The 115343-nt window shown below is 36.9% G+C and carries 100 protein-coding genes and 1 tRNA gene (2 of these 101 only partly in view); 37 read left to right on the top strand and 64 right to left on the bottom strand.

Annotated features, from left to right (window positions below):
* From O0931_RS13350 to O0931_RS13340, 3 genes are all read left to right on the top strand, one after another.
* On the top strand, positions 1-446 hold the 3' portion of the coding sequence (locus tag O0931_RS13350; RefSeq protein WP_269416072.1) for a PDDEXK nuclease domain-containing protein. It extends 649 nt beyond the left edge of the window; the window shows 446 of its 1095 coding nt (coding positions 650-1095); its start codon lies beyond the left edge, outside the window; the stop codon is at positions 444-446.
* A gap of 3 nt (positions 447-449) precedes the next feature.
* Entirely contained in the window at positions 450-1196 is a 747-nt protein-coding gene (locus O0931_RS13345; RefSeq protein WP_269416071.1) for a glycosyltransferase family 2 protein, read from the top strand.
* A 234-nt stretch (positions 1197-1430) separates the two neighbouring features.
* Positions 1431-1991, top strand: coding sequence for a type 1 glutamine amidotransferase domain-containing protein (locus O0931_RS13340; RefSeq protein WP_269416070.1), 561 nt, complete (start codon positions 1431-1433; stop codon positions 1989-1991).
* 65 nt (positions 1992-2056) lie between these two features.
* Here O0931_RS13340 and O0931_RS13335 read toward each other — a convergent pair whose 3' ends face one another.
* From O0931_RS13335 to typA, 4 genes are all read right to left on the bottom strand, one after another.
* A complete protein-coding gene (locus tag O0931_RS13335; protein WP_269416069.1) occupies positions 2057-3100 on the bottom strand; it encodes a hypothetical protein in 1044 nt (347 codons plus the stop codon).
* Positions 3101-3226: 126 nt separating this feature from the next.
* Positions 3227-4411, bottom strand: a complete 1185-nt coding sequence (locus O0931_RS13330; protein WP_269416068.1) for a serine hydrolase domain-containing protein — start codon at positions 4409-4411, stop codon at positions 3227-3229.
* Between the two features lie 68 nt (positions 4412-4479).
* Complete coding sequence (locus tag O0931_RS13325) at positions 4480-5358, bottom strand: lysophospholipid acyltransferase family protein (RefSeq protein ID WP_269416067.1); 879 nt, start codon at positions 5356-5358, stop codon at positions 4480-4482.
* A 390-nt stretch (positions 5359-5748) separates the two neighbouring features.
* Positions 5749-7554, bottom strand: a complete 1806-nt coding sequence (gene typA, locus O0931_RS13320) for a translational GTPase TypA (RefSeq protein WP_269416066.1) — start codon at positions 7552-7554, stop codon at positions 5749-5751.
* 239 nt (positions 7555-7793) lie between these two features.
* On the opposite strand from typA, the gene O0931_RS13315 reads away from it, so the two are divergent.
* Positions 7794-8153 carry a DUF4180 domain-containing protein gene (locus tag O0931_RS13315; protein ID WP_269416065.1) on the top strand — a complete coding sequence of 120 codons (360 nt, stop codon included), beginning with the start codon at positions 7794-7796 and terminating at the stop codon, positions 8151-8153.
* A gap of 505 nt (positions 8154-8658) precedes the next feature.
* Positions 8659-9336: a TIGR02117 family protein gene (locus O0931_RS13310; RefSeq protein WP_269416064.1), complete on the top strand. Its 678-nt coding sequence runs from the start codon at positions 8659-8661 to the stop codon at positions 9334-9336.
* Between the two features lie 481 nt (positions 9337-9817).
* On the opposite strand, the gene O0931_RS13305 is transcribed toward O0931_RS13310, so the two are convergent.
* The gene (locus O0931_RS13305) at positions 9818-10630 is read right to left on the bottom strand and encodes an alpha/beta hydrolase (RefSeq protein ID WP_269416063.1); all 813 of its coding nucleotides are present in this window, start codon (positions 10628-10630) and stop codon (positions 9818-9820) included.
* 165 nt (positions 10631-10795) lie between these two features.
* Between O0931_RS13305 and O0931_RS13300 the strand changes: the two genes are divergently transcribed.
* The 10 genes from O0931_RS13300 to O0931_RS13255 all read left to right on the top strand — a co-directional run bounded on the left by O0931_RS13300 (position 10796) and on the right by O0931_RS13255 (position 22308).
* Positions 10796-11503 carry an esterase family protein gene (locus O0931_RS13300; protein ID WP_269416062.1) on the top strand — a complete coding sequence of 236 codons (708 nt, stop codon included), beginning with the start codon at positions 10796-10798 and terminating at the stop codon, positions 11501-11503.
* 109 nt (positions 11504-11612) lie between these two features.
* On the top strand, positions 11613-12641 hold the full coding sequence (locus tag O0931_RS13295; RefSeq protein ID WP_269416061.1) for an ATP-grasp domain-containing protein: 1029 nt from the start codon (positions 11613-11615) through the stop codon (positions 12639-12641).
* A gap of 27 nt (positions 12642-12668) precedes the next feature.
* Positions 12669-13769, top strand: coding sequence for a carboxylate-amine ligase (locus O0931_RS13290; protein WP_269416060.1), 1101 nt, complete (start codon positions 12669-12671; stop codon positions 13767-13769).
* Positions 13770-13776: 7 nt separating this feature from the next.
* Entirely contained in the window at positions 13777-14604 is an 828-nt protein-coding gene (locus O0931_RS13285; RefSeq protein ID WP_269416059.1) for a type 1 glutamine amidotransferase, read from the top strand.
* 98 nt (positions 14605-14702) lie between these two features.
* Positions 14703-15890, top strand: a complete 1188-nt coding sequence (locus O0931_RS13280) for an ATP-grasp domain-containing protein (protein WP_269416058.1) — start codon at positions 14703-14705, stop codon at positions 15888-15890.
* A gap of 331 nt (positions 15891-16221) precedes the next feature.
* Positions 16222-16380 (top strand): FeoB-associated Cys-rich membrane protein, encoded by a 159-nt coding sequence (locus tag O0931_RS13275; RefSeq protein ID WP_269416057.1) that lies wholly within the window; start codon positions 16222-16224, stop codon positions 16378-16380.
* A gap of 10 nt (positions 16381-16390) precedes the next feature.
* Positions 16391-16978, top strand: coding sequence for a Crp/Fnr family transcriptional regulator (locus O0931_RS13270; protein ID WP_269416056.1), 588 nt, complete (start codon positions 16391-16393; stop codon positions 16976-16978).
* A gap of 272 nt (positions 16979-17250) precedes the next feature.
* Positions 17251-17781, top strand: coding sequence for a YceI family protein (locus O0931_RS13265; protein ID WP_269416055.1), 531 nt, complete (start codon positions 17251-17253; stop codon positions 17779-17781).
* Positions 17782-17849: 68 nt separating this feature from the next.
* Complete coding sequence (locus O0931_RS13260; RefSeq protein ID WP_269416054.1) at positions 17850-18719, top strand: pirin family protein; 870 nt, start codon at positions 17850-17852, stop codon at positions 18717-18719.
* A gap of 184 nt (positions 18720-18903) precedes the next feature.
* Positions 18904-22308 (top strand): trifunctional glycoside hydrolase family 18/polysaccharide deacetylase/glycosyltransferase family 2 protein, encoded by a 3405-nt coding sequence (locus O0931_RS13255; RefSeq protein ID WP_269416053.1) that lies wholly within the window; start codon positions 18904-18906, stop codon positions 22306-22308.
* A gap of 172 nt (positions 22309-22480) precedes the next feature.
* Here O0931_RS13255 and ispF read toward each other — a convergent pair whose 3' ends face one another.
* Both ispF and porV read right to left on the bottom strand, forming a co-directional pair.
* Positions 22481-22960, bottom strand: a complete 480-nt coding sequence (gene ispF / locus O0931_RS13250) for a 2-C-methyl-D-erythritol 2,4-cyclodiphosphate synthase (protein WP_269416052.1) — start codon at positions 22958-22960, stop codon at positions 22481-22483.
* Positions 22961-23009: 49 nt separating this feature from the next.
* Positions 23010-24197: a type IX secretion system outer membrane channel protein PorV gene (gene porV / locus O0931_RS13245; RefSeq protein WP_269416051.1), complete on the bottom strand. Its 1188-nt coding sequence runs from the start codon at positions 24195-24197 to the stop codon at positions 23010-23012.
* A 388-nt stretch (positions 24198-24585) separates the two neighbouring features.
* Between porV and O0931_RS13240 the strand changes: the two genes are divergently transcribed.
* Positions 24586-26244 (top strand): SUMF1/EgtB/PvdO family nonheme iron enzyme, encoded by a 1659-nt coding sequence (locus O0931_RS13240; protein ID WP_269416050.1) that lies wholly within the window; start codon positions 24586-24588, stop codon positions 26242-26244.
* Positions 26245-26299: 55 nt separating this feature from the next.
* Here the strand turns inward: O0931_RS13240 and O0931_RS13235 are convergent, their stop codons facing one another.
* From O0931_RS13235 to O0931_RS13130, 22 genes are all read right to left on the bottom strand, one after another.
* On the bottom strand, positions 26300-26800 hold the full coding sequence (locus O0931_RS13235) for an acyl-CoA carboxylase biotin carboxyl carrier protein subunit (RefSeq protein ID WP_269416049.1): 501 nt from the start codon (positions 26798-26800) through the stop codon (positions 26300-26302).
* A gap of 1 nt (position 26801) precedes the next feature.
* Positions 26802-27386 (bottom strand): DUF4159 domain-containing protein, encoded by a 585-nt coding sequence (locus O0931_RS13230; protein WP_269416048.1) that lies wholly within the window; start codon positions 27384-27386, stop codon positions 26802-26804.
* A 122-nt stretch (positions 27387-27508) separates the two neighbouring features.
* Positions 27509-28213 (bottom strand): 16S rRNA (uracil(1498)-N(3))-methyltransferase, encoded by a 705-nt coding sequence (locus O0931_RS13225; RefSeq protein ID WP_269416047.1) that lies wholly within the window; start codon positions 28211-28213, stop codon positions 27509-27511.
* Positions 28214-28221: 8 nt separating this feature from the next.
* Complete coding sequence (locus tag O0931_RS13220) at positions 28222-29544, bottom strand: hemolysin family protein (RefSeq protein ID WP_269416270.1); 1323 nt, start codon at positions 29542-29544, stop codon at positions 28222-28224.
* Between the two features lie 101 nt (positions 29545-29645).
* Positions 29646-30197, bottom strand: coding sequence for an inorganic diphosphatase (locus O0931_RS13215; protein ID WP_056086886.1), 552 nt, complete (start codon positions 30195-30197; stop codon positions 29646-29648).
* Positions 30198-30203: 6 nt separating this feature from the next.
* Entirely contained in the window at positions 30204-30854 is a 651-nt protein-coding gene (locus O0931_RS13210) for a DedA family protein (RefSeq protein ID WP_269416046.1), read from the bottom strand.
* A gap of 48 nt (positions 30855-30902) precedes the next feature.
* Positions 30903-32276 (bottom strand): NADH-quinone oxidoreductase subunit N, encoded by a 1374-nt coding sequence (locus O0931_RS13205; protein ID WP_269416045.1) that lies wholly within the window; start codon positions 32274-32276, stop codon positions 30903-30905.
* 3 nt (positions 32277-32279) lie between these two features.
* Entirely contained in the window at positions 32280-33743 is a 1464-nt protein-coding gene (locus tag O0931_RS13200) for a complex I subunit 4 family protein (RefSeq protein ID WP_269416044.1), read from the bottom strand.
* Positions 33744-33763: 20 nt separating this feature from the next.
* Positions 33764-35662 (bottom strand): NADH-quinone oxidoreductase subunit L, encoded by a 1899-nt coding sequence (nuoL, locus tag O0931_RS13195; RefSeq protein ID WP_428982689.1) that lies wholly within the window; start codon positions 35660-35662, stop codon positions 33764-33766.
* 13 nt (positions 35663-35675) lie between these two features.
* On the bottom strand, positions 35676-36005 hold the full coding sequence (nuoK, locus tag O0931_RS13190) for an NADH-quinone oxidoreductase subunit NuoK (RefSeq protein ID WP_269416043.1): 330 nt from the start codon (positions 36003-36005) through the stop codon (positions 35676-35678).
* Entirely contained in the window at positions 36005-36508 is a 504-nt protein-coding gene (locus O0931_RS13185) for an NADH-quinone oxidoreductase subunit J family protein (RefSeq protein ID WP_056086867.1), read from the bottom strand. The genes nuoK and O0931_RS13185 overlap by 1 nt, the downstream gene beginning before the upstream one ends.
* A gap of 126 nt (positions 36509-36634) precedes the next feature.
* Positions 36635-37138: a NuoI/complex I 23 kDa subunit family protein gene (locus tag O0931_RS13180; RefSeq protein ID WP_010601899.1), complete on the bottom strand. Its 504-nt coding sequence runs from the start codon at positions 37136-37138 to the stop codon at positions 36635-36637.
* 2 nt (positions 37139-37140) lie between these two features.
* Entirely contained in the window at positions 37141-38178 is a 1038-nt protein-coding gene (nuoH, locus tag O0931_RS13175; protein ID WP_269416042.1) for an NADH-quinone oxidoreductase subunit NuoH, read from the bottom strand.
* A complete protein-coding gene (locus tag O0931_RS13170) occupies positions 38178-39188 on the bottom strand; it encodes an NADH-quinone oxidoreductase subunit G (protein WP_269416041.1) in 1011 nt (336 codons plus the stop codon). Before O0931_RS13170 ends, nuoH begins: the two co-directional genes overlap by 1 nt.
* A gap of 85 nt (positions 39189-39273) precedes the next feature.
* Positions 39274-39816 (bottom strand): ORF6N domain-containing protein, encoded by a 543-nt coding sequence (locus O0931_RS13165; protein ID WP_269416040.1) that lies wholly within the window; start codon positions 39814-39816, stop codon positions 39274-39276.
* Between the two features lie 61 nt (positions 39817-39877).
* The gene (gene nuoF, locus O0931_RS13160; protein WP_269416039.1) at positions 39878-41245 is read right to left on the bottom strand and encodes an NADH-quinone oxidoreductase subunit NuoF; all 1368 of its coding nucleotides are present in this window, start codon (positions 41243-41245) and stop codon (positions 39878-39880) included.
* 76 nt (positions 41246-41321) lie between these two features.
* On the bottom strand, positions 41322-41834 hold the full coding sequence (locus O0931_RS13155; protein WP_269416038.1) for an NADH-quinone oxidoreductase subunit NuoE family protein: 513 nt from the start codon (positions 41832-41834) through the stop codon (positions 41322-41324).
* Entirely contained in the window at positions 41827-43041 is a 1215-nt protein-coding gene (locus O0931_RS13150; RefSeq protein ID WP_269416037.1) for an NADH-quinone oxidoreductase subunit D, read from the bottom strand. Before O0931_RS13150 ends, O0931_RS13155 begins: the two co-directional genes overlap by 8 nt.
* A 5-nt stretch (positions 43042-43046) precedes the next feature.
* The gene (locus O0931_RS13145; protein WP_269416036.1) at positions 43047-43547 is read right to left on the bottom strand and encodes an NADH-quinone oxidoreductase subunit C; all 501 of its coding nucleotides are present in this window, start codon (positions 43545-43547) and stop codon (positions 43047-43049) included.
* Positions 43547-44089 carry an NADH-quinone oxidoreductase subunit B gene (locus O0931_RS13140; protein WP_039472971.1) on the bottom strand — a complete coding sequence of 181 codons (543 nt, stop codon included), beginning with the start codon at positions 44087-44089 and terminating at the stop codon, positions 43547-43549. The genes O0931_RS13145 and O0931_RS13140 overlap by 1 nt, the downstream gene beginning before the upstream one ends.
* A 183-nt stretch (positions 44090-44272) precedes the next feature.
* A complete protein-coding gene (locus O0931_RS13135; RefSeq protein ID WP_269416035.1) occupies positions 44273-44644 on the bottom strand; it encodes an NADH-quinone oxidoreductase subunit A in 372 nt (123 codons plus the stop codon).
* A 228-nt stretch (positions 44645-44872) separates the two neighbouring features.
* Complete coding sequence (locus O0931_RS13130) at positions 44873-45085, bottom strand: hypothetical protein (RefSeq protein WP_269416034.1); 213 nt, start codon at positions 45083-45085, stop codon at positions 44873-44875.
* 144 nt (positions 45086-45229) lie between these two features.
* Between O0931_RS13130 and O0931_RS13125 the strand changes: the two genes are divergently transcribed.
* The gene (locus O0931_RS13125) at positions 45230-45601 is read left to right on the top strand and encodes a helix-turn-helix domain-containing protein (RefSeq protein ID WP_269416033.1); all 372 of its coding nucleotides are present in this window, start codon (positions 45230-45232) and stop codon (positions 45599-45601) included.
* A gap of 71 nt (positions 45602-45672) precedes the next feature.
* Here O0931_RS13125 and O0931_RS13120 read toward each other — a convergent pair whose 3' ends face one another.
* The 9 genes from O0931_RS13120 to O0931_RS13080 all read right to left on the bottom strand — a co-directional run bounded on the left by O0931_RS13120 (position 45673) and on the right by O0931_RS13080 (position 54865).
* Positions 45673-47385 carry a tetratricopeptide repeat protein gene (locus O0931_RS13120; protein WP_269416032.1) on the bottom strand — a complete coding sequence of 571 codons (1713 nt, stop codon included), beginning with the start codon at positions 47383-47385 and terminating at the stop codon, positions 45673-45675.
* Positions 47386-47498: 113 nt separating this feature from the next.
* Positions 47499-48398, bottom strand: coding sequence for a PstS family phosphate ABC transporter substrate-binding protein (locus O0931_RS13115; protein ID WP_269416031.1), 900 nt, complete (start codon positions 48396-48398; stop codon positions 47499-47501).
* 229 nt (positions 48399-48627) lie between these two features.
* Positions 48628-49443: an energy transducer TonB gene (locus O0931_RS13110; protein WP_269416030.1), complete on the bottom strand. Its 816-nt coding sequence runs from the start codon at positions 49441-49443 to the stop codon at positions 48628-48630.
* An 18-nt stretch (positions 49444-49461) separates the two neighbouring features.
* A complete protein-coding gene (locus tag O0931_RS13105) occupies positions 49462-49968 on the bottom strand; it encodes an ExbD/TolR family protein (RefSeq protein ID WP_269416029.1) in 507 nt (168 codons plus the stop codon).
* A 3-nt stretch (positions 49969-49971) separates the two neighbouring features.
* Complete coding sequence (locus O0931_RS13100; RefSeq protein ID WP_269416028.1) at positions 49972-50589, bottom strand: biopolymer transporter ExbD; 618 nt, start codon at positions 50587-50589, stop codon at positions 49972-49974.
* A 78-nt stretch (positions 50590-50667) separates the two neighbouring features.
* Complete coding sequence (locus tag O0931_RS13095) at positions 50668-51498, bottom strand: MotA/TolQ/ExbB proton channel family protein (RefSeq protein WP_269416027.1); 831 nt, start codon at positions 51496-51498, stop codon at positions 50668-50670.
* A gap of 298 nt (positions 51499-51796) precedes the next feature.
* Complete coding sequence (gene pckA / locus O0931_RS13090) at positions 51797-53392, bottom strand: phosphoenolpyruvate carboxykinase (ATP) (protein ID WP_269416026.1); 1596 nt, start codon at positions 53390-53392, stop codon at positions 51797-51799.
* Positions 53393-53569: 177 nt separating this feature from the next.
* On the bottom strand, positions 53570-53920 hold the full coding sequence (locus tag O0931_RS13085; protein ID WP_269416025.1) for a translation initiation factor: 351 nt from the start codon (positions 53918-53920) through the stop codon (positions 53570-53572).
* A 63-nt stretch (positions 53921-53983) separates the two neighbouring features.
* Positions 53984-54865: a diacylglycerol/lipid kinase family protein gene (locus O0931_RS13080; protein WP_331283627.1), complete on the bottom strand. Its 882-nt coding sequence runs from the start codon at positions 54863-54865 to the stop codon at positions 53984-53986.
* 225 nt (positions 54866-55090) lie between these two features.
* On the opposite strand from O0931_RS13080, the gene metK reads away from it, so the two are divergent.
* Positions 55091-56341, top strand: a complete 1251-nt coding sequence (gene metK / locus O0931_RS13075) for a methionine adenosyltransferase (protein WP_269416024.1) — start codon at positions 55091-55093, stop codon at positions 56339-56341.
* Positions 56342-56389: 48 nt separating this feature from the next.
* Here metK and O0931_RS13070 read toward each other — a convergent pair whose 3' ends face one another.
* A complete protein-coding gene (locus O0931_RS13070) occupies positions 56390-56917 on the bottom strand; it encodes a biopolymer transporter ExbD (protein WP_269416023.1) in 528 nt (175 codons plus the stop codon).
* A gap of 179 nt (positions 56918-57096) precedes the next feature.
* Here O0931_RS13070 and O0931_RS13065 point away from each other — a divergent pair, with 179 nt between their 5' ends.
* Positions 57097-57441, top strand: coding sequence for a hypothetical protein (locus O0931_RS13065; RefSeq protein ID WP_269416022.1), 345 nt, complete (start codon positions 57097-57099; stop codon positions 57439-57441).
* Between the two features lie 568 nt (positions 57442-58009).
* Here O0931_RS13065 and O0931_RS13060 read toward each other — a convergent pair.
* A complete protein-coding gene (locus tag O0931_RS13060) occupies positions 58010-59959 on the bottom strand; it encodes a glycoside hydrolase family 97 protein (RefSeq protein WP_269416021.1) in 1950 nt (649 codons plus the stop codon).
* Between the two features lie 215 nt (positions 59960-60174).
* Between O0931_RS13060 and O0931_RS13055 the strand changes: the two genes are divergently transcribed.
* Positions 60175-61887, top strand: a complete 1713-nt coding sequence (locus O0931_RS13055; protein WP_269416020.1) for an FAD/NAD(P)-binding protein — start codon at positions 60175-60177, stop codon at positions 61885-61887.
* Between the two features lie 83 nt (positions 61888-61970).
* Here the strand turns inward: O0931_RS13055 and O0931_RS13050 are convergent, their stop codons facing one another.
* Positions 61971-64385 (bottom strand): hybrid sensor histidine kinase/response regulator, encoded by a 2415-nt coding sequence (locus O0931_RS13050; protein ID WP_269416019.1) that lies wholly within the window; start codon positions 64383-64385, stop codon positions 61971-61973.
* Between the two features lie 87 nt (positions 64386-64472).
* Positions 64473-64778, bottom strand: a complete 306-nt coding sequence (locus O0931_RS13045; protein ID WP_269416018.1) for a hypothetical protein — start codon at positions 64776-64778, stop codon at positions 64473-64475.
* 813 nt (positions 64779-65591) lie between these two features.
* Between O0931_RS13045 and O0931_RS13040 the strand changes: the two genes are divergently transcribed.
* On the top strand, positions 65592-66170 hold the full coding sequence (locus O0931_RS13040) for a DUF1543 domain-containing protein (protein WP_269416017.1): 579 nt from the start codon (positions 65592-65594) through the stop codon (positions 66168-66170).
* Between the two features lie 42 nt (positions 66171-66212).
* Here O0931_RS13040 and O0931_RS13035 read toward each other — a convergent pair.
* From O0931_RS13035 to O0931_RS13025, 3 genes are all read right to left on the bottom strand, one after another.
* A tRNA-Asp gene (locus O0931_RS13035) sits at positions 66213-66286 on the bottom strand.
* A 105-nt stretch (positions 66287-66391) separates the two neighbouring features.
* Positions 66392-67465, bottom strand: a complete 1074-nt coding sequence (gene prfA / locus O0931_RS13030) for a peptide chain release factor 1 (RefSeq protein WP_269416016.1) — start codon at positions 67463-67465, stop codon at positions 66392-66394.
* Positions 67466-67850: 385 nt separating this feature from the next.
* Positions 67851-68624, bottom strand: a complete 774-nt coding sequence (locus O0931_RS13025) for a UDP-2,3-diacylglucosamine diphosphatase (protein ID WP_269416015.1) — start codon at positions 68622-68624, stop codon at positions 67851-67853.
* Between the two features lie 308 nt (positions 68625-68932).
* On the opposite strand from O0931_RS13025, the gene O0931_RS13020 reads away from it, so the two are divergent.
* Both O0931_RS13020 and O0931_RS13015 read left to right on the top strand, forming a co-directional pair.
* Positions 68933-69943 carry an NAD(P)/FAD-dependent oxidoreductase gene (locus O0931_RS13020; protein WP_269416014.1) on the top strand — a complete coding sequence of 337 codons (1011 nt, stop codon included), beginning with the start codon at positions 68933-68935 and terminating at the stop codon, positions 69941-69943.
* Positions 69944-69982: 39 nt separating this feature from the next.
* Complete coding sequence (locus O0931_RS13015; RefSeq protein WP_269416013.1) at positions 69983-70309, top strand: 2Fe-2S iron-sulfur cluster-binding protein; 327 nt, start codon at positions 69983-69985, stop codon at positions 70307-70309.
* 344 nt (positions 70310-70653) lie between these two features.
* On the opposite strand, the gene O0931_RS13010 is transcribed toward O0931_RS13015, so the two are convergent.
* The 4 genes from O0931_RS13010 to O0931_RS12995 all read right to left on the bottom strand — a co-directional run bounded on the left by O0931_RS13010 (position 70654) and on the right by O0931_RS12995 (position 77285).
* Positions 70654-73257, bottom strand: coding sequence for a glycoside hydrolase family 2 protein (locus O0931_RS13010; RefSeq protein ID WP_269416012.1), 2604 nt, complete (start codon positions 73255-73257; stop codon positions 70654-70656).
* A 92-nt stretch (positions 73258-73349) separates the two neighbouring features.
* Positions 73350-74678 carry an alpha-L-fucosidase gene (locus tag O0931_RS13005; protein WP_269416011.1) on the bottom strand — a complete coding sequence of 443 codons (1329 nt, stop codon included), beginning with the start codon at positions 74676-74678 and terminating at the stop codon, positions 73350-73352.
* 18 nt (positions 74679-74696) lie between these two features.
* A complete protein-coding gene (locus O0931_RS13000; protein WP_269416010.1) occupies positions 74697-76388 on the bottom strand; it encodes a S41 family peptidase in 1692 nt (563 codons plus the stop codon).
* A 681-nt stretch (positions 76389-77069) separates the two neighbouring features.
* The gene (locus O0931_RS12995; protein ID WP_269416009.1) at positions 77070-77285 is read right to left on the bottom strand and encodes a hypothetical protein; all 216 of its coding nucleotides are present in this window, start codon (positions 77283-77285) and stop codon (positions 77070-77072) included.
* A gap of 159 nt (positions 77286-77444) precedes the next feature.
* Here O0931_RS12995 and O0931_RS12990 point away from each other — a divergent pair, with 159 nt between their 5' ends.
* Positions 77445-78047, top strand: a complete 603-nt coding sequence (locus O0931_RS12990; protein ID WP_269416008.1) for a porin family protein — start codon at positions 77445-77447, stop codon at positions 78045-78047.
* A 132-nt stretch (positions 78048-78179) separates the two neighbouring features.
* Here the strand turns inward: O0931_RS12990 and O0931_RS12985 are convergent, their stop codons facing one another.
* A complete protein-coding gene (locus O0931_RS12985) occupies positions 78180-78950 on the bottom strand; it encodes a hypothetical protein (protein ID WP_269416007.1) in 771 nt (256 codons plus the stop codon).
* Positions 78951-78991: 41 nt separating this feature from the next.
* On the opposite strand from O0931_RS12985, the gene O0931_RS12980 reads away from it, so the two are divergent.
* Positions 78992-80623, top strand: a complete 1632-nt coding sequence (locus O0931_RS12980) for an O-antigen ligase family protein (protein WP_269416006.1) — start codon at positions 78992-78994, stop codon at positions 80621-80623.
* Between the two features lie 140 nt (positions 80624-80763).
* Here the strand turns inward: O0931_RS12980 and O0931_RS12975 are convergent, their stop codons facing one another.
* From O0931_RS12975 to O0931_RS12965, 3 genes are read right to left on the bottom strand one after another with little or no spacing between them, the layout of a single operon-like run.
* Complete coding sequence (locus tag O0931_RS12975; protein WP_269416005.1) at positions 80764-81561, bottom strand: DUF4397 domain-containing protein; 798 nt, start codon at positions 81559-81561, stop codon at positions 80764-80766.
* A gap of 10 nt (positions 81562-81571) precedes the next feature.
* A complete protein-coding gene (locus O0931_RS12970) occupies positions 81572-83143 on the bottom strand; it encodes a SusD/RagB family nutrient-binding outer membrane lipoprotein (protein WP_269416004.1) in 1572 nt (523 codons plus the stop codon).
* Positions 83144-83153: 10 nt separating this feature from the next.
* The gene (locus O0931_RS12965) at positions 83154-86246 is read right to left on the bottom strand and encodes a SusC/RagA family TonB-linked outer membrane protein (protein WP_269416003.1); all 3093 of its coding nucleotides are present in this window, start codon (positions 86244-86246) and stop codon (positions 83154-83156) included.
* A 235-nt stretch (positions 86247-86481) separates the two neighbouring features.
* On the opposite strand from O0931_RS12965, the gene O0931_RS12960 reads away from it, so the two are divergent.
* The gene (locus O0931_RS12960; protein ID WP_269416002.1) at positions 86482-87228 is read left to right on the top strand and encodes a DeoR/GlpR family DNA-binding transcription regulator; all 747 of its coding nucleotides are present in this window, start codon (positions 86482-86484) and stop codon (positions 87226-87228) included.
* Positions 87229-87265: 37 nt separating this feature from the next.
* On the opposite strand, the gene O0931_RS12955 is transcribed toward O0931_RS12960, so the two are convergent.
* The 3 genes from O0931_RS12955 to O0931_RS12945 all read right to left on the bottom strand — a co-directional run bounded on the left by O0931_RS12955 (position 87266) and on the right by O0931_RS12945 (position 93046).
* Positions 87266-88564 (bottom strand): RagB/SusD family nutrient uptake outer membrane protein, encoded by a 1299-nt coding sequence (locus O0931_RS12955; protein ID WP_269416001.1) that lies wholly within the window; start codon positions 88562-88564, stop codon positions 87266-87268.
* Positions 88565-88660: 96 nt separating this feature from the next.
* Positions 88661-91780: a SusC/RagA family TonB-linked outer membrane protein gene (locus O0931_RS12950; RefSeq protein WP_269416000.1), complete on the bottom strand. Its 3120-nt coding sequence runs from the start codon at positions 91778-91780 to the stop codon at positions 88661-88663.
* 69 nt (positions 91781-91849) lie between these two features.
* Positions 91850-93046: an anhydro-N-acetylmuramic acid kinase gene (locus O0931_RS12945; RefSeq protein ID WP_269415999.1), complete on the bottom strand. Its 1197-nt coding sequence runs from the start codon at positions 93044-93046 to the stop codon at positions 91850-91852.
* A 153-nt stretch (positions 93047-93199) separates the two neighbouring features.
* On the opposite strand from O0931_RS12945, the gene nagB reads away from it, so the two are divergent.
* Together nagB and O0931_RS12935 are read left to right on the top strand one after the other, a co-directional pair.
* Positions 93200-95125, top strand: coding sequence for a glucosamine-6-phosphate deaminase (nagB, locus tag O0931_RS12940; protein ID WP_269415998.1), 1926 nt, complete (start codon positions 93200-93202; stop codon positions 95123-95125).
* 530 nt (positions 95126-95655) lie between these two features.
* Positions 95656-96798: an acyltransferase family protein gene (locus tag O0931_RS12935; protein ID WP_269415997.1), complete on the top strand. Its 1143-nt coding sequence runs from the start codon at positions 95656-95658 to the stop codon at positions 96796-96798.
* Between the two features lies 1 nt (position 96799).
* On the opposite strand, the gene O0931_RS12930 is transcribed toward O0931_RS12935, so the two are convergent.
* The gene (locus tag O0931_RS12930; RefSeq protein WP_269415996.1) at positions 96800-98344 is read right to left on the bottom strand and encodes a glycoside hydrolase family 10-like protein; all 1545 of its coding nucleotides are present in this window, start codon (positions 98342-98344) and stop codon (positions 96800-96802) included.
* 207 nt (positions 98345-98551) lie between these two features.
* Here O0931_RS12930 and O0931_RS12925 point away from each other — a divergent pair, with 207 nt between their 5' ends.
* Positions 98552-99454: a hypothetical protein gene (locus tag O0931_RS12925; RefSeq protein ID WP_269415995.1), complete on the top strand. Its 903-nt coding sequence runs from the start codon at positions 98552-98554 to the stop codon at positions 99452-99454.
* Between the two features lie 2 nt (positions 99455-99456).
* On the opposite strand, the gene O0931_RS12920 is transcribed toward O0931_RS12925, so the two are convergent.
* From O0931_RS12920 to O0931_RS12905, 4 genes are all read right to left on the bottom strand, one after another.
* Positions 99457-103185: a sensor histidine kinase gene (locus tag O0931_RS12920; protein ID WP_269415994.1), complete on the bottom strand. Its 3729-nt coding sequence runs from the start codon at positions 103183-103185 to the stop codon at positions 99457-99459.
* 90 nt (positions 103186-103275) lie between these two features.
* Complete coding sequence (gene fabD, locus O0931_RS12915; RefSeq protein ID WP_269415993.1) at positions 103276-104157, bottom strand: ACP S-malonyltransferase; 882 nt, start codon at positions 104155-104157, stop codon at positions 103276-103278.
* Positions 104158-104239: 82 nt separating this feature from the next.
* Positions 104240-104872 (bottom strand): GTP cyclohydrolase I FolE, encoded by a 633-nt coding sequence (gene folE, locus O0931_RS12910; protein WP_269415992.1) that lies wholly within the window; start codon positions 104870-104872, stop codon positions 104240-104242.
* Positions 104873-104878: 6 nt separating this feature from the next.
* Complete coding sequence (locus O0931_RS12905; RefSeq protein WP_269415991.1) at positions 104879-105289, bottom strand: 6-pyruvoyl trahydropterin synthase family protein; 411 nt, start codon at positions 105287-105289, stop codon at positions 104879-104881.
* A gap of 127 nt (positions 105290-105416) precedes the next feature.
* Here O0931_RS12905 and mqnB point away from each other — a divergent pair, with 127 nt between their 5' ends.
* Positions 105417-106040: a futalosine hydrolase gene (gene mqnB / locus O0931_RS12900; RefSeq protein ID WP_269415990.1), complete on the top strand. Its 624-nt coding sequence runs from the start codon at positions 105417-105419 to the stop codon at positions 106038-106040.
* 40 nt (positions 106041-106080) lie between these two features.
* Entirely contained in the window at positions 106081-106908 is an 828-nt protein-coding gene (locus tag O0931_RS12895) for a menaquinone biosynthesis family protein (RefSeq protein ID WP_269415989.1), read from the top strand.
* On the opposite strand, the gene O0931_RS12890 is transcribed toward O0931_RS12895, so the two are convergent.
* The 3 genes from O0931_RS12890 to O0931_RS12880 form a co-directional block, all read right to left on the bottom strand.
* On the bottom strand, positions 106909-107604 hold the full coding sequence (locus tag O0931_RS12890; RefSeq protein ID WP_269415988.1) for a response regulator transcription factor: 696 nt from the start codon (positions 107602-107604) through the stop codon (positions 106909-106911). It lies immediately after the preceding gene.
* A gap of 179 nt (positions 107605-107783) precedes the next feature.
* A complete protein-coding gene (locus O0931_RS12885) occupies positions 107784-109604 on the bottom strand; it encodes a sensor histidine kinase (protein WP_269415987.1) in 1821 nt (606 codons plus the stop codon).
* 221 nt (positions 109605-109825) lie between these two features.
* Positions 109826-110194 carry a DUF3127 domain-containing protein gene (locus tag O0931_RS12880; RefSeq protein ID WP_269415986.1) on the bottom strand — a complete coding sequence of 123 codons (369 nt, stop codon included), beginning with the start codon at positions 110192-110194 and terminating at the stop codon, positions 109826-109828.
* A 72-nt stretch (positions 110195-110266) separates the two neighbouring features.
* On the opposite strand from O0931_RS12880, the gene O0931_RS12875 reads away from it, so the two are divergent.
* The 6 genes from O0931_RS12875 to O0931_RS12850 form a co-directional block, all read left to right on the top strand.
* On the top strand, positions 110267-111451 hold the full coding sequence (locus tag O0931_RS12875) for a THUMP domain-containing class I SAM-dependent RNA methyltransferase (RefSeq protein WP_269416267.1): 1185 nt from the start codon (positions 110267-110269) through the stop codon (positions 111449-111451).
* A gap of 133 nt (positions 111452-111584) precedes the next feature.
* Positions 111585-111866, top strand: a complete 282-nt coding sequence (locus tag O0931_RS12870; RefSeq protein WP_269415985.1) for a helix-turn-helix domain-containing protein — start codon at positions 111585-111587, stop codon at positions 111864-111866.
* A gap of 69 nt (positions 111867-111935) precedes the next feature.
* The gene (locus tag O0931_RS12865; RefSeq protein WP_269415984.1) at positions 111936-112580 is read left to right on the top strand and encodes an HD domain-containing protein; all 645 of its coding nucleotides are present in this window, start codon (positions 111936-111938) and stop codon (positions 112578-112580) included.
* A 385-nt stretch (positions 112581-112965) separates the two neighbouring features.
* Complete coding sequence (locus O0931_RS12860; protein WP_269415983.1) at positions 112966-114225, top strand: putative DNA modification/repair radical SAM protein; 1260 nt, start codon at positions 112966-112968, stop codon at positions 114223-114225.
* Between the two features lie 93 nt (positions 114226-114318).
* Positions 114319-115083: a TIGR03915 family putative DNA repair protein gene (locus O0931_RS12855; RefSeq protein WP_269415982.1), complete on the top strand. Its 765-nt coding sequence runs from the start codon at positions 114319-114321 to the stop codon at positions 115081-115083.
* Positions 115084-115116: 33 nt separating this feature from the next.
* On the top strand, positions 115117-115343 hold the beginning of the coding sequence (locus tag O0931_RS12850; RefSeq protein ID WP_269415981.1) for a sensor histidine kinase. 799 nt of this gene lie beyond the right edge of the window; 227 of the gene's 1026 nt are visible here — the first part of the coding sequence; its start codon is at positions 115117-115119; its stop codon lies beyond the right edge, outside the window.

The raw sequence follows: 115343 nt of genomic DNA, 5'->3' as shown, positions 1-115343 counted from the left end.
ATAAAGACGAGCGGGTTTTAGAAAGTGAAATCGTTCAAAACATCAAGAAATTCCTAATGTCTTTAGGTTCTGATTTTGCATTTATTGGTAATCAATTTCGGTTAATTGTAGAAGATGAGGAATACTTTTTAGACCTCTTATTTTTTAATCGCCGCTTACAATGTCTGGTTGTTTTTGAACTGAAAACCGGTAAATTTAAGCCTGAATATATGGGCAAAATGAATTTCTATCTGTCCGCTTTAGATGAATATGTAAAACAGCCACATGAGCAAGCATCAATTGGAATTATCCTTTGTAAAGAAAAGAAAAATAAGATAGTCGAATTTTCTTTCAGAGATTTTAATAAGGCAATGGGTATTTCTACATATAAAACAAGTACTGTTTTACCCGCAGCATATAAAGGTGTTTTGCCTGATGTGGAAACCCTAAAAAAATTAATGGACTAAAATATGCCAAAGCTCTCTGTAATCACCATTGTGTATAATAACGTTCGCGACATTGAGCGAACGATAAAATCTGTTTTAAACCAAACGCACAAGGAAATAGAGTATATTATCATCGATGGAAAATCTACTGATGGCACATTAGCGGTTATTGAAAAATACAAAGCACAAATTTCAAAAATTGTTTCTGAACCCGATAAAGGCATTTATGATGCAATGAACAAAGGCCTTGCCCTGGCTAAAGGAGATTATGTTTTGTTTATGAATTCGGGCGATGAAATTTACGACGAACATACGGTTGAGGCTGTTTTCGCTTCGGCTTCTGGCGCCGATATTTATTATGGTGAAACAGAAATGTACAACGATAATTGGGAAAGCCTGGGCAGAAGACGACATGAAGCCCCGGAAGAATTCAGCTGGAAAAGCTTTCGGTTTGGCATGAATGTAAGTCACCAGGCAATTTATATTAAACGAAGTATAACTGTACCATACGATTTAAAATACAAGTATAGCTCTGACATCGATTGGATAATTAAAGCCGCAAAAAAATCATCAAATATTATTAATGTTCATCGCTATGTTGCCAAATACCTGGTTGGGGGAATGAGCAAGAAAAAGCACCGTGAAAGCCTCAGAGAACGGTTTCAAATTTTTTCAAAATATTATGGTTTAATACCGAATATTCTCAGCCACGTTGTAATTGCGGGCAATCTGGCTTTCTATTTCCTGAAAAATAGAAGAACTAATGATTAACATAAGAAACGTGTCTTTGTCATTCTGAGAGCAACGAAGAATCCACAACCGATAAGCACTATGGAATTTTTGACAAACACCTCCTCTTAAGTAATTTATTGAACGCTTTTTATCATAGTCAAGAGATTCTATACTATGTTCATAATGACAAAACAGCAATCCAAATCCTAATTTTAAAAACAATCTCATTTTATAAGTGTCTTTTATACATCTATTTATAAAAAACATAATATTATGGGACAATTAAGTAACCGCACAATTGCTGTACTTTCAGAAAGCGGATTTGAAGAAGTAGAATTAACCGAGCCGGTAAAAAGGTTAAAAGAAGAAGGCGCAACTGTTCACGTTATCTCCTCAAAAAGTGGAAAAATAAAGGCATGGGACCAAGACCATTGGTCGATTGAGGTTGATGTAGATAAAACAATATCTGAAGCAAATGCTGATGATTATAATGGCTTGCTTTTACCAGGAGGCGTTATCAATCCCGATCAGTTGCGTGTAAATGAAGATGCTATTTCGTTTGTTAAAGCATTTTTTGAAGCCGGCAAACCGGTAGCTGCAATCTGCCATGGACCACAAACTCTAATAAACGCTGATGTTGTTAAGGGAAGAAAACTAACATCTGTAAAAAATATCGCTCAGGATCTGATTAATGCCGGTGCAGATTGGTCTGATGAAGAAGTAGTTGTCGATCAAGGTTTGGTAACCAGCCGTACACCAAAAGATTTACCTGCCTTTAATGATAAAATTGTTGAGGAATTTGCAGAAGGTGTGCATGAAGGGCAGCATGCCTAAATGCTTTGAACGCTCTCCTAAATTACTCAAAAGGCGGCTGGTTAAATTAACCGGCCGTTTTTATTTTAAAGCTTAACCTGCCTGATGATATTTTTAATATTGAGCTCTATAATATCAGTCATGGTTTTACACCTTAAATAATTCTGATCTTTAAAATAATCAGCCATAGACTGTTTAAGCAAAGCGATGTTTTCAGGTGTGGTTAAAGCTTCTTTATTGGATACATCACGTAAATCGGCTAACCTGTGGCGCTCACTTCTAACGCGATGAACAATTGAGGAGCGTTCTTCCTGTTGGTATTGCAGAACAGTTTTTTCAGTTAGCTGCTCCATGCTCATTTTTACATAAGGTAAATTTTCCTTAAAAAATTGCGGCAGGTAAACCTTTAAATTTCCTTCGTAAAACTGCTGGTCGAAATCTATAGCCCTGATTCGAAATTGGATATCGTCAAAATCGGGTGTAATCTGGACAACGAAATTATATGCCCTCATATCGCCTAAAAGCATAATTAAGCAGCGTTCGTTAAACTTTACAAACTCTTTTGCAATCCGTGTTGGATTAAATTCGGGCGAGTAAAGCTGTCCTTGAGTAAAAACATCACCCGGAATTCCGGCGATATGCTCTTCAACTAAAGTATTACCGTCTACCAGGTAATTCACCTGATTTGGTGATAAAATTTCCTCCAGTTCTAATCCGTAAATCCTCGACGCATCTGCTTTTTTGATGTAGAAATAATCGTAAACATCGTTCAATCGGTTTACAATCCGGATTCTGAAAGGATGGGTATTTCCGAAAGTGCAATATTCAATTTTATCGATGTATTTGTGTTCAACAATTCGAAGATTTCCTGAAGCTTTTAAGTTTGCATAGATTTCTTTTAATCCATCATGTAATTTTTCGATTAAATCCTGGGCGTAAATTGGTCCTTCCCAAAGCGAGTCTTTCCCGAATTTATCCATTAATGGAAAGGCTTCGTTAAACTGCATCAAATCATTGTAAGAAATGGGTAGTTTTGCTTCACGCTGATAAAGCCTAAGATACTTTTGCAAGGCAGGCGTAACCGGAAAAATCGGTTTCTTTTTCAGAATTTTTACATCTTCGTTCTCCATTGATAAGCAATGTAGTATTTTAAAAATTTAACCGCAAAGAAAATAAAGCAAGCGCAAAGAACGCTAAGCTGAATATTAAAATTGTATTCTCTGCAGCTATTTCTTTGCGTTTAAATAATCCAAAGATTAAGGATAACGAAATGGCAAGCCAGCCAGATACCTGCTTATTTTCCGGTAGGGATAATTACCTGCACCCTGTTCTGCAAACTGAACGATAATGGTATTGGTTTTCGGGTCTACATACAATCTTTGCCCAAGCATTCCTTCCGCAGCATAATCGCCGTTTTCGCCTTCTTGCGGAATCCACCACAGATAATGATGTGCAGATTTTTGCCAGCCTTTAGCAGATGCAGGTTTCTCACTACCAATATTGACAGATTGCTCTACCCAGTTTTCAGGTACTAACTGATTTCCGTTAAAATTTCCTTTATTTAAGTATAAGCGACCAATTTTAGCCAAATCAATTGCAGTTACCTGAAACCGGCTTGACGTATTTGCCAAACCATCAGAATGATCCAAACCAAAAGAGGCATCGTGCGCTGCACCGACTTTTCGCCAGATGCTATCTTCAAAATATTGAGCTACTGTTTTACCGCTGGCTTTTTCCAAAACCCAGCCTAGCAAAATCGGATCGATGCTTTTGTATTTCCAAACTGTTCCGGGCTTATTAACAAGCTTAACCTTCATTAGCTCAGCTTTCATATCGTGTGTATAGTAATATTTCGCCTCATCAGAAAAAAACGCCTGAATAATACCGCCCAAAGCATCCTGAAATTCAAGCCCCGACTTCATATCTAAAAGATTTTTAATGGTGACGTTACGGAAAGCCGCATTTGCTTTAAGTTCGGGAACATATCGGGTTACCTTATCGTTTAAGCTTTTAATTTTCCCATCTGCCAGTGCTTTACCTAACATAATCGAAACCATGCTTTTTGCACCGGAAAAAATTGTCGTTAGCGTACTATCTGTATATCCGGAACTATATTTTTCATAGAGTACACTATCGTTTCTGATAACTATAAAAGCATTTAACCTTCCCTGTTTAAAATACTGTGTAAATGGAACAGATTGATTGTTACCATCCTCCACACGAAGGGTATCGACATCATTTCTCATTTTTGCGGGGTGATAAAAATGGAAAACGGAATCACTTTTTTGCACTATTGCCTGAGGAAATTGCTTGTAGGTTACAGCACCTGGCGTTCGGTATTTTAAGACCCTGAATAAGTATGGATGCCAGATAAATAATCCGGCAAAGAAAAGGGTGACTGTCAGAAAAAAATAAAATATCGCTTTTTTTAGTATTCGCATTGATGCTGATTAGACTTACAAATATAAAACATTAAGCCCGATAACCAGATTTGCTAAATACAAGGTTGCTAATTAAATTTTGGTTGATATTTCCACCGTTTATGGCTCCATAACCAATAAGCGGGCTCGGCTCTGATAATTTTTTCTAAAAACCTGGTATGCATTTCAGTAATTTCAAATGCTGCCGTTTCCGCCGGATTCAGGCATAGCGGAATACAATCAACCTCGTAATAACCTCTTTTAATATAGTTAACTTTTAAATAGAAAATCGGCTGGTTTGTTTTTTTTGCAATTTTTTCAATGCCAAGCTGAACAGATGTTTGCTGATGCAAGAAACTCGTCCAATAATGAGATTCATCTTTTGATGGTGCCTGATCATTACCAAAACTAAACAGACTTGATGTGTTCTTACTTGCCTGTAATGCCCTCAAGGTCTGTCGCATGGCGATAAGCTTATTGCCAAAACGGCTGCGGACTTTTCTAAACCAGCCATCGAAAACAGCATTGCTTAAAGGTTTATAAATCGGATAATGATCGGCAGAAAAATTTAAGCCTATACCCAGCGTACCCCATTCCCAGTTACCATAATGTGCCGAACAAATTAAAACACTTTTACCATCAGCAAAATAGGCTTCTATTTGTGCCTTGTTATGAAATATAAATCGTTTTCTTATCTCAGATCTCGAAATGTTATTCATTTTCACGATTTCAAAAATCAAATCGGCCAGGTATTTATAAAATCGTTTTTCAATAATGATGATTTCCGCAAGGTTTTTTTCGGGTAATGCTTTTAAAAGATTTTCCCGAACAACCTTTCTGCGATAACCAAAAACATAATAAATTAACAGATAAACCACATCAGCTAATACATAAAGAATTGATAAAGGAAGTAATGATAATGCCGATAAAAGAAATAACCCGACGTTGGAAATTGCCTTCTTTAACATGGTAGATTAGTTACAAACACAAATTTATATGTGCCGTAAAAACCAATTGCCATAAAACTGTTAGAATTTTATATTCCTGCCTGTTTTGATTTTTACCTGACAGAAAAATAATTGATTGATTAACTTTAATCGGTTTAATACCGGGCAAGCATTAACGAATAACACATTAATCTGTTGCAGAAATTTATTACTGACAAGATATTAGCGCTAAGACATCAGAACACTTGGGAAGACAGCCAATTATCATGTTTTTCACTAATTCCAAACCGGCACCAGGCTTAGGTACTTCTCAGATACTTTATATTATAATAGAAAAAATCTGAAACCAAAAAAAGCCCCGATTTACATCGGGGCTTAGGTATTTTAATTCCCTTTAAGGGACTTAAATGTTTAAGCAAATTGCTTTCCTTTAACTTTACGTTCTTGCTCTGTTAAGAAGATTTTACGTAAACGCATGCTTTGCGGTGTAACCTCAATATATTCATCAGCCTGGATGTACTCCATTGCCTCTTCTAACGAGAATTTAATTGCAGGTGCTATACGAGTATTATCATCAGTACCAGATGCACGCATGTTGGTTAATGCTTTTCCTTTAACAACGTTTACAACTAAATCATTGTCACGGATATGCTCGCCCATAATCTGACCTTCATAAACATCCGTTCCCGGATCAATAAAGAAACGACCTCTATCTTGTAACTTATCGATTGAATATGCAGTAGTTTGTCCTTTTTCCATTGAAACCAACACACCATTTAAACGGCCTGGAATTGTACCTTTCCAAGGCTCGTAAGCTTTGAAACGGTGTGCCATAATGGCCTCACCAGCAGTAGCTGTTAGTACATTATTACGCAAGCCAATAATTCCACGTGCCGGAATCTCAAATTCTAAGTGCTGTAAATCGCCTTTTGGCTCCATAATTAACAACTCACCTTTACGTTGAGTTACCAATTCGATTACTTTACCCGAAACCTCTCCCGGTACATCAACGATTAAAGTTTCAATTGGCTCATGTTTTTTACCATCAATTTCTTTAATGATAACCTGTGGCTGACCAACCTGAATCTCATAACCTTCACGACGCATCGTCTCAATTAATACAGATAAATGGAGAATACCACGACCGTAAACCAACCATGCATCAGGAGAAGCTGTTTCAACAACTTTTAAAGCCAAATTTTTCTCCATCTCCTTGTATAAACGTTCTTTAATACGTTGAGAGGTTACTAATTTACCTTCTTTACCAAAAAATGGAGAGTTGTTAATTGTGAACAACATGTTCATTGTTGGTTCATCGATGCTGATTACCGGTAATTGTTCTGGTGCCTCAAAATCAGCGATGGTATCACCAATATCAAAACCATCAATACCTACAACAGCACAAATATCACCTGAACTTACTTCTGTGGTACGGATTTTTCCTAGACCTTCGAAAGTATAAAGTTCTTTTACTCTTGATTTAACAATTTTGCCATCACGTTTAATTAAAGTAACCGGTTGGTTTTCTTTAATGGTGCCACGGTGCACACGACCAATTGCAATACGACCTACGAAAGATGAATAATCTAAAGAGGTAATCTGCATTTGTAAAGTACCTTCATTAATTGGCGCTGGCGGAATGTTTGCCACAACAGCATCTAATAAAGCGAAAATATCGGTCGTTGGAACTTTCCAATCTGTACTCATCCATCCTTGTTTTGATGAACCATAAATTACCGGGAAGTCTAACTGATCTTCAGTCGCTTCAAGGTTAAAGAACAATTCGAAGATTTGCTCATAAACCTCTTCAGGGCGACAGTTTTCTTTATCCACTTTGTTTACAACCACAATCGGTTTTAAACCAAGGGCTAAAGCTTTTTGCGTTACGAAACGCGTTTGAGGCATTGCACCTTCAAAAGCATCGCAAAGTAAAAGTACACCATCGGCCATTTTTAAAACACGCTCTACCTCACCGCCGAAATCCGCGTGACCAGGTGTATCAATAATGTTAATTTTTACGTCTTTATATTGAACAGAAACGTTTTTAGATACAATTGTGATGCCACGCTCGCGCTCTAAATCATTATTATCCAATATCAAATCTCCTGTTTGTTCGTTGTCACGAAAAATAGAACAAGAATGTAAAATCTTATCAACCAACGTGGTTTTACCATGGTCAACGTGTGCTATAATAGCTATATTTCTAATCTTTTGCATAAAATGCGCCTCAAATTTGGCGCAAAGATAGTGTTTAGAAATGGATTTTCTACTATATAGGTCACTATTTAATGCTATGATAATGTTCTAATTGTCTCATTTTTAATTAGAAAAGCAATGTGCTTCATTTTTCGACCTATCAACCGATTTGAACAGTGACTCTACTCAAAAACATAATGTTTAAATTAGCCAGAATAAAAAATATACATTAAGACCTTACATCCCCGTTTAAAGCAAAGATGAAAATCGAAAAACATACCATAAATAATACCGATATCGCCGAAATTATTTCAACAGATGTAATCATAAATAACACTGAAGACGGATTGGATTTGTTAGGGAATTTATATTACCAGGGGTTTGACAAAGTTATTATTGATAAACAAAATATTACACCTGATTTCTTCGACCTCAAAAATGGAATTGCAGGTGAAATTCTTCAAAAATTTTCGAATTATCGCGTAAGCCTGGCCATAGTAGGCGACTTTAGCACGTACCAGAGCCGAAGCATTAAAGATTTTATTTATGAAAGCAATAAAGGCAAACACATCAATTTTCTGGCATCAACAGCCGAGGCCTTGCAGAAATTTGCTGGTTAAATCATTTGCTCAATTTGTCACATTGAGCTTATCGAAATGCTTTAAGCAATACTTCATAAATCCTTCCACAAGCTCAGGATGACAATTCCGTATTCAGGCTAAACCCTAAATACCTCTATCCAACCAGTCCTGATTAGAAATCACACCCAAATCAGGCCCGGGCCTCGCCTTCTAAAATGGCGATAAATTCGAGTGCATGCCCATCCGGATCGTTAAAATAAATGGCTAAAGCAGGCACTATGGGCCCGTGATCGCCGCTTTTAAGAAAATTATAAGGCTGAAGTTGCTTAGATTTGAGAAATTGAACCGATTTTCCAATGTATCATCCACATCTCTACGTAAATATACGTTTCAAATAGTCCTTTTATCATGCTGTGAAAGTGGGAATAAGTTATGCCCGCAAAAAATCATGTTTTCTATACTTGTATCAATAAAATCGATATGCAACAGGAAAGGGTTACCTAAAACACCCATATTGTATTAAAGCTAAAATAACCAGGATAGCATGAACAAAAGGCTCTTAAAATATACTGCGAGATTTTTAATCTTTTTTATCGCTTTGATCGGGATTTATTTCCTCACCGCCTTTTGCTGCTCACGGATAACTGTAAACCCCAATCCTGCAAACCCAAAAGAAATTACCATTTACATCATGACTAATGGCATACACACCGATATTGTGGTGCCTGCTGTTACCCAGCAAATAAACTGGACGAAAGAAATCAGGTATCAAAATACGCTTGAGGCCGACAGTACATTCCGATACCTGGCCATGGGCTGGGGCGATAAAAAATTCTACTTAGAAACTCCTGAATTTTCCGATCTGAAACTCAGTAATGGTTTAAGGGCGATTTCTGGGCTAAGTACATCTGCAATGCACACAACCTATTATAAAAACATCAGGGAAGATGCCAACTGTAAAAAAATTATGATCAGTAAGGCACAATACATTCTATTGATCGATTATATTTTAAGTGCTTTTAAAAAGAACGAAACGGGGCACCTGATCAGGGTTAGATCAGGTATCCATTACGATATTGGCGATGCTTTTTACGAAGCCAAAGGCAGCTACAGTATTTTTAAAACCTGTAATACCTGGGCCAATGGCGCATTAAAAAAATGCGGTCAGCGCAGTTGCTTATGGACGATTTTTGATACGGGTATTTTTATGAAATATGAGTAATTTTACATAAAATCTCCATGCTGTCCCGAAGCTTCGGAACTAGCATCTTTCCTGCGATAAAGACTACCATTGGCGGTATTTTGTAATTATTTGTTGTAAATCACCTACGGCTATTTGCATTACCGCCCAGCTTGGCCACAGCACAACATCTCCGTTCTGCTTAATTCCGGCCTAACAAATTTTTCGGACTCCACTGACCCGGCCAATTCACTAACTTTCAAAGAAAAATTTTCAGCCGGCATTTTTTGTTTCTTTTTGATGTCAAAAAGAAAGAGCCCTTCGGCGGCGGCGAACCTAGGCAAAAATTGTGCAGTAAGGCAAAAAAATCAATGAGAATTTCGGTTGGTGTGACACCAAGCTACAGATAAATAAACATTAACTAGACTGAAACATCCCGAATATTCTGGAGAGCGATCTATCTCAAGATAAATTTCTCGACTACGTAACACTCCGCTCGAAATGACCGCAAATTAGGAGCGTCCTAAACCTCAAAAGCCCAGTTTAAAAAAGCCGGCATAACGCTTTCCCAGGTTGGCACATCATGTTTACCACCTACTTTTTCATAATAAAAAAGATTATCGGGCCGTCTATACCCCTTATTTAACAGCGATTTTACGACATCTATGGTATCATCAATAGAATCGATAATTAAGTTTTTATTACGGTCTGCTTTTTCATCCTCAGTCCCGGTCATCAACCAGAATTTCATATCCGGTTTTGTGGACGTTGAATCGATTACGGTATGCATAATTCTATCCGCATCGGTATAACCATCTGCCAAATCCTTTTTACGCCACCAGAATGCCCCCGAGAAAACGCCGATAGCGTCAAAAATTGCCGGATTATTCCAGGCGATATCAAAAGCAGATAGGCCGCCCAACGAAAATCCTCCGAAAGCAACCTTACCGGTTATCGGCATGGCTATTTTCTTCTTTACAAATGGTAATAATTCTTTAATTACAAAGTCGGTATATAAATCAGCCTTTGCGCCACGGCCCTTAAAATCAGGTTCACCTGCAACACCATATTCCATTAACCTGTCTGCCGATGCTTTAATGGCCACAACAATTAACCTGTGGTTTCTTTTGTTATGATGTGCTTCTTCTAAAATTTCTTTGAAATTCATTTTAGCCACATCCTGTCCGTCGTTTAATAAAAGAAGTTCTATTTTTTCGTTACCCAATATTCCTTCGGGTGCATAAATATCTATTTCAACTTCACGCTTTAAGTAAGCAGAAGGAATCTTAAAATTACTGGAATTAACTTTTACTGATAAAATTGTAGTGTACATCATATTCAAACCCCCTATCACCGGCAATGCCTCAGAATTTCGGCAAAGGTACAAATCCTGATAAATTATTAATTATCAGGGAACAATTTTTACAATACGCTTTATTTTAAGGTAATTCAATTCATTTTATAGAATTAAATCTCTATCTTAAAACATTCAATTTTATATATGGTTAAAGAAGAACATAAAAAATGGTACAGCCCTAATTTAAGCGCCGAAATAGACATGCTCATCTTTGGTCACAGTGGTATCCCTGTGCTGTTGTTCCCGACGAGCATGGGGCGGTATTTCGAAAATAAAGACTTCAAATTAATAGATGCTGTTGAAGGCTTTATTAATGAAGGAAAAATTAAGGTTTATTGTCCTGATGGCATAGATAAGTTAAGCTGGTACAACAAAAGCATACATCCTGCAGACAGAGTTAAAAATCACATTTGGTACGACAAATATCTACTGGAAGAATTAGCACCTTTAGCCAGACATGAAACCGGACACAGCAAAATTATTACAGCAGGTTGCAGCTTCGGCGGCTACCACGCAGCTAACTTTGCGTTCAGGCACCCATGGTTGGTTAGCCATATGTTCAGCATGAGCGGCGCTTTTGATATCAGCGGCCAGCTGGATGGTTTTTACAATGATGATGTTTATTTCAATAACCCGGTTGATTACTTGCTGAATAATAGTAACCCGGAATTACATTACATGAAAATTGTTTTAGGCACAACCGATAGAGACATGTGTAAGCCAGATAATGAACGTTTATCACATATTTTAGCCCGTAAAGGAATAGATCACTGGTTGGATATCCGCCAGAATGCCGACCATGACTGGCCAATCTGGAGGGAAATGTTTCCGAATTACATTGCTCAGCTTTAAAAAATTAAATTTTTTTAGTTGCTCACTATTCAAAAAAACGAACAACAAAAACGAAAGACGAATTGCAAATAACGAAGGACGAACAACGAAAGAAAAAACATCAAAATCAATGAAAAAAATAGGAATATTATTTGGCCAGGAACGTTCTTTTCCGGAGGCCGTTGTAGAAAGAATTAATCAGAAAGCAGAAAAAGGCATTACTGCTGAGCCAGTTAAAATAGAAAAAATACTTCAGAATAGCCCGTTGGATTATGCGGTAATTATCGATCGTATTTCGCAGGATGTTCCTTTTTATCGTGCTTCTTTAAAAAACGCTGCCATTACCGGAACCGCTGTAATTAACAATCCGTTCTGGTGGAGTGCAGATGAAAAGTTTTTTAACAATGCATTAGCTGAACAAATTGGTGTTCCGGTTCCAAAAACAGCTTTAATTCCTTCGCGTCAACATCCTACGGGAACAACCGGCGAATCCTTTTCGAACCTAACCATGCCCTTGAACTGGGATGCGATTTTTGATTATGTAGGCTTTCCGGCATATATGAAACCTTATGATGGTGGTGGATGGAGAGATGTTTACAAGCTCCATGACAAGGAAGATTTTTTCGATAAACACAGCGGAACCGATCAGCTGGTTATGCTTTTACAGGAAGAAATCATTTTTGATGAATACTTCAGATGTTACTGCATCGGTGGCAAACATGTACGCATTATGCAATACGAACCCCGTAATCCGCATCATTTGCGTTACGCTATTGATGGTAAAGCGCCTGATGCAAAATTGCTTAAAACCGTTGAAGAATATACGTTGAAATTGTGTAATTATCTGGGTTACGATTTTAATACCGTAGAGTTTGCTGTTCGCGACGGTGTGCCTATTGCTATCGATTTCTGTAACCCTGCACCCGATGCGGATATTAAAAGTGTTGGACAGGAAAATTTTGACTGGGTAGTAGAAACAACGGCCAATTACGCAATTGAAAGAGCAAAAGCACAAAAACCCGGACAGGATAATTTAACCTGGGGTGAATACATTAAAGCATCAGTTGCGGGTAAACCGCTAATTGCTAAACCGGCTGCACCAAAAGCGCCTGCAAAACCTAAAGCGGCGGCAGCTAAAAAGGCTGCTCCAAAAAAATAAAAGGGATTTTAACCAAATATTATGACAATGAATGAATTTACGCTGGGCATAGAGGAAGAATATATGGTAATTGATCCCGTTACCAGGGAACTTACGTCGCATGACCAAAAAATTGTTGAGGCCGCTCAAAAAATACATAAAGACCAGGTTAAAGCAGAAATGCACCAGGCTGTTGTAGAAGTTGGAACCGGCATTTGCAGAACAACAGAAGAGGCCCGTAAAGAAATTTCGCAGCTCAGATATACCGTTTCGCAACTTGCAGGTGAGCAAGGTTTAAGAATAGGTGCTGCCGGAACGCATCCGTTTTCCCACTGGGAAAAACAATTAATAACAGAGCACCCGCGTTATAATGAAATTGTTAATGAATTGCAGGAAGCAGCCCGGTCAAATTTAATTTTCGGCCTGCATGTCCACGTCGGTTTTCAATCCCGTGAACTGGCCATTCACATTGCAAATCAGGTCAGATATTTCCTGCCGCATGTATTTGCCCTGTCAACCAACTCTCCTTTTTGGGAAGCCAGAAATACAGGTTATAAATCTTTTCGGACAAAAATTTTCGATAAGTTTCCACGCACCGGAATTCCTGATATTTTTAACAGCATTGAAGATTATGATAATTATGTAAAACTACTTATCAAAACCAATTGCATGGATAACGCAAAGAAAATCTGGTGGGATATCCGTGTACATCCTTTCTTCGATACCGTTGAGTTCCGTATTTGCGATTGTCCTATGTTAATTGACGAAACGATGGCCTTTACCGCTTTATTCCAGGCTTTGTGTGCGAAACTGTATAAACTTCGGTTGCAAAACATGGAGTTTATCAGTTACTCGAGAGCCTTGATTAACGAAAATAAATGGCGGGCTGCCCGCTACGGAATCGATGGAAACCTAATCGATTTCGGCAAGGAAATGGAAGTCAATTGCCGTAACCTGATTTTAGAATTGTTAGATTTTGTGGATGATGTTGTGGATGGTTTGGGCTGTAGAAACGACTTAAATTACGTTCATAAAATATTGGAACATGGTACAGGCGCAGACAGGCAATTGGCAGTTTACCAGCACACCGGTAACTTTGAATCGGTGGTAGACTACATTACCACTCAAACACTTATTGGCGCAAAGTAATTTTACAATGGATAAAAGAGATTTAAAGGTCGCCGTTATTGACATGAATAACGGTGCACCCAATCAGGGTATGCGGGGAATTCAGGAAATTTTATCCCGATTTAAAAATGAGAACGCCATCAACGTTTCTTTCGATATTTTCGACTTAAGACAGAAAGGCGAAATACCGGGTATCGAATACGATGCTTATATTTCCAGCGGAGGTCCGGGTAGCCCCATCGAAAGTAAAGGTGAAAAATGGGAAGATGATTTTTTTAAACTGTTGGATCAAATTGAAGCTTTCAATGCAAAAAGTGCAGATAAAAAAAAATACGCCTTTCTTATTTGCCACTCCTTCCAGTTGGCTTGCAGGAAATACAAATTGGGGAACGTAACCGAAAGGCGCTCGAATGCTTTTGGAATTTTTCCAATCACTTTAACTGAAGATGGCGAAAAAGATGAGGTATTCGATGGCATCACAAATCCATTTTTCTCAGTGGACAGCAGAGACTGGCAAGTAATTGAACCGGATTTTGCTGCCTTTGAAACAAAAGGGGCTAAACTTCTGGCCATAGAAAAAGAACGCAAGCATATTAATTTAGAAAGATGCATGATGTCGATTCGTTTTTCTGATGAGATTATTGGCACCCAGTTTCACCCGGAGGCAGACCCTGTTGGTATGAAGATGTATCTGCTTCAGGAAGAAAAGAAAAAAGCCATTATCGATTTACATGGAGAACAAAAATATCTAGATATGCTTAACAGTTTAGATGACCCGGCCAGAATTGTATTAACCCAAAGTGTTATTCTACCTAACTTCTTAAATAAAGCGATAGGAAATTTACAGGAGGCCTGAATAAAACGGTCGTCATTGCGAGGCACGAAGCAATCTTATGCTTTAGCGATGGTTGTAGAATTGCTTCGTGCCTCGCAATGACGAAAACACTCAAAACTATGATACCTGCGCAACGCCAAAAATACAACCAACAGTTTTCTGAAGAAAAGTATAAAAACTTCATGCTCGAACTGGAAACAGGCTTCCCCGAAATTCCTTTCCGGGTAGCAGAAACACCTGTTTTTGTACCTAAGGCTTTAAAAGAAAAGTTAATTATCGCAGGTGAAGAAATTATCAATCTGATTAAACAGCCAAATTTTAAAGCGTTAACTCAAAACTCAATCCCTTCTAATTGGAATGTTCCAAACGAAAACGAACAGCCGCATTTTTTAACTTTTGATTTTGGCATCTGCAAAAATAATACCGGTGAATTAACACCCATGCTTATTGAAATGCAGGGCTTTCCATCGCTTTACGGTTTTCAGGTACATCTTTCCAATACTTTTCGTAAATGCTTCGAAATTGATACATCAACCAATCATTTCTTAAATGGTTTTGACGAAGAACAATACATTAAACTCTTTAAAGAGGTCATTATCGGGAATCATCAGCCTCATGAAGTCGCTTTAATGGATGTTGATGCGCCCAATCAGAAAACGGCGATAGACTTTTTTGTAACCCAAAAAATGCTCGGTATTAAAATTCTGGCTTTAGACGAAATCAGGAAAATCGGCAAGCAGTTATTTTACGAAAAAGACGGAAAGCAAATTCAATTAAAAAGAATTTATAACCGGTTAATATTCGATGAAGTTGCCGACAATGCCGAAATCTTCAAAAACAGTTTCGACCCCAGAGAAGAACTCGACATTGAATGGGTAACGCACCCAAACTGGTTTTACAGGATCAGTAAGTATACAATGCCTTTTTTAAATAGTGAGTTTGTTCCGCAAACCCGGTTTTTAAATCAGGTAGACAGTATACCTGCAGATTTGGAAAATTTCGTTTTAAAGCCACTTTTTTCTTTTGCCGGCATGGGCGTAATAATAGATGTTACAGAAGCTGATATTAAAAATATTCCTGACCCGGAAAATTGGATTTTGCAGCGAAAAGTAAACTATGAGCCTGCCGTTCAGGCGCCTGACGGTGGCGTAAAAGCAGAAATCAGAATGATGTATTTATGGCCGGACGGCGGCGAACCTCAGCTTTGTATTAACCTGGCCAGATTAAGCCGGGGCAAAATGATTGGCGTTCGTTATAATGCAGACTTCGATTGGGTTGGCGGCACGGTTGGCTTTATGGAAGAATAACTTTTTTTAACCGCAAATTACGCAGCGTTTTACGCAAAGCACACAAAGCGTTTTCACCACAGCCGTATAGAAAAAAATTTATTTAAAGAATGTAGCTATTTGAAATACTGAATCACAGAAAATTATTGATATTAATTCCGCGCAAATCTGTGTTTCCTTGGCAAATCAAATTAGTGGGGTTAATAACTTACAAAACTTTAACAGGGTTTGGGTGCAGTAAAAAAGCACAAAGGAAAATTTTGACGCCTTTGAGTCTCTGTGGTAATTTCTTTGCGCCAATAATTTACATTCAACTGAATTCAAAATACCAAAAGCGACTTATATTTGTATTATGAATACGCAAACGATTTTAGTCTTTTTACTCTTTGCCGTTGCATTGGTATATGTAGGCCGTTTGGTTTACAAATCTTTGCAGGTTAAAAAAGATGGCTGCGGAGGCAATTGCAAATGTGGTGTTGATTTTTCTGATATCAAACCTATAAAAAAATAACGCACCCCGTATGATTGATCAGTTTAAGCATTATTTTCAGTCTAAAATAGAATTAACTGACGAACAATTTGATAGCATCTCCTCCACACTAAGGGTAAAAAAATTCGATAAAAACGAAATTTTACAGTACAAGGGCGATATGCTGAAGTACGGCTTCTTTGTTGGAAAGGGTTTATTAAGATCTTATTCCATTGATGCAAAAGGTAAAGAACATATTATTCAGTTTGCGCCTGAAAACTGGTTTATTTCCGATCGAAATCAAATGCATGAAGAACCATCGGAGTTTTTTATTGAAGCCATAGAAGCTACAGAAAGTGTTATTGTTCCAGACAATTTTATGAGTGAAGCATCCAGAAAGGTACCATGCCTCTTAGCTTTAAATGTAACCATACTTCATAATTCTATCCGCTTTATGCAGAAAAGAATAAATATGCTTTTAAGTGCAACCGCTGAAGAGCGCTACCTGGATTTTATAAAACTATATCCGAATTTAACTTTACGTGTTCCTCAATGGATGATAGCATCATATTTGGGTATTACGCCTGAATCGTTAAGCCGTGTAAGAAAAGAATTAGCGCACAAGCATTTCCGCCCATAGGACCAGGATTTTAAGGACAGGGGGCTTTGTATGATAAGATGTAGAAAAGCAAATAATTTTTATTTACTAGTTCTTAGCTCGAAACTGTTTAATAAAATATTTTAATCCTGAAAATCTTACAATCCTTAAATCCCGGTTAAATAAGCACGTTAATCCTATAATCCTTAAATCCCGGTTATTAATCCTGGTTTCTTATCATACATCAATCCCGGTAAGAAAACTGCGCTGTACTTTTGTATTGTATATATTAAATACCTTAAAAACAAAAAGATATGGCAACTACAAAATGGACTTTAGATCCAACCCACAGCGAATTACAATTTAAAGTAAAACACTTAATGATTACTACCGTAACAGGTAGTTTAAAATCTTTCACGGCAGACTTAACTTCTGAAGGTGATGAATTTGAAAATGGACAAATTTCTTTCAAAGGAGATATCGATTCGATCGATACCGGAAATAAAGATCGTGATAACCACTTAAAAAGTGCTGATTTCTTTGATGCTGAGAAATTTGCACACATTGAATTCAAATCTTCATCTGTTGAAAAAGATGGTAATGATTATCTTATTAAAGGTGATTTAACCATTAAAGGTGAAACCAAACCCGTAAAATTGACGGCAGAATTTGGCGGTATTGCAACCGATCCATGGGGCAATACGAAAGCAGGTTTCACCTTGAGCGGAAAAATTAACCGTTCTGATTTCGGTTTAACCTGGAATGCTGCTTTAGAAACCGGGGGTGTTATGGTTAGCGAGGAAGTACGCATTTTAGGCGAACTGCAGTTTGTGAAACAAGCATAATACAGCATAGAGCTTTGGGCAAAGGACCGTTATGCTCAAGGCCCCATGCCTTAATTATTTAAAAGGTAATGGAAACAAAAGAAATAGCCGGTGTATTAAAAGCACCTGCGCCACATATGGTTGGCGATGGCTTTAGGGTACACAATTTTTTCCCGGGTGGGTATAAAATAAACATGAGTCCGTTTTTCTTGATGGATTATGGCTCTCGAATAGAATTTTCGGCAAGAAAAGAACCTCGTGGTGTTGGTGTACATCCGCATCGTGGTTTCGAAACCGTTACCATTGCTTACCATGGTGCCATTGCACATCATGATAGTTCAGGCAATAGTGGCAAGATTTATCCGGGTGATGTACAATGGATGACTGCAGCCAGCGGAATTCTACATAAAGAATATCACGAGCAAAATTACAGCTTACAAGGTGGACCATTTCAAATGGTTCAGCTTTGGGTTAATTTACCCGCAAAATTTAAAATGAGCAAACCAAAATATCAGGCAGTAAAACAAGCTGATATGGCGAATTTTGTCCTGCCTGAAAATGGCGGTAAAATAGAAATTATAGCTGGTAACTATCAAAGCATAAAAGGCAACGCAAGTACCTTTACCCATATTGAATTATACAATGCAAGGTTAAATAAAGGTGGAAAAGCTGGTTTTAGCTTTCCTGCAAACTATAATACCGGTTTTATGATAATTGAAGGTTCGGTTAAAATAAATGGCAAAGAAACGACAACGGCCAATAACTTCGTTCATTTTAAAAATGAGGGAACCGAAATTAGTATTGAAGCCCTGGAAAATAGTATAGTTCTAATTTTAAGCGGGGAACCGATTAACGAACCAATTGCACAATACGGCCCTTTTTTAATGAATACAGAAAAAGAAATAAGCGAAGCCATTTCAGATTACAATCAAGGCAAATTCGGTTATTTAGAAGAATAAACAGGTTTATAATTTATATTTTGAGCCGGCATCCTTCAAAAGTTGCCGGCTTTTTTTATTAAGCTTTAATACCACTTTCCAAAAGAAAAAACAGCAGGTAGATCACGAACACAGCAACTCATTACTCATTCATACAATCTTCATTTATCATCATCATATTTGTTACATAAATCAGAACAGAAAAATGTCCGGAAAACAAATATTTCAAACTGAGACTAAAAGACGATGGAATGCTTTCACCTGGGTAAGCCGTTCATTTTTTTTAGTTTTTATAGGCGCCATAATTTGCGTGGCCTTCACACTTTCATCAGTTCAGTATCCAAATTTACCCTATATAAATACAAATGGGCCTTTAACTGAGAAGCAATTAGAAAAGCTGAAAAAATCGCAGCAATACAAAAATTTTTCGATTGCAAAATCCAGATTGCAAAAAATAAAAAAAGATCGCGAGCAAAGAATTCTGACCCGACATGGCGACAATAAACGCATTAATATGGCTTTTTATGTGAGCTGGGCAGGAACTGTTGGAAAATCTTTACCTGATTTAAAAAGAAATATAGGTCATCTGGATATGGTTGCTACAGAATCTTTTTTCCTGAATGGCGATTCGATTGTGGATAAGGCAGACACCGCTGCTTTACGCGTAATTCATGAAGGTAAGAAATCGGCAATCGCCGTGGTTTCTAATTTTAATAAAGATCATTGGGATGGCGCCGCGGTTAAAAGACTATTAAATGATATACCTGCTCAGCAAAAACTAATTTATAACCTTATAAGCATAACCAAAAAATATGGTTACAAAGGTATAAATATCGATTTTGAAGAACTGAATCTTAACAACCGAGACAGCTTCAATGCTTTCATGAAAAATCTTTATAGTCAGTTTCATGCCGAAAAGCTGCTGGTTTCTCAGGATATTTCTCCTGAAAATGATGATTATAATCCTGAAATTTTACAGCATTATAATGATTACATAGTATTAATGGCATATGATCAGCATTCGGAAGATAGTAACGCCGGCGATATTTGCCATCAGGAATGGGTAGAAGAAAAGCTCGATGATATCTGCAGTAAAATGGATGCCGGAAAGGTAATTCTGGCATTGGCCTGTTACGGTTACGACTGGCCTGAAAAAAGTATAGGAACTCCGGTTACTTATGAAACTGCAATGACCTTAGCCGTTAATTACAAAAGCAGGGTAAATTTCGATACCGCTTCGGCAAATCTGAATTTTACTTATAAAGATGGCAGCGGCATAAACCATAAAGTATATTTTACCGATGCAGCAACAAATTTTAATTTAATCCGCAAAGCGGACGACTGGGATATTGCGGGTATCGCCTTATGGCGGTTAGGTTCGGAAGATAAACGCTTATGGCAATTCATTTCAAAAGATTTGAGCTTAGATTCTTTAAAGAAAAAACCACTCGATTTACGTAAGGTATCACCTTTAACCATGGGCGGGATTGCCTATCTTGGAGATGGCGAAATTCTTGATCTAATATCCACTCCAAATCCGGGCGCCGTTAGATTTACGCTTAATAAAGACGATTTTACGATTGCCAATCAGCAATATATGCGTTTACCAACGCAATATGTGATTAAAAGATTTGGTGAAGCAGATAAAAAAATAGCTTTGACTTTTGATGATGGCCCCGATCCGGTTTACACACCCCAAATATTAAGTATCTTAAAGGAAGAACATGTTCCGGGCTGTTTTTTTGTAGTTGGTATTATGGCCGAAAAAAACATGGAACTTTTAAAGCAGGAATATGATGATGGCTATGAAATCGGAAACCACACGTTTTTTCATCCCGATATGTCATCAGTTGGGCCAAGAAGGGTTAAATTTGAATTGAATGCAACCCGGCGTTTAATTGAAGCAGTTACCGGGCACAGCACTATATTATTCAGGGCTCCTTTTAATGCCGATGCCGAACCTCAGAACACTTCTGAAATTTTACCGGTTGCGCAAAGCCGCAAGGAAAATTACATTAATGTTGGCGAACTAATCGATCCCGAAGACTGGGAACCCGGTAAAACCGCTGAACAGATTTTTAATGCTGTTGTAAAACAGCAAGACAATGGAAATATTCTTTTATTGCACGATGCTGGCGGAAACCGGGAAGCAACAGTTGCCGCATTACCCAGAATTATAAAATATTTTAAGCAAAAGGGTTATAAGTTTACGACTGTCGGCGATTTAATGGGAAAGAAAAGATCTGAACTCATGCCTGCAGTAAAATCCAGTGCGAATAGTGGTTTCCTCGGCTCAGGAGATTATTTCTTTATCAATTTCTTTTATTATGGAAACCTTATCCTGAACATCGTTTTCAGCGTTGCCATTGTTTTAGCAATTTTAAGAACAATTTTTATTACCTACCTGGCCATCAGACAACGAAAAAGATCGGGGAGAAATATCCATAAGCTGATAAAAAACCCTTCAGAAAAAGTTAGCATCATTATTCCGGCATATAATGAAGAAATTACCGCAATACAAACGATTAATAGTCTTTTAAAAACAAACTATCCGAATTTTGAATTAATTTTTGTTGACGATGGCTCGAAGGATAAGACCTTCGATATTATAAGTGAAGCTTTTGGAAATCATCCGCAGGTTAAAATTTACCGTAAAGAAAATGGCGGTAAGGCATCTGCACTTAATTACGGTATTACAAAAGCGAATGCCGACTATATAATTTGTATTGATGCAGACACCCAGCTGAAAACCAATGCGGTAACAGAGTTGATGCGTTATTTCTACAGCCCTAAAATAGCCGCAGTTGCCGGAACCGTAAAAGTTGGTAATGCACATAACCTGATTACAAAATGGCAATCCATTGAGTACATTACGGCTCAAAATATGGATCGTCGTGCTTTCGATTTATTAAATACGATTACAGTTGTTCCGGGTGCAATTGGTGCATTTCGTAAAGATGCCGTTCTGGAAGTCGGCGCTTTTACGGTTGATACGCTTGCGGAAGATTGTGATTTAACCATGCGGATTTTAAAAGCCGGTTATAAAGTTAAAAATTGTGATACGGCAATTGCCTATACAGAAGCGCCTGAAACAGTAAATATGCTGCTAAAGCAGCGCTTCCGCTGGAGCTTTGGTGTAATGCAGAGTTTTTGGAAAAACAGAAAAACTTTGCTGAACAAAAAATATGGTTACTTTGGAATGGTTGGGATGCCAAATATCCTGATCTATCAAATCATCCTGCCACTATTTTCACCATTGGCAGATTTGTTTATGGTCATATCTTTAATCAGCGGATTATTTTCTTTAAGTGCTATAAATAACCTGACGCTTACCGGTTTTTCCGGAATATTAAGTTTACATAATGGTTTTGGCCAGGTTTTATTTTATTACCTGATTTTCATTTTTGTAGATATGATTTTTGCAGCTATCGCCTTTAAAATGGAAAATGAAAAATTCAAAAATCTATTGTACATCTTCCCACAGCGTTTTTTCTGGCGGCAATTAATGTACCTGGTTTTGTTCCGTTCTTTTCGAAAAGCGATAAAAGGTGAATTAGAAACCTGGGGAACGCTTAAAAGGACCGGTAATGTAAAGGAAGCAACGACTTAGTAATCAGCTATACGACGTTTATTTATAAATTTTGTCACATTGAGCTTGTCGAAATGCCTAACCAGAGTTTTGCAACCACAAGTTTGGTGGCCCACCAACCTTACACCCCGCCTGCAGCCTACAAGCCTAAGTTAAATCGCTAACAATACCAATAATTGAATAAGATTTGATATTATATTTTCTCAATTAAACAAACTGCATAAGCAACTACCCCTTCTTCCCTCCCCACAAAGCCCATCATTTCATTTGTTGTTGCCTTTATCGAAATATCTTCAGTAGATATTCCAATCGCAGCGGCGATATTTTCCTGCATGGCCGGAATATGAGGGTTGATTTTTGGTGCTTCTAAACAAAGCATCGCATCAATATTTCCAACTTGCCAGCCTTTTTCAGTTAATAGCTTAACGGTTTCTTTTAACAGAATCAGGCTACTGATGCCTTTCCATCTGTCATCTGTATTTTTAAAATGAAAGCCAATATCACGCAGGTTTGCAGCGCCTAAAAGCGCATCACAAATGGCATGTAATAAAACATCGGCATCAGAATGCCCGAAGGCGCCTTTATGATGTTCGAGCGTAACGCCGCCAACCACAAAAGGATGCTGATCTTTTAATTGATGGACGTCAAATCCAAATCCTACTCTGATTTTCATAAAAATACATTAAAAATACGGGCACGAAATTGCTAAAATAGCATTGCGTTTATTTTAAGCCTTTTTTCTCTCCAAAGTTGAATAAAAGACTAAAGCGCAAGGTATTTGCTAACGGGCTTGATTGTGCGCTTGCAATCAGATAGGCGAAATCAATGTTAAAAACATTATATTTCAACCCGGCGCCTAAAGTGAAATAACGGCTGTCTCCTTTTTGGGGGCTCTGGTAATTATAACCTCCCCGAATGGCAAATTGTTGATTATACCAGTATTCAAAACCTGTAGAAATCCCAACTTCCTTTAACTCTTCACTGAAACCTCCCGGTGCATCAGAAAATGAACCAAATATTGCGGCAGGCACTGAACGATTAGGATCTTTCCCACTCACAATATTATTATTTGAATCATAAATCGGTTGGGTTGGAACCAGTAATTTATTAAAGTCTAAAGCTAAAGTGAATGTATTAAAATCATCAATCGCAATCGTTCCTGCACCACCCAGTTTAAAATTCGTAGGAAGAAAATAACTTTGGCCGCCATCAGAATAACTCATCTTCGTGCCGATATTCGAAATATTTGCGCCGGCAGAAAAAATTGTGTTCTTATCAAAAAGAGTTGTCGATGTTTTATATAAACCTGCAATATCTACGGCAACGGCATTTCCACCGCGAACCTGTCCGCTTGAAGAGAATTGGCCGGAAGCCAGGTTGGAATAAATGTACCGCAATGAGCTTCCTAATGAAAATTCTTTACCGAAAGAACGTGCGAATGTCACATCTAATGCAAGTTCATTGGGATTAGAAATACCTAAATCCTGCTGATTAATATCTGTTAGCTGAATTTGCCCTAAAGAAAAATACCTTAAGGAAGCACCAATTGTATTTCTTTCATCAAGTTTATAAAAACCACCCAGATAAGCAAGATTGATATCCGGAACCAGACTTTTAAGCCATGGACTGTACGAAAGGGCAAATCCATAAGGTTTATCCAGGAAGGCAAGTTTAGCCGGATTTATACTTGCTGAGTTTACATCACCCGGCACAGCAACACCTGCATCACCCATCGCTCCTGCACGCGCATCAGGCACTATCAGCAAAAACGGCACCGCAGTAACGATATTATTGGATTCGCTCCCATTAGTTTGGGTACCTGAAATAGTTGCCTGCGCATTTGCTTTTCCAAAAATTAAAGCAAAAGACAATGCAGAAAAAGCAAGTTTACTGATGTACTTGAAATTCATTCTTAAGGTACGTAAATAAGATTTTTGTAAGTTAATATTTTTGCCGAATATATTTATTATCAAACGTAAAGTTCAAAATTATATTTTACAGTAAACTTACGCATTTTGAATTTTTCACTAACTAAAACTACGACTTTTCTATCAGATATTTATGAACGTTAAATGACCAATCAAATTATCCTGAATACTATATTAAAACTGTCGCTTAAAAATCGTATTTTGAGGTTTTATTAAAGTATTTTAACAAATATACAATACATTGATAGTTAATACGTTTTGCTTAAAAAAACACATTCAAAACATTTATTGGTACAAAATTTATTAAATCATTTAAATTTCCGTAATTTTATCATTTAAATGAGCCCTGGTTCATATTATACAGCATTTTATGAAAAAACAATTACTATATTCTTTTTCTTGTTTTGCCATCGCTTTATTACTTTCTTCTTGTGGAAGTAATAAAGGAGGTGTTTCCAGTAAGACAGGGATTCCTTATGCTGATAAGAATAATAAAACTTATGGCAGTTTCGCTGTAGCAAGCAAATACAAACGCGCTCCCGGACCGGGCTTAATCCCGATTGAAGGTGGTGTTTTGGTTGTAGGCGGCAGTGCAATTGAAGTTCCGGGTGTTGAACCGAATATCTATAACTATAAAAGACAGGTTACTGTTCCTTCGTTTTATATGGACGAAACAGAGGTTTCGAATACAGACTGGTTGGAATATTTACACTGGATTAGAACAAGCTATCCTGAAGATCGCGAATATTATTATAATGAACTACCCGATACATTAGTTTGGCGCCGGGCGTTATCATACAATGAACCTTATGTAGATAATTATTTAAGACACCCCGCTTACAGAGACTATCCTGTAGTAGGTGTAAGTTGGGAACAAGCGTCTCGTTTCTGTGAATGGAGAACTTCGCAAGCCAATGAATATATTTTACGTCAGAAGGGTATTTTAACGGATTATAAAACTTTAGCCGCTTCAAATAAATCTGGCGGTGGTAACACAACAACCGGCACCACAACCGCTGCAAGACCAGATAAACCTTTTAATACTGATGCTTATCTGAATGGCCAATATGACGATAAGGGTAGAAATGCACCAAAAGATTATAATGCAAAAGCAGGCGCATCTGTTGGCGCTGCAGGCGGAAGAGGTGGTAATGCTGTTCCAACAAGAAATGCGACTCTGGAAGATGGTGTAATTATGCAGCCTTATCGTTTACCAACAGAAGCCGAATGGGAATATGCTGCTTTAGGCTTAATTGGCAATACTGAATACGAAAACATCAACCAGAATAAAATTTATCCATGGAACGGCCTTGGTGTTAGTTCTGCTGCAAAAAAAACCAGAGGTTTGGTGCAGGCTAACTTTAAAAGAGCGCCTGGCGATTACATGGGTGTTGGCGGTTCATTAAATGATAAAGCAGATTTAACAGCCCCGGTTCGTTATTATGCTCCAAACGATTTTGGTTTATATAACATGGCAGGTAATGTTAATGAATGGGTAAATGATGTTTATCGTACGGGAACATTTACCGATGCTGAAGCGTTTAATCCATACCGTGGTAACCAGTTTCAGGATAAGCAACTTGCAGATGCCGCTAATGGTAAAATTGCTTTAGACAAATATGGTAAGCCTATTAAGGAAAATGCTTATTCCGGAAAAAAATTAACCTGGGCAGAAAAGCAGGCGTTAGCAAAACGTGCAGATTCAATTGCAAAATCACCTGATCCGAAAGCCATGGTAACTTCTTATCAGGCGGATGAAAGAGGCTATCGCGATAGACAGAATAAACTGTTAAATGAAGAAGGTGTTTCTCTGGTTAATGATAAATCAAGGGTTTATAAAGGCGGTTCATGGAATGATATGGCTTACTGGTTAAATCCGGCAACCCGCCGTTTCCTTCAACAGGATGAAGCATCAGCTGAAATCGGGTTTCGTTGCGCAATGACAATGCTTGGTGCTCCGGAAATTAGTACAGCAGGCAAAAGAAACTTTAAACAGATCAAAGAAAAGCCGTTTAATCCTAGACGATAAAAACAAAAAAAGTCCCGACAAAATCGGGACTTTTTTTTGCTAAAAACTTAAACAGCTATTTAAATTGAATAAGGACCTGATTCTTTTCAACCTTATCGTTTTGTTTTACTAATATTTTCTTTATGATGCCATCTGATGGGGATTTTAAGATGTTCTCCATTTTCATTGCTTCCAGTATCAACAAATTATCCCCTTTTTTAATCTCCTCGCCTTCAGTTACCTTAACATTCAAAACCAGCCCGGGCATAGGTGCTTTTATTTCTGCTACTTTATTTAAAGCTAATTTATCAAGCCCCAATTGCTTTAATAATTGATCAAACTGATCTTCTACATCGACTTTATAAGTGTTTCCATTAACCTTTATAATGCAGAATTTCTCTGCCTTATTCAGTTCTACAACTTCTGTGTTAAATGATTTGTTGTTATAAATTATATTGGAAAGATTATTTCCTAAATCACTTACATCAATATGTAGAGGCTCGCTGTTTAATAAAACTTCTGCGCCCTTTGTATCCACATTATAATGGAATTTATCATTAACTTTTACTTTGTACATATTATTGTGTTAAAGCGTACTGAACTAAATTAGCGCCCATTTTAAGCGCTTTTGAACGTGTTTCCTGCGTATCTTCGGGATAAGTGCCGAAATCCTCCCAGCCGTTTCCCAAATCGCATTCAAATGTGTAATAACAAACGACTCTGCCTTTATATATTAAAGCGAATCCCTGAGGTCGTTTATTATCGTGCTCATGAATTTTAGGCAAACCGTTCGGAAATTTAAATTTTTGATTATACAAGACATGATTGGCAGGTAACTCCACAAATTCCAGTTCAGGAAATACTTTTTTCATCTGCGGCCTGATAAATTTATCCAAACCATAGTTATCATCAATATGCACAAAACCCCCTCCGGTTAAATATTGCCTCAAATTTTTAACTTCCTGGTCGCTGAAAATAACATTTCCATGCCCCGTCATGTAAACAAAAGGATAACTAAACAATTCTTTCGAACCAACTTCAACAATACTTTCTTCAGGATAAAAATTTGTTTTAAGATTTGTATTGCAAAAAGCAATTAAATTCGGAAGTGCTGTCCTATCGGCATACCAATCGCCTCCGCCATTATATTTTAGCTTGGCCATTCGGTAAGAGGGAACAGCGCTGAAAGCATAAAGAATAAAGACTAAGGCCAAAAGGCCAAAGCTAGACAGTAATAACCTTACTTTAGAAAACTGAAAATTGATGCTTGGAAACTTCAAATTGATTATCGGTTAAGGTAATTTACTTCAAAACAAACAGCCAGTGCAGCGGTTTCTGTGCGCAACCTGTTTTCTCCTAAAGTTAAAGCTTTGAAGTCTTTATTCAAAGCTAAATCAACTTCTTCCGGCGTAAAATCGCCTTCAGGACCAATAAGGATTAAATATTTTTGATGTGGCGCTACTAAATCTGAGATATACTTCTTCTCTTCATTATCAATACAATGTGCAATTAGCTTATCTCCTTCAAAAGAAGTTTTCATGAAGGCCTCGTAAGAAATCGCATCATTCAATTTGGGGTGATAGGCTTTAATAGATTGTTTAACCGCAGAAGTAATCACTTTATTTAACCTGTCTTCTTTTACAATCCGACGTTCCGATCTATTCGTAATGATAGGTGTAATTTCATCAATTCCAAGCTCAGTTGCCTTTTCTAAAAACCATTCAATTCTATCTATATTTTTTGTTGGTGCAACGGCAATATGCAGGTAGTGATTTCTTTTATGAAATTCTTTTTCAACCTTTAAAACAGACAGGCTTACTTTTTTAGGGTTATCTGATGTGATTTCAGCGGTATAAAATCCACCTTTACCATCAACAAGATTTACCAGCGAACCGATAGGTAAGCGTAAAACCCTTACGCAATGTTTGCTTTCTTCTTCGTTAAGGGTATATGAATTTTGATTTATATCAGGTGTATAAAAAATATGCATAGTTGAAATTAATGATTATCAACCATATCTCCTTTATTTATAACCAACTCTAATTTAATTGTTTCGATGTTTTGTTCTGTCTTCTTTAAAATAGTAAACAGATAGCCGTAAGATTCATTACTTTCACCAACCTCGGGGATACGTTCAAATACATGAGATACTAAACCACCAATGGTATCAAAATCTTCATCTTCCGGCAAATCGTGAGGCAAATATTCATTCACATCATAAACGGTTGCAAAAGCATTTACAATAAACTCATTATCAGATATTTTTTCAACCAATGGTTTTTCTTCATCATACTCATCCTGAATTTCACCAACCAGTTCCTCAACAATGTCTTCTAAGGTAACCATACCTGCAGTTCCACCAAATTCATCTAAAACAATTGCGATTTGAATGCGATTGCTTTGCAGCTCGCTCATCAAATCATTGATTTTCTTAGTTTCTGTAACGAAATAAGGCTTACGGATAATGTCATTTACCGTCCAGTTTTGATTGCCGGATGCAACCAGCGGTAAAATGTCTTTCGCATGGATAATGCCAACAATTTTATCCATAATCTCATCATAAACCGGTAAACGGGAATAGCCTTCTTTTATAATGGTGTCAACTACCTCTTCTTTTGGAGAAGTTAATTCGATACCGGAGATTTTTGTTCTCGGCACCATGATATTTTTAACCACGCGTTCATTAAAGTCGAAAACGTTTTTAATCAGTTCATGTTCATTATTATCCAAAGCCCCACTTTCTTTTCCCTGGTCTAACAGATATTGAAGTTCTTCAGTACTGTGCAGGGATTCATGGCCGCCCGAAGTATCGATGCCAAAAGGTTTTAAAATAACCGCAGCTAAACTATTTAATGTCCATATAAACGGCCTGAAAACGATGTAAAAAATCTGTAGCGGAATGGCAACAAATAAAGTAGTTGCTACTGGTCTTTGTATTGCAAAAGATTTCGGAGCCAATTCGCCAAAAACGATATGCATTATTGTAATTACTGAAAAAGCAACGACCGTTGATGCTGAATGGATAAATGTATCGCTGAAACCCCAGTGTAAACTGTCAAAAAGATTTTTAAAGATGGTATGCATAACGCCTTCCCCTACCCAACCCAAACCAAGTGAGGCAAGCGTTATACCCAATTGAGTGGCGGCCAGGTATCCATCAAGGTTGTGGATGATTCCCTTAGCCATTTTACCGACACGGCTTCCTGATTTTGCTTTAATTTCTATTTGAGATGCACGAACTTTTACAATTGCAAATTCTGCAGCAACAAAAAATCCGTTTAAAAGCACCAAAAATAATGCGAAGAACAACCTCCATCCCACAGAACCCGTATCAGGATCTTGCAGGGCAACCAATACTACGTTTGCCGGTAGAATTGCACTTAGCTCTAAATTGAAAAACAAACAGACCGTGGGTAAATCCATTAAGCTAATTCTCTAAATGTTGTATTGTAAAGTTCTATACTTTCTCTGATAACTTTATGTGCATAACGAACACCTAATAAATGTTCGATAGTTACGTTTTTCTCTTCTAATGCTTTATAATCCTGAAAGAAGCGAACAATTTCTTTCATCTGGTGAGGTGGTAACTCATCTAAATCATTAATATAGTTAACTGACATGTCATGTGCTGCAACAGCTATAATTTTATCATCTTGTTCACCATTATCAACCATATGCATTACCCCTACAACTTTTGCTTCAATTAATGTCATTGGGTACACATCAACAGAGCAAAGCACTAATATATCTAAAGGGTCTTTATCGTCGCAATACGTTTGCGGGATAAATCCATAATTAGCCGGGTACATTACTGATGAAAAAAGAACCCTGTCTAACTTAATTAAACCAGATTCTTTATCTATTTCATATTTGGCTTTTGAGCCTTTTGGAATTTCTATAATTGCATTTACAATTTCCGGAACGTTTTTACCGGGAGATACGCTATGCCATGCGTGGTGATCGTCTTTTGCCATTTTAATTTAATCTGTCTTTTCCTCTTCAGGGCTTTTTACTTTACTTTTTACAAAGGTAATCAATAAAGGGATAGTTGTTATCACGATAAAGCCAATAATAATATATAATAAATAATGATTTATCTCTTTCTCAAATCTTTTGCCCAAAAAATAACCTAATAATGTGAGGGAGCAAATCCAAAGCACACCGCCTATGATATTATAAAAAGCAAATTTTTTAAAGTCTAGTTTTACGACTCCAGCAAAAATCGGTGCAAAAGTTCTGACTATCGGAACAAATCTGCCCATAATTAATGCAAAGGCACCTTGTTTGTTATAATAATCTTCGGCTGCTTTAAGATACTTTTTTTTAAAAAAGAAACTGTCTTTCCTGGTATATAACACTGGGCCTGTTTTCCGCCCGAACCAATAACCTGTAAAGTTACCCGAAATAGCGGCTATACATAAACCGGCTAAAAGAACTGCAATATTTACATCAAGTTTGCCTGTTGCAACAAACATTCCGGCTAAAAACAATAAATAATCGCCCGGGAGAAAAAAGCCGAAGAATAATCCTGTCTCAGCATAAATCACGAATATAACGAGATAGAAACCGCCCTCCCTCAATAATTTCTCGGGGTCAATTAGCTGATGCAGGTTAGTCCAAAAATCGTGCATATTTCAATTATTCGTAAAACTACAAATAATTATCAAACAAGTGTATACCTATATCAGGTTTAAAATAATTGCCGGATAAATACCCAAAATTAGCGTAATGGCAACCGAAACCAGTAAAACAACTTTGTACTGAGCAGGTGTTGAAAGTTCTGTTTCCGCTCCTTCTCTAAACCAAACCGCTACAATAACCCTGAAATAGTAATAGAAACCAATTAATGCATTTAGGATTGCAAAAGCAACTAAAATGGTGTGGTATTCACCCATTACGTTCAGGAACATTAAATATTTACCGATAAAACCAGCTGTTAGAGGAATACCTGCCAATGATAGCATAGCAATAGTTAGCGATAAGGCAACCAAAGGATTCTTCTTACCTAAGCCATTGAAGCTATCAAAGCTATCGTTCCCTGTTTTTTGTTTTACTAAAATTAAAACTGCAAAAGCGATGATTGATGCAAAAGTATAAGCTGTTGCATAAACCAACACACTATTTTGTGAGTTAGCGCCAACTACAACCAAAGAGAACAATAAATAACCAGCATGAGAAATACTGGAGTAAGCCAGCATACGTTTGAAGTTCTTTTGAAATAAAGCCGTAACGTTACCAATAAATAGAGTTAAACAAACGATAACAATTAAGGGCGCAGCCCAGAAATCGTGAAGTGGCTCAAATGCTCCGGCGAATAACCTTAAAAAAGCAGCAAAACCAGCCGTTTTAACGACGGTACTCATGAACGTTGTAATTAAGGTTGGCGAACCTTCATATACATCCGGTGTCCAGAAATGGAAGGGGGCTGCACCAACTTTAAAGCTTAAGCCAATCATCATCAGGATTACGCCGGGATAAAAGATTGGAGAAATCGCTTTACTGTTATCTACTAAATAAGCCTGGATTTTATCTAAATCGAATGAACCTGTAGCACCATAAATTAAAGTGATACCGAACAATAAGAAACCTGTAGAAAAAGCACCCATCAGGAAATATTTCAATGAGGCTTCGTTAGATGCAAAATCTTTTTTACGAATACCGGCAAGGATATATAAACTTACAGACATGATTTCCAGACCAACAAACAACATGGCCATATTTTTGTACGAAACCATCATAATCATCCCTGCAAGGGCAAAAAGAATTAAGGTATAGTATTCGGCTATGTTATCACTTTTTGCGTGAAAATAGTTTTGTGTTAAAAGGAAAATCAAAAGGGTACCAATAATACATACGCCTGAAAATGCAAGGGCAAAATTATCAGTCTGCATCATTCCGAAGTGAACAGCATTGCCATTCCATGCCGAAAAAGTAAATCCTAACGCAGTAAGTAAGCCAACAACGGTAAGCGGTAATAATGCCTTATTTGCTTTAAACAAACCTGCATAAAGCACAATAAAAGCTGTTATACTAATGGTTATTATAATATTCATTGCTTATTTTACTGATGTTAATTTTTGATTTACCTGTTCTAATAAATGTTGTACAGATGCCTCTGTTAAATGCAACAATGGTTTTGGATACACACCCAAAATGATGATTAATGCACAAATGATATAAAGAACCAATTTTTCAGTTCCCTGAATATCGGTGAAAGTAATCGTTAATTCATTGGTTTTGCCAAGCATTACGTTTTGGTACATGCGCAACATGTAAACGGCTCCGAAAATGATGGTTAAGCCGGCAATAGCTGCAGCCCAGATGCCGTAATTGTAAACGCCCATTAACAACAAGAATTCTCCAATAAAACCATTTGTTCCTGGTAAAGCTACTGTTCCTAAAACAATGATTAAGAAAACAATTGCCAGTTGTGGCGCTGATTTAGCAATACCACCCAATTCTTCAATTTTATTGGTTTTTGTACGAGAAAAGATGATATCTAAAACGAAGAACAAACCAACTACATTAATTCCGTGACTTAACATTTGAACCATTGCGCCTTGTAAACCTTGTTGGTTCAATGCAAAAATACCTGCCGATATTAAACCAACGTGAGCAATAGAGGAATAAGCAACTAAACGTTTAGCGTCTTTCTGCGTAAAAGCTATTAGCGATGCGTAAACAATTCCTATGATAGAAAGCACCATTGCCAAACAAGACCAATCCTGAACACCTGTTGGTACAATTGGCAACAACCACCTGATGACACCGTAAATACCCATTTTCAACATGATACCTGATAACAACATGGTGCCCTGAGTTGGCGCTGCTGTATAAGTATCGGGTTGCCAGGTATGGAAAGGAAAAATCGGCATTTTAATCGCAAAGGCAATAAAGAAAGCCCAGAAAATCCAACCCTGTTGCGCGCTATCTAAGTTTAAGGCATAAAATGCCTGAATATCAAAATTGTGTGCAGGATTTTGTAAATACAGATAGATGATTCCCATCAACATAAATAATGAACCTGCAATCGTATAAACGAAAAACTTCATGTTAATGCGAACCCTGTCTTTTCCGCCCCAGAATGCGCAGATGAAATAGATTGGAATTAATGCGGCTTCCCATCCAATGTAGAATAAGAAAGCATCCATCGCGGTAAATACCAGCAATAAACCAGCTTGCATAAATAGAATTAATGCATAAAAAGCAGATGGATTTTTATAATCGTGTCTGTAGCTTGATAAAATGATAATCGGAATTAACAAATTAGTAAGCAAAACCACAAGCATACTGATACCATCAATACCTGCGTGAAAACGAATGCCCAAATCTGCAATCCATGGTAAGTTTGCTTCAAATTGTGTACTTGCATTTGGAATGAAGTTACACGCGATGAACAAAGCCAGGCCCAAAGAGACAACCGAAATTACGGTCGAAACGATTTTAGCCGACTTACCTGCAAACGCTGTAATTAGAGCACCTGCAAGCGGAAGAAATATAAGTAGTAAAAGTTGTTCCATTATTTATTTTTGAACCCTTTTTAGATGTAATAAAATGTATAAGCAAGCAATGCGATGATACCAATAACCATCATAAAAATATAGAAACCTACATTTCCACTTTGTAATAAACGAACGCCTTTACTGGCCTCGCTTGTACTCCAACCCAATCCGTTTACAATTCCATCAATGAATTTTGTATCGATAATTCTGTAGAAGAATCTTGAAAAAGCATCCAAAGGTTTTGTAATGATGAAATCGTAAATCTCATCTAAATAGAATTTATGGTAAGATAATTTCGCAAGTGCAGAACGTGGTGCCTCATCCGCAACAGGAACACGGGCACTTTTTACATATCTTGTGTAAGCATAAAACAAAGCGATAATAGCAGCAACAACTGAAACGGCCATCAAGATAAATTCAGTTGAATGACTTAACTCTAATTCGTGTTGTGCAACTACAGGTGATAACCAATGTGCCAGCCACTCGTTGCCACCGAAAACATGAGGAATGTTAATTGCGCCGCCTATCGCAGCCAAAATCGCCAAAATAATTAATGGAATCGTCATCGCTTTTGGCGATTCGTGTACATGACTTTCTTCATGATGCGTACCCCTGTATTTACCGGAGAAAGTCAGGAACATCATCCTGAACATATAGAAAGAAGTTAAGAATGCAGTTAACACACCAACTCCCCAAAGAATAGGACTGTATTGATAGGCATTTGCCAAGATTTCATCTTTTGAGAAGAAGCCTGAAAACGGCGGTAAGCCTGCAATTGCGATTGTACCAATCATCATGGTTAAGAAAGTAACCGGAAGTTTTTTTCTTAATCCACCCATATGGCGCATATCCTGTTCGTGGTGCATGGCGTGAATAACCGAGCCGGCGCCCAGGAATAATAATGCTTTAAAGAATGCGTGCGTTAAAACATGAAAGAAAGAACCTGTATAAGCGCCCACACCCAAGCCTAAAAACATGTAGCCCAGTTGAGATACGGTTGAATACGCCAATACTTTTTTAATATCAGTCTGAGTTAAAGCGATGATAGCTGCCACTAAAGCAGTTGTAATACCTACAATTGCAATGATGTGTTGCGTAAGCGGCGCTAAATCGAACAGCACACTTGAACGGGCAATCATATAGATACCTGCTGTTACCATCGTTGCTGCGTGAATTAACGCAGAAACCGGTGTTGGTCCGGCCATTGCATCCGGCAACCAGGTAAATAATGGCAATTGTGCCGATTTACCGCAGGCACCGATAAATAATAAAATGGTAATTAAAACCAAAGTATTATTTCCCGGCAACATATTCGCTGCCTGAGGGAAAATTTTCGAGAATTCAACACTTCCGAAGAAATTGAATAGTAAGAATACACCTAGCAGGAAACCTAAATCGCCAATACGGTTCATTACGAAAGCTTTTTTTGCTGCTGATGCATAAGCGGTATTGGTGTACCAGAAACCGATTAAAAGGTATGAGCATAAACCTACGCCCTCCCATCCGATAAACATCACGATGTAGTTTGAACCCAGTACTAATAATAGCATGAAGAACACAAACAGGTTCAGGTAGGAGAAGAACTTACCGAATCCCTCATCATCATGCATGTAGCCCGTGGAATATAAATGGATTAAGAAACCAATTCCCGTGATAATCAAGAGCATGATTGAACTCAAAGGGTCAACCAGGAATGAAAGTGGAATATGCAAAGTTCCTGCGCTAATCCAATCGAATAAAAATACTTCATGAGATTTTTGTGTATCGCCTTGCAAGCTAAAGAAAATAACTACGCTGATGATGAAAGAGGCTAAGATTACACCACTTCCGATGATACCAACAAGTCCTTTAGATAAAGATTTTCTGCCCAGTCCATTAATTACAAACCCTAAAAAAGGAAGTAACGGAACCAACCAAATCAATTGTTCTATTGTCATTCTTAATATATATTTACCACTTAAGGCGATTTAAAACATTAATATCTATCGATTTCGTATTTCTGTAAACCATTACAATAATCGCTAAACCAACTGCAACCTCTGCAGCAGCAAGCGCCATAATAAAGAATACGAAAACCTGTCCTGATGGGTCGTTACTATGAACTGAAAAAGCTGTTAAAAGCAGGTTTACTGCATTCAACATCAACTCAACCGACATAAAAATTACGATTGCATTTCTGCGGGTTAGCACACCAATTACACCGATTGTGAAAATAATCGCACATAAATAGATGTAGTGATTTAGCGGAACGCCTGCCATTTGTATAGTTAAATTTTCCATTATGCCTCTACCTCATCTCTTTTAGATAATAAAACGGCTCCAACCATTGCTGCCAATAGTAATAGAGATGATAATTCGAATGGTAATAAGAATGGCCCGAAAAGCTCTTTACCTAAGTTTTCGACCAAACCCAGTCCCGGGTTTTTCAAAATTAAAGGACTTGTAATCGTAGCCGCCTTAAATGAACCTACTAAGGTTACAATTAAACAACAACCTGCAATTACGCCTACAATTTTAATCAACGGCGATTTTACCGGCTCGGTTTCCTTGTTCAGGTTGAGGAGCATCAGTACGAATAAAAATAATACCATGATGGCACCCATATAAACAATGAAGTTTACCACCGCCAGAAATTGAGCATTCAACAATACATAATGTACCGTAAATGTGAAAAAGGTAAGGATTAAGTACAGAACGCTATGAATAGGATTTTTTGCAAAAATCACCATCAGCGAAAAGATGATACTTAATGTAGCTACGAAATAGAATACTTGTGTACTCATTAATTTGTTATTTGTTTATGTCCATGGTTTGTGTCACCACAAACCATTATTTGTATTTCTTTTCGTCACAAGACGAACCGAGGCTTTATGTCTATTGCCATGGTTCGTGTCTTCACGAACCATAATTTATTTTTTCATTTCCAACGGAGCCTCAACTAATTTATCTTTCCCGTAAATAAAATCTTTACGTAGATAATCCGCTGGTACAATTGGTCCGTCTAAATAAATTGCCTCCTTCGGACAAGCCTCCTCACATAATCCGCAGAAAATACAACGCAACATATTAATTTCATAAGTTGCCGCATATTTTTCCTCACGGTATAAATGTTTTTCTTCCGGCTTACGTTCAGCGGCAATCATAGTAATCGCTTCAGCCGGGCAAGATAAGGCACATAAACCACAAGCTGTACAACGTTCCTTTCCGTTCTCATCACGTTTAAGGGAGTGCATCCCTCTAAAGTTTGCCGAGAATTCGCGTTCTACCTCCGGATATCTTACTGTCGCCTCTTTTTTGAATAAGTGGCTGATGGTGATGCCCATGCCTTTTGCAATTGCAGGCAGGTACATACGTTCCATAAAGCTCAAAGGCTTTTGTTCCAGTACTTTTTTCTTATTACTTAATGATTCCATAATTAAAACTTCTCAATAATCGCAATCACAACACCGGTTATTATAATGTTGGCAATGGCCAGAGGTATTAAACCTTTCCAACCTAAATTCATCAATTGGTCATAACGGAAACGAGGGATTGTCCAGCGTACCCACATAAAGAAAAAGATGAAGAAAAATATTTTAGCAAATAAAATCGCTGTTCCAAATAAAGGTGCCCAGGTTGGCCCTAGCAATGTAGCCATATAATCCATACCCGGATAGTTGTAGCCCCCGAAATATAAAGTTGCCATTACTGCCGATGAAACAAACATGTTGATGTATTCAGCGAAAAGGTAAAAACCTAATTTCATTGATGAATACTCTGTATGGTAACCACCGATTAATTCCGTTTCGCATTCAGGTAAGTCGAATGGCGCACGGTTGGTTTCAGCAAAAGAACATACCATAAAGATTAAAAATCCTAACGGCTGGTATAAAACATTCCAATGCCAGCCATGCTGTTGTTCAACAATTGTTTTTAAGCTTAAAGTATTCGTCATTAAAAGCAAAGCGATGATGGATAATCCCATTGCGATTTCATAACTGATATTTTGCGACGCTGCACGAATTGCACTCAATAAAGAGTATTTGTTATTCGACGCCCAACCGCCAATCATTACCCCATAAACACCAAGTGAAACGACACCAAAGATATATAAAACGCCTACATTGATATCAGAAACCTGTAAAGGAATAACTTTATCACCGATAACCATCGGACTGCCCCATGGAATAACGGCCGTACCAATACAGGCACAAAGTAATGCTAAACCCGGGCCAACGATAAATAACCATTTATTTGATGTGGTAGGAATGATTTCCTCTTTCATAAACATCTTTACACCGTCGGCAAGTGGTTGTAAAATACCAAAAGGACCAGCTCTATCCGGACCTAAACGGTCTTGAAGATAAGCTGCAACCTTGCGCTCCGCATAAGTAGAATACATGGCAATTACCAAACTGATACCGAAAATTACGGCTACCAGAATAAATTTTTCTATGATAAAACCTGTATCCATTAGTATTTTACTGTTTTATGTAATTCAATTTCATTTGCAGCTTGTAACGCCTGATTCGGCTGAATAACGTGCAAAGGTTTTAATGTTTCATAATGATTTGATGCGATTACCGAAGTATCATCAATATGTGTCGGATGTTCAATAACCCAGTCAGAAGTTGCCTTCTTATCAAAACGGCAGGTGTTACAGATAAACGCCTCTACTTCTCCGAACTGATCTTTACGAGCCGTAACACGTAGAACATCTTCTCCTTTATACCAGAGCGTTACCTTACCATTGCATTTTTCATGATCGCAGTTGCGGTGCGCGTCAACTGGTTTGGTAAACCAAACACGGTTTTTGAAGCGGAAGGTTTTATCGGTTAAGGCACCAACAGGGCAAACATCAATCACGTTTCCGGAGAAATCGTTATCAACTGCTTGCTGGATATAAGTCGAAATCTCTGAGTGGTCGCCACGATTTAGGATACCATGAACACGTTTGTTTGTAATCTGGTCAGCCGTGAAAACACAACGATAACACAGAATACAACGATTCATATGTAATTGAATTTTATCGCCAATATCAATACGTTCGAAAGTACGGCGCTCAAACTCATAACGCGTTTTTTGCAAGCCGTGTTCGTAACCTAAGTTTTGTAAATCACATTCACCTGCCTGGTCGCAAACCGGGCAATCCAATGGGTGGTTAATCAATAAAATCTCCACCACACCTGCGCGTGCTTCTAAAACCTCTGGCGAAGTAATATTAAGCACCTCCATACCGTCCATCACTGTTGTACGGCAAGATGCAACCAATTTTGGCATCGGGCGTGGATCTTTTTCCGAACCTTTTGTTACCTTAACAATACAGGTACGGCATTTACCACCACTGCCTTCTAACTTAGAATAATAGCACATTGCCGGCGGAACGATATCACCTCCAATTTGCCTTGCGGCATTTAGGATAGTGGTTCCGTTATCAACCTCTACTGTTATTCCATCTATCGTAACCTTAACTTTTTCACTCATGGTTAATGATAATCTTTATTTTTTATGCTTTATGCCGTCATTCGATAGCTATCGGATACGAAGCACGAAGCAATCTTTTTTTATTTTATTTTTTCTCTTCCGAGATTTTATAACCAATTTCTTTCCTTGGTTGTGCTTTCTGTTCTAGTAGTTCATCAAAATATCTGAATATCACTTCGATGTTTTTATCCTGATTATCTACTTTCTTTTTAATCTTTTCTACTTCTATTCTTATCTCGGCATTACTTAAAACCATCGTCCTAAGCTGTACAAATACATCTATAATTTTTATACTTACTTCTACCGCCTGTTTACTTTTTAAAACATTTGATAGTTGCAAAATACCATGTTCACTAAATGCGAAAGGTAGATATTTTGAGTATTTTCCCTGTTCTAAGATCACAAATTGTGATCTTAGAACCTCGTTTTCTTCTTTAGTTAACTCAAACATAAAGTTTTCTGGAAAACGCTCTATATTTCGTCTAACTTGCTGTTTTAAATGTCTATTCTCAACGCCAAAGAGTTCTGCCAAATCAGAATCCAACATCACCTTCACTCCTCTAAAAAGATATATTTTATTAACTATTACTTCGTTGGGGATGATAGCTGGTGATATTTCTTCTTTCATTTACATATATTTCTTTATTTAGTTGAATTTTAATCTTTATTGTATCCTATAATAAATCACGTTATTTCTCTTCCGTTACAGGAGCTTTTTCTATAGGAGTAGCATAATTTGCTAAACCATAATTTTGACTCTGGCTCTTAATTGGCTCTTTAATGTGCCATTCAAATTCATCTCTAAAGTGGCGTATCGCACTAGCTACCGGCCAGGCTGCTGCGTCACCTAAAGGACAAATGGTATTTCCTTCAATTTTACGTTGAACGTCCCATAATAAATCAACATCTTCTATTGTTCCATGTCCATGCTCAATTTTGTGAAGAATTTTTTCCATCCATCCGGTACCTTCACGACAAGGTGAGCATTGTCCGCAACTTTCGTGATGGTAAAAACGAGCGAAATTCCAGGTATTACGAACGATACACTGATCTTCATCAAAAGCGATAAAACCACCCGAACCCATCATCGTTCCTGTAGCAAATCCACCTTCGGATAAAGATTCGTAACTCATTAAACGAGGTTCGCCATTTGCATATTTTAAAGTTAAGTTGGCCGGTAAAATTGGAACCGAGGAACCGCCTGCAACCGTTGCTTTTAATTTTTTACCATTAGCAATACCGCCACAATATTCATCAGAATAGATAAATTCTTCTACCGGCAAACCTAATTCGATTTCATATACACCTGGTTTAACTAAGTTACCGGATGCTGATATTAATTTTGTACCTGTACTTCTACCGATACCAATTTTTGCATATTCTTCACCACCATCATTGATAATCGGCACAACTGCAGCAATAGACTCAACGTTATTTACTACTGTTGGACATCCATATAGGCCTGCAATTGCAGGAAATGGAGGTTTAATTCTTGGATTACCTCTTTTGCCTTCAAGCGATTCCAACAAAGCAGTTTCCTCTCCGCAAATATAAGCGCCGCCGCCCGGCTGAACATATAATTCTAAATCGTAACCTGTTCCTAAAATATTTTTTCCTAACCATCCGGCCGCTTTAGCTTCAGCAATTGCTTTTTCCAGAATACGGATTTGAGGCATCATTTCTCCACGAACATAGATGTATGAAACCTTTGCGCCCAAGGCAAAACTGGAAACAATCATTCCCTCAATTAAAGCATGAGGAATGTAAGTCATCAGGTAACGATCTTTAAAAGTTCCTGGCTCAGACTCGTCGGCATTGCAAACCAAATAACGGGCAACACCTTCCGGCTTGGCAAGAAAGCTCCATTTCATCCCCGTTGGGAAACCCGCACCACCACGCCCGCGTAAGCCAGACTTCTTAACTTCTTCAACAACCTCTTCAGGTGTTAAAGTTTTAAGGGCTTTTTCCACGGCACGGTACCCGCCTTTTTGGCGATAGACTTCAAGTGTGTTGATGCCTGGTACGTTTATATGCTCAAGTAATAATTTGCGACTCATTTTATATACCCCTAAATCCCCTGAAGGGAAATTTTCCCCTCTTTTATTAAACTCCCCCTTCAGGAAGCCGGGGGGTTTATTTATTTTTTAAATCTTCAATCAATTTATCTACACTTTCGGTGGTTAGGTTCTCATAGAAAGTATACTCCGGGCTAATTTGCAATACCGGACCAAATCCGCAGGCGGCCAAACATTCAACTCCTCTGAAGCTGAACAAACCGTCGGCAGTAACTTCACCTTCTTTAATACCCAACTTATTTTCTAAGTGATCTAATATTTTTTCTGCGCCAACCAGGCAACAAGGACCGGTACGGCAAACCTCAAGAGCAAATTTACCTTGGGGTTTTAAAAAGTACATGGTGTAAAATGTTGCTACCTCATAAACTTCAATTGGTTGAATGTTTAAATATTCAGCAATCTTATCCATTGCAGATGTTGGCACCCAAAGAAATTCCGCTTGCACCAGGTGTAACAATGGCAACAATGCTGACTTTTGTTTTCCTTCAGGATAACGACTTTTAACATCGTCAAATTTGGCAAGCAATTCTGACGAAAATTGTACAGGTGTTTGTTCTTCTACTTTAAGCATCTAATTCTCCTGCAATAATATTCATACTACTCATGTTGATAATGGCATCTGACAATAACATGCCCTCGCTCATTGGTGCAAACATTTGGTAATTTACAAAACTTGGTCTGCGGAAGTGTAAACGATATGGTGTACGCCCGCCATCATTAATTAAATAGAATCCCAACTCACCATTTCCACCTTCTACAGCATGATAAACTTCTGCTTTTGGCGCATCAATTTCGCCCATCACAATTTTGAAGTGATAGATTAATGCTTCCATATTATTGTAAACTTCTTGTTTTGGAGGAAGATAAAATTCAGGAACATCAGCATGAAAAATACCTTTCGGTTCTGTTTTTAACTTTACAACCGCTTGTTCGATAATGCGTAAACTTTGCCACATTTCCTCGTTACGAACTAAATACCTGTCGTAAATGTCGCCACTGGTCCCAACCGGAACTTCGAAATCAAAATCCTGATAAGAAGAATATGGGTCGCTTACACGAACATCATAATCTACACCGGTAGCACGTAGAAGCGGCCCTGTCCAGCTGTATTCCAACGCTGTTTCTTTAGTAACCTCCGCAACGCCGGCTGTTCTATCGATGAAAATACGGTTACGTGTTAAAAGGTTTTCAAATTCTTTTAAAGCAACAGGAAACTCTTTCAAAAATTTATTGATTTTCATAAAGGCAATCTCATTGAAATCTCTTTCGAAACCGCCAATACGGCCAATGTTTGTGGTTAAACGGGCACCACAAACCTCTTCGAAAATTTCGTAAATATGCTCACGAAATTGAAAAAGGTAAAGAAAAGTTGTTGTTGCACCGGTATCCTGACCAATAATCGTATTACAGATAATGTGGTCTGCGATACGGGAAAGTTCCATGATAATTACCCGAAGATAATCAACACGTTTTGGCATCTGGATATTCAGTAATTTCTCAACCGTCATGTGCCAGCCCATATTGTTAATCGGCGAAGAACAATAGTTTAAACGGTCGGTAAGCGGTGTGATTTGATAAAAAGGGCGGTGTTCGGCAATCTTTTCGAAAGCGCGGTGTATATACCCAATTGTAGAAACGCCGCTTACAATACGCTCGCCGTCTAGTTGCAAAACGTTTTGAAAAACGCCGTGAGTTGCAGGGTGCGTTGGACCTAAGTTTAAGGTTACCAGCTCACTTTGCGGATCGTTATCTGTAAATACCGGATGGTTATGATTCATATAAATTACCTTCCAAAAAATTCGTCTTTTTTATCAACTCTGTTTGGGTCTTCCAATGGATATTGCTTCAACATCGGGTGGACACCTAAATCATCCATATTTAAAATACGGCGTAAATCCGGGTGGCCTTCAAATTTAACCCCGAACAAATCGTAAGTTTCGCGTTCCATCCAGTTTGCACCTTTCCAAACCGTTGTTGCCGTAGGGATAGTTGGATTTTGTTCAGAAATAAAAACCTTTATTCTAATTCTAATCTTTTCAACCATATTATGCAGATGGTAAACAACGGCAATACCGTGTTCTTTACCAGGATAATGAACCGCAGTAATATCCGTAAGGAAATTAAATTTTAATTCCTCTTTAAGATGTGACAGCACATTGATGATAACATCTTTATAAGTTACAAAAGTTAATAAACCATAAGGCTCAGAAACGGCAGTAACTTTTTCACCAAACTTCTCAGTCAGTTTGACGTGAATGCTGTTATTTAGTGTCGTTTCTTCCATTATTTAATGCCGTATTGACCTAAAAGTTCTTTATAATAATCAGAATTTCTTCTCCTTCCGGATTCGTTTTTTACCAAATCCTGAATACGCTGGAAACCATCCAAGATAGCTTCTGGTCTTGGCGGGCAGCCCGGAACGTAAACATCCACAGGAATAACCTCATCAATACCTTGTAAAACAGAATAAGTATCAAAAATACCGCCACTACTTGCGCAAGCACCAACAGCCATCACCCAACGTGGCTCAGCCATTTGGATATAAACCTGCTTTAATACCGGAGCCATCTTTTTAGCAATGGTACCCATAACCATTAAAACATCAGCCTGACGGGGAGAAAAACTAAGGCGCTCCGCACCAAAACGACCTAAATCGTAGTGAGAACCCATAGTTGCCATAAACTCTATTCCACAACAGGAAGTGGCAAACGGTAGAGGCCATAATGAATTTGAACGAGCCAAACCAATCACTTTATCTAAAGAAGTGGCAAAATAGCCAGGTCCTTCGGTTCCTGGAGGCGCATCAACTATATTAATTTCACTCATGTTTATAAACAAAAAATGCTCATCCCTTTGCAGAATGAGCAACAAATTTACAATATTTTAAAGGCAATTAAACCAGTTCGGCTTGATTTAGAACCTTTCTAAATTAGTAGCCAATTTTAGGTTATACTTCATATAGACAGGGCATCCAACCTGCAATTCGTAACCTTAAACACGCAACCAGAATTAATTCCAGTCTAATACTTTTTTCTTGATAACATAGATAAATCCTAATAATAATGTGCCCATGAAGATGAACATTTCTATCATTCCATCCATTTTTAGGGCTCTGAAATTTACTGCCCATGGATACATGAAAATAACCTCTACGTCAAACAGCACGAATAAGATAGCCACTACGAAATATTTGATAGAGAATGGTTGACGGGCATTACCAACAGACTTAACACCTGCCTCAAAAGTTTCAAGTTTATCGCTTGTTTTACGTTTAGGTCCTAAAAAGTGTGTAGCAACCAGGGTAGTAACAACAAAACCCAGGGCAACAACTACTTGAAAAATAATTGGTAAAAAATCTATTGCGGTACTTTGTGCTTGCATAACATCTATTTTCTGATGCAAAAGTAAAAGAAAAAGGCAGAGTAACAAAACCCTGCCTTTTTATTAATTAACTTTATAATTAATGTTTTCTAATGAAACAAGCAATATATAAACTTAACTAGCTAATTAATTTGCAAAAAACTCATGACTTATAACTAAGTTCAGAATATTTGAATAAATTAATTACAGTTACCTGCTTACATATTTTAAAAATATATTCTAATTGAATTAGATGATACGAACGCATTTTTTGGGCATATAAGGATATTCGCATCCCGCAGTTTCAACAGTCCAACACACTTCTCCACCATTACAATCTGTTTCTGCATCTTGACACTGGTCTAGACATGCTGGATTGTCTGATTTCACTACACCACCAAATATTTCTTTTACCTCTTTTCTGGTTAAAATTTTTCCATTACCGAATCCAAATTTTTTCATATTATCTTAGTTAATTATTAAATCTTGTTTGAATTTATGGCAAAATTTATACATAGTAAAATATAATGAACATATAATTAAGCAGTATATGCATAAACTTATGCTTTAATTAGGTAGCATTTTTAATATATTAATTTTTTAATTATGAAATCAAAAAAATTAACTAGGCTCGAAATGAAACAAGTTTTTAGTTATGAAAACCTTCGGAAATTCAGAGATGAAAAATGTTATAGCCAAGAATATATAGCAAAACTACTCAACGTAGAACAAAGTACTTATCAAAGAATTGAATCAGGAAGAATCAAAATCACTATGGATAGGTTGATAAAATTAGCAGCAATTTTTAAAAAACCTATTCAATCATTTTCAGAACAAGAAAATGAATCAATCAATGAGATAGAATTGATGAAAAAAATAATTTCTCAGCAAGAAAAAAGGATCGTGGAATTGGAAGCAAAAGTTAATCGGAAGAATCTAAAAATTGATGAGTTAAAAAAAATCATAAATATCAAATAGTTAGTTAAACTTAATTCATAAAAAAAGGCAGAGTAACCAACTCTGCCTTTCCTAAATTATTCAATTAAAATTTATTTACCTTTTCCTTTTGCCGGGGCTGGAGATTGTAATTCCTTAAGTCTGGCTGCGGCGTAAGTATCTGCTGGATCAAGCGCTAAACTTTTAGTGAAGTAATCTATCGCTTTAGGCTTATCCTTCTCTGCATACCACGAACCCAGATTGTTGTAAGATTCAGATAAATTTGCTTTGTTAGCCGAAATTTCTTCGGGCTTAACTAAACCAATGTATTTCTCGAAATAAGGCACCCAAGCGCCTTTTGGACTAGTTTTATCATCCATAAAGTTTGCAATTCTTCCCCTAATAAAATAACCAAGTGCAAATTCAGGAGAAACTTTATTTAAATGACTCAATGCTGAATCAGCTTCAACCAATAGCGCAGTATTAACAGGTTTTTTTTCTTTTTGAGCAGTGTAAGCCTCATAGAACCTTGTCTGACCTAAATAATAATAATTTGTGAGTGAACCTTTCCCGTTGGGATTATACTTAATTGCCATTTGGTACAAATCACCTGCTTTACCGTATTTTTTTGCTTTCATTAACGCTAAGCCAGCTTCTGCTAAAGCATCAGCGTTATTGGAATCAATTTTAGTCGCTTCTATGATATTGCCAACGGCCAAACTATCCTGACCTGCTTTTAATTGTGCTTTACCTAAATACAAATAATCATTACCTAAAATTTTAGATTTATCTTTTTGCTTTGCAAAGTAATCAGTTAAATAAGTCAACGCCTGAGGATAATTTTTATTCTCATAGGCTGACCAACCTTTCAATCTCGAAACGATAATACCTTTAGGATCATTAGCAGGAACCTGAATAGTAGAAGCAACTTGCTCCAGTGTCTGGAAATCTTTTGCATAGAATAAAAATTGCATGTAACGCAATTGAGATTCTAAAGATTTATCAGTCAGGTCTAAATACTTTTTGTAATATTCTACACCTTTAGCTGCTTTTTCTTTATCGGTACCAAAACTACTCCACTGTAAGTAAAGCTCACCCAGTTCACGGTATGCAGGACCATAATTGGCATCTGCTGCGATTACCTTTTTTAATTCCTCTTCGCCTTCAGCAAATGCACGGGATTCTTTGTACATTTTACCTACCTGCGTTGTTGCTCTTCTATTTGTTGGGTCAATATCAGCGACGCGGAAATAAGGACCAATTGCCTCAGAGTTTTTCTTTTGCAATGCATAAGCATCACCTAAACCAATAAATACTTCTGCATCTTTATCTTTAGCATCTAATTCATCTGCTTTAGTCAGATTTGCAATCGCATTTGCGAAATCCGGTTTAGAAGCAACATCACCTGGTTTGTCTTGCGCCAAATACGCTTTCCCAATTGCTAAATACGTTTTGTAATCTTTTGGAGCCGCTGCAACCGCTTTATCAAAATTTGTTTTTGCAGACGTTGGATTATTTGATAATAAATCTGCCTCTCCCAGTCCGGCATAATTTGATGCATTTTTAGCATCTGCTGCGATACCTTTGTTAAAAACAACTCTGGCCGAATCAATATATCCGGTCTTTAAATAAACCAAGCCAAGGTTATAAAAATTATCACCATTAGACGCTTGGGAGGTTGTTAAGGATTTAAGCATTGAAGATGCCTTTTGATATTGTTCAGCATCAATCGCTTTTTTCGCGTCGGTTAAACTTTGAGCAAAAACTGCAGAACCCATCAACACCAAACCTACATTTAAGGTTATTGCTTTCTTTGAAATTTTCATAGTTCTTTAATATGTTTTTTTAATGGTTATAAAGTTTACATAAGCCATGCAACCTTCATCTGATATTCTATTTTCTAATTTTTGATTGTTTAAAACAATCCTGGTTCAATTTATTATTTTTTTGTTATGTTCAATTCCCGTGGCATTAATTTATGAGGTGCCAATGCAGATTTAAGTACGATTAACTGTCCTCTTTGACTCCTTAACCATACTGCAAACCCCGTGCCTAAACCATCTCTGCCCTCACAGTCGATAATATTAATGTTTCTTAAAAAAGGGTAATCGCCATTTATCAGGTTAATTTGCGTAGGCTGATAATATTTATCAGCGCCCGGTTCACCCTTATAATTTTTTACGCCCAGTATTTTAACCTTATCCTGGTATTTCAGCCATTCAGGGTTTCGGTCTGAAAGCCAATTAACGCCTAAAATACCAATAAATTTTTTATCTTCTGCAATAAGTTTAATTACCTCATTACTAGAATTTTTCGAATAAACGTCTTTTGAAGGAAATTGGCTAAGCTTAGCCAATTGCTTAAAATACTGAAATGTGCTGGAATAAGCGTTATCAAATACCAATTGTTTTCCCGACCCTTTTCCCTGTAATATATCTACTACATCTTTAACGTTAATTGTACTGTCAATATTGCCCTTATTTGTAATTAATGCAAGTCCATCAACTGCAAATCGAGATGTGTTAATTTTTATGCTTCTCTGATTATAAAATTTTTCCTCCGCTTTAGTCAGCATTCTTGGTAAAACAATCACACGGGCGGTATCATTTAAAAATGCCGGTAGCAATTTCAATTCCGGCTTAAAAGTTGTTAAAAAAGTTGCCTGAGGATAATCCAATTTAAATATGTCAATTTCCTGCTGAACAATTGGCCCAACACTTTCATCAACAAGCATTTTTAAAGTTCCGCTGGTGCGGGTTTCTTCAATGCCGCCACTTTTTTCTTTGCGTTTACAAGAAAAAAGTGATAATACAATAAATAATAAAAGAATGTTTCTCATTAATAATTAGTCACGCCTTCCGAGGCTTAGTAATCTTACAAAAGCATAAATAATTAGAAATATCCCGATACCTATTTTATAAGGCCTTCCGATATTTAAAGGTAAATCTGCCCAGAAAATACATGCCAGGCCGATGCCTAAATAAAATACAAACATGATTAGGCCTAAAATGAGCAAAAACCGCTGTTTAGGCGATTTTTGCTTAAAAATATCAAAATTTAACATTCTACTATTGAAGTGTAAAGTTAATGTTGATGTTGTATTTTACACGTACAGGTTTACCGTTCTGAATACCCGGAACCCAACGCGGACTAGCTTTTAGTACACGTTTAGCTTCTTCGTCAGTACCGCTACCTAAACCGCGTGTTACTACGATATCAGTTAGTTCACCATTACGCTCCACAACGAAAGATAACCAAACTTTACCCTGAACATTGTTTTCCTGAGCCATCGGTGGATACTTCATTGTTTTTTGCAAGAAAGCATAAAACTTCGACATACCGCCCGGGAATTCAGGAACTTTTTCGATACTAACAAAGTCATAAACTTTATTATCATCTACAGCAACTGCAGCTTCACGCTTAGGTCCTTCACCAACTGGTTCAGCAATAACAATATCTGCAGTAGGGTCACCTTTAATATCTTTTTGTCCTGGATCTGCCTCTTTCAATTTTTCAACTGTAGGTGGTTCGTCCTGCACTTCAATATCCGGTTTTACAATCGGAGGTGGCATTTTTACCTGATCCACTTTTGGTGGCGGTGGCTCTACCGGCGGTGGTGGCGGTGTTTCAGGGTTAACAGGAGGAGGTGGGCTTAGCACAACTTCCTGTGCCTTCAATTTTTCCTCTTCCGGAATAGCACCCTTTATAAGGCTGTAGATTTTTGGTGAGAAAAACAAAATCAAGAATACAACTGAACCGTATAAAAGTGCTTTCGTTGTATTGTTGGCGCTACCTTTTCTTAATTGATAAGCACCATAAGCTTTGTTTTTATCAGCAAAAACGACTTCCAGCCATTCTTTTCTAAATATATCTAACTTCGACATAATTCCTGATTTTATTAATTATAAAATACCTTGTTCTTTCATGAAATCTTTCTCACTATCAAGAATGTTATCATCATCAATCTGACGGGATTTCACTTTCATAATCTCTAACTCATCCATCATATCAACAAAGTTTTGGAAAGTAGAACCTGAAGTTGGTTTTACAAGAACTGTAAACTCTCCGGAAACACCGGAATTATTAGCTTTTGTTCTATTTTCTTCAATTGATTTTTCGATCTGATTTAAAGATTCAATTGTTGGAGCACTTTTACCTGCTTCACCCATGTACCATGCAACTTTATTATTTTTACCTAATAAAACAGTCATGGTTTTGGTCGCTTTAAGCTCCAATCTGTTTTCCGGCATTTTTTCATTTTTATCCGGTTTAGCAATATCCATTGCCTGAGGCGTAGATATTACAGTGGTTAAGATAAAGAATGTTACCAAAAGAAACATCAAATCCACCATTGGAGTCATATCGACCCTTGGCGTGGCTTTCTTCCCGCCTGTGTTTAATTCTGCCATTTCTTATTTCTTCTTTTTAGCTTCAGCATTTGTAACTAACAAAAACTTGTTAATACTTTGTTTCTGAAGGATATCAACAACCTTTTTCACAACAGGATATTCTTCTTTAGCATCGCCCTTGATGCTTAGTCGCATATCCATATTATTCAACTCTTTAGTGGCTTTACGAGCATTTAGCACCCACGAATTCAACTGATTATCGGTTGAATCTGCAGGGATACCTGGCTGAACACCAGGCTTCATACGATCAGCACCATTCATTGCGATTAATGATTTCAGGTTCTGAATCGGAACTCCAAAACTTGATATTCCGGAGAACCGGTTAATCTCTTCAGGTGTGAAGGTAATTTTGTATTGCTCGCCCATCAGCTCTAATGTTCTTGCTCTTACTTTCTGACCTGCAACTTCGAAGAAAACCTTTCCCTGCCCAATTGTTAAAATTGCGTTGTTTTCTACAGGCACCTTAAACTCATAAGTAGATGAGGGTGTAGAAACAGCTAGGGGTTCCGGTTGTCTTGCCGTAGCAGTCAAAATGAAGAAAGTAAGTAACAATGATGCCACATCACACATGGCCGTCATATCTGTTACCGTACTTGTTCTTTTAACTTTAATTCTAGGCATAATATTTTTACTAGTTTTTAATAATGATGATCTTTTTTCCGGTTTTCCATAAAGCCGGTAAAAATTTTTTCAAAATTCTTATTTATGCGAACTAGCGTAAGTTTGAACGATGCTAAATCCTGCTTCATCAATTGCATAAGTTAACTTATCAATTTTAGAAGTTAAGATATTATACATAATAATTGCTAAAGTAGATACAGCAATACCAGTCATTGTATTAATTAACGCCTCAGAGATACCTACCGCTAATGCTGATTGATCCGGAGCACCAGAGTTAGCTAAACCCGCGAATGCACGAATCATACCTGTTACCGTGCCTAATAAACCGATTAATGTACCGATTGATACTAAAGTTGCAATTACAGTTAAGTTTTGCTCTAACATCGGCATTTCTAAAGCTGTAGCTTCTTCCACTTCTTTTTGAATAGCAACGATTGATTGCTCAACGTCCATATTTGTGTCAGCTTCAACTTCGCTGTATTTTTTTAAACCTGATTTAATTACAGCTGCAACAGAACCTTGTTGTTTATCGCATTCTGCTTTTGCAGCTTCGATGTTACCCGAATTTAAGAAACCTTTTACTTTGATGATAAAAGTATCTAAGCTTGATTTACCACTTGCTTTACCAATAACGATTAAACGCTCGATAGAGAAAACGATAACGACTAAAAGCAAGCCGATTAAGATAGCTACAATCGGACCACCTTTATAAGCTGTACCAGGATAGTTGTTAGGTAATGGTAAATTATTGTTGTCTCCTCCGATAAAGTTATCAGAAGCACCCAATACGAATCTCCAGATGATAAATCCGATAACGATACAAATTGGAATAACAAATGTTGCAAATACATTCGATGCACTTGAAGAGCTTTCAGTTTTAACAGTTGTTGGTTTTGGTGCGTTTGCCATTTTTTTAATTTTTAGTTTTAGTTCTTGTTTTTAATTTTTAGCTGTTTTTTTATATTGTATTACACACAACGTAAGTTTACCTGATTTTGTTGCGAAAACAAATTTATAAATTGATTTTAAATTACAAATTAATAAATCAATAAACAATTAAATCGTTACTTAACTTTTTAGTTCACCATTTATCCGTTGGGTATATAACAAAAAAATTGCCTCAGCCGGAGGCAATTCTTCCACAATAAAAACTAAAAAAAAATCGAATTGCAAATTTTTTGCGTAAAAAATGCATTTAAACCGACATTTAACACATTTTTAACGCTTCTTCAGCAAGTTTTGATGTTTTGACCTGTTCAAATTGCCTGAAATTTTCTTTGAATGCATTATTCAGCTCGTACGCTTTTAAAAAATATTCTTCCTGATTATCCCAGGTTTTAGCAGGATCTAAAACTTCACTTGGAACATTAGGGCAATATAAAGGCATCATTAATTTAAATACATGATGCAGTTTATAATTATTATGCGCCAAATCTCCATTCAATGCAGCAGTGATCATGGCTCTTGTATAATTCAATTTCATTCTTTTGCCAACACCATAAGGCCCGCCGGTCCAGCCGGTATTTACCAGCCAAACATCCACGTTATTTTCTCTAATCTTTTTACCTAATAAATCCGCGTATTTTGATGGATGCAAAGGCAAAAATGCTTTTCCAAAACAGGCTGAAAAAGTTAGCTGCGGTTCGGTTACGCCGGTTTCTGTTCCTGCAACTTTGGCTGTGTAACCGCTCATAAAGTGAAACATAGCCTGTTCGGCTGTTAATTTCGATATCGGAGGAAGCACGCCGAAAGCATCAGCGGTTAAGAAAAAGATATTTTTAGGGACTGAAGCCACTGATGGTATAATAGAATTATCGATGTAATCTATCGGATAGGCAACCCTTGTATTTTCAGTTTTTTCGATGTTCGAGAAATCTACATCATGGCTATCCGGATAGAAGTTTATGTTTTCCAATAAAGCGCCAAATTTAATTGCTTTATATATTTGAGGCTCTTTTTCCAGGGTTAGATCTACGCATTTTGCATAACAACCCCCTTCGAAATTAAAAATTGAATCTGCGCCCCAGCCATGTTCATCATCACCAATTAAGGCTCGCTGAGGATCTGCTGATAATGTCGTCTTTCCGGTTCCCGATAATCCGAAAAATATAGCGGTATCGCCATCCACCCCAACATTTGCGGAACAGTGCATCGACAGTGTATCCTTATAAATAGGTAACAGAAAATTTAAAACAGAGAATATTCCTTTTTTAATTTCCCCGGTATAGCCTGTTCCGCCTATCAAAATCATTTTCCTTTTGAAATTAATGACGGAAAAATTTTCCTGCCTTGTACCGTCAACCAGCGGATTAGCCAAAAAACCGGGTGCTGCAATAATGGTCCATTCAGGTGTGGTACCCAAATCCTTTTCTGCAGGCCGGATAAATAAATTACTTGCAAAAAGATTTTGGTATGCAGTTTCAGTAACTACCCTGATTGATATTGAATAATCCGGATTTGCACAAGCTGATGCATCCCTTACATAAATTACCTTATTATTCAGATAATCTGTGATTTTATTGAACAGCGCATTAAAATTTTCTGAACTGAATTTGATATTAACATCACCCCACCAAACGCTGTTTTCCGTAACCTCGTCGCAAACGATAAATCTATCTTTAGGCGAACGTCCGGTAAATTTCCCTGTATCGACAGCCAAAGCACCTGAAGAGGCCAAAACACCTTCCTGATTTTGAAGTGCTTCTTTAACCAATTCGGCAGCAGATAACTGATATTTTAAACATAAACCAGCCTGTAGATTTAAATAGCTTAAATCCGGCATTTGCAGTTCCATTTTGCTCATAACAATAAGTTAGTTAGTGGAGCAAATGTAAATAGATTTTTACGGAAGAATCAAATTTTTTAAAGGCTTTTTTTACATATTGTAGCTTATACACTATGATTTAAAAAACTGATAATCAGAACTTTAATTATAAAAAACAAGATTAAAAAAAATCAAAAAAATACACTAAGCCGCTGATCAGCCCCCTGCTTTCTTTGCTTTAAAACCGTCTTTTTGGAGTATTAGCATAACCTTATCTTTTACATCGCCCTGGATAAGGATTTCACCATCTTTAACCGAACCACCAACACCACATTTATTTTTAAGCATTTTGCCTAAAATCTCTAAATCTTCCGTTTTCCCTTTAAAGCCTGTTATCAGCGTTACCGCTTTACCGCCACGATTCTTTTTGTCGAGCATAACCCGCAAATCCTGCTGTTGATTTGGTACTGTAACCGCATCATCTATTTCTTGTTCATACTCAAATTCAGGATTTGTAGAATACATAATTCCACCTAAATCGCTTAAGCTATTTTTTTTCGGTTTCATAACACAAATGTAGGATGTATAACGGGAGATGTAAAATGAAGAAAGTAAGATGTAAAAAACAAATTAAGGTACTATTACTTCTAAAGATAAAGGGTTTACGGTAACTTGTATTTCTTTACCCATTTTTAAAGGCTCGCCATCAACATGCACCGGGCCATCTTTTAACCTGGAGATTTTAATGTTTTTTCCTTTAATAATTTCTATCATTCCGGATGTTTCCGCTGTGCCTTTCAATAAAACATAGCTTAAAACCGGTAATTTTAGTATAGAAAATGGTTTTATGATACAAACATCAAGCAAGCCATCTTTCACTGAAGCATCAGGTGCAATGTAAACGTCATTGCCATACTGAGATGAATTGGCAATGGTTACGGCAAAAGCTTTTCTTTTATAGTTGACCCCATCAATGTTAATACTGTACACTTCGTCTTTATAGCTGAAAACTTCTTTAAGACTTAGTTTAATGTATCCGGCCAAACCTCTTTTTTTATCCTTGGAAAAAGCAGAACTTAAATGGGCATCAAAACCCATTCCTGCCAAATTGAAGAAACATTTGTTATTAAAAGTAGCGGAATCGATTTTTTCAGTTTTAAGTTGATTAATTAATAAGATAGCTGCTTTTAAATTTTGAGGGATATTTAAGAACCTGGCTAAACCATTTCCAGAGCCTAAAGGTAAAATCCCAAGTATTTTCCGATGTTCAAGAACTTTTGATGCAACTTCATTTATAGTTCCATCGCCTCCGGCTGCCACAATTATGTCAAAATCCTTGGCTATTGCTTCTTCAACTATTTCGGTTGCATGGCCGGCATATTCAGTTAAAAGGAAGTTTGCATTAAACTTTTCTTTATCCAAATACTTATCTATAAGGGCAGGGATGCGCAATTTTGCCTTACCCCCCGATATTGGGTTAATTACGAATAAAATATTGGTTTTGATCTGCAAGGCTTTAGAATGAGGACACAAAATAATCTATAATTTTTGAAATAAAGAAAATATGCTAATTTTGCAGCGTTAAAAGTGGATTGATTTGCGATGTTTCGATAACCGGAACGGGATTGCAACCACTCAAAAAAAAGTGCTAATACCTTCCTACACACAAATGAACCTGGTTTCAGGGAACATTAGCACCTGTTAAATTGTTTTAATTTCATCTTAATTATTTAATACATGTCGTATTTATTTACATCAGAATCTGTATCTGAAGGCCATCCTGATAAAATTGCCGATCAAATTTCGGATGCTTTAATTGATAACTTTTTAGCTTTCGATGCCGAATCGAAGGTGGCTTGCGAAACTTTAGTTACAACAGGTCAGGTTATTTTAGCCGGAGAAGTAAAATCTAAAACTTATCTCGATGTTCAGCAAATTGCCCGTGATGTAATCAAGAAAATCGGTTACACCAAAAGTGAATACATGTTCGAAGCGAATTCTTGCGGTATTCTATCTGCTATTCATGAACAATCGCAGGATATTAACCAGGGTGTAGACCGAACGAACAAAGAAGAGCAGGGCGCAGGCGACCAGGGTATGATGTTTGGTTATGCAACAAACGAAACGGAAGATTATATGCCCCTGGCATTAGATTTATCACATAAATTATTACAGGAACTTGCGGTTTTACGCCGTGAAAATAATGAAATTACCTATTTACGCCCGGATGCGAAAAGCCAGGTTACTTTAGAGTACGACGACAATAATAAACCTGTTCGTATTGATGCGATTGTAATTTCCACCCAGCATGATGATTTTGATGAAGAAGCGACAATGCTTGCTAAAATCAAAAAAGATTTGGTTGAAATTTTAATTCCCAGAATTATTAAGAACAACCCTCAATACGCACACTTATTCAACGATAAAATTGAATACCATATTAACCCAACCGGTAAGTTCGTAATTGGTGGCCCGCATGGGGATACCGGTTTAACCGGCCGTAAAATCATTGTGGATACTTATGGAGGTAAAGGTGCACATGGTGGTGGTGCTTTTTCAGGTAAAGACCCGAGTAAAGTAGACAGAAGTGCGGCTTATGCAACCCGCCACATTGCTAAAAACCTGGTTGCTGCCGGCATTGCTGATGAAATCCTGGTTCAGGTTTCTTACGCCATCGGTGTTGCAAAACCAATGGGTATTTACATTAACACTTATGGCACAGGTAAAGTAAATAAAACAGATGGTGAAATCGCTAAAATCGTAGAGTCCATTTTCGATATGCGCCCCTACTTTATTGAGCAACGCTTAAAACTTAGAAACCCAATCTATAGTGAAACTGCTGCTTATGGACACATGGGCCGTACACCGGCAACGGTGACCAAAACTTTCAGAACGCCAAATGGTGAAGAAAAAAGCGTAACCGTAGAATTATTTACCTGGGAAAAATTAGACTTCGTAGATAAAGTTAAAGCTGCTTTCAGCATTTAATTAATTAATACAACAGAAAAAGCCCCGACAAAATCGGGGCTTTTTTGGTTATATGCCTTTCAATTTCATGAAATCTATTTCCTTCGCAGAAATGTTTTCATCATCAATGGCATAAGATTTTATTGCTGCAATTTTCATTTCATCTATCACATCAATAAAATCTTTATAAGTAGCCGCCTTTGTTGGTTTAATAATTACCATCATAAACTTTTCAGGTTTATTAGCATGCCTCTTTGCAGCGACTAATTTGTTTGCCGTAATCTTACTTTCAATTTGCGAAAGATTGCAGGTTTCCAGCTTCGCTTTTTCTGTTTCGCCCATGTAATAGGCTGCTTGTCCATTTTTACCCAGCAAAATTGTCATTGTACGCGATGCCGGATATGGGCCTTTTACATCATTAGGAACTGGTTTGGAAATATCTGCTGCTTTCAGTTCAGATAGCGTTGTTGTAAGCATGAAAAAAGTTGTAAGCAGAAACATCAGATCGACCATTGCGGTTAAATCTACTTTAGGTGCTGCTTTTTTTGGTCTTCCTTTTTCAGCCTTGCTGCTGTTGGAGATTTCGAGATTTGCCATATTGTTTAGGTTTTTTAAACAAGATGAAAACCAAGTTCATTTTACATAAAAATGGTTTAATAAATTTTGTTACCGATTAAGAAATACCAATAACCAATGATTATCGGGTTTCGTTATTAATAAAAGGACAAAACCATTTACCATACCACGTGTTTAATTAATACTAAAATCTTATAACTATGGAACAGCCAATTGCAATGAACACTTTGAGTCAAATTTTAGAGAAATTGAGGCTGAAAGGAAAAGATAACGAATTAAAAATGACCGATCATGGCAAAATGCAAAGCCAAAATGGTAAAATTTATAAGCCTGAAGATTTAACGATCGTTAAAACATATCGTTTTGAAGGTGATTCTGACCCGGCAGATAATTCAGTACTTTACCTTACTGAAGATAAGGATAAAGAAATTGGTTATATTTTAGATGCTTATGGCATTTACTCAGATAATGATGGCCCATCTTTTGATGATTTCCTTAAAAAAATACCAACTGAAAATAGAGATGAACAAGAATTATTCTGTTAAGCAGCTGGTAAATTAAATTATGAAATAGCGGCGTGGAAAATCCATGCTGCTATTATTTAACAATACAATAATAAAAATTCCTGTATTTATTTAATTTCAGCTGAAAATCCTTTCTGTATCTCTTTTACCCATACGGTTTTGGTGTCTATCCATGAAAAGGTATAAGTAAAAAAAATAAACATGAAGATGGCGATAAGAAATGTTACCATCATTTTGTTTGTTGTTTCAATTTGATTTTGTGTTCTTCCCTGACCCATAACAATATATTTTTAATGATTTGAGCAAGCCTGACAGCTAACCTTAACTACAGGCAAGAAAACCCTAATAAATCCAATTTGTTTTAAGATTTTTCGAAAAGTGCGAAAATGACTTAAAAAGGTGGCATAAATAATCTTCTCACCAACAAAAGCTGTGAAAATAATTTATTTCAAATCAGAGATTGCTTATTTTCCATCTTTTTAAATACTCAAAGAACAAATTCCGGTAGTAATCTTTATATCAATTGTTCATCCGTTTAACTGATGCATTCTCCGGCCACGATATTAAATAGCATTAATTCATCATGTTGTTAGTTTAAAGGAACCAGATGAGCTGCATAGCCACCATCCTTAACCATATCTATATTTATTTTATCGCCTGATTTAATTTTCATGTTTAATCGTTTGAAATCCATTGCTTGAAAATCTGCGTTGATACCATCTTTGATCAATGTTAATTCATAACTTTTATCTTTCGACAGAAAGTCGGTGTCTATCATTATTTTACGTTCTGTACTGTTTGTCATTGCCCCTACAAACCACTCCTGCCCTTTTCTTTTTGCCGTAACAATATATTCTCCAATTTCAGCTTTAATTATTTTAGTTTCGTCCCATGTTACAGGAATACCAGTAATAAAAGAAGTTGTTTCAGGTTCCCGAAGGTAATTAAAGGGATTATCAGCCAACATCTGAAAGCCACTTTCGAATACGATATACATTGCAATTTGGTGTGCCCTGGTACCAATGCTCATCACATTTATCCAATTCGCCTTATAATCTTTCGGATGTCCTGAACGCATTGCACCGGGTGTATAATCCATCGGCCCGACTGCATTTCTTAAAAAAGGAAGAAATAAATTATTTTTTGGGGTAGCTAAACCACCGCCGATGTTCTGCTCCATACCGATTACACCTTCGTAAGAAAGTACATTCGGATAAGCCACCTCTAAACCAGCGGGTTTAAAAGCGCCATGAAAATCAACTAATATGTGGTACCTTGCCGCTTCTTTTGCAATTTTTGTATAATAGTTTACCATCCATTGGTCGCTTCTATCCATAAAATCCACCTTAACACCGGCAATGCCCCACTCTTCCAGTTTTTTAAAAACATCAGGATTTTGTTCAACTGCAAGCCAGGTAAACCATAAAATTATTTTTACGTTTTTCTGTTTGCCATAAGCGATTAATTCCCGGAGGTTAATTGTTGGATTTGGCTCGTAAGGGTTTAATGTTGTTTTCGCCCAACCTTCATCCATAATTATATATGGAATTTTAAATTTCGATGCGAAATCGATATAATATTTATAAGTATCCTGATTATAACCTGATTTAAAATCTACACCATAAACATAGGCATTATGCCACCATTCCCAGGTTACCTGTCCTGGCTTTATCCATGAAAAATCTTTAATTTGATTTGGCGTCGAGAGTTTGTACACCATTTGATTCTCGGGTAAAACCTCATCTTTATCAGAAATTACCATAAACCGCCATGGATAAGAACGCTTTCCGGAGGTTTTTGCGATGTAGTCGTATTCTTTAACAATCTTCAGGTTTCTATCACCATTCGGTGCATAAATTTCCGGGACTTTCGGAAAAATTGCATCTACTGCTCTTCCATTTTTTACCTTTACAAACATTGCCGGGTAATCGTATAGGTCTGCCTCGGAAAGCAGGATTTTATATTTCTTATCCTTAAAAAGAATTGGCAATACGCTCATATTTTGTGCATCAACTTCGCTGAGTTTTTTGTTTTGATACAGAATTTCATAAGAAGTCATAAAGCTCTTTGTCTCCAGATAAGCCGTTGTCACATCTTCAGCAAATTCTAAATGAACATCTTCATTCAAAACAAGTACTGAGTCTTTTTTATTTGTTATAAACCGATAAGCAAAGCCATCGTTATAGGCCCTAAATTCCACGCTATAATCTTTCTTGAAATCGAGACGAAGTAAATTATATTTATTTTCTACAGTGCTATTTTTCAGCGGAACCACGGGTTGAGAAATAGTAGCATGAGCAGAAATTACTTTTTTTAAAAGCTGTGGATTTTCACCTAACTGCTCCTTACCCAAATTTAAATTTAAGAAGGCATTGGAAAGCACCTTATCCGCATTCATGTCAACCGAATAAGCTATTTTACGACCTAAGTTTACCGTAATTTTTATTTTCCTGTCGGGTGAATAAAGCTCGATTGGTGCACTAAAAAGTTTAAATGAGGTTAAAAATATTAAAATAGCTAATGATAATTTGAACTTCATAAAATCGGATAAATTAATTAAGTTTTAAATAACAATAACGTAAATGCGGCGTAGTTACTAAACAAATATATAATTAATAAGGCAATTAAACATTTATAAAACGTTTTAGTTCATTACGAATGCATCTCCTCAGCAAAACTCGTGTGTAATTAATTCAAAACTTTATTTCACGGAAAAGGTTATTTCAATCAACCCTAATAACTTTAAAAAAATAATTGAAAACCTTTAAAAAAATAGCCATTTTAGGCGGTGGCCCGAGTGCGCTTTTCATATTTAAACGCCTGGTAGAATCAGAAAGAACTGATATCAGTATAGAAATTTTCGAGAAAAGCGATAAGCTGGGTTCAGGCATGCCTTATAGCAAGGCCGGGGCAAACGACGAGCACATTACTAATGTATCCGGCAACGAAATTCCCGATCTCGTTACATCCGTTAATGACTGGATACAAACACTTCCTGCGGATTTATTAACGCGCTTTAGAATAAATCCGGACAAGTTTAATGATTATAAAGTTATGCCACGCCTGCTTTTCGGTAAATATTTGACTGCACAGTTTGATTTATTGAAAAACCAGGCAGCGCTATCCGGGATATTAGTGGAAACTTATCTTGGCAAAGAAGTTACAGATATTATCGATTACCCTGAGCAGAACAAAGTAAGGGTAAAACTAGCAGATCAATCAGAATTTGAATACGACAATGTCATTATCTGCACAGGCCATCGCTGGCCTAAGAAGTTTGAAGGTAAAATTCCCGGCTATTTCGATTCGCCTTATCCACCATCAAAATTAGAATTTAAGGTTAATCACCGTGTTGCTATAAAAGGTTCATCATTAACAGCAATTGATGGGATAAGGACCCTCGCCAGGCATAATGGTGAATTTAAACTGGATCAGAATGACAAATTATTATTTGAACCAGCGCCTGGAAGTGAAGATTTTAAAATTGTTATGCATTCAAGAAATGGAATGCTGCCCGCCATCAGGTTTCATTTGGAAGACCCGCATCTTTTAAAAGATTCTATTTTAAGTAAAGCAGAAGTAGCACAGAATAAAGCAGAAAATGACGGCTTTTTAGCGCTTGATTTCGTTTTCGAAAAAAACTTTAAAGAAATGTTTAAAGAGAAAAGGCCTGAATTCTATGCGATTATAAAAGACCTTTCAATGGAAGATTTTGTGACCATTGTAATGAATAAAAGAGAACGTTATGAACCTTTTCAGCTGTTTAAAACTGAATATTTTGAGGCCGAAGAATCCATAAAAAAAGAAGAATCAGTTTACTGGAAAGAACTATTGGCTGTATTAAGTTTTGCCATGAATTACCCGGCAAAATATTTCTCCGCGGAAGATATGCTGAGGCTTCAAAAGACGCTGATGCCATTAATTTCAATCGTTATTGCTTTTGTTCCGCAAAGTTCAGTAGAGGAAATACTGGCGTTAAATGAGGCCGGCGTATTGGAAATCGTTTCTGTAGGTGAAGATGGTGCAGAAGAGGCACAACCTGAAGGAGGTGCTATTTACCACTATACTGATGAAGATGGGCAAAGGCAGTCAAACCAATATGATACATTTATAGATTGTGTTGGCCAACCGCATTTATCTTATCAGGATCTTCCATACCCAAGTCTTATCAGCAAAAAAACAGTTAGCCCGGCAAAAATAAAGTTTAAAGATAATAAAGCCGGAATGGAGGCTAGTAAAACAAATGATAAGGTAGAAAAAGGTATTGACGGTTGTTATTATCTGAATGTTCCAGGCATAACCATTAACGACAATTTCCAGGTCATTAATAATTACAATGCACTAAATGATCGGATTTATATGATGGCTGTACCTTACATTGGTGGCTATAATCCTGATTATTCAGGTCTTGATTTTTGTGAAGCGGCGTCAGAGCGAATAGTAAATGCGCTTTTAAAAACCAATTAGCATCAAGAATTATAACATATTAAAATTAATATATTACTCTTCCGGTAATTTTCTTCGAAATGAAGGAGTTATTGCCAGACCTTTTAAATACCAGTGTCCGTATTCAAAAGGTTTGGATCGCTTCCGGAAAATAATATCTTTTCTTTCGAAAACGCCGTAGTTATTTTTTGATAAAGTATTTTTTCATCTATCGGCTTATACATATAACCGGCCACGCCTAATTTAGAAAGGCGTTCTTTAGTCGCTTTGGTAATGTCAGCGGTAATCACAATTATAGGTATATTAATATTCGATGCACCGGCATCACCTTTTTTTATGGCCGAAATCGCTTCATAGCCATCCATAACAGGCATTTGCAAGTCCATTAATATTAAATCTACAGATTCCTTTTTTATAAGCTCCAGGCATTCAGCACCATCATTCGCCAGGCTCACCTTCGTGTTTTTCCAGTCGCTCATCATCAATTGAATAATCATCTGGTTCATTGGGTTATCCTCAACAATAAGAATATGCTTACCCATTAAATCGTAATCAACTAAAGAATATATATTGATTTCGGCTTCTTTAGGTTGCTGTAACGGATAAGTTATCACAATTTCGCAGGTAGTTCCCTGATCAGGTTCGCTATTAATTTTAATGCTACCGTTATGCAAATCTGTTAAGGCCTTTACAATGCTCAGGCCGATTCCAAAACCGCCATATCTTCTTTTATTGTCGAAGTTGGTTTGTGAAAAAAGTTCGAATATCGTGGCCAGTTTTTCTTTAGGTATTCCCACACCCGTATCCTTCACCATAATATTCAATTGTATCGTATCGACTGTACTGGTTGCTTTTATCTCAAAAATTATATTGCCTTTTGACGTAAATTTTATTGCGTTACCCAAAATATTATAAATAATTTGTTCAAGTCTCGTGCGGTCGCCAATAACATAAACGTCTTTTTTGACAGCGCTGTTGAAATCAAACGTAATCCCTTTATCCCGGCTTTGTTTTCCGGCACTTGAAGCCAGTTCGTATAAGGTTTCATACAAACTGAATTCACTTTTATCGAGTTTAAGTTCACCTTCCTCAATTCTCGAAAAATCCAGGATATCACTAACAGAAGAGAGTAATCCTTTAGACGTATATTTGATTACTTCACAGTTTGCCCTCAACCTGGCATCGTTACTCTCATTTTCCATAATCGCGGCCAAGCCTAAAATTACGTTCAATGGTGTTCTGAGCTCATGGCTCATATTAGAAAGGAAGTACGATTTTATATTATTAAGTTCTTCCGCTTTCTGCAATGCCACAGCCTGGTGTTCCTGCTCCTTACTTTTTAACAAACGAATACGGTTGGCCATAGATAAGGATAGTGCTATTATTTCTAAGGCAAACACGGGTTTAACGATATTATGAATTAAGAAATTTTGCGGTAAGATTTCTAAATTCATGAGTATAACCAATATCAGGGTCACAAAAAGAATGGAAATTCCTGCTACATAAAACCCATCTAAACTTTGTTTTTTATATAATGAGATTACAACAAATAATAAAATTAAAAGCATTCCAAATACAGTAATTGTACTGACTGTCGGATAGGCATACTTCAGAGATCCGGGAAAGAAAATTATGCTTAAAAATATTATGCTTAAAAGGATGTAAATAAATTTAAAACAGCGGTTTATTATCAGATTTCTTTCCCTAATATTCAGCATAATCTCACTGTATCCTGCAAAACAAAAACTGGCAAATATTATGGTAAGAATTTCTACATGCAGGTTTAGCCATGAATTACTCGTACCCAAATACTGGTGATACAGGCCATCACTTGCAAATTGAGATAAACCTGCAAAAAATACATAAGCAGCGTAGTATAAAAAAACTATTTCTTTTAATGCAATAAAAAAGAAAAAGTAGGTGATAATGATGATGGTAAGCAACCCATAAAAGATGCCTAATAAAAATTGCTCATGGTACAATTTATTAAAAAACGTCTGCTCATCTTTCAATACCAGCGGCAATTTATTTATTTGACCATCAGTTTTAATCGAAATATATGCCCTTTTTTTTTCTCCTGCGGCCAGTTCTATTTTAAAGATATTTTTCCGGTTTGCAACACTTTTTTGAGTAAAGTCTAAATTATCTCCGCTTCTTTGAACACCTGTAGGTTTGTTTTCACTAATCAGGTAAAGGTCTACATTATTGGTTGCAGGATCTGCGGCCTCCAGGTAATAGAGCAAGGGCGTATTTGAGGCATTATATAAGTCAAACTTTACCCAATAATTTTGGTTCGTGTAGCCCAAACCATTCTTCATTGTAATTAAAGGTTTAAATTGAAGCTGGTCGCTTTTCATAATAACCTGGTCAATTGAAAGTTCCCTGTTTTCGACATCAAGAATAGATGCAAATTTTTTAAGAGACACTTTTTTAGGCAGTTTACCGACCTCAAACCGATACTGCGCACCAGATGAAGTGATTAAAAAAAGAAGAAGGAACGAGGTTAATAATTTTTTCAAATTTTTATGTGTATTTACAGGTTTCTACTGAAACTTAAAATAATTAACGTGCTGTTCATAAGGCATTCATTTTAGCAATTGCGTTCGTTATTGAATATTTATGGAATCGATTTGAGTGCTGAGAAATGCTGCGGCAGATACAGTGCCCCTTAAAATATTGGACTGCATTTGAATATAACCTTCATATTCGAAATCTAACCCTGACCTACTTAAATACTTCCCGGCATTAAATGGAGCATAGGCGGTTAGCATAACTGCATGCAAAACAGAAAACCAATGACGAAAGGGAACAGAATTTTTATTTTTTGTTACAGGGGAGGGCGCTGCTAATTGTGCAGCTACATTTAACCCCATTAGAATCAGGAGTGATAAAATACAAACTTTTTTAAACATAAATTCATTTATGGTTTAACCAAAGGCTAAGCATAAAATCTTCAATGCGCCAGTTACGGAGCTTCATGAAATATTAATACCAGAGGATAATCGTTTGTTTGTAATACATTTAAGCTGAAAAATATACGCTCAAGCTTAGGTGTACTTTGGTTTTATTAACAACCTGTGTTAATAGCTTTTTTTCTTCGCGCCGAAAGTACACAAAAGCTTGTGTATAATTAATTTTTAACATTATATCACACTTAAAAAAATATTATAATTTACATTTTAATGACAATTTCAAAAGTTTTTGATTAACCTTTGGCACTATTTAAAAATCGCTAACAACCTGCTTCTCTAATTTAGTTATCACAAATATTCTATAATTGAGTAAATCTGATACAGCCGATGCACTCAATTAATTCGTAACTATCCTTTTAAACAAAGATGGATTCGAGAAATAGGTTGTTTTTAAGATATAATTAAGGCTTTTCCTAAACTTTGATAATATTTTTCTAGATAAACAGGTTTTCGATGACGGTTAAGAAAAAACATAATTATTTATTGTTCTCGCGAATTTTGCAGATAAACGCAAATTATGATTGTTTAATATCGTTTTCATGGCAAGGTGTTTTTTCTGCTGATTTCGCAGGTTAACGCAGATTATGGTTCTTTAAGCACCTTTCTATGAAAATCAGTATTTCCGTGGCGGTTTAATTTATGCGTCCCGCTGATTTTGTAGAATTGTAAATCCTACATGAGTTTAAAAAAATTAACGTTTTTAAGGCTGTTTGTCAAAACTTGTTAAAAAGATATTGGTTTAAGAGATTAGCTATGGTAAATGAACAAGAAAATTACAGCCCTAAACTTTTTATGCTTTTACTAGGTTCTAAAGCGCCAAAAAGAAATGTAGAACAGCACGATTATTTTTTCGGGATTGCAAATTCTTTGAAAGAACTCGTTCCTCAAATTAAAGCATTTTGGCCTGAAGCCGGCAACAGCATCCATATAGACGGCTGGCGGGAAGTGAACAATGTTAATGGATATCAGGTAAAAGTTATTCCAAAGGAAGCAAATAAGAATACATCAGACAGAAAATTGTTTTTTATCAACCTCGGTGGTTATCAATCCGGTAAACTCGAAGAACAGCATTACATCGTTTTAACTGTTCAGGATAACCGGGCAAATGCGGTACAGGATTCGAAGAAAACGGTTTTCTTTAAAACGAATTCCATAAAAGGAGCCAACTCACATGTGGATGAAAAATATGGAATTGATGTAGATGATATTTACAAGGTAGAAGATATTTTAGAAGCTCATCTAAAAGAAAAATACCATATTTCCATAGAGCAGGGTTTTGATTTACCAGAAGACGAAATTCACCTTGGCTATTTTAAGTTGGATAAGCTGTAAAAGCAAAAAAGCCTCAACTTTTTCAAGTTAAGGCTTTTCTTGCGGAATGGACGGGACTCGAACCCGCGACCTCCTGCGTGACAGGCAGGCATTCTAACCAGCTGAACTACCACTCCGTTTGTTTGCTTTTTAAAAGTTTAAACCTCTTTCCCCTTTCGAGGTTGCAAATATAGAGACAAAATCGTTATTCGCAAACTTTTTTTTCAAATAATTATAAGTCATTAGCTCACAGCACCTTCTTGCATCTTCTCTGCATTTTCTGCAAATTGAAGCGCATCGATGATCTCCTGAATGTCGCCATCCATAATGGCTGGAAGGTTATACATCGTTAATCCGATACGGTGTTCGGTTACCCGCCCTTGAGGATAATTGTAAGTTCTGATTTTCGCCGAACGGTCGCCGGTTGATACCATTGTTTTACGTTTAGCGGCAATATCGCCATTCTTCTTTTGCAATTCAATATCATATAATTTGCTGCGCAGCATCTCCATAGCAATAACCCGGTTACCCAATTGAGACCGTTCCTGCTGGCAAACCACAACAATGCCCGACGGTTTATGCGTTAACTGTACTTTTGTTTCAACCTTGTTAACGTTTTGTCCGCCTGCACCACCTGAACGTGAGGTCTGCAATTCGATATCGGCCGGATTAATATATAAATCTATTTCTTCTGCTTCAGGTAAAACGGCTACGGAAGCGGCAGAGGTATGCACGCGGCCTTGTGTTTCTGTATCAGGAACCCTTTGAACGCGATGTACGCCACTTTCATACTTGAGCTGACCATAAACATCATCTCCGCTAACTTTCAAGATAACCTCTTTATAACCACCTGCAGTTCCTTCAGTAACATCTACTGTTTCTACCCGCCAGCCTTTGGTTTCAAAATAACGGGTATACATGCGGTATAAATCGCCGGCAAATAATGCAGCTTCATCTCCGCCGGTACCGCCACGAATTTCAAACACAGCATTTTTAGCATCTTCAGGGTCTTTAGGAATCAACATCAAACGGATATTGCTTTCCATTTCTTCCTGTTGTTTCAAAAGCAAATCGAGCTCTTCTTTTGCCATATCACGCATTTCAGGATCTTTTTCAATTGTTAAAATCTCCTTGTTTGCATCGATATTACTCATCACATTTTTGTAGATTTTGTATTCATCTACAATCTTGCCTAAATCTTTATATTCTTTGTTTAAAGCTGCAAAACGTTTCATATCCTGAATTACATCAGGGTTACTCAATTGTTCTTCTACATCTTCCCAACGCTGCTTTATCGCTTCTAATTTATCTAACATATAATTAAAAAATTGATTTTCTTATCGATTGGTTCATCAAAAAATAAGAATCGCAAAAATAAGCAAAAAAGCTGAATTTGTTTGAGACAAGAAAATTAGAGGAAAAGATAAATTAATTTCATTTTTTGGAAATGAACAGTTCTGTTACTATGGCTGTCGAAAGCCCCGCTACCGCTGCAAGTCCTCGCCCGAAGAAACATCGGGCTCCGGGCTTTTCGCTTTATCGGGTTTATAGCCGGGCAACAATTGCTTTATTGAAGCAAAACAATCTGAATTTTTGTTTAAAATAAAAGTTAAAATTTAGGCTTATTTAAATCCTAAAACAGCCATAAAGACCGATGTAATTAAATGGCAACTCTTGTAATTTATTTAACATATCGCTCCACTACGGTCGAGATGACGACTTTGTTGTAGCAGGCTGATTATAGTACTCCAGTTTCAAGTCAACGCCATCAAAAACCGCATAAGAATTATACTTTAACCATTCGCCGGTATTTACATAACGGCTTCCGCCACCCAAATCTAAATCCATCGGCAAATGTCTGTGTCCGTAAATGAAATAATCAAAGTGCTCTTTTTGTAAAATCTTTTTAGAATATACAGCAAGCCATTCATAGTTTATCCCAAAAAAAACTTCTTCGGGATTACTCGCTGCCCGGCTGCTTTTGCTCCATCTGCTTGCGATACCAATTCCTAAATTCGGGTGTAATCTGGCAAATAACCATTGACAAAGCGGGCTTCTGAAAATTTTACGTAAGAATTTATATTTCCTGTCGCCGGGACCCAAACCATCGCCATGATGCAAATAAAATTTCTTTCCGCCCCGCTCCATAATCATTTCATCACTGATAATTTGCATACCAATTTCCTGCGTGAAGTAATTACGCACCCACATGTCGTGGTTGCCTTTAAAAAAGTAGATTTTAATACCGGAATCTGCCATTGAAGCTAACTTCCCCTGCAAACGAATAAATCCTTTAGGAATTACTTTTTCATACTCAAACCAAAAGTCAAAAATATCGCCGATTAGGAATAACTCGGAACAGGTTGGTTCTATAAAGTTAAGCCAGCTCACAATGCGTTCCTCGCGGGCACGGCTATCGGCATAGTTTGGTGTGCCTAAATGAAAATCGGAAGCGAAATAAATGTTTTTACTCATGTACAAATCAAAGGTAAGGAAAAAGACTAAAGCGGAAAGCTTAAAGGCCAAAGCGGAAAGACCAAAGTGCAAAAATCAGTGTAATCTTTCCGAAGGAAAAATATCATCTGCAACAAGCATCAATTTCTACTAAACCTATAGACCAATTATAATTTGCTTTAAGTACTCAAAAACTTTTAACTTTTGTTTTAAATTAACTTTAAACATATAAAATACTGAATATAATCGCTTTACAAAATTATCTGGAATATTTCTAAATAAGAATATTGATAATGGTTTATTTTGTAACTTTGCATAAATTTTTTTGAATGATTTCTACTGATATAGCCGTAATAGGCGCTGGTCCGGTTGGTTTATTTGCCATTTTTGAAGCCGGTTTATTAAAAATGCGTTGCCATTTAATTGACTACCTTCCCCAGGTTGGCGGTCAGCTGTCGGAAATTTACCCTAAAAAACCGATATACGATATTCCGGGTTATCCGTCTGTTTTGGCACAGGAACTTATCGATAACCTGATGGAGCAGGCAAAACCTTTTCACCCAACATTTACGTTAGGCGAGCGTATCGAAGGTTTAGAAAAACGTGGTGAAGCTGATTTCGTTTTAACGACGAATATGGGTACCATTATCGAAGCTAAGGTTGTTGTTATTGCAGGTGGCTTAGGTTGTTTCGAACCCCGTAAACCTGCTGTAGAAAACCTCGAGAATTTCGAGAATGGTAAAGGTGTAAATTATATGATTCTTGATCCGGAGAAGTACCGCGATCAGAAAATGGTTATTGCAGGCGGTGGTGATTCGGCTTTAGACTGGACAATTTATTTAGCGGAAGTTTGTTCTGAATTAACTTTAGTACACAGAAGCGAGAGTTTCAGAGGTGCACCTGATTCGGTTGCCAAAGTGATGGCACTGGCTGAAAGCGGAAAAATTAACCTGGTTTTAAATAGCAATTTGCAAGCAGTACACGGAAATGATAAGTTAGAACAAGTAGAAATTGTTCAAAATCGTACAATGGAAAAAACTGTTGTTGAAGCGGACCATTTGATTCCTTTGTTTGGTTTAAGCCCTAAATTAGGCCCTATTGAAGACTGGAACTTAAACATCAGCAAAAGCGCAATCGAGGTAAATACGGACGATTATTCGACAAATATTCCCGGCATTTATGCCATCGGCGATATCAACACTTATACAAATAAATTAAAATTAATTCTTTGTGGTTTCCACGAAGCGGCTTTGATGAGCCACAGCGCTTATTCTTACATGAACCCTGGTGTTAAATATACCATGAAATACACAACTGTTAACGGAGTTTCAGAATTTTAAGCAGTTTATTTTATATTTGCATCCGATATAAACGAGCAAATGGAAAACAACATAACGATACACATGCAAGAACCGGATGGTTCGGTTACATCTCACGAGGCACCAACGGATATGGGCTTAAGTTTGATGGAATTTTTAAAGGCTTCAGAGTATGATATTTTAGCAACTTGCGGTGGAATGGCTTTGTGTGCAACCTGCTGTGTAGATGTTTTGGAAGGTGAAGAAAAGCTTAATGAAATGACGGATGACGAATATGCAATGCTGGATACTTTACCCGATTTATTGCCAAACTCTCGCCTGGCTTGTCAGCTACAACTAAGCAATGCTATGGATGGCTTGAAAGTTAAACTTCACGGTGTAAGTTAAATACATATATATAAACAATAAAGGCGATGCAAAAAATGCATCGCCTTTATTGTTTTATAGCAATTGGATTAAGGCAAGTTGCTTCGAAAAGTATCGTCATCCGATAGTTATCGGCTACGAGGAATGAAGCAATCCTACAATGAGGCATTAAGAAAATTAAGCAATTTCCCTTCTATATAAATCTAAATAGTTTTTAAAAATTTAAGCTTAATAAATTGATTTTGATTAAGGCATTAGACGATGTTCAAACGCTTCCGAACAATTGCGGTATCTCACCAACCGAAACTTAACTTAGCAGGTTGGTGAGCCACCAACCTGTAATGAAGTTCAGGGTGACGATCGCCTTAATTCACTTCCACCCTTTTTCTTTCTACATTCCAGCCATAAACTTCTAAAGCTGTTTTCTGATTACCTGTATATTCAACGGTTATCGTTTTGCTTTCTCCGGGCGGAACACTTACATAATTATCATCATAAAAAGCAGGAAGAATTCGCTTTCCTGAAACGGCGTCGATAAGCGCAATTCTGTTAAAAAATGCAACCGGATTATTTTTAGCGTTATTTAAGGTAACTAAAACTTTTCCTTTTACTTTTTCAACGGCAACAATTGTTGGTGAAACCGATTTAATTTTCTGCAGCCCTTTATACGCTCCATCTTTACCTGCCAGCCAATAAAAGTTATCGCTTAGAATTTGCTGTTTTTCATCTAAAATCCGGAGAGAAACGAATACGCCTTCTTTTTTATCTAATTTTTTTAAGAATCCGGTTAAAGGGAACAATTTCCGAACAGATGATGGTCCTATAGAATTAAAAACCTGTGTAGATAGGTATTCCTTACCATCCATATCGTATGCTTTTGCCTGAATCATTAAATTATTCAGGGTTTTAAATCCATTATTAACCAGGTTAACCATACTATCAACCGGGTTCATCATTACATGCAAAGGCTCACTTCCTTTTCTTAAACCATATAAACAGGCATTCGGATCGAGATAATAATCGTACATCTGACCACGCAAGGCTGTCCATGGGTTTTGAGTTTTCCAAATGATTGAACCTGTATACCATTCCCACATGTGTGACGAAAAACCTTCCATTAAAGCCCTGTATTGGTCATAATTAACCAATTGTGCCTTCATTGCAAAATCTTTTACGTCCTTTGCTTTTCCATAAGGACTGATGTATTCATCATAACCGATGTATTTATGGTAGTCCCAAACGGAATCGGGTTTTTCCTCAAATTGAGGTGCAATCATATTTTTTTCAGGAATAAATTTTTCCAGCGTTTCATAATCGCCTACTCCAACCGAACCCACCTCAGAATTATACGGGAAAGTTTTATTTGCCCAAAAACTTCGTGGATTCTGGATGCCATAAGGCCCATCGCCATTACCGCCAATTGTGTTGTATGACATTTCATCACTGTTTGAAAAGTCGAAAAGAATCCTTGTTCCGTCCAGGCGCGGAAGGATATCATTTTTAAGCGGCTGGAGAATATCTTCGGGCGGTGTAATTTCATTTCCACCACACCAAAATGCGAGAGAAGCATGGTTTCTAATCATTTTTACCTGATCTTCAATTGCCGTTAAAACTAAATTATGGTTATCCGGATATTTTCGCCTTGTCCATTGATCATCCTTTTTCATGGGGTCAATCCAGCGGCCGTTGCAATCGCCGCTGAACCAGAAATCCTGAAAAACAAGCAGGCCATATTTGTCGCAGGCATTGTAAAATTCAGGTCGTTCCAGAATTGCGCCACCCCAAATCCGGATTAAATTCAGGTTCATATCTTTATGATAACGCACTTCAGCATCGTAACGTGCATCTGTAAAACGAAGCATGGCATCAGAGATAATCCAGTTTCCGCCTTTTATAAATATTTTTTGACCATTTACATAAACGCCCATGCTTTTGGTTTGATCATTCCAGATGTTATCTATCTGGCGAACACCAATTTTTAAATTTTCCTGATCTAAAGTTGTTGCATTGCTGACAAACTTTATTTGAGCATCATACAGAAATTGTGCTCCATATCCGCTCGGCCACCATAATTTTGGATTTTGAAGGGTTAAATCGGGAAAAGCAATTTCAATATTTTGATTTGCCCTGATGCTAACTGGTTTCTGAATGGTTTGTCCGGCAAGCGTATATTGTAAAGTACCGGCAACTGTTTTATTTGTTGGATTTTCAACCTCAATGGATACCTTTACCGTAGCGGGTTTTTGTTTCCCATCAGCTAAACGTTTACCCGGAACCAGGGTAATAACATGTGGATTTTGAATATTGATGCTTTGCGTTTTCTCTATAGTCACTTTATCCCAAATCCCGGTATTTCTATCACGAATTGGCTGAATCCAATCCCACCCCGCCGTATACTGGGTTGTTAAACCTTTGGCAATTGTTCCGTCGCCACCCTGGCCACCGTTTGGATTACCAACAACATCCGGAGGGTGAACAATTACAGCTAACCTGTTTTTACCATTTGCTGAAAGCATTTTAGTAATATTGAACTGATTGCGTAAATGCATCCCTTCAATAACATTTGGATTAACCTTTTTTCCATTCAGGAAAATATCGGCTTTATAATTTATGCCTCTGAATTGCAGCCAAACTTGTTCGTTACCCACTGCTCTTTCGTCAAAATCTTTAACAAACCAGTAGGTATAATAATCATTTCCTGTTTTATAAACATCTGCAATTCGCTCGTTATTCATTCCATAGAATGGATCAGGAATTTTTTTATTATTCAGCAAAGTGGTTAATACCGTTCCGGGAACAGTGGCGGTAATCCAATTATTTAACGAAAAGCTTTGATTTGAAATTTGATTGCCGTTTGAATTTACGTCTTTAATATTGGCACAAAGCCAGCCCGAATTTAATTCATAACGTTGTTGGGCATTGGCGAAAAAACAGAAAGATAGCAGTAAGAGGGTAAAAAATTTTTTCATTATAATGTGTTTGTTTGGTAAGTGCCACAAAGAAAGCAAATTATTACTAAAACGGTTTACTTAACTGGCAAGAAATAAAAAATTGGTTAATTTTATTTAACCACTTCTAAAACAATTACATTATCTATTTCATTATTCGAAAAATTCGTTTGAATCTCCGCTGAAGAATTCTTTAAGCTATACTTTACAGGCTTCCCATCTTTTAAAAGATAGGCTTTGCTAATTTTTTTGAAAGGAAACTTAGCCAATAAAACAGAAGCATTTTTTGCCTCTAAAATATGGATATACAGTTTGTTTTCTTTTTGAGTAATACTTCCCCAGGATTGCGGTTTAATAAAGCCTGCCTTGGTACCATAAATACTTTCGCCATAAACGTTTAACCATTCACCCATTCCGGCCAATCTGTTTTGAAATTCCGGCTGGATTTTTCCACTTGGCATCGGGCCGATATTGAGCAGCAGATTTGCGCCTAAGCTACTCGCTTTAACAAGCATGTTTATTAGCTTCTTTGTACTCTTATAACTCGTATCGCCAAGGTTATAGCCCCATGAATTGGAAATTGTTTCGCAGGTTTCGAGCGGCAGTTTATCTGATGCTTCCTGGAAACTTAAGCCTGAAGTATTTTCGCCGGGTAAATCCCTTTCAAACATTTGAAAGTCTTCGCCTGCAAATGGTGTTAAATGATGGTTATTTCCAATCATGCATTGCGGCTGAAGTTTATGGATCAGACTATAAATCTCCCCATATTTCCAATCGATTCTGGAGGAGCGATCGGCAGCACCTTCCGGATTTGTTTGATCCCAATGTCCATCGAACCAGATACCACCTATCTCACCATAATTCGTTAAGAGTTCCGTAAGCTGGTTTTTCATGAATTGCAGGTAACTTGTATAATCACTTTTACCGGTTCTACCCGAAAATTTTCCGGTTTTGCCTGTTTCCCAGGGATAATCATCACGTCTCCAATCCAGTAATGAATAATAGAGGTACAATTGAATGCCTTGTTTGTGGCATTCATCAGCTATCATTTTTACAATATCCTTTTTGTAAGGCGTATTCATGATGTTGAAATCCGAATACTTGGTCGCCCACATGCTAAAACCATCATGGTGGCGGGTTATCAATGTGATGTACTTCATCCCGACATTTTTTGCCAGGCGCACATAAGCCGCAGCATCAAAGTCAATTGGATTAAAGAAATCTTTTAAATTTGTATAATTATGAACTGTAAGCTTACGCTCGTTCATTACCCATTCGCCACTGCCCGGAATACTAAATGGTCCCCAGTGAATAAACAAGCCAAAACGGGCATCAGAAAACCATGCTCTTTGTTTTAAGTTTGAATCGGATGGCTTATATTCCTGTGCTTTTAAATTGAAAAATAATAAGGAGATAAAGCCTAACAGTAAAAAATTTTTCATGATTTGGGATTGAAATAACTAATCTACGCTGGTGGTTTCTTTAACAGGTTTACCAATTACTTTATAGTTGCCATCGCCTTTTAAAATGGCCAGCATCTGAGTTTGATTATTGAATACAGATTTCGCGGCAGCCAATTCTTTATCGTATTGAAAGCTTTGTTCAATCCTTCCTTTTTCATAGAAATAGCGACTGATGATCTGGGTTTCCAATACTCTTTTAATTTCGGCCTTGTGGTTAACCAAATCAGCCTTTTTGGCCGATATTAACTTGGTTTTCAGGTTTTCTAAATCGGCTTTTACTTCGGCCGTTTTATTTTCTTTATCCGCTTCATAGCGCAATTCCGTTAGCAATCTTTCGGTTCTGCTTTGGTAACTTAAATCTTTATCAGCAAGCGAGTTTGCGAAATTGGTATAATCTGCATCGGCAATCTGGAAAGTTTTAGCTGATGCAATGGATGGTTTCTCTTTTTTATACTGATTAGCATAATTAAAAAACATGCTTTTATTTAACATGGTAATCGTAATAGGACTTAATTTTACGGCATCAACCACAATATCGGGATATACACCATTGCCACTGTAAACATTCCGGCCGGCTTTGGTTTGATACATGGTTATCGTTGAATCGGCAAAACGTTCAGCAACACCATCGGCATTTTTATGGGCGTAATCTAATTTTTGAATGCACCTGCCTGATGGCGTATAGTATTTTGCAACCGTAACCTTAACCAGGCTGTTATATGGAAGGTTAAACGTTTGCTGAACCAGCCCTTTGCCATAACTGCGTTGACCGATAACAATTGCCCTGTCCAGATCCTGTAGGGAGCCGGCAACAATTTCTGATGCTGAAGCTGAATTATTATTTACTAAAACGACTAATGGTACTGAAGGGGAAATCGGCGGAACCTGTGTTTTATAAGTAATAGTCTTCTCCGCATTTTTACCTTTTTGGGTAACCACAAGCTGATCTCTGTCGACAAACAGGTTAACAATTTTAACGGCTTCCTGTAAAATGCCGCCACCATTATTTCTCAAATCCAGCACTATTCCTTTAGGGTTTTCTTTGTTTAAACTGACTAATGCATCTTTAACCTCCTGGCCAGAATTTTCGAGAAATTTATCCAAACGGATATAACCAATGCCATCGCCAACCATTCCGAAATACGAAACATTAGGTTGCTTTATTTCTTCACGGGTTATCTTTTTTAAAATTTCCTTGCCATCACGGATGATGGTTAAATCTACCGGCGTTCCTTTTGGCCCGCGTAGTAATTGGCTAATCTGCGCTCTATCTTTTCCTTTAACTTCGATATTGTTAATCTTTGTAACCTGATCACCCGCTTTTACATCCGATTTGTTTGCGGCATAGCCTTCGCTCACTTCATTAACAAAAAGCTTTCCATCAATTAATACGGTTCCGGCGCCAATGCCCCCATATTGCGTACTTACGTATTTGAGCTTGTAATCTTCAATTTCCGACTCGGGAACATATTCGGTGTAGGGATCGAGGCTTTCGAGCATGGCGTCGATACCCGTTTTCATGAGCTCGGGCGCACTGGTTTCATCAACATAATTAATATTGATTTCCTTGTATAGCGAAGCAAAAATATCGAGGTTTTTAGAAACCAGGAATAAATCTTCTTTAAAAGAAAAGGATAAAATTGCCAGGCCGGAAATGGCTGCAACGATTAGATATTTAAATTTTTTCATCCCTTATTTAATTTTAAATCTGCAGGAAAGAATTTGATCTTACCTGGGGCTTAATTAATGAATTGTATACCGTAAATGTACAAAAAGAGATAAAGATTAAAAACAGGTGAGACTGCTTAATGGATGATAACCTGTTAATGTTACGTTTAGCATAAAGACCCCGCCTATACCTATCGTATGGATACATCTTTTTGAAAAAGTTTTTAGGTATTGGCTATTACCTGCTGGAGAGATAGGATGCAAACCCTGCCTGTTTAATAATAAGATTTTTTTAATTGTTATGCGATCCTCCTTTGGGGGAGCAGAGGGAGATTTTATCTGAATCCTTTTTATCTCCATTTCTGGAAATATGCGCTCAGTGGTTCTTTTGATTATTAAGCCCCGCTTTCCATTACAAGACCAATGAAAAATCGGGGCTTTTTTTCATTACAATCGGGTTTATTTAACAAAGGCATTCCTTCAATTTTACCGCAGATTTAAGTTTTGAAGTCGCCATTCTCGCGAAAGCTGGAATCTTAAAGTGCAAAAAGGTATAAATAGATATGTTAAGATGTTCGATCACCTAAGTCCAACACGCATTAAAAAAATCACTACTTTGCAAGATTGCATTTGGAAGGACTTTAACGCATAAATTAAAACCATTGTATGCCTTTGCGGGAATAACAGCAATAAAAAGAAAGCTTACAGCCTGTTGCCTTTGGTATCAGCAAGCGCTTTTTGAAGTGTAAATTCTACGTAAGTGCGATCGCGTTTAACCAATCGCATAATATCTTCAACCAACTTATCTTCATTTCCTGGTGTAAAATCTAAAGGTTCGGCAACCAGATCACGATATTTTCTTAAAAATTTAATTTTAACTTTTTCTGCGTTATCTTTTGTTAATTGGAAATTTGCCATCTTTAAAATTGATTTGCTACAAAAGTAAAAATATTTATGGGTGATTAATGCGTTTTTTTAGTCAAAAACACAAAAAAGAATGACAGAAGTTGAATTAGCATGATAATTGTGTTAAAAGTGCGTTATAAAAAAAACATAACCCACAAAAACTTAAACACAATGAAAAAACTTATCTTCTCTATTGTTTTCCTAACCGTTGGTTGGGCAACATCAAAGGCGCAAACCTTTAATCTTGGTGTTAAGGCAGGCGTAAATCTGGCTAAAATAAACGCTGATTTTGCCAGCGAAGAAAATCGGTTAGGCTACCAGATTGGTGCATGGGCCCGAATTGGCGGGGCCAGCTTTTATGTTCAGCCCGAGGCATATATTGGCAGTAAAGGCAATAAATTCATCAGCTTTACAAACAATAATAATACAGAAGTTGCTGCCGAAGGCAAGGTAAAATTTACAACTTTAGACATCCCGGTACTATTGGGAACCAAGTTTGGAAGTAAAAATCTAAATGTTCGCGTAATGGCAGGACCTGTTTTGTCGCTTGTTTTAGATGATAGTTCTACCTTCAATTCAGCTTACCAGCAGGCTACTGATTTTGACAATTACAAAAACCAGGCTTTCGGCATTCAGGCTGGTGCCGGTGTAGATGTTGGTGCCATTTCAGTTGATTTACGCTACGAAGCCGGTTTAACAAACATTAGCAAAAGCGAAAAGTATAAACAAACACCTAACTTATTTCAGTTGAGCTTAGGCTTTAAAATATTGTAAGGATTTTACTTTTTAAAAAAAGGCGACCGATGGTCGCCTTTTTTTGATCTTTCTTACCAAAATGATTTAACTACCAATTTAAGCTAATTTTAGAAACACAATCATAAAATTCAAGACTAGCATCGCTATATTTTAAAGTCTATAAGCCATTATTTCCAAAATAAAGTGATTATAAACCTCATCTATTGTTTCGTAAGAATGATTATCATTTACTCCAGCAATTCCAGCCAGTTTTATAGCTAATTGTTCACATGGATATCCACCAGGACTTGCCGGAACAGCATTAAATAAGGTTCGGGTCTTATCCTGTCCAAAAGTATAAATCATGTAATATCCAAATACTGCATATTTTAATTTCTCCTGACTATTTGGTCCATATGCGTTCAAGTCAGCAATAACATATGGTCCTGTATAATTATAATTTTCGATATCGGACATTATCTGAGTCATTGCAATAGCGTCAGAAACCCGATTTTCAAAGAAACTACTGTTATAATATATAATATTATTTAAATTGAAACTAACAGTCCCGCTACAACTTATCGAATAACTTCCTTGGACGTTTTCAAATAAGTTGACCCTTGGACCCGGCTCAGGTTCTGAGCCTTGATAGAAATCATCCAAAATAGTCAAAGTGTCTGCGCCCATAGAACTACCATCACAGAAATATTCTGTAATTTTCTTAATTGTCTGCCTCGTAAAAAAATTTGGATTTGAACTTGCATTAAAGCGGGTTGTGTGAGTTTCTGTTCCAGAGCAAGACGCAGATAAGAGGTTTATTGCAAATGCCTTTTCTTTCCTTTTTAAGCTTATACTAGAGCTTTCTTCTTCTTTTCTACAAGCAAAAATAAAAAGCAGCATAATTAAAACAATGCAACTCGAAGTGAAAATTTTCTTTTTCATAGGGTTTATATTAGATTTACATTAAAAATATTGAATCTAAATTGGAAAAACAAAGAGAAATTGCTTCTTTACTACTACAATTTTTTTTAATTCTGTTATTTTGTTTTATAAAACAAGATTACATAAACTATTACTACAAGACCAATTTCTTTCTTTTTAGCATTACATTTACATCCTTACTAATAATACAGCTTTTTTTTAAAAAAAACACAATTACAATAACTTGGCTTGAAATCTATTCGCATTCTATTATAATTATATTATTTGTTATAACTATTATTTCCTTTAATAATTATACCGATTTAGCTTTAATAGAAAATTTTATTCTAGCGATTCTTTTATACTTTCCAATTAAAAATATTATAGATATCAGTATAAAAGAAAATAAAAATGAAGCATTATCAGCTGTATTTCTTATAACGCTACTTTCAATCCTAATAAAGTCAATTTTATATTCTACTGGGAATGGAATAAATGGCGATATGTATAATTCTACCTATTTTTCAAATTATATTACATTATCTATCCCTCTGCTTAATTTAATTATTACAAAAATAAAAAACAAATATTTTATTTTTTCTGCCGCGAGCTTAATAATTATGATCATAGTGATAAATTTGTTAAATAACGCAAGGGCAGCAACAATAGCGGGAATTTTATATATTGTCTTAAATAATTCACTACTTGACTTTCAAAAAAATCGATTTTTAAAAGTCATTCTTTTTATTTTTATACCAGTAGCCAGCTGCGTCCTTGTTTCAAAGTTATCTTCTGTAAAAGGACGACTATCAATATGGCAGTCTTGCTTAGAGATATTTATTACACATCCATGGGGAATTGGAATTGGAAATCTGAAAGAAAATCTAACTGTATTTCAGAGTTCACAGATGATTAATTGGGTGAATAAAGAAAAATTTCTTTTAGCAGATATTAATGATTATGCATTTAATGATTATTTACAATTTATTGTTGAAGGTGGATTTTTAATAATAATTGCACTAATATTATTTACAATATTATTTTGGAAGAAAAAGTCCTTACGTTTATATTATATTTTTATTTTAATACTTTCAAGCACATCATATATTCTTCATTCATTTCCTACAATTATTATAATTATAGTAACTCTTCTAATACTTAGTTATAATAAGATTGAAAAAGGCATTCGAGTCAAAAATCAATTCGGCTACATATTTTTAGGTATAATATCCGTTTGGTCTTATTTCGGGTTTTTATCTTATACCAGTAAGGGGTATTTTGGCAATTCATTATTAGGCACAGTTATAAATAAATATAGATCTTTAGATAATAAGTATAAATTCGACATCGGTATGTTGGAATTCGAAAGAAAAAAATATTCTATTGCAATTCGTACATTGAAAAATACTGGACTATTAAACCAAGATATCAATGTAAATTTGGCAATTGGCTATTCCTTCGAGCAATTAAATAAATTAGATTCAGCTAAAAAGTATTATGTTAAAGCAAACGAATTACTTCCTAGAATTTTCAAACCTAAATATTTTTTATTTAATTTTTACAAAAAACATAATGACACCTTAAATCTTAAAAAAATTTGTCTTGAAATTATAAATACTCCAGTAAAAATTAAATCCGTAGAAATTGATTCACTTCAAAATATTGCTCTTATCGAACTAAGAAAAATTAAATAAAGATCAATGTTCAAAGATTTGATTTAAGTATTAAGATTAAATTCTTGATTACATGGTATTATATAATTGATTAACTTTTAATTTTCAATATAGTTAAAAAAGCCCCGAATTGAATCGGGGTTTTTTAGCATTAATATTTATTATCTATTTGGCGTATTATCTATAAATGGTCTGTTTGCTGCTGTAGCCGACGTTACGGTTATATCTCCCCTAATACTAAAAGTATAAGTGTTTGCCCTTAAAACAGAAACTGCCGATGTACCATTTCTTGAAATTATGTTCGTTGCTGAATTTGGGTAACGACAATATAATTCGTACGTACCGAAAGGTACCTTAACAAAACTAGATGCTGACTTATAGGCAATATTAGTAGCTACAACGGTCTCCACTCCTGTTACATTGTTTTTTAAAACCAAATTAAGAGGATTTGCATTTGAAATTGCGTGAACAAATCGAACATATCCGCCTGAAGTGTCTACCGGAGGAAGTGCATCCTCTACAATAAATGATTCAATTGTTTTTGATGTAGAGTTGTAAATACCGGCTAAATACAATGAATAGTTTTTACCATCCTGCACTGCTGTACTTAACGATGATATTGCCAGGTTTGCATCGGATGTTGCAGTAGAAGGTCTTTGTCCTTTAAAATTATATGTGCCGGGAGCAATTACAGCGTAAGAATTTATGGCCGGAAATACCGTGCCATAAGCAACGCCTGTTGTTCCGCTCTCCACACCTGTTGCAGAAAGTGCTGCAGATACTTTAGTTTCATTCGCAAAGAAATTAACTACTGGTGCATTTACCCCGAAATTGAAAAATTTCAATTGTGCACCACTTACCGGAACATCTATAATCTGAACTGCATTCTTTTCACATGAATACAAGAAGATGGATATTATGAACGCTACTGCCGGAATTAGAAAATATTTATTTTTCATGTTAGTTTAATTAAGGTAAAGTGATCCAAGTTTCTTTAGTATGATAATCAACAGCTAAACCTCCAATTTTATCAAGTTCAGCTCTATTCCAAACATATTCGGAGTTATACCTTGGTCTAATTCTGTAAACCAGTTTTCCACCATTATCAGGATAAATATTTACTGGTGTTGTAAAGCCAACAAACACTTGATTACCTGTTACAGGATCTTTATCTGTATAATGATACCTTCTTAAATCCATCCATTGTTCTAAATGACCCCAACCCCACTGTGCAATATACTTCTGACACATTATTTGAGAAAGAGTTAGTGATGCTGCGCTTGTTGGAGTAACCCCAGGTGAACTTATATAGGCTGCTTTTTCCGCGGCAGAAATTTGAGTTGGCGATTGGCCGTCATCAGTATTTCTTGCATTTACGAAATCAAAATGAGCTGAAATTCCTTTTATATAGGCATCTAAAGCTGTAACCTTATCACCTTTTTTATATGCAGCTTCTGATTTTATAAATTGTAATTGAGCATAAGTAAATGCTGGCAGTTTACTTTTACGCCCAAAAACATACCTGGAAGGAGTAGAAATGCTGGCATTAGCCAATGCCAGTGAAGAATATCCCCAAAAATTATTTGGTTGCTGCGCAGCAGTTAAGGCTCCGATACCGAATGTAGGCTCTAAGCCACGATAAATACCATCAGGGGAGGGAGATAACATTCGTGTTAATCTTGGATCAATAATACCTGTGATTGTTCCATCTAATAAACTTAAAATAAACCTCGTTTGTCTGTAACTAGTTAAGTTATCACGAGCAGCGGCATAAAAATTAATATCATCATTAGCTGTACCTGTATAAGACAATAGAGGATCATCAGCGTTGCTTGCGAGCGAAGCATCGACTAGTGAAATCACATCATCTGGCTTATAAGTTGATTTATTTGAGTAATGATTAAGAATCATTGCTTTCAAACCGTTAGCAAACTTTATCCATTTACCAGTATCTCCTTTATAAATGATATCGGTTTTGGCTAAAATCGTCGCATTTACTCCGCCATCTGTACGCTTAAGATTAACAATCGCTGCATCTAATAACCTAACCGATTCCTCATAGGCATATTGTTGTGTATCATAAGCAAAAGTAGTTTGATTTGCATTTATGGCTTGTTTAACAATAATCTCACCATGCAAATCCGTTGCAGTTATCCAGCCCCAAGCTTTCAAAATTTGGCCAACACCCAATAAATCCCATCTTTGTTCTTGTTCAGCTCTTGTGTTCATGTCGACTAAATTTTGTCCGAAGTCAAAATAAGTCATTCTAAAAATCTGACCGCCGTTATCTGAACTAGGATCATATCCTTGTCTATCCCAGGTGCTACTTACTGAAGTCAATGTCCAGTTTTGCGTATAGCGCCCCACAAACCTGGCGTCATAGGTTGGAGCTGTGATCATCCAGTGCAACATCGGAGATAGATACAAATTTGCTTCAACCCTTTCTGGGTTGTTAGGGTTTGTATTTACATCTAGGAATTTTTTACACCCTCCTATGGTTAAAAGCCCAAAAAGAGCTGTTATTATATATATCTTTTTCATTGTATTTTTTTTATAAACCAACTTTAATTCCAAAGTTTAATCCTATTGGCATTGGAAAGTTACCATAATCAACACCTTGTGCACCAGAGCCACCAACAGCAGCTGTATTTCCATTAACGACGGGATCAAGACCAGAATAATTTGTGATTAAAAACAAATCTGTTCCGGTTACAAATACACTTGCATTCTTAACAAATTTTTGTCGTTTCAACAATTTTGGAGATAAACGATATTGTAGGGTAACATCTTTCAATCGTATCCAGTTTATATCTTTTTCGATAAAAAGTTCCTCACTCATTAATGTATAAAATGAATTTTGGTAATAAGGTGTTATTGAAATATTATTAACCGTTGGATTAGCCGAATTTTCTTTCCCATCTTGTAGTACTCCTGTAACTACCCTTGGCTGTAAACGATCTAATGTTTTAGTTGATAAACCCCGTTGAGTTAAAAAACTTTGAGTACCGTTAAATACATCTCCACCTTTTCTAATATCCAGTAAAAATGATAGAGAAAAATCTTTATATGTAAAACTATTTGTAATCCCTAGCTGAAAATCAGGCTGTCTATCATAACCCCCTTCAATAAAAATTGTCGATCTAACTGGTAATCCTGTTGCTGGATTAATTAGAATATCACCACTGTTATTTCTCAAATAAAAATAACCAGTTAAAGATCGGGTAGATTGACCTGGTGTTACACCATTTCTAACATTCCCATATAACCATGTATCAGACACATATGACTCAGGTAGAGAACGAGGCAATTCTAGAACTTTTCCTCGTGTAGCATCAAAGTTTGCTATAACATCCCAATTAAAATTTTTGTTTTTTAAAGGTGTTCCTCTTAAAGTAACTTCCCAGCCCTTATTTTGTGTTTTTGCTCCATTCAAATTAAACAAAACGTACCCTGTTGCATAACTTCCTCTGATATCATTTACAATTTGATCACGAGTTTCTTTACTGTAGTAAGTTACATCTAAACCCAATCTATCATTAAAAAATGCAAGTTCAGTACCAAATTCATAAGAGCTTGCAAATTCAGGGACTAAATTGGGATTTGGTCCGGTAAAACCATATCCGTAACCACCTCCAACTGTTGTTTTGCTTTCCAAAGCAGGTACATATGCATAAGGTCTGGCATCCTTACCTACATTTGCATAAGCTGCTCTTAGTTTACCTGATGTAAATACTTTACCTAGGGTTGGTTTAAAAGCTGGCACATCTGTAAACACAAAACTCCCAGACACCGAAGGATAGAAGAATGAATTTGCACCTGGAGGAATGGTTGATGTCCAGTCATTACGACCAGTTGCTGTAATATAAAGATAATCTTTGTATCCGAAGGTTGCTCTTCCAAATAAACTAACTACTCTTTGCTCTATCGTTGTAGATTTAGCATTTCTTAACGTAGCAGTTGTATTATTGATAGAAACAAAGTTTGGATCAAGAAAATTCTCGCCATAAAGACTTTCGATAGTAGACTTTAATGCCTTGACTGCATTACCTGCTGTTAAATCGAATGTAATATCTTTCGTGATATTTTGCTTGGTGAGATTAACTAGCGTTTGAGAGTTCAAATTACGAGTATTATCGTTTGCAATATCAAGAATACCGCCTTTTAACAAACCTCTTCTACTCTCCGGATGACTAACAAGCATAGCATTGTTATTATATGCATCTATTCCAAATATTGTTTTAATGTTTAACCATTTAACAGGCGTGATTGTGAAAGTAGCGTTAGATAAAATACGATTGTTCTTCGTTGTATTTTTATTCTTATTTACATTAAAGTATGGATTTTCGATTTCAGAAGTTAAATCGGTAGCAGTAGTAAATCTCCTACGCGTACCTGATGCCGTTAGGTAATTCTTTGCATCATCTTCTTGTGGCCATAGAAGTAAACCAATTAATGCCCCGCCATCACCTTTGAATGCTTGATTATTTAATGCATAAGAATAATTCATCGAAAAATCTGCTGCCAGCCAATTGTTTAATTTACCCCCACCGGACCCAGTTAGCGTAAAACGACTATAATCTGACCCTGGCACTACACCATTTTGATCTGTATATGAAGTTGAGATTCTATAATTTGATTCATTACGCCCCCCTTCAAGAGAAAGATTATGTTTTTGAGTAAAAGCAGTCTGAAAAAAGCCATCAATATTATCATAAAATTGAGTGTTTGCAGGATATCTTGGACCAAAATATGTAAACGCTGTTCCTGCAGAGGCACCTCCTGTTCCTAGACCAAATTCTTTTTGTAATTCTGGCTGATAACTGGTTTTTTCTATCCTGAAACTGTTACTATAATTAATGATTCCTTCCCCAGCCTTACCTCTTTTAGTCGTAATTACTATTGCACCGTTTGCGGCGTCAATACCATAGAGCGCAGCAGCTTCAGGCCCTTTCAATACTACAAGATTTTCAATATCTTCTGGGTTTATATCTGCAGCCCTATTAGTAAAATCTACACCTCGGTTAAATAAACCGGTAGTCGAACTATTATCTGAATAAAAAGCAGAAGTATTTAACGTTTTATTATCAATAGGTAAGCCATCAACAACAAAAAGAGGCTGATTACTGCCGCTGATTGAGCTGATACCACGGATGGTTATTGACGAAGATGCACCGGGTACGCCAGAAGAACTTGTAACTTCAACTCCTGCAACACGACCCTGTAAGGCATTTATAAAATTTTCACGTTGCGTACCTGCAATTTCTGATCCTTTAACGCTTTGCTGAGCAGTACCTAAAGATCTTTTTGATGTAGTTTGACCTAATGCAGTAACTACAACTTCATTTAGCGAATTACTGTTTTGCTGTAGAATAACATTAAATACAGTGTTATTTCCTACAGTTTTCTCAACTGTTGCGTAACCAATGTAGGAGAAGGTCAAAACATCTGTTTTAGATGCTTTAATCGAATAGGTTCCATCTCCACCGGTTTGAGATACCATAGTGGTTCCTTTAACTTTAATGGAAACACCCGGTATTGGTCCATCCGAAGATGTAACCCTACCGGTAACGGTTATTTGTTGAGCAAAGGCATGAGCCAGCAACAAAAACGTACCGATAAAAACTAAGAGTAGCTTTCTTTTCATAAACTGCCAATAAGGTTTGATAAAATTTGTTAGTTGTTTTTAGTTAGTTAGTTTGCCAAGAAACACGCACAATACCGCACGTTTTTCAATATTTAGCTAATATCATAAATGTTTTTCAATAAAAAAATAAACAAGAGGGATTTTTATATAGCATTTACGATACATTATCGCACAAAACCGCACAAACACGCAAAACTTTGAAAATTATTTTTACATTAGCACAAACCAAACAAATATGCTGAAACAAGAAAGACATGATTTTATTATGCGCCAGATTAACCTGCACAACCGGGTACTTACGTCCGATTTAGTTCAACTTTTAAATGTTTCGGAAGATACCATCAGAAGGGATTTACAGGAACTTGTTGAACAAGGACGCCTTTTTAAAGTTCATGGCGGGGCTTTATCTAAATCTTATCATTCTTCTTTTGATGACAGTACCGTTTATGCACGTGATAGTAAGATCATTATCGCAAAAAAAGCAACCGGATTAATTAAAGACGGAATGGTTGTTTTAACCGGCGGCGGAACAACCATTCTGGAATTAGTAAAGCAATTACCTGAAAGCCTTGAAGCAACTTTTTTTACCATAAGCCCGCTGGTTGCTGTAGAACTGGCCAAGTATAATAATGTGGAGGTGATTCTGATTGGTGGTTTATTTTCTAAAAATTCTCAAATCACTTATGGGGGGCATGTAATTAATCAGTTATCAGAGATTAATGTCGATCTGTGTTTAATGGGAACCAGTGCAATTCACCCAAAGGAAGGCCTTACCGATACAGACTGGGAAATTAACCAGTTAAAGAAAGCCATGCTTGCCGCATCAAAAAAATCGGCAGTTTTATGTATATCTGAAAAACTGGATATTTCATTGCGATTGAAAGTTTGTGCATTAGAAAGCATCAGCTACCTGGTTACGGAGCTTGATAAGGAAGACACCGCCTTATCGGGTTACGCAATAAAAGATTTGAATATTCTATAAAAAAGATTCCGGCATAAAGCCGGAACCTTTTTTTGTTTTAGAATGCCGGATCAGCAGGTGTATTAGGGTTGTTATCCCGTTCCTGAAATGGATAAGGGAAAAAGTTCCTTTTTCTGTCGGCCGTTGGCTGATTAAACCTTCTCATATCCTCCAGTTTTAAACCCGACATATACAATTCGATACAACGATTTTTATAAATTAAATCCAGCAATTGCTGCTGGGTGTAAGGACCGGTTAAAGCCGGTAGCGCCGCGCCAACTCCAAAAGGATCTGAAGCTGCTGTTTTAGTTACAATTTTATTCAACTCTGTTAATGCATTCGTCAAATCTGGCGTTCTCGCATAAACCTCCGCTTTAATCAAAGTGATTTCGCCAGGCAAATAAATCGGGAAAGCTGTAGAAGCCGCCGCTCCAAAACCATTTATACGAACGGTTGGTGCAATTGTAGCTGTTGTGGTGTAAAAAGGAATACGTTTATCACTTGCATCGGGAATATTTGCTCCTGTTAAACCCAAATTAGCATTTGTTGGCTGAAATACATTATTTGTTGAGGTGGCTATCTCAAAAATCGGATTCAAGGTAATTGCATCAAAATTAAAAGATGATTTTTTTGTTAAATCAACAAGGTTTGCAGCAGACAATGCCAGAGGATAATTTCCTGCAAACAATGCATACCTGGCTTTTAAAGCATATAAGGTATTTGTGATATCAATACCAACCGGAATTTGTGCTAGAAATGTCGCACTTACCGGGTTAGCCCCAATTACTGCAATTGCATTGTCGATAACAGAAATTGCTTTAGTAAATCCTTCAACACGGGTAATAAAGCTAACATTAGTTCCGATTGAGGCTGGAACTTTCTCCCAATATTGAGACATATTACCAATAGCCAAAGCTTTAAAAATACTCGAATAGGCGATTAAACCTGCTGCATAATTTTTATCGGCAAGGGTTCCGGCATTGATAATTACATTATCTGCATCATAAATGATTTTATTTGCATTTGCCCATAAATTTAAAAGGATAGAGTTTGTGCCATCCACAGCATTTCCACCGGTGCTTAATTGCAACTCAGGAATGTTACCAGAGTTTAACAGAAATACTTCGTTGGTAACAAAACCATTTGCAGCAATTGAATTGTACAACAAGCCGGTCCTGCTTACGGTGTAAACTTTTTGTAAACCAACTGAAACACCGGTTAAACCTTTTGACGACGCCAGTACATCGGCGGCGATTGCCCCGTTGGGGTCTTTATATTCTTTTTTGCATGAAAACAACATTGATGACGCTGTTAGCATGATTAAAAAAGATGAATATTTTATTTTAATAGTTTTCATCTGTTTGAATTTTGTTTTTAGTGGTGATGAGGCAATTATGATTAATTTTCTATAAATAAAAATCATAATGATTTCATAACAATTAATTTTTAGGAATTAAAATTTAGCCTGTAAACCCAAAGAAAATGTACGTGGAATTGGCACCGAACCGAAATCAATATTTCTTAAAATAGTTGATTGCCCGCCTGAATTTAATTCCGGATCATAGCCTTTGTAATTATCCCAGCTAACTAAATTTCTCCCACTTATATTAACCGTTAGATCTTTTACAAAAGAAACTTTACCCAGGTTATAACTTAAGGAAATCTCCCTTAATTTAACAAAGGAACCATCATCTATACGCCATTCTTCAGTGGCGTAAACGCCTGCAATGTATCCCCGAGGTAACAAACCTAAATCTTCCTGTTCTGCAACTTTACCATTTCCAACGCCTTGTCTGGTACGCCAGTCTGCATTCCAAACTTCACCACCCTGAACGGCATCAAGCTGAATATGTAAGCTTAGTTTTTTATAGGTAAAATCATTAACAAAAGATGCGGTATAATCCGGATTAGGATCGCCTAAAACTTTACGTAATGTGGTTCCAGTAGGTAAACCATTTGCATCTCTTTGAACTGTGTAAGATGTCGCTGAGGTTTGAACACCCCTTTCTAATTGAGGAATACCGGCTGCATTAGTCAATAAACTTCCATCCGCTTTGCGGGCAAAGAAAGTGCCGTAAAACACACCAATTGGCTGACCATCAATAATTGCAACAGGTGCACCGGGGTTAGTTGATAATAACCTCAAACCACCTGTACCAACGGCTTTATTCCGGTTTCTGTTGAATATTACCGTCGAGTTCCAGCTGAAATCTTTCGTTTTCAAAGGAACGCCGCTAACCATTAATTCAAAACCTCTGTTCCGGATTGAGCCCGCATTATCCAACAGGCTGGAAAAACCTGTTGTTGGAGCCACAACTACCGGAATTAATAAATCTTTAACATTTTTATTGTACCAGCTAAATGTTAAACTTAAACGGTTGTTAAAGAAGGCCATATCGGTACCTATTTCCAGTTCTTTTTGCCGCTCTGGCTTAACACTTGTATTTGCCAGCTGACCGCTTGAAACTAAAGAAATTTTACCGATATAAGAACTCGAAGTGTATTCATTAAAACGATCGTACGGACCAATACCGGTTAAGTTACCCGATTCACCATAAGCCGCCCTGACTTTAAAAGCATTCCACCAGTTACTTACACCAAAATCCTTCCAGTAATCTGCAGATGAGGGTACATAACTGATGTTACCTTTTAAATAGTATTGCGTGCGGTTATCCTCACCAAATACGGTCGATTGATCGACACGAACAGCTCCGGTTACAAAGAGATGGTCTTTGTATTTAAAATTTTGTTGTAAATATGCTCCGGAAATTGAAAACTCTGACCTTCTATCGCTGTTTGGCAAGATAGAACTTGCTCCGTTTACGGTTTCAACAAAAGGCGCCAAACCTCTTCCATTAAGTAAGCTATATAGATCTTTTTGATATTGATAGGAGCCGCCCAACTGTGTTGTAGAACTTAAAAGCGAAGTCAGCTTAGCATCGTAAGTGAAATTTAACTCATTATTAAATAAAGTTGTGGTTGCATTAGCTGCACTTGCATAGCCATTTAGTGATGGATCTAAAGTTGGCCCGCCGCCATAAAAGCCGGTACTTACATTGTATGCAAAAGGAGGAATGTAAGTTGTACCATTTTGTATGCTGTTATCAACACCCATGGTATAATCTACCGTTAAATTCTTTACAGGATTTAATTTTAAACCGGTATTAGCGATGATTCTGTTTGAGAACTGGCGTTGTTTGATATCTTCAATTACCGAAACCGGGTTAACACGCCCCCGCTCACCCACAGCGAGCAAATTACCTAAAGCATCTCGTTTAAAAATATCATGAAAGTTACCGATAATGGTTACCGAATTCATGGGAGAAAAAAATGAGTTACCATCAGGTTTTTCATTGGCATCACTGTGAACATAATTAAAGCCGGCAGTCATTCTTGCCCAGTTATTAATTTTTTGATCAAGGTTTGCTTTAAAATTGTACCGTGTGAAATCAGTATTTTTAATTATACCCTGATTTTTAAAATAACCTGCTGATGTATAAAACTTAGTATTATCATTACCGCCAGATACCGAAACAGAATTATCTGTTCCAACACCTGTTTGAAAGATATAATCCTGATAATTATACCTGGTTACGGGGGTTGTATTTGTTAAAGTTGGCGTTAATATATCCTGAGTTTGTGTATCAACCGAACCTCCGAATTTAATCGGAGCCTGGTTTACTTCTACCTGTTTGCGTAACTCGCTAATGGTTAAACTGGTATTAAAACTTACTTGTGTCGCACCAGATTTACCTCTTTTTGTAAAAATCTGAATTACACCTGCATTTGCTCTCGAGCCATATATTGCTGCGGCCGCAGCGCCATTTAAAACTTCAATATGATCAATATCTGATGGACTGATATCAACCATTCTGTTTTGACCGATCGACCCGACAAAGTTACTGCCGTCGTAATTACCGGAAGTATTGGTTACCCGGGTAGTTGAATTGTTTGCAATTACACCATCTATGATATATAATGGTTCTGATGATGAATAAACAGAGCTTATACCCCTCAATCTTACCGACATGCCACCTGCAGGGTCTCCATTGTTCTGACTGATTTGCGCACCTGGCGTTTTACCTTGCAGTGCTGTTAAAACATTTCCGCTAGGCGCCTTATTTAAGTCATCGCCCTTAACCGTACTCACATAACTACCCAATTGTTTCCGGGTTGTTCCCTGCGAAGTACCCGTTACAATAACTTCATCAAGGCCAACTGCATCGGTAGCCAGTGTTGCGTTAAGCTGCGCCTGTTCGCTGCTTCCTAAATCTAATGTTTGGGTTAATGTTTTATAACCTACATAAGATATCTGCACCTGGTATTTACCGGGCGCTAAATCTACAGCGAAAGTATAACTTCCGTTTGCTGCAGTACTTGTTGCTAAAGTCGTATTTAGAATTTTAACAACTGCTCCCGGAATGGGGTCTTTCGTTGTCGTTTCAGTTACCTTTCCGGTAATGGTATAGCGCCTGTTTTGGGCACTTGCCTTTTCTGTAAGCAAAAGCAACAGAAATGGGATCATCAAAACGGCAAAGAATCTTGATGACCATTTGAGGTAAAATTGTTCCATAAAATAAGGATTTAGTAAGGTTTGTTGGATATCAGCAAATTTAATAAAATACCTTACAAACAAAACATTTTATTCAGGAAGACTAATCTTTCCCATACAAATTGAAGGCACCCCCTGCCTTTCACCAAAGTTTATTGGGCAACCACAAAGCGTTTCATTTGCCAGAACGGCAAATAAAACAGCTTCTTTAGCATCAGGATTTATATTCAAATCGTTCGTTGTCAGAAAAAATGATTCAGGCAATTTAGTTTTCAGAAGATCAACAAGTAATGGATTATGCATGCCTCCACCACTCATAAATACATGAACTGATGCATTACTTCCAAAGCATTTTTCAATTGCAGCCACTATTGTATCTGCTGAAAAGTGGCAGAGCGTTGCCATAACATCTTCCTTTTTTATATCTTCTGTTGATGAAGATTTTTGTGCTTTCTCCAGATAATCGAGATTGAATAATTCAGGTCCGGTTGTTTTTGGGAAGTTACTTTCAAAAAAATCACAATCCAGCAAAGCTAAAAGCAAGGCATTATTTAAACTTCCTGACAAGGCTATTTCCGCATTTTTATCATAAAATTTGTTAAAATACCTTTGAACATACTGATCCATTAAAGTATTCCCCGGACCAACATCTGTAGAAAAAATTTCATTTGCATTCAGTGTTCCGGGTAAATAGGTAAAGTTGGCAATACCGCCTATATTAAGCATTACCCTATCTTCATCTTTTTTCGAAAAAATCAAATAGTCACCATAAACCGCTAATGGTGCTCCTTCCCCACCCGAAGCCAGGTGTTTTTGCCTGAAGTCAGATAGCGTAATAATACCTGTTTTAACGGCAATATGATCCCCGTCGCCTATTTGCAGTGTGCCATTTGGGTAATCTTTCAACTTATGCAAGGATTCTGGCGCATGAAATATGGTTTGTCCGTGGCTGGCAATAAAATCTATATCTTCAGCCTTATATCCCCACTCTGTTAAAGCCTGGTTAATTAATTCAGCGTGAACATTTGCAATGTGCTCATTCATCAGGCAAACCAATTGCAAATCAACTTCTCTTTTAGAAAAAACGGCCTTAATCTTTGTCCTGAAATCATCAGAAAAATCACCTGTTTTAAATTCAAGGATTTCAATAGCCGTTTCTGCACCACTCCCCTTTACTTTGCAAAGCGCAATATCCAGTCCATCCATAGAGGTTCCGCTCATCAAACCGATGATCAATCGTTCGTTCTTATTCGCTTTTGAATACAGTTTTTCTATTTGTTGATTCATAGTGCCTTATAGATAGCAAAAGATCAAACGTTTGTTTGAGCTTTTTTGCTGATTTAACAGAAATAGTTGCAATAAAAGTAAATAACCTTTATTAAAAACCGAGCATATCTTTCTATATTTACTGCTCCGTACATTAAAATCCATACAAAAAAAATGGCAAGATTAAATTTACTGGAGGAGACACGTTTCGAGAAACTACCCGTTAGCGTGTTCGAAAATCCTAAGGTTGCTTCTGTAAACGTTGCGCAACGTATTGCAGACCTCATCAAAACAAAACAAGCAAACAACACACCTGCAGTACTGGGCTTAGCGACAGGTGTTACACCGATTGCAGTTTATGCCGAATTGGTTCGGATGCACAAGGAAGAAGGCTTAAGTTTTAAGAACGTTATTACCTTTAATTTGGATGAATATTATCCAATGCAGCCGAATGCGGCACAAAGTTACGTTACCTTTATGAACGAAAATCTGTTCGATCATATCGATATCGACAAAAACAACGTACACATTCCGGACGGTACATTGGCGTTGGAAGACATTCCCGCGTTTTGTTTAAATTATGAAAAGAAAATTGGTGATTTAGGTGGACTTGACATCCAGATTTTAGGTATCGGGCGTACCGGACACATTGGTTTTAACGAGCCAGGTTCTGCACCGAATTCCGGAACCCGCCTGGTCACTTTAGATGATTTAACCCGTCGTGATGCTGCCCGTGATTTCGGAGGAAAAAGTTTTGTACCAACTAAAGCCATCACAATGGGTATTGGTACAATTTTTAAAGCCCGCGAAATTATTTTAATGGCATGGAGCCGTAAAAAAGCTTCTATTATTAAAAAGGCTGTAGAAGGCGAAATTTCAGGTGAAGTTCCGGCAACCTTTCTTCAGTTATCAGATAATGTTGAATTTATTCTGGATGCTCCGGCAGCTTCAAATTTAACGAGGTTTGATACGCCTTGGCTGGTTAAAGATTGTATCTGGACAGACGCACTGATACGCAAAGCGGTAATCTGGTTGGCAAACACACTGAAAAAACCAATTTTAAAGTTAACCGAAGACGACTATAACAATAATGGTATGGCTCAACTGGCAACTGAAAAAGGGCCGGTTTACAACATTAATATCCATATTTTTAATAAATTACAACATACCATTACGGGTTGGCCGGGTGGAAAGCCAAATGCGGATGATTCTCAACGTCCGGAAAGAGCTGAACCGGCAAAGAAACGGGTAATTATTTTCTCCCCACACCCGGATGATGATGTGATTTCAATGGGTGGAACTTTTATCCGTTTGGTTGATCAGAAACATGACGTGCATGTAGCTTACCAAACTTCTGGTAATACAGCCGTTTGGGATGATGATGCCTTGCGTTTCGTAGAGTTTAATGTAGATTTCACCGAAAAGATGGGGATGGATAACTCGCAGTTAAAAGACCTTTATCAAAAGATGCGCGTTTTTATCGAGCAGAAAAAACCAAATCAGGTTGATACACCAGAAATCCAGACGGTAAAAGGCTTGATTAGAAAAGGAGAAGCAATTGCAGGGGCACGTTATTGTGGATTAGAAGATGATCACATTCACTTCCAGGCGCTTCCGTTTTATGAAAGTGGAAAAAACCAAAAAAACCCGGTTACCAATGCAGATATCGAATTAACCATAGAACTTTTACAAAAGGTTAAGCCACAACAGGTATTTGCTGCAGGTGATTTTGAAGATCCGCATGGAACGCATTTGGTGTGTTTCAATATTATCCTTGCTGCTTTAACAGAATTGCGTAAAACTGAAGACTGGGCTAAAGATTGCTGGTTATGGATGTATCGTGGTGCATGGCATGAGTTTGAAACCCATGAAATTGAAATGGCAGTTCCAATCAGTCCACAGGAACTGGAACGTAAAAAATATGCGATTTTCAAGCACCAGAGTCAAAAAGACAGAGCTGTTTTCCCTGGCGATGATGCAAGGGAATTCTGGCAAAGAGCCGAAGATCGCAATCGCGACACGGCAAAAGCTTATGATGCTTTAGGCCTGGCAGAGTACGAAGCAATGGAAGCTTTCGTTCGCTGGAAATTTGCCGATTAATCTGCTTAACTTACGAAGTCTACTCAGGCATTTGATCATGTAGACTTCGTAAGTTTTTAGTTTTTTCTTTAAAAAGGCGATATTAAACCTTCCTATTTTATTACTAGTACTTTCTCAATCAATTCAAAGAATATGTATTGCCTTCCATTAAGGTGTATGCATATTGCTTAATGCCCAATCATTTCCTGCTACAAGTTCACGATAAACCAAATTTTAAAAAGTAATTAAAACCTTTTTCATTTCTTATTCAAAATCAATTAACAAATCTTAAAATAGGGTTGCAGTTTTTCCGGGGAAGGTAAAAGGCTAAGCTAATTAAAGCAGAACATTGCTTTACTAATAATTATACCCATCAAAACCCTGTAAAAGCAGGCTTAATGTTGCAGGTCATAAATAAAATTACTTACAAATTCTAAAAGGCTAATGCAGCGTAGAATTCGTGGTTTCTGCGAACGTAAGTTTTCAGGTAAAATTTCACTTTATAAAAACAATACTCTAAATTAGTTTCTCCAATCTAACCCTTTCTGAAAATGACTCAGCCAAAACAGCGTTTGCTCTCTCTCGATTTTTTAAGAGGATTAACGGTAGCCGCCATGATTTTAGTAAACAATCCGGGCAGCTGGGGCCATATTTATGCGCCTTTGGAACATGCAGAATGGAATGGCTGTACGCCTACAGATTTGGTTTTTCCCTTCTTTTTATGGATTGTAGGCGTATCAATTGCTTTTGCAATGAGCAGCAGCAAGACAAATCCGTCAACACACAAAAAGACAATTATAAAAGCCATTAAACGGGGATTGATTCTGTATTTTCTTGGTTTTTTCCTGGCTATATTCGGAAAGTTGCTTAATGATCCTGCTCACGCACTACAAACCGTAAGGTTATTGGGCGTGCTTCAACGCATTGGAATTGTATTCATTATCAGCAGCATTATTTTCTTAAAAGCCTCACAGAAAACAATTTTCAAAACATTAATTGTAATTCTTGCTGTTTACTGGGCATTGATGACATTTGTTCCTGTCCCGGGCGTTGGTTATCCTAATATGGAAAAAGAAACTAATCTTGCCGCCTGGATAGACAGAGGTGTTTTAACAGAAGCACACACCTGGGCTTCATCAAAAACCTGGGATCCGGAAGGTGTTTTAAGTACTTTGCCTGCTATCGGCACCTGTTTATTCGGTATATTGGTAGGTATCTGGATGCGCAGAAAAGATGTAGATAACCCAACAAAAGTTGCATGGTTATTTAGTACCGGCATTGCTGCAATTGTTTTGGGTTTACTTTGGGATTTACAATTTCCGATTAATAAATCACTCTGGACGAGCTCTTATGTTTTATACGCAGGTGGTTTGGCATCAGTCGCTTTAGCATTATGTTACTGGATTATTGATGTTCAGGGTTATAAAAAATTTACTACGCCTTTTGTCGTGTATGGCGTAAATGCAATAACCGTTTTTTTTCTTGCAGGTTTAATGCCCAGGGTGCTTAACTTAATCCAGGTAACTAAACCCGATGGCACAAAAACAGGCATCCTGGTCCGTTTGTATGAAACCTGCTATATGCCATTTTTTTCACCGGTTAATGCATCATTGGTTTGGGCCATAACCTATGTGCTTGGCTTCTATGTTCTGCTTTATATTATGTACAAAAAGAACATCATTATCAAAGTGTAATTTATTCTTTAGCCAAAGGAACTTCCACACCAACAGGCCCGCTTGGATCGCTTTCATTTTTCAGCCTGTCTAACGCCGTTACCATATAACTGTAGCGCTTTCCGCTTTCTACCGTTGTATCAATAAAAGAGAGGTAGTTTTCAAAACTGATTCTCAGAATATTTTTAGGATCAAGTACAGATATTTTTTCACCTTCTGCAAACCTGTAAATTACAAAGCCTGATGCGGTTTCGCCATCCTTTGCCTTTAAAGGCATTTGCCAGCTCAAATGTACGCCGTCTTTAAGTGCGTCGGCTGCCAATGCTTTGGGTTCGTTTGGAGGTGTTTCATCCAGCCAAGGCATTTGTGGCGGTAAAGCCGGGTATTTATACAAATCCGTTTTTAAGGAATCGCCAAGCGAACGGCCAACGGTACTTAATGATTTGGAAGAAAAATAAACGCTTCCCTGAATACGGTTATTCTCCCTGAGCGCACGTATCTGATTTGGGATTTCAGAAAAATTTCTCCAGGCAGCTTCTGCCCTGGAATTAATTAAGTAAGCTGCATGACCGATATAAACATGTCTGCCGTAAGCATTATTACTCCACCAATCAAGTAATACACCATATGGCGCCACCTTTTTACTAAAACTGAAATATATCTGCGGGTTAATGTAATCTACCCAACCCTCTTTTACCCATTTACGGCTGTCAGCATAAAGTTCTGCAAAATTGGAAAGCCCTTTACTTTCAGAACCTTCAGGATCTTCATATTTATTTCGCCAGATACCGAATGGACTAATACCGAACTTCACATATTTTTTATAGTGATGTACGCTATCATCAACCATTTTAATTAATAAGTCGACATTATTTCTTCGCCAGTCTTTTATATCGGAAAAATTATTAGGGTATTTATAAAAAGTATTGCCATCATCTATTCTTTGACCGGCAAGTGGGTAAGGGTAAAAATAATCATCGAAATGAATACCATCAACATCGTAGTTTTTTACTACATCTAAAATCACCTGAGTGATGTATTCTCTGACTTCAGGAATACCCGGGTCGAACTGTTTCTTCCCTCCATAATTAAAAAACCATTCAGGATGCATTTTTGTAGCATGATTGGCGCTTAGAGCCGTTATCATATTCATACTGGCACGGTATGGGTTAAACCAGGCATGCAATTCCATCCCCCTGGAATGCGCTTCCCGGATAGCAAACTCCAAAGGATCATAACCGGGTGCCGGCGCCAATCCCTGTTTGCCCGTAAGCCATTGGCTCCATGGTTCACGCCCTTTTGCATAAAAAGCATCAGCTGCAGGACGTACCTGTAATAATATTGCATTAATGCCTTGTGATTTGTGCCTTTCTAAAATTCCGATAAGTTCCTGTTTTTGCTGATCAGCTGTAAGTCCTGGCCTCGATGGCCAGTCGATATTGGTTACAGTTGCTATCCAAACCCCTCTAAACTCTCTTTTTGGTGCAATTTTTGATGTTGGTTGGGCATTTAATATATAAGGTAGTACAGTTAAAGATAAAATTGCGTATAGGAAGTTTTTAAGCATTATTTCTGTGTATTTTTTTTACTCTTTGTGTGTATTTGTTCAAAATATAATACAATTTGAACCTTAGCAAGTAAACGATTTTTTTTAAAAAACTTATATATTTTATTTAAAAATTTTAATTTACGCTTTCTACTCTACCTTAAAATGTGTTACCATTACCTATGAAAACATCATTATATTAACTGAAACGAAAGAGTATTATTAAAAATGGAACCACAAAACGTTAATAAAGGCGATAGAAATAAAATTTACTTCCTCATAATTGTAATAGCAGCTTTAATTGGTACAAACGGATATTTATTTTTTAAAGATCGGCAGCAGGGAGAACGTCTGGTAACGGTAAGCACTGAAAAAGATAAGCTCAGGTTAGAAGTCGAAAAAATTGAAGTTGAACTGGATAAGGTTAATGCGCTGAACCTGGATCTTAATGAAAAATTGATAGAAGAACAGAAGCTGGCGAGAAAAGAAATTGAATTACTAAAGCGTTCGCTCGAAAACAACAAAATCACACAAGCCGATTTAGAAGATGCCAGAAGAAAGGTAGCCGAACTTCAAACATTTGTAAATAACTACAACAAACAAATTTCAGCACTTCAAAAAGAAAATATTTTTTTAAAATCTGCAAAAGATAGTTTGGAAAATTCTGTCAGAACTGCGAATGACAGGGCAAATAACTTGGCTAATGAAAATTACAACCTGAATGCCAAGGTTAAAACAGCCGCCATTTTAAAGATGCAAAAAGCCGATATTGTTGCTTACCGGACAAAATCAACAGGCAGGAAAATAGAAGTTAGTAAATCTTCTGCCGCCGAAAAACTGAGCATTCGTTTTAGTATAATACCAAATGAACTGGCAGAAAAAGGCCATCATAATATTTTTATAAGAGTTTTCGACCCTGCAGGAAACTTGCTTGCAAATGAAAATAACCGTTTTGAAGCCGAAGGGCAGGAAATGCAATATACACATTCCATTTTTATAGATTATAATAACGATAACAGCACATATACAATCGATTGGACAAACCCTAAACCTTATATTAAAGGTATTTACACGGTAATTTTATACACCGATGGCGCTACAATGGGTAAAGCACAATTAGAATTAAAATAATTTTAAACCAAAGGAAAGTTTAAATAAAATGTTGTTCCTTTACCTATAACCGACGTAAAACTAATATTCCCCCCTGCGTTTTCAATAGCCTGTTTTACAAACGCTAACCCCAAACCCGTACCTGAAGTCTTTGTCGTAAAGTTCGGCACAAATATCTTATCATGCAGGCTTACCGGAATCCCTTTACCATTATCCTTGATTTCGATATAGGCATTTCTGTTATCATTATAAACCAAAATGTTTATTGAACAGGCGCCATCATCATCATTTGCTTCAATGGCATTCTTAAAAAGATTATTAAAGGAACGAAGTAACTGGTCTTTATCTGCCTGAATGTAAATATTAATATCCGATTTATTTACCACATTGATATCAACATTTTCGGCACTTTTAAATACCTCCCTGGCTTGTTCAATAACCGAAAGCACAGCTGTTTGCTCTAATTTAGTATCGGGCATTCTTGCAAAATTCGAAAATTCGGATGCTATTTTCGAAAGGCTTTCAATTTGCTCTATAAAGGATTTACTGAATTTGTTGAACTTTAACTCAAAGTTAGGATCTTTTTCTCTCCAGGATTTTTCCAGTAATTGCACACCAAGTTTAAGGGGTGTTAAAGGATTTTTAATTTCATGCGCAACCTGTTTTGCCATTTCCCGCCAGGCACTTTCCCGCTCGGAACGTGCAAGTTTTACAGCACTATCCTCTAATGCAGCGATCATACTATTATATTCTTTAATCAGTGAACCGATTTCATCGTGCCTGCGCCAAACAATCGGCTCATTCTTCTGCCCCATTTTCGTACGGCTAAAGCTTTCCTGTAAAAATGTTAAAGGGTTTGTAATCTGGTTGGCTAAAAACACAGCCAATACGCCTATTGCTACAAAGACCAGGGCGTAAAGATTTATCAGGTTGCTTACAAACAAAGCTATCTTGTCTTTGTATTCATCTTCATTGGAATAATTAGGCAGGCCAATGTATGCTATCGTTTTATTCTGTGCGTTTCTTATAGGTGCATAAGCTGCGGCATAAGTCAAATTGCCTATTTTCTCCTCCTGATTAATAAATTCTGATCGTTGAAATCCCCGCAGGTTCTGGTAAGCTTTTGTTCCCATTTTGCGCCCGATTATCTTAAAATTATATAATTTCGGATAGGTGGTCATCATCACATTTCCCAAGGTATCATAAAGGGTTAAGTCGGCACTATTAAGGTCAGCAAAATTATTAAAATCGGCAATTGCATTTTCATCTGTGCTTATGTTACCTTCATTAAAAACTTGTTTTTCAAAATTTTGCTGAACTTTCCTGATCTTATCCTTTATCAAAACATCTTGCTGACCACGATATTCAACATTCATATAGCCATAGGTTGTCCAGCCAACGACAAGCAGTGTCGCTACTACGGTTAAAACAATTGTAACCTGTATACGCGTTTTATACAGGATTTTATTTGCATTAATCATTAATGAACGGTTGATGCTGAACCAACCCACCCTGTCATCATCAAGATTCTTAATAAGCCAAACCAGACCATACAGAATTATACAAAATATTATGAAAACCAGGAAGAAAAACGAAAGTGCAGCAAGCCGCTCCACATAACCAGCCTTCTCTTTGCTGATTACAACCATTTTACTGTTACTGGGTTTAAATATCAAATGGCTGTAATGTAATACGTCATCATTGGCAATTACAAAATCATCCGGCTTTCCTTTATAAATACTTCCATTTAAAGGATAAGTATATGTGCCGGATTGGTTAAGCAATTTGTTATTGCTATACAGCGCAATAGAATAATTTTTAAATTCTTCATCTTTACTATATTTCTGATCCGCCAGCAAATCGGGTAAACGATTGTTGTAATTATAAGGCTTAGAGTGCAATTCTATGATCAATGTACCCAGTAAGCTATTCTTTTTTACAATAGGAATAATCCCGAAATAATCTTGATAGCCAAATGTATTGTTAACCTGATAGAAAAAGTTAGACGCTTCTGTCTTAACTGATCCGGATTCGACCAAACGCTTATATTTCTGTATTGGCTGGGCTTCAGCGCTGTTTATTGCCGCTCCAAACTTGTTGTAATCATAAATATTATAATCATAACGAGTCAAATAACCGTCTAAATACCCTTTTACATGATTTTTAAGTACGGCAAAGTTTGTTATTTTGTTATTTGTAAAATACCTGACTAAAAATTCATCTTCGAGCAATTGCCGCTCCAATTTGCTGAGGGCAATAATTGCATTCGGATCTTCTGAAGATTGTACTTTTCTGGCAAGCAGTTCACGCTCACTTCGTTCTTTAATATCTTTATATTTAATGTATTTTATCGAAGTATTAAATGCCAGACAAAAAAACAGAATAGCGAGCAAGCCAATAGAGAAATGTTTTCCTTTTACATACGATATTCTGCCGACAATGAAAAGGACCAGCGCATAAACAATAAAAAAAGCAGTAAAATCGGTTAGCAGTTTATAAGTAAAAACACCTGCAAATCCGACCAGGAATAATATTATTCTTTCTTTGTTGGTTACATTTAATTGTTTACTTATTTCAACGGATATTACGGTAACCAGATAAATTTGAAACCAGGCCAAACATAAAATCACGATACTTACCCAACTATTCCCGCTGAGTTTAAGGATGTTAATAATATCGAAATTGATTTTTGAATTATTGATTAGTCCGAAAAATAAATCGTCAATAAAAAAGGCAATCAGTGTAATGTTGATGAGTAAAAGGCCGTGAATAAGTAAACCTAAAAGCCTGTTGCGTTTTATCCAATCTGCAAATTGATATTGTTCTTTATGATTGTAAACGAATAAAAGCCACCATGTCGCTGCCAATATATCCATAAGAAAATCGCCCAGCGAAGGCATGAGGTCGTTAGCAGCATAAATTTTCGGATCGAATAGCTCCAGCGGAAAATGATGATTAAACCAACCGAAGTTAATATCAGTTAACCGGCCGATTACAAAAAAAGCCAAAAACAACAAACTGCCGGAAACCAGGTAGCCGCGCCTTGCGATAAGCGAACAAAGCGAATTAAAGAACATGCAGATGCATAAAATACCTGCTACAAAAAGCCAGAGTTGGGTATCGGAATAATAATCATCCGCATAGCCTGGTTTTATCTTCAATTCGAATAAAAATGTTTTGTCTTTACTCCTGATGGAGTAAACATCCTTATCGTTATATTCCGAAAGGGTTATAATCTTCGAATCAGATAACAGCGGGTCCATATCATTCCTGAAATACCTGTTTTCGGGAACACTATATTTCGATTGGATGGGTATCAGAAATATCAATACAAAGTCTTTATCTGTTTTCTTAATGACTTCGTAATAGCCGTTTGATAAGTACAGAACAGATTTACCTTCCTTAATTGTTTGAGGGTTTATATCTGAAATCCTTATTGTACTCCAGTATTTAAGCTGGTTATTTTGAAAGGTTTGAAGATTAATACCATTTGTACGGTAAAGTGTTAAAAAATTTAAAGCATTTCTGGCGTCAAGATGAAATCGCTTTGCCTTTGCAATTTCTTTTTTATTGGAAAGAAAATTATCGACAATTTCTTCCTTAATAAGCAGGTTTTGCTGAACTTTTTTAGCCTCCCGTTCCAGAAGCTTTTCTTTTGTTGTAAACCGACTCAATGAAATAGAAGTTGCAATGAGGCAGCAGCCCAAAACAAGCAATAGAAATCTTATTTTAACACCAAAGCTCAATTTCATCGATTTTGATAAAGATATTAATTATTGTAAAAAACAACGCCATAAACATAGCTGTTTATGGCGTTGAATTAATTATTCAATTTCATTATATTATGCAATAGTAGCACTGTTTGTGCTAACCTCACGACTTACTTTTTTTACCAAGCCCTGCAAAACGTTACCAGGACCAACCTCTGTAAATTCGGTTGCTCCATCTGCAAGCATGTTCTCCACTGTTTGTGTCCAACGTACAGCGCCGGTTAATTGTTTTATTAGATTTTCTTTAATTTGGATCGGATCTGTATATGGCTTGGCGTCGACATTTTGATAAACCGGGCAAATAGGTGCTGAAACGGCTGTAGCTTCTATCGCGGCCTGTAATTCGATTTTAGCAGGTTCCATTAAAGGCGAATGGAATGCGCCGCCTACATTTAATTTCAAAGCTCTTTTGGCGCCGGCTTCTGTTAGTTTTGCGCATGCCAGATCAATTCCTTCGATACTACCCGAAATAACCAATTGCCCGGGGCAATTATAATTTGCAGGTACCACAACGGCATCTATTTCAGCACAGATTTTTTCTACAACAGCATCGGCCAGACCTAAAATTGCTGCCATAGTTGATGGTTCTGCCTCACATGCTTTTTGCATGGCGTTTGCCCGTGCTATTACCAATTTAAGGCCATCTTCAAAACTTAAGGCCTTGGCTGCAACTAAGGCAGAAAACTCGCCTAACGAGTGACCGGCAACCATATCCGGCTTAAATTCATCTCCTAAAACTTTGGCCAAAATAACTGAATGCAAAAAGATTGCAGGCTGTGTTACATTGGTTTGCTTGAGCTCCTCATCCGTTCCGCTGAACATAATGTCGCTGATTCTGAAACCGATGATTTCATTAGCCTTTTCAAATAATTCTGCAGCTTTTGGGTTTTCGTAAAGATCTTTACCCATTCCTACAAATTGTGCGCCCTGACCGGGAAAAATGTATGCTTTCATGCCCCTTAATCCCCTAAAGGGGAAATAATATTTAATTAATTTATTAATACTGACACCCGTGCTCCCCTTTAGGGGTTGGGGGTTAATCTAAACTCGCTGTAATTAACCTTAAAAATTCGGCCCTGGTTTTATCATTGCTTAAAAAGGTTCCTGTAAATGCAGATGTGGTAGTTACTGAATTTTGCTTTTGCACACCACGCATGGCCATACACAAGTGTTTGCATTCCATTACCACCGCGACACCCATGGGGCTTAAAGTATTTTGTATACAATCCCTGATTTCGTTTGTTAAACGCTCCTGAACCTGTAAGCGACGGGCGAAGGCATCTACAATGCGGGGGATTTTACTTAAGCCGACAATATGTCCGTTTGGAATATAGGCAATGTGTGCCTTGCCAAAAAACGGCAACATGTGATGTTCACACATGGAATAAACCTCAATATCTTTAACCACAACCATCTGGCTGTAATCTTCTTCGAACATAGCCGATTTTAATATTTCATCAGGTCTTAAATCATATCCATGTGTAAGATACTGTAATGCCTTGGCCACACGTTCAGGTGTTTTTAATAAGCCTTCGCGTTCCGGGTTTTCACCTAACTGGCTTAAGATATCTCTGTAATGTGTAGCGACAGCTTCAATTTTGGATTCATCATAACGGTCGATTTTTACATAGCCGTCTCTCGATTCTCCTTTTAAAATGTCTTTTTCCATTTAGGCTTAACCAAAATATTCAACAAAATTATTTTCCGTTTCGTAAATTTTAACGCAATGTAAAACAGCGCCGCTCTCTGCAATAGGGGCTAGTAACTGGTCCCAAACGGCTACAGCAAGGTTCTCCGTTGAGGCAAGTTTACCTTTCATAAAATCTACATCAAGGTTTAAATTTTTATGATCGACTTTATCCACAACATAAGTATTCATTACATCTTTTAACCACTTAAGGTCGACAAGAAATCCTGTTTCCTGGTTAATTTCTCCTTTTACAGTAACGTAAAGCCAATAATTGTGGCCATGCCAGTTGGGGTTAGCACATTTACCATAAACTTCATTGTTTTTATCATCATCCCAATCGGTTCGGGCCAGCTTATGTGCGGCATTAAATGATGCTTTTCTTGTTATATAAATCATTATTATAATTAAACCACAAATATAATGATTACTGCCGAAGGCCAATGATAATTATGGAAGATGTAAAATGGATGATGAAGGGAAACTATAATAAGTAAACCTAACGATGTTTGCTTAACTTTAAATTATGAAAACATTAGTTGTAGCCGCAACCAAAGCAGAACTCACCTTTCTATATCAACACTTTAATTTGCAGGAAGGCGATTTTATCGAAGATAAAAATTTTGATGTGCTTATTACAGGCGTTGGAATGGTTGCAACGGCTTTTGCCTTAGGAAAGCATTTATCTTCAAAATATAAGCTGGTTTTAAATCTGGGTATTGCAGGTGCTTTTGACAGAGGCCTTAAATTGGGAAGCTTAGTAAATATTACGGAAGATACCTTTGCCGAACTTGGCGCGGAAGATGGCGAGCATTTTCTAACCATTACAGATTTAGGCTTCGGAGAAAATACATATAAATCCAATAGCAATGTCAACCTTAATTTACCTGAAGTTTCGGGCATAACCGTAAACCGGGTAAGCGGAAATGAAAAAAATATCCGCAACCTAAGCGAGCGGCTAAATCCCAAAACAGAAAGTATGGAAGGTGCTGCAGTATTATTTGCTTGCAAGCAGGAAAAAACAGACTGCTTACAAGTTCGAAGCATTTCCAATTATGTTGAGCCCCGCAATAGGGATAAATGGAAAATTGGATTGGCCATTAAAAATTTAAATGATTGGGCAATTGCTTTTCTGTCAGATATGAATTGATTATGACGAACTAATTTATGGTATGGTTTAATTTTGATGCATGAAACTTACACTTGGTTTTTCACCCTGCCCTAATGATACGTTTATTTTCGATGCACTGATTCATCATAAAATTGATACAGAAGGTTTAGAATTTGAAGTTTTTTTTGATGATGTGGAAACGCTAAATCAAAAAGCTTTAAAAGGTGAACTGGATATTACTAAATTAAGTTTTCATGCTTTTGCTTATGTTGCACACCAATATGCCTTACTTGATGCAGGTAGTGCTTTGGGTTTCGGTGTTGGCCCGTTATTAATCAGCAAAAAAGAATTTGAAGGCGAATTGAAAGCCGATTTAAAAGTTGGTATTCCGGGAAAATATACAACGGCAAACTTTCTTTTAGGTATTGCCTATCCGCAATTGCAAAATAAGGAAATAATGGTTTTTTCGGAAATTGAAACGGCTTTGCTGGAGGAAAAAATAGATTTAGGCTTAATCATTCACGAAAATCGTTTCACTTATCAAGACAAGGGCTTAAATAAAATTGTCGATTTAGGTGATTATTGGGAAAAATTAACAGGTTGCGCCATTCCTTTAGGCGGCATTGTAGTCAACAGAAATTTAGAAAGGGAAATCCAGTTAAAAGTAAACCGCTTAATTCAACAATCTGTTGAATATGCGTTTGCCCATCCAAAATCCAGTACCGAATTTATTAGGCGACATGCGCAGGAAATGGATGAAAAGGTGATGTATAAACACATCGAGTTATATGTGAACAAATACAGTATAAATTTAGGTCAGGAAGGCCGGAAAGCTGTAGACACCTTGTTTAAACTTGCGCAGGAACGCAACTTAATCCCTGCGGTTCAGCAAAACCTATATATCTGACTAGCTTACTAAAAGTTTATAGCCTTTTCCGTGTACATTGATGATTTCTACTGCCGGGTCTTCTCTTAAATATTTACGCAGTTTACTTAAAAACACGTCCATACTTCTTCCGTTAAAGTAGTTATCATCATGCCAGATGGTAAGCAATGCCTCTTCGCGGGTTAAAACAGTATTTTTCTTTAAGCACAACAAACGTAATAGTTCAGCTTCTTTAGTAGATAACTTTTGAATCTGATCTTCGCGGGTTATAATCTGAGTGGTGTAATCGAAGTTATATTTACCGATAGAAAACTGACTTTCGGTTGCTTCATCATTCTGACCGCTTTTGTTTGCAACACGTTTAAACATTGCATTTATACGGAGCAAAAGTTCTTCTATACGGAACGGTTTAGTAATATAATCATCGCCGCCTAAATCGTATGCAGCAGATTTATCTTCAAGCATCGTTTTAGCCGTTGCAAAAATCATTGGTACGTGAGCATTAATTTTTCTGATGTCTTTACCCAAAGTGAAACCATCTTTTTTTGGCATCATCACATCCAGAATACACAGATCAAAATTTTGCTTATTAAAAGCCCGTAAGCCTTCTTCTCCATCGGTACATAAAACCACATCAAACTTTCCTTTTAACTGCAAATAATCCTGCAGCAGCAAGCCTAAATTCGGATCGTCTTCTACCAAAAGTATTTTTTTCATTTTTTTTTGTTTAGTCATGTAAGCGCTTACGCTAAAGGTTTGATTCTGATTAAGCATCATGGTTTAATATAAGTTAGATACAATAAATTAATTATCCAGCTATATTAATTAAATTGTACCTGCGAATATGAAATGTATCGATAAAGCCCCTTTTTGTACCGACAGTTAATTTGCCCCTTTTATAAAGGCAAAGCGATTTCAAAAGTTGTCCCCCTATCTTTTTCACTGCTTACTTTTATCGTACCGTTCAGCTTTTTAATAATATCCTGTACATAATTCAATCCGAGTCCGAAACCTTTTACATCGTGTAAGTTACCTGTAGGCACCCTGTAAAACTGATCGAATATCCGTTTAGCATGTTCTTTACTCATGCCAATTCCATTATCGGCAATTTCGATGATTAAATTTTTACCTACATTTTTTGTAGAAATGGTTATTTCCGGAACTTCTTTACTGTACTTATTGGCGTTATCAATTAAATTATAAAGCACATTCGAAAGGTGAAGTTCATCGCCAAAAACAACAGCATTTTCCGCGTCAGTATTAATATTTAAAACAGCATTTTTCTTTTGTAGCTGAAGGCTCATACTATCCAGAACAATCATAATTAAATCATTCATATCCACCTCGGTATTTTCCAGTTGCAGCTCGCCTTTTTCTAAACGGGCAACACTTAAAACACGCTCTATGTGGCTTCCAAGCCTGACATTTTCGTCGTAGATAATTCCGGCGAGTCTTTTTAGCCTGGCTTTATCTTCGGTAACTTCCGGATCTTTAAGCGCCTCACTTGCAATCATAATTGTAGCTACAGGCGTTTTAAATTCGTGCGTCATGTTGTTAATAAAATCCGTTTTCATTTCAGAGATTTTCTTTTGCTTTAAAATCGCATACAACGTATAACTGAATATAAAAACAAGCACTAGTAAAAGGCCCACAGAAGATGCAAGTGTTGCACCTAAATTACCCACAATAGCTGAATTCTTATCTGGAAAATTTACCTCCAAAATGCCCGGGTCACGGAATAAATCATTGCTGAAAAGTGTTGTTCTATACGTATTTTTGGGTAAAAATGTTTGTTGGGGATAAGAAGCCTGTAAATAGAGTACCGAATCTTTTTGAGCAAGCTTAACTCTAAAATTATAGCGCTGCGTAATATTATGATCTAAAAAAGATTTTTTGAGCGTTTCTTGTAATGATGCAAAATTAATTCTGTTTGCAAGTGGAACATTCTTTTCAGTCATCTCCTTTGCAACATCTTCCAGTAAATTATATCCTGTTTTGTAAGGCAAAGTGTCTTTTCCCAAAGCAGTTATTTTAAGCTCCAACTGCCTTTTTGCGATGTCATCTTCACGCTTAAACTTCTTTACCAAATCATCAGAAATTTTTGGCAACCCCAAAAATAAAGGCCTGCCGGTAGAAGGTTCAAAAACCTGGTAACGAATTGTATCTGGTAAATTTTGCGGTGTTCTAAAGTCAAATGTTTTTGCATCAGGTGAAGCAAATTTGGATCGCAGACTAATTCCTCTTACTTTATAGTTAACATCAACAAAGGCATTAAACTGCAAATCTAAACTCGATTTACCACCAGGCGATAGTGAAACATATTCACTTTCACTGATTACCTTTGGCGCAGCATAAGAAGCTCTTATTAAACTATCCTGCTGGTTTAGATACCTTTCCATTTCGTTCTCCCGCTCCGCCTGTCGTAAATCGGCTGCTTCGGCAAACTGTTGCCTGAGGTCTTTTATATCGAGTTGCCTTTGCCTTAAGTCCTGGCTTCGTTTTATCTTGTTCTCAATATCTTTTCTATTGATTCTATCCGCAGCATTAAGTCGCTGGAGCTTATTTACAACCGAGGTGAGTGTTTGGTTTACCTGTTCATCAAAAAGTTGTGATTTTAGTTTGTAAGCTTCCCGGATGTAATACAGCTGCATTACAAAAACACCCAGTAAAGCCACCGTCATAAGTACGGTAATAAACCAAAAACTTTTTTTCTTCATTAAATCCGCTTGTATGAATAGCGTGCGATTAGTAACACCATCTACCCTCAAAAAACCAATAGCATGTAAAAATACTTAATAACATACTGATGTGTATGTATTTAACATAATTTAACAGCAAGATTGCCCAAACTTCGGAAGTTTAGCCTGCGTACAAAAAAAATGCCGGAAAATTTTCCGGCATTGGTTCAAAATTGTTTGCTTAAAAAAGAATCTTTATTTTAGAAAGGTAAATCATCATCTTCGCCTGGTGTACTGCTTACATCAGCAGGTGCTGCATAAGCCGGAGTTGCTGCTGCCGGTGCACCAGCTGCAATTGCATTAATTCTCCAGATAACCAGGCTATTAAAATAGGATGTTTTCCCTGTTTTGTCTGTCCATGGGCGACCACGTAAATTAAAGAATACTTCAACCTCATCGCCTGCTTTAAAACTGTCTAATAATGCCGCCTTATCTTGCAAAGCCTCAAAACGAATGTATTCAGGATATGTTGGATTTTCTGCGTATTCTACTATTAAATCGCGTTTTTTAAACGTTTCACTTACTTGTTGTGTGGCACCTACTTCGTGTACTTTTCCTTTAATTTCCATATCAAATACTACTTAATTGTACTATAAAGATCAAATCTCTATAATTTTATTGATAACTTCGCATATAATATGATGCAAGTTTTCCACAATAAAAGCAAGGTAATTATTACCTGCAATAAACGTCTTTCGCCTTATCTGCAAGAAGAAGTTACCAGTCTGGGTTACAACATAGAAAGTGTTTTTGCAACCGGCATAATGTTGAATATAACCCTTACAGAGTGCATTAAGCTGAATTTGAACCTGCGTTGCGCAAGTCAGATTTTATATTCGATAAAAAGTTTTAAGGCTGTTACACCTGATGATTTGTACCGGGAAATTTCGGCCATAGAATGGGAAGAATTAATCGATTTTACGGGTTACTTTTCTGTAAAATCCAATGTGGATAATCCAAACATCACGACGCCTCTTTTTGCCAATTTAAAAGTAAAAGATGCAATCGTAGACCGCTTAAAAGAAAAAAAAGGAATCCGTCCGAATTCGGGTTCTGATGCGAATAAAACAGTTATTCATTTATATTGGAAAAATGCTGAAGCGGATGTTTTTATAGATACTTCCGGCGAAACCCTAGCCAAACATGGTTACCGGAAAATCCCGGGCAAGGCACCAATGTTAGAGGCACTGGCTTCCGGTGTAATTTATGCCACCCAGTGGGATAAAAAATCGCCGTTTATCAATCCGATGTGCGGTTCCGGAACTTTAGCTATTGAGGCTGCCCTGATTGCCACTAACCGGGCACCTGGTTTATACCGCATGAATTATGGCTTTATGCATATTATAGGCTATAATGAAGAAGTATTTTTTGCTGAACGCAGAATTTTAAAAGACCAGGTCATAAAAAATATCGATTTAAAAATTGTGGCTTCAGATATTTCGGAAGATGCCGTTGAAGTTACCCGAAGAAATGCAAAAACAGCCGGTGTCGATACTTTGATTGACTTCCAGGTATGCGATTTCGAATTAACCCCGGTTCCGGATGATGGAAGAGGTGTTGTGGTATTTAATCCCGAATATGGAGAACGACTAGGCGTTCATAGCAAATTGGAGCTAACCTATAAACGCATGGGCGATTTCATGAAAAAAGAATGTAAAGGCTATACTGGTTATATTTTTACAGGAAATCCGGATTTGGCAAAGAAAATTGGATTAAAGGCTTCTAAAAAAGTTGAATTTTACAATGGTAAGCTCGATTGCCGTTTACTGGAATATGAACTTTACGATGGAAGCAGAAGACCTCCTTTAACTGCAGTAACAGAATAAACACTTACTAATATTTACCTTCCTGGTAAACTTAAATCTACATGTAGGCAGTGTTATTGCAGAAAGTAACTTTTTAAAATCCTTTTAGGAATAATTTTCGTTTATAATACTATTAAGTACAAAAATCCTCACTATGGAAGATCTATTAGCTTTAAAAACGAAGAATGTAGCCGGGAATATTAGAAAAATTAGAGAATATAGAGATTACACTCAAGATTATCTGGCGGCGAAATTAAAAATATCGCAAAATGCTTACAGCAAAATTGAATTGGGTTACAGTAAATTAACCATTGAGCGTTTGTTTCAAATTGCATCAATCATCGATATTGATGTAACGCATTTGCTTACACTTGACCATAAAGAATTAATTAAAAATCTTTCAGAAAATGAAGAAGCAGTAGCGGCTCATAAATAAGAATTGTTAAGGTTTTAAATTGATTGCTTTTTCCTGCATTTTTTATAATTTCTTTAATAATTTTATCAAATGCAGGAACTTATAAAAGCAACTATAGATTTCGTAAAGAAAACCCTCGAAAATGCTGAAGCAGGGCATGATTGGTTTCATATCGAACGTGTTTACAAAACGGCATTGACCATTAATGAAATAGAGGCAGGAGATAAACTGGTGATTGCTTTAGCAGCACTTCTGCACGATATTGCAGACCCTAAATTTAATGATGGTAATGAAGAACTGGGACCAAATGTAGCAGAAGCATTTTTAACATCAATAGCCGTAGATACAGAAACCATCTCGCATGTGAAACTGATTATTCAAAACATGTCTTTCAAAAACAGTTTTGATAAACAAGCCTTTTCATCAAAAGAAATGCAGATAGTTCAGGATGCCGACAGGCTTGATGCCATTGGCGCAATTGGTATTGCCCGTGCTTTTACCTACGGGGGTTTTAAAAACAGGGTGCTGTATGATCCCTCAATCAAGCCGGCGCAACATACGTCGAAGGAAACCTATAAAAACACAACGGCACCCACAATTAATCATTTTTACGAAAAACTACTTTTGCTGAAAGATAAGATGAATACGGACAAAGGGAAACAAATGGCATTGGAAAGGCATAATTTTATGGTTAATTATCTCGAACAATTTTATAGCGAGTGGGAAGGGAAATAAATCAGATAAGATAGCTCTCAAACTCTCTATTTTCTATCGGTTGGTACCTCACCAACCGACATTTTGAATTACAAAGCATTTTAGCAAGTATTCTGAAAAGTTTTTTTGGCTGGTTAAATACATTAAAGGCGATTTCCCTGTCATTTAGGCAACCCATAATCGTTTATAAATTTTAAATCACGGAATAATAATCAGGTTTAATTTCAAACACCCTGTTCGGCAAATATTACAGAGTTGTTCAGTAGAAATAGAACCCGAAACAATCGAAAAATAAATCCTTACAGTACCGGGCGCATAGCTAATATTCTTAAAACGAATAGCATTTATACGATGTTGTGCTAATATTTTTAGTTTTTAAACTATATTTGTTAGCAAACACTTCCCTATGTCGTTTGATAGAATTCGTGAAAAATTAAATATTCTGGCTGATGCTGCAAAGTACGATGTATCATGCTCCTCCAGTGGCGGAACCAGAAAAAATGATGGTAAAGGACTTGGCGATAGCCATAGTTCCGGAATTTGCCATACCTATACTGAAGATGGCCGGTGCGTCTCTTTATTAAAAATTCTTTTAACCAATCATTGTATTTACGACTGCCTTTTTTGTGTATCAAGAAAAAGCAATGATGTAAAACGCGCTGCTTTTACGGTTGATGAAGTAGTAGAATTAACGATGAATTTCTATCGCAGAAATTATATTGAGGGTCTTTTTTTAAGTTCGGGGATTTTCAAGAATGCTGATTTTACGATGGAGCGTTTGCTGCTGGTTTGTAAAAAGCTTAGGCTGGAGCAAAATTATAATGGTTACATTCACCTGAAAACAATCCCCGGGGCCAGCGATGAATTAATAAAGGAAGCGGGTTTATATGCCGATCGGATGAGTATTAATTTAGAAATGCCAACAGAAGCCGGACTGAAACTTTTAGCACCGGAAAAGAGCCATGAAGATGTAATTAAACCACTTGCATTTGTTCAGCAAAACATTACACAATTCGCAGAAGACAAAAAGTTAATCAAACACATTCCAAAATTTGTTCCGGCAGGCCAGAGTACACAAATGGTTATTGGCGCTACGCCCGAAAGTGATAAGGATATCATGTATACAGCTAATGCCTTCTATAAAAATTTCTCTTTAAAACGTGTTTATTATTCGGGCTATGTTCCGATTAGTAACGACTCGCGAATGCCGGTATTGGGTACACAACCACCGCTCCTGCGGGAAAACAGGTTATATCAAACCGACTGGTTAATGCGCTTTTATGGTTTTAAAGTACAGGAGATTTTGAATGATGCAAACCCAAATCTTGATGTAGATATCGATCCAAAATTAAGCTGGGCCATAAGGAACATGCAGCATTTTCCGGTTGATGTTAATAAAGCAGATTACAGAATGATTCTGCGTATCCCGGGCATTGGTGTAATGTCTGCACAAAAAATTGTTCAGGCCAGAAAATTTGGAAAGTTAAGAATTGACCAACTAAAGAAAATTGGTGTTGCTTATAATCGGGCGAAACATTTTATTACCTGTGCTGATAGCCCCATTCAATTAAAAGATTACCAGGGTACACAAATTAAAGCTTTTATTCTGGCCGAAAGTCAGAGCAAATATTTAAAAACAGATAGTAACCAAATGATTCTTTTTTAAAATTATGCCTGTCATCTACAAAGATTTTGCTTCGCAGAGACTTCGTATTCTCCACTTCGGACGAAATGTCGGATAATATTAAACCATCTTTAAATGACTTACATTTTTGATAGTTCTTTACCCGGTCTGTTAACTGCAGTTTTTGAATGGTTTGAACGCAAACCTGGAAAGGTTGTGCTTAAATCAGTCGAAATGTTTCAACCTGAAGCTTTTGCAGAAAGTTTAACCATAACGACAAATACGGAAAAGGCAGACCGGGTTTGGCTGGGCTTACAGAAAAAGCTAAAAAAAGAGTGGTTGCGTAAATTTTATTGTTCGTACTTATCTGAAATCCCCGAGGCTTACAACCATCTTTTTCAGTTTACAATTTATATTTTCCAGAATAAAATGGGCGCAGAGGCAAATTATGGGAACGACCATGTAATGGCTTTATCCAAATATGCCAGGAGCGTAGAGCGTGAAAAACATAGAATGGAAGCATTTATCCGCTTTCAGCACACGGCCGACGGCATTTTCTACACGGGCGTTGATCCTGATTTTAATGTATTGCCGCTCATATCAAATCATTTTAAAAACCGTTATGCCGACCAGCAATGGATTATTTACGATTTAAAACGAAAATACGGCTTGCATTATAATTTGACTACAGTAGAAGAAATCACAATAGATTTTACAAACGGTGTAAACAGTAAAAATCCGGAGGCCATTTTACTGGATAATAAGGAAGAATTATATGCTGTGTTGTGGAAAGATTATTTTAAAAGCGCCAATATCGTAGCCCGTAAAAACACAAAGCTACACGTAAGGCATGTCCCTAAAAGGTATTGGAAATATTTGACGGAAAAACAGGTGAATTAACTTAGCATTAACATAAAACCACTAAATTGCAGCATGAAATTAAGTGTGCTGGTTCTATTCACTGCCCTTGCCGTTGCCCTTTCTATTGGCATGGTTAACTTTTATTTTCAACACAGCTGGTATTATCTTGCCATTTCTTTCGGTGTTTCCTTTTTAAGTAGTTTTCTGGTTTTCTATTATTTGCTGGAGAAATACATTTACACCAAAATCAAGCTGATTTACAAGCTGATTCACAATTTAAAATTGGGGAAAGATTTAAA

Origin of the sequence: Pedobacter rhodius, assembly GCF_027213645.1 — a bacterium.
GTDB lineage: Bacteria > Bacteroidota > Bacteroidia > Sphingobacteriales > Sphingobacteriaceae > Pedobacter > Pedobacter rhodius.
Note: the sequence above shows the minus strand (reverse complement) of the source record. Positions and strands in the feature narration are given on the sequence as shown.

Bases quoted from the DNA above. Each gene is read 5' to 3' on its own strand.
- O0931_RS13345 (WP_269416071.1), top strand. From the start codon at position 450: ATGCCAAAGCTCTCTGTAATCACCATTGTGTATAATAACGTTCGCGAC.
- O0931_RS13340 (WP_269416070.1), top strand. From the start codon at position 1,431: ATGGGACAATTAAGTAACCGCACAATTGCTGTACTTTCAGAAAGCGGA.
- O0931_RS13335 (WP_269416069.1), bottom strand. From the start codon at position 3,100: ATGGAGAACGAAGATGTAAAAATTCTGAAAAAGAAACCGATTTTTCCG.
- O0931_RS13330 (WP_269416068.1), bottom strand. From the start codon at position 4,411: ATGCGAATACTAAAAAAAGCGATATTTTATTTTTTTCTGACAGTCACC.
- O0931_RS13325 (WP_269416067.1), bottom strand. From the start codon at position 5,358: ATGTTAAAGAAGGCAATTTCCAACGTCGGGTTATTTCTTTTATCGGCA.
- typA (WP_269416066.1), bottom strand. From the start codon at position 7,554: ATGCAAAAGATTAGAAATATAGCTATTATAGCACACGTTGACCATGGT.
- O0931_RS13315 (WP_269416065.1), top strand. From the start codon at position 7,794: ATGAAAATCGAAAAACATACCATAAATAATACCGATATCGCCGAAATT.
- O0931_RS13310 (WP_269416064.1), top strand. From the start codon at position 8,659: ATGAACAAAAGGCTCTTAAAATATACTGCGAGATTTTTAATCTTTTTT.
- O0931_RS13305 (WP_269416063.1), bottom strand. From the start codon at position 10,630: ATGATGTACACTACAATTTTATCAGTAAAAGTTAATTCCAGTAATTTT.
- O0931_RS13300 (WP_269416062.1), top strand. From the start codon at position 10,796: ATGGTTAAAGAAGAACATAAAAAATGGTACAGCCCTAATTTAAGCGCC.
- O0931_RS13295 (WP_269416061.1), top strand. From the start codon at position 11,613: ATGAAAAAAATAGGAATATTATTTGGCCAGGAACGTTCTTTTCCGGAG.
- O0931_RS13290 (WP_269416060.1), top strand. From the start codon at position 12,669: ATGAATGAATTTACGCTGGGCATAGAGGAAGAATATATGGTAATTGAT.
- O0931_RS13285 (WP_269416059.1), top strand. From the start codon at position 13,777: ATGGATAAAAGAGATTTAAAGGTCGCCGTTATTGACATGAATAACGGT.
- O0931_RS13280 (WP_269416058.1), top strand. From the start codon at position 14,703: ATGATACCTGCGCAACGCCAAAAATACAACCAACAGTTTTCTGAAGAA.
- O0931_RS13275 (WP_269416057.1), top strand. From the start codon at position 16,222: ATGAATACGCAAACGATTTTAGTCTTTTTACTCTTTGCCGTTGCATTG.
- O0931_RS13270 (WP_269416056.1), top strand. From the start codon at position 16,391: ATGATTGATCAGTTTAAGCATTATTTTCAGTCTAAAATAGAATTAACT.
- O0931_RS13265 (WP_269416055.1), top strand. From the start codon at position 17,251: ATGGCAACTACAAAATGGACTTTAGATCCAACCCACAGCGAATTACAA.
- O0931_RS13260 (WP_269416054.1), top strand. From the start codon at position 17,850: ATGGAAACAAAAGAAATAGCCGGTGTATTAAAAGCACCTGCGCCACAT.
- O0931_RS13255 (WP_269416053.1), top strand. From the start codon at position 18,904: ATGTCCGGAAAACAAATATTTCAAACTGAGACTAAAAGACGATGGAAT.
- ispF (WP_269416052.1), bottom strand. From the start codon at position 22,960: ATGAAAATCAGAGTAGGATTTGGATTTGACGTCCATCAATTAAAAGAT.
- porV (WP_269416051.1), bottom strand. From the start codon at position 24,197: ATGAATTTCAAGTACATCAGTAAACTTGCTTTTTCTGCATTGTCTTTT.
- O0931_RS13240 (WP_269416050.1), top strand. From the start codon at position 24,586: ATGAAAAAACAATTACTATATTCTTTTTCTTGTTTTGCCATCGCTTTA.
- O0931_RS13235 (WP_269416049.1), bottom strand. From the start codon at position 26,800: ATGTACAAAGTAAAAGTTAATGATAAATTCCATTATAATGTGGATACA.
- O0931_RS13230 (WP_269416048.1), bottom strand. From the start codon at position 27,386: ATGGCCAAGCTAAAATATAATGGCGGAGGCGATTGGTATGCCGATAGG.
- O0931_RS13225 (WP_269416047.1), bottom strand. From the start codon at position 28,213: ATGCATATTTTTTATACACCTGATATAAATCAAAATTCATATACCCTT.
- O0931_RS13215 (WP_056086886.1), bottom strand. From the start codon at position 30,197: ATGGCAAAAGACGATCACCACGCATGGCATAGCGTATCTCCCGGTAAA.
- O0931_RS13210 (WP_269416046.1), bottom strand. From the start codon at position 30,854: ATGCACGATTTTTGGACTAACCTGCATCAGCTAATTGACCCCGAGAAA.
- O0931_RS13205 (WP_269416045.1), bottom strand. From the start codon at position 32,276: ATGAATATTATAATAACCATTAGTATAACAGCTTTTATTGTGCTTTAT.
- O0931_RS13200 (WP_269416044.1), bottom strand. From the start codon at position 33,743: ATGGAACAACTTTTACTACTTATATTTCTTCCGCTTGCAGGTGCTCTA.
- nuoL (WP_428982689.1), bottom strand. From the start codon at position 35,662: ATGACAATAGAACAATTGATTTGGTTGGTTCCGTTACTTCCTTTTTTA.
- nuoK (WP_269416043.1), bottom strand. From the start codon at position 36,005: ATGGAAAATTTAACTATACAAATGGCAGGCGTTCCGCTAAATCACTAC.
- O0931_RS13185 (WP_056086867.1), bottom strand. From the start codon at position 36,508: ATGAGTACACAAGTATTCTATTTCGTAGCTACATTAAGTATCATCTTT.
- O0931_RS13180 (WP_010601899.1), bottom strand. From the start codon at position 37,138: ATGGAATCATTAAGTAATAAGAAAAAAGTACTGGAACAAAAGCCTTTG.
- nuoH (WP_269416042.1), bottom strand. From the start codon at position 38,178: ATGGATACAGGTTTTATCATAGAAAAATTTATTCTGGTAGCCGTAATT.
- O0931_RS13170 (WP_269416041.1), bottom strand. From the start codon at position 39,188: ATGAGTGAAAAAGTTAAGGTTACGATAGATGGAATAACAGTAGAGGTT.
- O0931_RS13165 (WP_269416040.1), bottom strand. From the start codon at position 39,816: ATGAAAGAAGAAATATCACCAGCTATCATCCCCAACGAAGTAATAGTT.
- nuoF (WP_269416039.1), bottom strand. From the start codon at position 41,245: ATGAGTCGCAAATTATTACTTGAGCATATAAACGTACCAGGCATCAAC.
- O0931_RS13155 (WP_269416038.1), bottom strand. From the start codon at position 41,834: ATGCTTAAAGTAGAAGAACAAACACCTGTACAATTTTCGTCAGAATTG.
- O0931_RS13150 (WP_269416037.1), bottom strand. From the start codon at position 43,041: ATGAATCATAACCATCCGGTATTTACAGATAACGATCCGCAAAGTGAG.
- O0931_RS13145 (WP_269416036.1), bottom strand. From the start codon at position 43,547: ATGGAAGAAACGACACTAAATAACAGCATTCACGTCAAACTGACTGAG.
- O0931_RS13140 (WP_039472971.1), bottom strand. From the start codon at position 44,089: ATGAGTGAAATTAATATAGTTGATGCGCCTCCAGGAACCGAAGGACCT.
- O0931_RS13135 (WP_269416035.1), bottom strand. From the start codon at position 44,644: ATGCAAGCACAAAGTACCGCAATAGATTTTTTACCAATTATTTTTCAA.
- O0931_RS13130 (WP_269416034.1), bottom strand. From the start codon at position 45,085: ATGAAAAAATTTGGATTCGGTAATGGAAAAATTTTAACCAGAAAAGAG.
- O0931_RS13125 (WP_269416033.1), top strand. From the start codon at position 45,230: ATGAAATCAAAAAAATTAACTAGGCTCGAAATGAAACAAGTTTTTAGT.
- O0931_RS13120 (WP_269416032.1), bottom strand. From the start codon at position 47,385: ATGAAAATTTCAAAGAAAGCAATAACCTTAAATGTAGGTTTGGTGTTG.
- O0931_RS13115 (WP_269416031.1), bottom strand. From the start codon at position 48,398: ATGAGAAACATTCTTTTATTATTTATTGTATTATCACTTTTTTCTTGT.
- O0931_RS13110 (WP_269416030.1), bottom strand. From the start codon at position 49,443: ATGTCGAAGTTAGATATATTTAGAAAAGAATGGCTGGAAGTCGTTTTT.
- O0931_RS13105 (WP_269416029.1), bottom strand. From the start codon at position 49,968: ATGGCAGAATTAAACACAGGCGGGAAGAAAGCCACGCCAAGGGTCGAT.
- O0931_RS13100 (WP_269416028.1), bottom strand. From the start codon at position 50,589: ATGCCTAGAATTAAAGTTAAAAGAACAAGTACGGTAACAGATATGACG.
- O0931_RS13095 (WP_269416027.1), bottom strand. From the start codon at position 51,498: ATGGCAAACGCACCAAAACCAACAACTGTTAAAACTGAAAGCTCTTCA.
- pckA (WP_269416026.1), bottom strand. From the start codon at position 53,392: ATGAGCAAAATGGAACTGCAAATGCCGGATTTAAGCTATTTAAATCTA.
- O0931_RS13085 (WP_269416025.1), bottom strand. From the start codon at position 53,920: ATGAAACCGAAAAAAAATAGCTTAAGCGATTTAGGTGGAATTATGTAT.
- metK (WP_269416024.1), top strand. From the start codon at position 55,091: ATGTCGTATTTATTTACATCAGAATCTGTATCTGAAGGCCATCCTGAT.
- O0931_RS13070 (WP_269416023.1), bottom strand. From the start codon at position 56,917: ATGGCAAATCTCGAAATCTCCAACAGCAGCAAGGCTGAAAAAGGAAGA.
- O0931_RS13065 (WP_269416022.1), top strand. From the start codon at position 57,097: ATGGAACAGCCAATTGCAATGAACACTTTGAGTCAAATTTTAGAGAAA.
- O0931_RS13060 (WP_269416021.1), bottom strand. From the start codon at position 59,959: ATGAAGTTCAAATTATCATTAGCTATTTTAATATTTTTAACCTCATTT.
- O0931_RS13045 (WP_269416018.1), bottom strand. From the start codon at position 64,778: ATGTTTAAAAAAGTTTGTATTTTATCACTCCTGATTCTAATGGGGTTA.
- O0931_RS13040 (WP_269416017.1), top strand. From the start codon at position 65,592: ATGGTAAATGAACAAGAAAATTACAGCCCTAAACTTTTTATGCTTTTA.
- prfA (WP_269416016.1), bottom strand. From the start codon at position 67,465: ATGTTAGATAAATTAGAAGCGATAAAGCAGCGTTGGGAAGATGTAGAA.
- O0931_RS13025 (WP_269416015.1), bottom strand. From the start codon at position 68,624: ATGAGTAAAAACATTTATTTCGCTTCCGATTTTCATTTAGGCACACCA.
- O0931_RS13020 (WP_269416014.1), top strand. From the start codon at position 68,933: ATGATTTCTACTGATATAGCCGTAATAGGCGCTGGTCCGGTTGGTTTA.
- O0931_RS13015 (WP_269416013.1), top strand. From the start codon at position 69,983: ATGGAAAACAACATAACGATACACATGCAAGAACCGGATGGTTCGGTT.
- O0931_RS13010 (WP_269416012.1), bottom strand. From the start codon at position 73,257: ATGAAAAAATTTTTTACCCTCTTACTGCTATCTTTCTGTTTTTTCGCC.
- O0931_RS13005 (WP_269416011.1), bottom strand. From the start codon at position 74,678: ATGAAAAATTTTTTACTGTTAGGCTTTATCTCCTTATTATTTTTCAAT.
- O0931_RS13000 (WP_269416010.1), bottom strand. From the start codon at position 76,388: ATGAAAAAATTTAAATATCTAATCGTTGCAGCCATTTCCGGCCTGGCA.
- O0931_RS12995 (WP_269416009.1), bottom strand. From the start codon at position 77,285: ATGGCAAATTTCCAATTAACAAAAGATAACGCAGAAAAAGTTAAAATT.
- O0931_RS12990 (WP_269416008.1), top strand. From the start codon at position 77,445: ATGAAAAAACTTATCTTCTCTATTGTTTTCCTAACCGTTGGTTGGGCA.
- O0931_RS12985 (WP_269416007.1), bottom strand. From the start codon at position 78,950: ATGAAAAAGAAAATTTTCACTTCGAGTTGCATTGTTTTAATTATGCTG.
- O0931_RS12975 (WP_269416005.1), bottom strand. From the start codon at position 81,561: ATGAAAAATAAATATTTTCTAATTCCGGCAGTAGCGTTCATAATATCC.
- O0931_RS12970 (WP_269416004.1), bottom strand. From the start codon at position 83,143: ATGAAAAAGATATATATAATAACAGCTCTTTTTGGGCTTTTAACCATA.
- O0931_RS12965 (WP_269416003.1), bottom strand. From the start codon at position 86,246: ATGAAAAGAAAGCTACTCTTAGTTTTTATCGGTACGTTTTTGTTGCTG.
- O0931_RS12960 (WP_269416002.1), top strand. From the start codon at position 86,482: ATGCTGAAACAAGAAAGACATGATTTTATTATGCGCCAGATTAACCTG.
- O0931_RS12955 (WP_269416001.1), bottom strand. From the start codon at position 88,564: ATGAAAACTATTAAAATAAAATATTCATCTTTTTTAATCATGCTAACA.
- O0931_RS12950 (WP_269416000.1), bottom strand. From the start codon at position 91,780: ATGGAACAATTTTACCTCAAATGGTCATCAAGATTCTTTGCCGTTTTG.
- O0931_RS12945 (WP_269415999.1), bottom strand. From the start codon at position 93,046: ATGAATCAACAAATAGAAAAACTGTATTCAAAAGCGAATAAGAACGAA.
- nagB (WP_269415998.1), top strand. From the start codon at position 93,200: ATGGCAAGATTAAATTTACTGGAGGAGACACGTTTCGAGAAACTACCC.
- O0931_RS12935 (WP_269415997.1), top strand. From the start codon at position 95,656: ATGACTCAGCCAAAACAGCGTTTGCTCTCTCTCGATTTTTTAAGAGGA.
- O0931_RS12930 (WP_269415996.1), bottom strand. From the start codon at position 98,344: ATGCTTAAAAACTTCCTATACGCAATTTTATCTTTAACTGTACTACCT.
- O0931_RS12925 (WP_269415995.1), top strand. From the start codon at position 98,552: ATGGAACCACAAAACGTTAATAAAGGCGATAGAAATAAAATTTACTTC.
- O0931_RS12920 (WP_269415994.1), bottom strand. From the start codon at position 103,185: ATGAAATTGAGCTTTGGTGTTAAAATAAGATTTCTATTGCTTGTTTTG.
- fabD (WP_269415993.1), bottom strand. From the start codon at position 104,157: ATGAAAGCATACATTTTTCCCGGTCAGGGCGCACAATTTGTAGGAATG.
- folE (WP_269415992.1), bottom strand. From the start codon at position 104,872: ATGGAAAAAGACATTTTAAAAGGAGAATCGAGAGACGGCTATGTAAAA.
- O0931_RS12905 (WP_269415991.1), bottom strand. From the start codon at position 105,289: ATGATTTATATAACAAGAAAAGCATCATTTAATGCCGCACATAAGCTG.
- mqnB (WP_269415990.1), top strand. From the start codon at position 105,417: ATGAAAACATTAGTTGTAGCCGCAACCAAAGCAGAACTCACCTTTCTA.
- O0931_RS12895 (WP_269415989.1), top strand. From the start codon at position 106,081: ATGAAACTTACACTTGGTTTTTCACCCTGCCCTAATGATACGTTTATT.
- O0931_RS12890 (WP_269415988.1), bottom strand. From the start codon at position 107,604: ATGAAAAAAATACTTTTGGTAGAAGACGATCCGAATTTAGGCTTGCTG.
- O0931_RS12885 (WP_269415987.1), bottom strand. From the start codon at position 109,604: ATGAAGAAAAAAAGTTTTTGGTTTATTACCGTACTTATGACGGTGGCT.
- O0931_RS12880 (WP_269415986.1), bottom strand. From the start codon at position 110,194: ATGGAAATTAAAGGAAAAGTACACGAAGTAGGTGCCACACAACAAGTA.
- O0931_RS12875 (WP_269416267.1), top strand. From the start codon at position 110,267: ATGCAAGTTTTCCACAATAAAAGCAAGGTAATTATTACCTGCAATAAA.
- O0931_RS12870 (WP_269415985.1), top strand. From the start codon at position 111,585: ATGGAAGATCTATTAGCTTTAAAAACGAAGAATGTAGCCGGGAATATT.
- O0931_RS12865 (WP_269415984.1), top strand. From the start codon at position 111,936: ATGCAGGAACTTATAAAAGCAACTATAGATTTCGTAAAGAAAACCCTC.
- O0931_RS12860 (WP_269415983.1), top strand. From the start codon at position 112,966: ATGTCGTTTGATAGAATTCGTGAAAAATTAAATATTCTGGCTGATGCT.
- O0931_RS12855 (WP_269415982.1), top strand. From the start codon at position 114,319: ATGACTTACATTTTTGATAGTTCTTTACCCGGTCTGTTAACTGCAGTT.